95 protein-coding genes are annotated in these 106,532 nt (G+C 70.3%); 57 read left to right on the top strand and 38 right to left on the bottom strand.

Going from position 1 to position 106,532, the window contains the following annotated elements:
• Positions 1-296 precede the first annotated feature (296 nt).
• Positions 297-704: a helix-turn-helix domain-containing protein gene (locus tag MTP10_RS36200; RefSeq protein WP_310715623.1), complete on the bottom strand. Its 408-nt coding sequence runs from the start codon at positions 702-704 to the stop codon at positions 297-299.
• Between the two features lie 51 nt (positions 705-755).
• Here MTP10_RS36200 and MTP10_RS36195 point away from each other — a divergent pair, with 51 nt between their 5' ends.
• Positions 756-1,655, top strand: coding sequence for an enoyl-CoA hydratase/isomerase family protein (locus MTP10_RS36195; RefSeq protein ID WP_310715626.1), 900 nt, complete (start codon positions 756-758; stop codon positions 1,653-1,655).
• Between the two features lie 220 nt (positions 1,656-1,875).
• Here the strand turns inward: MTP10_RS36195 and MTP10_RS36190 are convergent, their stop codons facing one another.
• Both MTP10_RS36190 and MTP10_RS36185 read right to left on the bottom strand, forming a co-directional pair.
• Positions 1,876-2,751: a hypothetical protein gene (locus MTP10_RS36190; RefSeq protein WP_310715622.1), complete on the bottom strand. Its 876-nt coding sequence runs from the start codon at positions 2,749-2,751 to the stop codon at positions 1,876-1,878.
• On the bottom strand, positions 2,748-3,299 hold the full coding sequence (locus MTP10_RS36185) for a sigma-70 family RNA polymerase sigma factor (protein WP_310715620.1): 552 nt from the start codon (positions 3,297-3,299) through the stop codon (positions 2,748-2,750). The genes MTP10_RS36190 and MTP10_RS36185 overlap by 4 nt, the downstream gene beginning before the upstream one ends.
• Positions 3,300-3,459: 160 nt before the next feature.
• Here MTP10_RS36185 and MTP10_RS36180 point away from each other — a divergent pair, with 160 nt between their 5' ends.
• Positions 3,460-6,651, top strand: a complete 3,192-nt coding sequence (locus MTP10_RS36180) for a S8 family serine peptidase (RefSeq protein WP_310715619.1) — start codon at positions 3,460-3,462, stop codon at positions 6,649-6,651.
• A gap of 99 nt (positions 6,652-6,750) precedes the next feature.
• On the opposite strand, the gene MTP10_RS36175 is transcribed toward MTP10_RS36180, so the two are convergent.
• The 5 genes from MTP10_RS36175 to tdh form a co-directional block, all read right to left on the bottom strand.
• Positions 6,751-7,626, bottom strand: a complete 876-nt coding sequence (locus MTP10_RS36175) for a hypothetical protein (protein WP_310715617.1) — start codon at positions 7,624-7,626, stop codon at positions 6,751-6,753.
• Positions 7,623-8,165 carry a sigma-70 family RNA polymerase sigma factor gene (locus tag MTP10_RS36170; RefSeq protein WP_310715616.1) on the bottom strand — a complete coding sequence of 181 codons (543 nt, stop codon included), beginning with the start codon at positions 8,163-8,165 and terminating at the stop codon, positions 7,623-7,625. The genes MTP10_RS36175 and MTP10_RS36170 overlap by 4 nt, the downstream gene beginning before the upstream one ends.
• Positions 8,166-8,272: 107 nt before the next feature.
• On the bottom strand, positions 8,273-9,178 hold the full coding sequence (locus MTP10_RS36165; RefSeq protein ID WP_310715614.1) for a LysR family transcriptional regulator: 906 nt from the start codon (positions 9,176-9,178) through the stop codon (positions 8,273-8,275).
• Between the two features lie 49 nt (positions 9,179-9,227).
• Complete coding sequence (locus MTP10_RS36160; RefSeq protein WP_310715625.1) at positions 9,228-10,397, bottom strand: glycine C-acetyltransferase; 1,170 nt, start codon at positions 10,395-10,397, stop codon at positions 9,228-9,230.
• A complete protein-coding gene (gene tdh, locus MTP10_RS36155) occupies positions 10,397-11,428 on the bottom strand; it encodes an L-threonine 3-dehydrogenase (protein ID WP_310715612.1) in 1,032 nt (343 codons plus the stop codon). The genes MTP10_RS36160 and tdh overlap by 1 nt, the downstream gene beginning before the upstream one ends.
• Before the next feature lie 199 nt (positions 11,429-11,627).
• On the opposite strand from tdh, the gene MTP10_RS36150 reads away from it, so the two are divergent.
• The 6 genes from MTP10_RS36150 (at position 11,628) to MTP10_RS36125 (ending at position 17,982) form a co-directional block, all read left to right on the top strand.
• On the top strand, positions 11,628-12,761 hold the full coding sequence (locus MTP10_RS36150) for an ROK family transcriptional regulator (protein ID WP_310715611.1): 1,134 nt from the start codon (positions 11,628-11,630) through the stop codon (positions 12,759-12,761).
• A gap of 145 nt (positions 12,762-12,906) precedes the next feature.
• Positions 12,907-14,166 carry a sugar ABC transporter substrate-binding protein gene (locus MTP10_RS36145; RefSeq protein WP_310715609.1) on the top strand — a complete coding sequence of 420 codons (1,260 nt, stop codon included), beginning with the start codon at positions 12,907-12,909 and terminating at the stop codon, positions 14,164-14,166.
• A complete protein-coding gene (locus MTP10_RS36140) occupies positions 14,163-15,101 on the top strand; it encodes a sugar ABC transporter permease (protein WP_310715608.1) in 939 nt (312 codons plus the stop codon). The genes MTP10_RS36145 and MTP10_RS36140 overlap by 4 nt, the downstream gene beginning before the upstream one ends.
• Entirely contained in the window at positions 15,094-15,906 is an 813-nt protein-coding gene (locus MTP10_RS36135; protein WP_310715606.1) for a carbohydrate ABC transporter permease, read from the top strand. Before MTP10_RS36140 ends, MTP10_RS36135 begins: the two co-directional genes overlap by 8 nt.
• 28 nt (positions 15,907-15,934) lie before the next feature.
• Positions 15,935-17,113, top strand: a complete 1,179-nt coding sequence (locus MTP10_RS36130) for a Gfo/Idh/MocA family oxidoreductase (protein ID WP_310715605.1) — start codon at positions 15,935-15,937, stop codon at positions 17,111-17,113.
• A 347-nt stretch (positions 17,114-17,460) separates the two neighbouring features.
• Complete coding sequence (locus MTP10_RS36125) at positions 17,461-17,982, top strand: hypothetical protein (RefSeq protein WP_310715603.1); 522 nt, start codon at positions 17,461-17,463, stop codon at positions 17,980-17,982.
• Between the two features lie 10 nt (positions 17,983-17,992).
• Here MTP10_RS36125 and MTP10_RS36120 read toward each other — a convergent pair whose 3' ends face one another.
• The 7 genes from MTP10_RS36120 to MTP10_RS36090 all read right to left on the bottom strand — a co-directional run bounded on the left by MTP10_RS36120 (position 17,993) and on the right by MTP10_RS36090 (position 24,655).
• Positions 17,993-19,081, bottom strand: a complete 1,089-nt coding sequence (locus tag MTP10_RS36120) for an SPFH domain-containing protein (RefSeq protein ID WP_310715601.1) — start codon at positions 19,079-19,081, stop codon at positions 17,993-17,995.
• 2 nt (positions 19,082-19,083) lie between these two features.
• Positions 19,084-19,515, bottom strand: coding sequence for an NfeD family protein (locus MTP10_RS36115; RefSeq protein WP_310715600.1), 432 nt, complete (start codon positions 19,513-19,515; stop codon positions 19,084-19,086).
• A gap of 73 nt (positions 19,516-19,588) precedes the next feature.
• Positions 19,589-20,770, bottom strand: a complete 1,182-nt coding sequence (locus tag MTP10_RS36110; RefSeq protein WP_310715599.1) for an Ig-like domain-containing protein — start codon at positions 20,768-20,770, stop codon at positions 19,589-19,591.
• A 70-nt stretch (positions 20,771-20,840) separates the two neighbouring features.
• A complete protein-coding gene (gene fahA, locus MTP10_RS36105; RefSeq protein WP_310715597.1) occupies positions 20,841-21,944 on the bottom strand; it encodes a fumarylacetoacetase in 1,104 nt (367 codons plus the stop codon).
• Positions 21,945-21,990: 46 nt separating this feature from the next.
• Positions 21,991-22,767: a hypothetical protein gene (locus MTP10_RS36100; protein ID WP_310715595.1), complete on the bottom strand. Its 777-nt coding sequence runs from the start codon at positions 22,765-22,767 to the stop codon at positions 21,991-21,993.
• A complete protein-coding gene (locus tag MTP10_RS36095) occupies positions 22,764-23,933 on the bottom strand; it encodes a homogentisate 1,2-dioxygenase domain-containing protein (RefSeq protein ID WP_310715594.1) in 1,170 nt (389 codons plus the stop codon). Before MTP10_RS36095 ends, MTP10_RS36100 begins: the two co-directional genes overlap by 4 nt.
• A gap of 92 nt (positions 23,934-24,025) precedes the next feature.
• Complete coding sequence (locus MTP10_RS36090) at positions 24,026-24,655, bottom strand: helix-turn-helix domain-containing protein (protein WP_310715592.1); 630 nt, start codon at positions 24,653-24,655, stop codon at positions 24,026-24,028.
• Between the two features lie 144 nt (positions 24,656-24,799).
• Here MTP10_RS36090 and MTP10_RS36085 point away from each other — a divergent pair, with 144 nt between their 5' ends.
• Complete coding sequence (locus tag MTP10_RS36085) at positions 24,800-25,294, top strand: hypothetical protein (protein ID WP_310715590.1); 495 nt, start codon at positions 24,800-24,802, stop codon at positions 25,292-25,294.
• Here MTP10_RS36085 and MTP10_RS36080 read toward each other — a convergent pair.
• Positions 25,286-26,548: an MFS transporter gene (locus tag MTP10_RS36080; protein WP_310715588.1), complete on the bottom strand. Its 1,263-nt coding sequence runs from the start codon at positions 26,546-26,548 to the stop codon at positions 25,286-25,288. The two genes, MTP10_RS36085 and MTP10_RS36080, sit on opposite strands and share 9 nt — an antisense overlap.
• A 191-nt stretch (positions 26,549-26,739) precedes the next feature.
• On the opposite strand from MTP10_RS36080, the gene MTP10_RS36075 reads away from it, so the two are divergent.
• Positions 26,740-28,038 carry a hypothetical protein gene (locus MTP10_RS36075; RefSeq protein WP_310715585.1) on the top strand — a complete coding sequence of 433 codons (1,299 nt, stop codon included), beginning with the start codon at positions 26,740-26,742 and terminating at the stop codon, positions 28,036-28,038.
• A gap of 25 nt (positions 28,039-28,063) precedes the next feature.
• On the opposite strand, the gene MTP10_RS36070 is transcribed toward MTP10_RS36075, so the two are convergent.
• The gene (locus tag MTP10_RS36070) at positions 28,064-28,264 is read right to left on the bottom strand and encodes an EF-hand domain-containing protein (RefSeq protein ID WP_310715583.1); all 201 of its coding nucleotides are present in this window, start codon (positions 28,262-28,264) and stop codon (positions 28,064-28,066) included.
• Positions 28,265-28,366: 102 nt separating this feature from the next.
• Between MTP10_RS36070 and MTP10_RS36065 the strand changes: the two genes are divergently transcribed.
• Positions 28,367-30,055 (top strand): alpha-amylase family protein, encoded by a 1,689-nt coding sequence (locus tag MTP10_RS36065; protein WP_310715582.1) that lies wholly within the window; start codon positions 28,367-28,369, stop codon positions 30,053-30,055.
• A gap of 24 nt (positions 30,056-30,079) precedes the next feature.
• Here the strand turns inward: MTP10_RS36065 and MTP10_RS36060 are convergent, their stop codons facing one another.
• From MTP10_RS36060 to MTP10_RS36045, 4 genes are all read right to left on the bottom strand, one after another.
• Positions 30,080-30,820 carry a cytochrome d ubiquinol oxidase subunit II gene (locus tag MTP10_RS36060; protein ID WP_310715580.1) on the bottom strand — a complete coding sequence of 247 codons (741 nt, stop codon included), beginning with the start codon at positions 30,818-30,820 and terminating at the stop codon, positions 30,080-30,082.
• 20 nt (positions 30,821-30,840) lie between these two features.
• A complete protein-coding gene (locus MTP10_RS36055; RefSeq protein WP_310715578.1) occupies positions 30,841-32,091 on the bottom strand; it encodes a cytochrome ubiquinol oxidase subunit I in 1,251 nt (416 codons plus the stop codon).
• Between the two features lie 131 nt (positions 32,092-32,222).
• Positions 32,223-32,891 carry a response regulator transcription factor gene (locus MTP10_RS36050; RefSeq protein ID WP_310715576.1) on the bottom strand — a complete coding sequence of 223 codons (669 nt, stop codon included), beginning with the start codon at positions 32,889-32,891 and terminating at the stop codon, positions 32,223-32,225.
• Entirely contained in the window at positions 32,891-34,030 is a 1,140-nt protein-coding gene (locus tag MTP10_RS36045) for a sensor histidine kinase (protein ID WP_310715574.1), read from the bottom strand. The genes MTP10_RS36050 and MTP10_RS36045 overlap by 1 nt, the downstream gene beginning before the upstream one ends.
• A 95-nt stretch (positions 34,031-34,125) precedes the next feature.
• Here MTP10_RS36045 and MTP10_RS36040 point away from each other — a divergent pair, with 95 nt between their 5' ends.
• Positions 34,126-34,338, top strand: coding sequence for a hypothetical protein (locus MTP10_RS36040; protein ID WP_310715573.1), 213 nt, complete (start codon positions 34,126-34,128; stop codon positions 34,336-34,338).
• Positions 34,339-34,357: 19 nt separating this feature from the next.
• On the opposite strand, the gene MTP10_RS36035 is transcribed toward MTP10_RS36040, so the two are convergent.
• Together MTP10_RS36035 and MTP10_RS36030 are read right to left on the bottom strand one after the other, a co-directional pair.
• Positions 34,358-35,389, bottom strand: a complete 1,032-nt coding sequence (locus tag MTP10_RS36035) for an acyl-CoA desaturase (RefSeq protein ID WP_310715571.1) — start codon at positions 35,387-35,389, stop codon at positions 34,358-34,360.
• Positions 35,390-35,484: 95 nt separating this feature from the next.
• On the bottom strand, positions 35,485-38,442 hold the full coding sequence (locus tag MTP10_RS36030; protein ID WP_310715568.1) for a BTAD domain-containing putative transcriptional regulator: 2,958 nt from the start codon (positions 38,440-38,442) through the stop codon (positions 35,485-35,487).
• A gap of 137 nt (positions 38,443-38,579) precedes the next feature.
• On the opposite strand from MTP10_RS36030, the gene MTP10_RS36025 reads away from it, so the two are divergent.
• Both MTP10_RS36025 and MTP10_RS36020 read left to right on the top strand, forming a co-directional pair.
• On the top strand, positions 38,580-39,578 hold the full coding sequence (locus MTP10_RS36025) for an NAD-dependent epimerase/dehydratase family protein (protein WP_310715567.1): 999 nt from the start codon (positions 38,580-38,582) through the stop codon (positions 39,576-39,578).
• Between the two features lie 36 nt (positions 39,579-39,614).
• The gene (locus MTP10_RS36020) at positions 39,615-40,289 is read left to right on the top strand and encodes a glycosyltransferase family 2 protein (protein WP_310715565.1); all 675 of its coding nucleotides are present in this window, start codon (positions 39,615-39,617) and stop codon (positions 40,287-40,289) included.
• Between the two features lie 19 nt (positions 40,290-40,308).
• Here the strand turns inward: MTP10_RS36020 and MTP10_RS36015 are convergent, their stop codons facing one another.
• Positions 40,309-41,247, bottom strand: coding sequence for a beta-ketoacyl-ACP synthase III (locus MTP10_RS36015; RefSeq protein WP_310715564.1), 939 nt, complete (start codon positions 41,245-41,247; stop codon positions 40,309-40,311).
• Between the two features lie 68 nt (positions 41,248-41,315).
• On the opposite strand from MTP10_RS36015, the gene MTP10_RS36010 reads away from it, so the two are divergent.
• Both MTP10_RS36010 and MTP10_RS36005 read left to right on the top strand, forming a co-directional pair.
• Positions 41,316-41,960 (top strand): TetR/AcrR family transcriptional regulator, encoded by a 645-nt coding sequence (locus MTP10_RS36010; protein ID WP_310715563.1) that lies wholly within the window; start codon positions 41,316-41,318, stop codon positions 41,958-41,960.
• The gene (locus MTP10_RS36005; RefSeq protein WP_310715561.1) at positions 41,953-42,459 is read left to right on the top strand and encodes a GNAT family N-acetyltransferase; all 507 of its coding nucleotides are present in this window, start codon (positions 41,953-41,955) and stop codon (positions 42,457-42,459) included. The genes MTP10_RS36010 and MTP10_RS36005 overlap by 8 nt, the downstream gene beginning before the upstream one ends.
• Positions 42,460-42,512: 53 nt before the next feature.
• On the opposite strand, the gene MTP10_RS36000 is transcribed toward MTP10_RS36005, so the two are convergent.
• The 7 genes from MTP10_RS36000 to MTP10_RS35970 all read right to left on the bottom strand — a co-directional run bounded on the left by MTP10_RS36000 (position 42,513) and on the right by MTP10_RS35970 (position 47,394).
• On the bottom strand, positions 42,513-42,725 hold the full coding sequence (locus MTP10_RS36000) for a hypothetical protein (protein WP_310715560.1): 213 nt from the start codon (positions 42,723-42,725) through the stop codon (positions 42,513-42,515).
• 131 nt (positions 42,726-42,856) lie between these two features.
• Positions 42,857-43,186, bottom strand: coding sequence for a DUF3140 domain-containing protein (locus MTP10_RS35995; protein WP_310715559.1), 330 nt, complete (start codon positions 43,184-43,186; stop codon positions 42,857-42,859).
• A gap of 59 nt (positions 43,187-43,245) precedes the next feature.
• Positions 43,246-43,902, bottom strand: coding sequence for a response regulator transcription factor (locus MTP10_RS35990; RefSeq protein WP_310715558.1), 657 nt, complete (start codon positions 43,900-43,902; stop codon positions 43,246-43,248).
• Positions 43,899-45,071, bottom strand: a complete 1,173-nt coding sequence (locus MTP10_RS35985; protein WP_310715556.1) for a histidine kinase — start codon at positions 45,069-45,071, stop codon at positions 43,899-43,901. The genes MTP10_RS35990 and MTP10_RS35985 overlap by 4 nt, the downstream gene beginning before the upstream one ends.
• Positions 45,072-45,141: 70 nt before the next feature.
• The gene (locus tag MTP10_RS35980) at positions 45,142-45,729 is read right to left on the bottom strand and encodes a hypothetical protein (protein ID WP_310715554.1); all 588 of its coding nucleotides are present in this window, start codon (positions 45,727-45,729) and stop codon (positions 45,142-45,144) included.
• A 202-nt stretch (positions 45,730-45,931) separates the two neighbouring features.
• Positions 45,932-46,495: a ferritin-like domain-containing protein gene (locus MTP10_RS35975; protein WP_310715552.1), complete on the bottom strand. Its 564-nt coding sequence runs from the start codon at positions 46,493-46,495 to the stop codon at positions 45,932-45,934.
• A gap of 89 nt (positions 46,496-46,584) precedes the next feature.
• Complete coding sequence (locus tag MTP10_RS35970; RefSeq protein ID WP_310715550.1) at positions 46,585-47,394, bottom strand: alpha/beta hydrolase; 810 nt, start codon at positions 47,392-47,394, stop codon at positions 46,585-46,587.
• Positions 47,395-47,952: 558 nt separating this feature from the next.
• On the opposite strand from MTP10_RS35970, the gene MTP10_RS35965 reads away from it, so the two are divergent.
• From MTP10_RS35965 to MTP10_RS35955, 3 genes are all read left to right on the top strand, one after another.
• Positions 47,953-49,872 (top strand): ABC transporter ATP-binding protein, encoded by a 1,920-nt coding sequence (locus MTP10_RS35965; protein WP_310715548.1) that lies wholly within the window; start codon positions 47,953-47,955, stop codon positions 49,870-49,872.
• Between the two features lie 78 nt (positions 49,873-49,950).
• Positions 49,951-50,769, top strand: a complete 819-nt coding sequence (gene ppk2, locus MTP10_RS35960; RefSeq protein WP_310715545.1) for a polyphosphate kinase 2 — start codon at positions 49,951-49,953, stop codon at positions 50,767-50,769.
• Positions 50,766-51,425: a dienelactone hydrolase family protein gene (locus MTP10_RS35955; RefSeq protein ID WP_310715543.1), complete on the top strand. Its 660-nt coding sequence runs from the start codon at positions 50,766-50,768 to the stop codon at positions 51,423-51,425. The genes ppk2 and MTP10_RS35955 overlap by 4 nt, the downstream gene beginning before the upstream one ends.
• Here the strand turns inward: MTP10_RS35955 and MTP10_RS35950 are convergent.
• From MTP10_RS35950 to MTP10_RS35930, 5 genes are all read right to left on the bottom strand, one after another.
• A complete protein-coding gene (locus tag MTP10_RS35950) occupies positions 51,416-51,853 on the bottom strand; it encodes a hypothetical protein (RefSeq protein WP_310715541.1) in 438 nt (145 codons plus the stop codon). The genes MTP10_RS35955 and MTP10_RS35950 overlap by 10 nt on opposite strands.
• Complete coding sequence (locus tag MTP10_RS35945; protein WP_310715539.1) at positions 51,850-52,521, bottom strand: HAD family hydrolase; 672 nt, start codon at positions 52,519-52,521, stop codon at positions 51,850-51,852. Before MTP10_RS35945 ends, MTP10_RS35950 begins: the two co-directional genes overlap by 4 nt.
• 81 nt (positions 52,522-52,602) lie before the next feature.
• Positions 52,603-53,052 (bottom strand): hypothetical protein, encoded by a 450-nt coding sequence (locus MTP10_RS35940; RefSeq protein ID WP_310715537.1) that lies wholly within the window; start codon positions 53,050-53,052, stop codon positions 52,603-52,605.
• On the bottom strand, positions 53,033-53,686 hold the full coding sequence (locus MTP10_RS35935) for a DUF433 domain-containing protein (protein ID WP_310715535.1): 654 nt from the start codon (positions 53,684-53,686) through the stop codon (positions 53,033-53,035). The genes MTP10_RS35940 and MTP10_RS35935 overlap by 20 nt, the downstream gene beginning before the upstream one ends.
• A gap of 330 nt (positions 53,687-54,016) precedes the next feature.
• Positions 54,017-54,889, bottom strand: coding sequence for an SPFH domain-containing protein (locus MTP10_RS35930; RefSeq protein ID WP_310715533.1), 873 nt, complete (start codon positions 54,887-54,889; stop codon positions 54,017-54,019).
• Between the two features lie 645 nt (positions 54,890-55,534).
• On the opposite strand from MTP10_RS35930, the gene MTP10_RS35925 reads away from it, so the two are divergent.
• From MTP10_RS35925 to MTP10_RS35875, 11 genes are all read left to right on the top strand, one after another.
• Positions 55,535-56,434 (top strand): YDG/SRA domain-containing protein, encoded by a 900-nt coding sequence (locus MTP10_RS35925; protein ID WP_310715532.1) that lies wholly within the window; start codon positions 55,535-55,537, stop codon positions 56,432-56,434.
• A gap of 177 nt (positions 56,435-56,611) precedes the next feature.
• Positions 56,612-57,157, top strand: coding sequence for a YceI family protein (locus MTP10_RS35920; protein ID WP_310715531.1), 546 nt, complete (start codon positions 56,612-56,614; stop codon positions 57,155-57,157).
• 111 nt (positions 57,158-57,268) lie between these two features.
• Positions 57,269-58,453: an ROK family transcriptional regulator gene (locus tag MTP10_RS35915; RefSeq protein ID WP_310715530.1), complete on the top strand. Its 1,185-nt coding sequence runs from the start codon at positions 57,269-57,271 to the stop codon at positions 58,451-58,453.
• Positions 58,444-59,238, top strand: a complete 795-nt coding sequence (locus MTP10_RS35910; RefSeq protein WP_310715529.1) for an ABC transporter permease — start codon at positions 58,444-58,446, stop codon at positions 59,236-59,238. Before MTP10_RS35915 ends, MTP10_RS35910 begins: the two co-directional genes overlap by 10 nt.
• Positions 59,235-60,020 (top strand): ABC transporter ATP-binding protein, encoded by a 786-nt coding sequence (locus MTP10_RS35905; RefSeq protein WP_310715527.1) that lies wholly within the window; start codon positions 59,235-59,237, stop codon positions 60,018-60,020. The genes MTP10_RS35910 and MTP10_RS35905 overlap by 4 nt, the downstream gene beginning before the upstream one ends.
• Positions 60,017-61,006 carry an aliphatic sulfonate ABC transporter substrate-binding protein gene (locus MTP10_RS35900; protein ID WP_310715526.1) on the top strand — a complete coding sequence of 330 codons (990 nt, stop codon included), beginning with the start codon at positions 60,017-60,019 and terminating at the stop codon, positions 61,004-61,006. Before MTP10_RS35905 ends, MTP10_RS35900 begins: the two co-directional genes overlap by 4 nt.
• Positions 61,003-62,472 carry a sulfatase-like hydrolase/transferase gene (locus MTP10_RS35895; protein WP_310715524.1) on the top strand — a complete coding sequence of 490 codons (1,470 nt, stop codon included), beginning with the start codon at positions 61,003-61,005 and terminating at the stop codon, positions 62,470-62,472. Before MTP10_RS35900 ends, MTP10_RS35895 begins: the two co-directional genes overlap by 4 nt.
• A gap of 4 nt (positions 62,473-62,476) precedes the next feature.
• Positions 62,477-63,892, top strand: coding sequence for a sulfatase (locus MTP10_RS35890; RefSeq protein WP_310715523.1), 1,416 nt, complete (start codon positions 62,477-62,479; stop codon positions 63,890-63,892).
• A 49-nt stretch (positions 63,893-63,941) separates the two neighbouring features.
• Positions 63,942-64,808, top strand: a complete 867-nt coding sequence (locus tag MTP10_RS35885) for a formylglycine-generating enzyme family protein (protein ID WP_310715521.1) — start codon at positions 63,942-63,944, stop codon at positions 64,806-64,808.
• A 96-nt stretch (positions 64,809-64,904) separates the two neighbouring features.
• Positions 64,905-66,215 carry a family 43 glycosylhydrolase gene (locus MTP10_RS35880; protein ID WP_310715519.1) on the top strand — a complete coding sequence of 437 codons (1,311 nt, stop codon included), beginning with the start codon at positions 64,905-64,907 and terminating at the stop codon, positions 66,213-66,215.
• Positions 66,216-66,292: 77 nt separating this feature from the next.
• Positions 66,293-68,806 carry a polysaccharide lyase family 8 super-sandwich domain-containing protein gene (locus MTP10_RS35875; protein WP_310715517.1) on the top strand — a complete coding sequence of 838 codons (2,514 nt, stop codon included), beginning with the start codon at positions 66,293-66,295 and terminating at the stop codon, positions 68,804-68,806.
• A gap of 64 nt (positions 68,807-68,870) precedes the next feature.
• Here the strand turns inward: MTP10_RS35875 and MTP10_RS35870 are convergent, their stop codons facing one another.
• Both MTP10_RS35870 and MTP10_RS35865 read right to left on the bottom strand, forming a co-directional pair.
• A complete protein-coding gene (locus MTP10_RS35870; RefSeq protein WP_310715515.1) occupies positions 68,871-69,794 on the bottom strand; it encodes a Gfo/Idh/MocA family oxidoreductase in 924 nt (307 codons plus the stop codon).
• 275 nt (positions 69,795-70,069) lie between these two features.
• On the bottom strand, positions 70,070-70,795 hold the full coding sequence (locus MTP10_RS35865; RefSeq protein ID WP_310715512.1) for a GNAT family N-acetyltransferase: 726 nt from the start codon (positions 70,793-70,795) through the stop codon (positions 70,070-70,072).
• A 157-nt stretch (positions 70,796-70,952) separates the two neighbouring features.
• On the opposite strand from MTP10_RS35865, the gene MTP10_RS35860 reads away from it, so the two are divergent.
• The 27 genes from MTP10_RS35860 to MTP10_RS35730 form a co-directional block, all read left to right on the top strand.
• Positions 70,953-71,546, top strand: a complete 594-nt coding sequence (locus tag MTP10_RS35860) for a hypothetical protein (RefSeq protein ID WP_310715509.1) — start codon at positions 70,953-70,955, stop codon at positions 71,544-71,546.
• A complete protein-coding gene (lanL, locus tag MTP10_RS35855) occupies positions 71,543-73,636 on the top strand; it encodes a class IV lanthionine synthetase LanL (protein ID WP_310715506.1) in 2,094 nt (697 codons plus the stop codon). Before MTP10_RS35860 ends, lanL begins: the two co-directional genes overlap by 4 nt.
• A 4-nt stretch (positions 73,637-73,640) precedes the next feature.
• On the top strand, positions 73,641-73,766 hold the full coding sequence (locus tag MTP10_RS35850; RefSeq protein ID WP_310715504.1) for an ALQxL family class IV lanthipeptide: 126 nt from the start codon (positions 73,641-73,643) through the stop codon (positions 73,764-73,766).
• 248 nt (positions 73,767-74,014) lie between these two features.
• Entirely contained in the window at positions 74,015-74,998 is a 984-nt protein-coding gene (locus MTP10_RS35845; protein WP_310715502.1) for a LuxR C-terminal-related transcriptional regulator, read from the top strand.
• 126 nt (positions 74,999-75,124) lie between these two features.
• Positions 75,125-76,177: an LD-carboxypeptidase gene (locus MTP10_RS35840; protein WP_310715500.1), complete on the top strand. Its 1,053-nt coding sequence runs from the start codon at positions 75,125-75,127 to the stop codon at positions 76,175-76,177.
• A 140-nt stretch (positions 76,178-76,317) separates the two neighbouring features.
• Positions 76,318-76,479, top strand: a complete 162-nt coding sequence (locus MTP10_RS35835; RefSeq protein ID WP_310715497.1) for a hypothetical protein — start codon at positions 76,318-76,320, stop codon at positions 76,477-76,479.
• Positions 76,480-76,509: 30 nt separating this feature from the next.
• Positions 76,510-76,839 carry a hypothetical protein gene (locus MTP10_RS35830; protein ID WP_310715494.1) on the top strand — a complete coding sequence of 110 codons (330 nt, stop codon included), beginning with the start codon at positions 76,510-76,512 and terminating at the stop codon, positions 76,837-76,839.
• A gap of 55 nt (positions 76,840-76,894) precedes the next feature.
• Positions 76,895-77,437, top strand: coding sequence for a helix-turn-helix transcriptional regulator (locus tag MTP10_RS35825; RefSeq protein ID WP_310715493.1), 543 nt, complete (start codon positions 76,895-76,897; stop codon positions 77,435-77,437).
• A 282-nt stretch (positions 77,438-77,719) separates the two neighbouring features.
• Positions 77,720-78,742, top strand: a complete 1,023-nt coding sequence (locus MTP10_RS35820; protein ID WP_310715490.1) for an amino acid--tRNA ligase-related protein — start codon at positions 77,720-77,722, stop codon at positions 78,740-78,742.
• Between the two features lie 27 nt (positions 78,743-78,769).
• Complete coding sequence (locus MTP10_RS35815; RefSeq protein WP_310715487.1) at positions 78,770-79,645, top strand: methyltransferase domain-containing protein; 876 nt, start codon at positions 78,770-78,772, stop codon at positions 79,643-79,645.
• A gap of 4 nt (positions 79,646-79,649) precedes the next feature.
• Positions 79,650-80,726 (top strand): LD-carboxypeptidase, encoded by a 1,077-nt coding sequence (locus MTP10_RS35810; protein ID WP_310715484.1) that lies wholly within the window; start codon positions 79,650-79,652, stop codon positions 80,724-80,726.
• Complete coding sequence (locus MTP10_RS35805) at positions 80,723-81,241, top strand: hypothetical protein (RefSeq protein ID WP_310715481.1); 519 nt, start codon at positions 80,723-80,725, stop codon at positions 81,239-81,241. Before MTP10_RS35810 ends, MTP10_RS35805 begins: the two co-directional genes overlap by 4 nt.
• The gene (locus tag MTP10_RS35800) at positions 81,241-82,086 is read left to right on the top strand and encodes a hypothetical protein (RefSeq protein ID WP_310715478.1); all 846 of its coding nucleotides are present in this window, start codon (positions 81,241-81,243) and stop codon (positions 82,084-82,086) included. The genes MTP10_RS35805 and MTP10_RS35800 overlap by 1 nt, the downstream gene beginning before the upstream one ends.
• A 2-nt stretch (positions 82,087-82,088) precedes the next feature.
• On the top strand, positions 82,089-83,426 hold the full coding sequence (locus tag MTP10_RS35795; protein ID WP_310715476.1) for an alanine--tRNA ligase-related protein: 1,338 nt from the start codon (positions 82,089-82,091) through the stop codon (positions 83,424-83,426).
• Positions 83,427-83,459: 33 nt separating this feature from the next.
• Entirely contained in the window at positions 83,460-84,506 is a 1,047-nt protein-coding gene (pheS, locus tag MTP10_RS35790; RefSeq protein ID WP_310715474.1) for a phenylalanine--tRNA ligase subunit alpha, read from the top strand.
• A complete protein-coding gene (locus MTP10_RS35785; protein ID WP_310715471.1) occupies positions 84,503-86,572 on the top strand; it encodes a phenylalanine--tRNA ligase subunit beta in 2,070 nt (689 codons plus the stop codon). Before pheS ends, MTP10_RS35785 begins: the two co-directional genes overlap by 4 nt.
• A gap of 45 nt (positions 86,573-86,617) precedes the next feature.
• On the top strand, positions 86,618-88,096 hold the full coding sequence (locus MTP10_RS35780; protein ID WP_310715468.1) for an alpha/beta fold hydrolase: 1,479 nt from the start codon (positions 86,618-86,620) through the stop codon (positions 88,094-88,096).
• A gap of 11 nt (positions 88,097-88,107) precedes the next feature.
• The gene (locus MTP10_RS35775; RefSeq protein ID WP_310715466.1) at positions 88,108-97,230 is read left to right on the top strand and encodes a non-ribosomal peptide synthetase/type I polyketide synthase; all 9,123 of its coding nucleotides are present in this window, start codon (positions 88,108-88,110) and stop codon (positions 97,228-97,230) included.
• Positions 97,208-98,626 (top strand): MFS transporter, encoded by a 1,419-nt coding sequence (locus MTP10_RS35770; protein WP_310715464.1) that lies wholly within the window; start codon positions 97,208-97,210, stop codon positions 98,624-98,626. The genes MTP10_RS35775 and MTP10_RS35770 overlap by 23 nt, the downstream gene beginning before the upstream one ends.
• Positions 98,623-99,024 carry a DCC1-like thiol-disulfide oxidoreductase family protein gene (locus MTP10_RS35765; RefSeq protein WP_310715462.1) on the top strand — a complete coding sequence of 134 codons (402 nt, stop codon included), beginning with the start codon at positions 98,623-98,625 and terminating at the stop codon, positions 99,022-99,024. The genes MTP10_RS35770 and MTP10_RS35765 overlap by 4 nt, the downstream gene beginning before the upstream one ends.
• Before the next feature lie 106 nt (positions 99,025-99,130).
• The gene (locus MTP10_RS35760; protein WP_310715460.1) at positions 99,131-99,391 is read left to right on the top strand and encodes a phosphopantetheine-binding protein; all 261 of its coding nucleotides are present in this window, start codon (positions 99,131-99,133) and stop codon (positions 99,389-99,391) included.
• 9 nt (positions 99,392-99,400) lie between these two features.
• The gene (locus tag MTP10_RS35755; RefSeq protein ID WP_310715457.1) at positions 99,401-100,138 is read left to right on the top strand and encodes a thioesterase domain-containing protein; all 738 of its coding nucleotides are present in this window, start codon (positions 99,401-99,403) and stop codon (positions 100,136-100,138) included.
• 36 nt (positions 100,139-100,174) lie between these two features.
• Positions 100,175-101,146: an EamA family transporter gene (locus tag MTP10_RS35750; protein WP_310715455.1), complete on the top strand. Its 972-nt coding sequence runs from the start codon at positions 100,175-100,177 to the stop codon at positions 101,144-101,146.
• A gap of 66 nt (positions 101,147-101,212) precedes the next feature.
• Positions 101,213-101,932: an aspartate/glutamate racemase family protein gene (locus MTP10_RS35745; protein WP_310715452.1), complete on the top strand. Its 720-nt coding sequence runs from the start codon at positions 101,213-101,215 to the stop codon at positions 101,930-101,932.
• Between the two features lie 227 nt (positions 101,933-102,159).
• Positions 102,160-103,818: a hypothetical protein gene (locus MTP10_RS35740; RefSeq protein ID WP_310715449.1), complete on the top strand. Its 1,659-nt coding sequence runs from the start codon at positions 102,160-102,162 to the stop codon at positions 103,816-103,818.
• A 26-nt stretch (positions 103,819-103,844) separates the two neighbouring features.
• A complete protein-coding gene (locus MTP10_RS35735) occupies positions 103,845-105,335 on the top strand; it encodes an MFS transporter (protein ID WP_310715446.1) in 1,491 nt (496 codons plus the stop codon).
• Positions 105,336-105,395: 60 nt separating this feature from the next.
• Positions 105,396-106,532, top strand: a 1,137-nt coding sequence (locus MTP10_RS35730) for an AMP-binding protein (protein ID WP_310715443.1), incomplete at its 3' end; no start/stop codon positions are given.

Raw genomic sequence — 106,532 nt, 5'->3', positions numbered from 1 at the left:
GGACTCCACGATCACCCGCGCGGACCAGCACGCCGCTGGTGCGCGTAAAAGGGGGATCTGCAGGTCGAGACGCCCGGCGGCATCGATATCGAGCCCGCGGATCAGTGTGCCCCGGCTGGGGCCGGGGAGGGAGGTGAGCGCCGAGTACGTCCTCCAGCCCGTGGAGGCGGAGCTCGACGCCTACACCCGCTTCCGCGCCGCGGTCGAACGAGCCCGCGCCTGACGCCGCACCCTCGTGCATGGCCTCGGCGCCGGCTCCGAACGTGTCCGCCGAGATCCACGACCGCGTCGAACGCTCACTTCCGGATGGATGCGTCGTAGTCGGTCTGGCGTGCTCGGATCTCTTCGGCGTGGTTGACCGTCCAGTCGTAGAGTCGGCCGAACGGCTCGCGCAGGGATTCGCCGAGGGGGGTCAGGGAGTATTCGACCCCGACCGGTGAGGTCGGCAGGACGCGGCGCTCGATCATGCCGTTGCGTTCGAGGCGGCGCAGGGTCTGCGTCAGGACTCGCTGGGTCACACCTTCGAGGCGGCGCTTGATCTCGTTGAATCGGCGTGGATTCTCGAGCACGGCCATGACCATCATCGACCATTTGTCGGCGATCTGGTCGAGAATCGGGCGGCTCGGGCAGTCGGCCCGGAAAGCGAGGTCGCTGCCCGCGACGGTCCGGTAGATGGTGTCAGCGCCCGTCTCGGAAGCGGCCATGACGGTACCCTCCAGGATCCCTGAGATGCTCAAAGTGCGTTATTGACGCAGGTGACGGCCCGTTTCACCCTAGGTATACATCAGGAACCAATATGCCTGCCAGATACCTACAGGAGTTCTCTCGTGGTCTACAGCGGTTACCAGACTCTTCGTGTCGCCGGCGAAGCCGGCATCGCCCGCGTGACGATCGACAACCCGCCAGTGAATGTGCTGGATGTCGCGCTCATGACCGACCTGCGGGACCTGCTGACCGCGTTGCGCGACGACAGGTCGGTGCGGGTGATCGTGTTCGACAGTGCCGATCCGGAGTTCTTCATCGCGCACGTCGATATGACCTCCACGCCGGACGCGCTGGCCGGACTCGCGGCCACCGCCCCGGAAGGTGTGAACGTGTTCCAGGCCGTCGGGGAGATGCTGCGTCGCCAGCCGCAGGTGACCATCGTCAAGCTCGCTGGGAAGGCGCGTGGCGGCGGAGCGGAGTTCGTCGCGGCCGCGGACATGGCCTTCGCGGCGATCGGCCGTGCCGGGCTCGGCCAGATCGAGGCGCTCATGGGCATCGTCCCGGGTGGCGGAGGCACGCAGTACCTCGCCGCCAGGGTCGGGCGCAATCGTGCGCTGGAGGCGGTGCTCGGCGCCGAGTTGTTCGACGCGGAGCTCGCCGAGCGCTACGGCTGGATCAACCGGGCCCTGCCCGCCGACGAGCTGGACGCGTTCGTCGACCGGATCGCCCGTGACATCGCGGCCCTGCCGGAGGGCGTGATCGTCGCGGCCAAGCAGGCGATCGTGCCCGACGACCTGTCCGCGGGCCTGGTACGGGAGAACGACGCCTGGGCCGGCCTCGTCTTCCGACCGGTGGCGGGGCATTTGATCAGCGGCGGCCTGGCCGCGGGCGCCCAAACCCGCGACGGCGAACGCGACCTGGAGACCCTGATGCGAAACCTGGCCGGGTAGAGCCCCTGGAACCATGACGGGCCGGCGGGCGTGGATTCCACGGTGGTGCGCGCCTCCCGTACCGCATCCTCGGCCTGGCCGGGTGAGGCGACCCCTGATCGAACGCCTGGTGGCGAACCTCCTGGACCGCGGGCCCGGTGTCCTCGCGGAGAGGGCTGCTGCCCGGCGCCCCGTGCGGGCAGCAGCCCTCGTACGACCAGGAGGTCGGCCCCCGCGCCGCCTAGGAGATCGGGCAGTTCGAGCCGCGGCGGCCCCCCGGCTCCTGCGGCTCGGACCCCTCGTAGACGTTCAGGCTCGCCTTGCCCGGCTCCGTCATACTGCCGCTCTCCACCAGCCACGAGTCCGGGACCGACTCCTTCGTCCCCCCGGAGACGGGGTCCATGTCCACGAAGTCCAGGACGGTCACGCCGCGTTCCCGCAGCATGTCGCGCACCTCGGACACGGGCCGGCCGATGTAGGGCAGGCAGTGCAGCGGCTCGCCCAGGGCGTCGATCGTGGTGCCGATCTCGAACTGCTCGCCGGGCCGGGCCTCCCGCCCGAGGGTGATCTCGGCGGGTCCCTGGAAGTTCTCCGGGATCTTCACCCCGATCGGGCAGCCGCCCATCTTGTCGCAGTCCCCCGGCCGGTCGATGGTCTTGATCTCGTCGAGATACCGCTCGTCGGTGGGCGAGACGGGGAAGATGGACCCGACGAACGCCGGGGTCGAGGGGATGACCCTCAGGGTCACGTCCAGACCGGCGTCACGGAGCTGGCTCTCGTAGGCGGCCGAGTCGGCGTACAGGTCCTTGACCTCGATGACGTAGTAGCCGTCCTCCTTCTTGATGTCGAGCGCCGCGGCCGTTCCGGGGCCGAGGCCGAGCCCGGCGGGCAGCAGCCAGCTCAGGCCGAGGAACGCGGCGGCCAGCAGGGCCACGCCCGGCACCGCGGCGCGCAGGACCAGCCTGCGGCGCCCGTGTCTCTCCGTCGCGGCGGGCACCCGGGCGGGCGCGGCCTCGGCGGTCATGATCTCTCGCATCAGCGCCCGGGCCCCTTCACTCATGCCGGGCCCGGAGGCGGGCTTGAGGTGGGCGACGACGCGATCCACATCGCTGTTCATGACTTTCCCTCCGCGAGTGCGACGGCGCGCAGGCCGTACGTGGTCAGATCCAGGTTGTCGGCGGCCAGCTCTCTGGCCAGCCGCTTGCGGGCGCGGTGCAGGCGCAGGCGTACGGCGCCGCGCGAGCAGCCGAGCACCTTGGCGATCTCGGCGTGGCCCAGCCCCTCCCAGCCGACGAGCGACAACAGCTCCCGGTCGTCGGGTGACAGGCGTCTGAACGCCTGGTAGGCGGCGTCGCCGTCCCGGTCCGCCACGGGCCGGGACCAGGTGGTCAGCTCCTCGCGCAGCCGCGCGGCCAGCGCCGAGCGGCGCTCCTGGGCGCGGAAGTGGTTGGAGAGGGTACGCCTGGCAACGCCGTACAGCCACAGCCGGGCCTCGTCGCCGCCGGGCACGTCGCCGAGCCGCCGCCAGGCCGTCGTGAACGTCTCGGCGATCACGTCGGCGGTGTCGTCGGGGGAGTCGGTACGTCGCGTGACGTAGGCGGCGATGGCGGGGTAGTGCGCCAGGTACAGCTCCTCGAAGCGCTGCTCGGGCGCTGGGGGGCCCATGTTGGCTTCTCTCGGTGTTTTGGACACATCTCAGGAGATGTCCGGCTCTGGGGTTCCGTTTCACCGAGGCCGTTGCCGAAGCCCTCTGAAACGCACCGCATTATCCGGACATTTCCTCATGCGTCATGAAGATCCCTCAGGCGATCGCGAGAGGTAGCGCATGAGCTTAGGCAATGGTCTGATGGCCGCCGTCCTGGCCGGGTCGATCGGCTTCACGGCCGTTCCGGCGCCCGCCGGTCCGGACGCGGCCGACGCCGGACGGACGGCCACGCGGCAAGGGAACGACCGGACGGGCACGGTCACGCTGATCACCGGCGACCGGGTCGTCGTCACCGCCGCCGGCCACCGGGTGGAGCCGGGACCGGGCAGGCAGGTGGACCACTCCAGCCGGTACCGGGAGGGCCACCTGTACGTCTACCCGTCCGACGCCCTCCCGCTGGTGGCCCAGGGTGTCCTGGACGAGCGGCTGTTCGACGTGACGCAGCTCCTGGAGTGGGGGTACGGCGACGGGCAGCGGGGCGACATCCCGCTGATCGCGCAGTCGGCCCAGGGGGACGTGCCCGCGCTCCGGAGCGCCCGTCAGGTCCGGCGGATGTCCGCCCTCGGCATGTCCGCGGTGCAGGTGCCCAAGACGAACGCGGCCGAGACGTGGAAGGGCCTGGCCGGCGGCGCCCGGACCCTGGCCGCCGGGCGGACGAAGCTCTGGCTGGACGGGCGGCGCCCCTTCACCCTTGACCGGAGCGTCAAGCAGATCGGCGCGACGGAGGCGTGGAAGCAGGGCATGACCGGCAAGGGCGTCACGGTCGCCGTCCTGGACTCCGGCTATGACCCGGACCATCCGGACCTGAAGACCGTGGTCACACAGTCACGGAACTTCAGCGAGGAACCCGATATCCGCGACAACCTCGGCCACGGGACACATGTGGCGTCGATCGTCGCGGGCGCGGGGGAGAAGTACCGGGGAGTGGCGCCGGACGCGAGGATCGCGCTCGGCAAGGTGGGCGGTGTCCGCGGCCCGGCCGACTCGGCCATCCTGGCGGGCATGGAGTGGGCCGCCGTCGAGGTCAAGGCCAAGGTGGTCAACCTCAGCATCGGCGCACCGGACACGCAGGGGCTGGATCCCCTGGAGCAGGCGGTCAACACGCTGTCGGAGCAGACCGGTGCGCTCTTCGTCGTGGCGGCGGGCAACGAGGGCTCTCCCGGCACGGTGAGCAGCCCCGGCAGCGCCGACGCCGCGCTCACGGTCGGCGCCGTCGACCGGGACGACCGGATGGCCGACTTCTCCAGCGCGGGCCCACGCCGCGACGACCACGCGATCAAGCCGGACATCACCGCCCCCGGCGTCGAGATCACGGCCGCGGCCGCCGCGGGCACGGCCGACGGTCCGTACGTCGCTTACAGCGGCACGTCGATGGCCACGCCCCACGTGACGGGAGCCGCTGCGATCCTCGCCCAGCGGCACCCGGACTGGAGCGGTCAGCGCCTGAAGGCGGCGCTCATCGGCAGCGCCTCGCCCCAGGAGGGCGCCAAGCCGTACCAGCAGGGGGCCGGGCGGGTCGACCTGGTCCGCGCGCTGGCCCAGCCGGTGACGGCGTCGACGCCGAACGTGTGGGCCGCCTTCCCCTGGGACGGCACCGGCGAGCGGGTGGTGACCAAGGACATCACGTACGCCAACTCCGGCGACACCCCGGTCACCCTGGCCCTCAGCGAGGACAGCGAGGTGCTGGAGCTGGGGTCCAGCAGCCTGGAGGTGCCCGCGAAGGGGGAGGCGTCGGTCAAGCTCACGATCCGGGGGGAAGGCAAGGCGCCCGGGGATTATCCCGGCACCGTGACCGCCCGGTCCGGCGACGCCGTGGTCCGCACCCTGGCCGGTGCCTACGTCGAGCCGGAATCCTATGACCTCACCGTCAAGACGGTCGACCTGGAGGGTGGCCCGCCTGCCGCCATCCTCTTGGGCGAGGTCTACAACCTCAAGACCGGTGACCGGCATCTGCTCGCCTTCGACGGCCAGGGCCAGGCCACGATCCGGCTGCCGAAGGGGGAGTGGAATCTCTACGTCGACATCTGGGGTCGTGACGCCGCCTTCGCCCACCGGCCCGTGACCATCGACAGCGCCGACCGTGAGGTGACGTTCGACCTGCGCCAGGCGAAGAGGGTCGATTTCGCGGTGGACGAGCCGACCGCGGAGCGTGACCCCGTCACTGACTTCACTCTGGCCAACGGGACCTGGAACACCTCTTGGGCCAGCGGCGGCAAGGACCGGAGCTACTACGTGTTCCCCGTACGCCAGCCGGGTCTGCGGTACATGGCCACGACCACCTGGCACAAGAAGGACGCCAAACCGAGCCCGTACCGCTACGACCTCGTCGACTACGAGATCGACGGGATCCCGGACGACCCCACCTACACGGCGCGGACGCGCGACCTGGTGAAGGTGAGCGCGGCCTACCGCGCGCCGGGCGTCGCCGCCAAGGGAAGGACATGGGTGGGGCCGCAGTTCCCCGGCGCCCGCTGGACGGACGGGTGGCTCGACGGCAGCCCCGAGATGGACCTGCCGGCGACCATGACCCACTACCGCACCCCCGGCTTCGCCTGGACCACGGAGGTCGGGACGGGTGCTCACATGGTGGCCGGCAGCAGTGCGGTGCTCGGGCGGCGGCCGGTCACCGAGGTGTGGAACGACGCCGTGACCGGCCCCGCGTTCGGCACGCCGGCCGGTGACCGCGACGGCGACCGGCTGCGCTTCACCGCCGACGGTCTCCTCGTCGCCGGCAGGGCCGGGCAGGCCGGCGGTGACTCCGCCACCACCGGGAGACTCGCTCTGGCCCGCGGCGCCGAGGTGCTGGGCCAGGCCGACCTGGCGGGCTGCGCCCCCGCGGAGCCCGAGAAGTGCCTGCTGAAGGCCCGCATGCCCGCCGAGGCGGCGACCTACACGCTGACCGCGTCGGCGCAGCGGCCGGCGGCGCTGTCCACGAAGGTCGAGGCGGCCTGGACGTTCCGGTCGGAGCGGACGGACAGGGCCCGGCCGCTGCCCCTGACCGCGGTCCGCTACCTCCCCGAGGGCCTGGACGACCACAACCACGCCAAGCCGGGGTCCACGACCGTGATCCCGGTTCGTCTCCAGCGCAACCCGGGCGCCCCTGCGGCGCGGGTCACGTCGATCACGGTGGAGACGTCCTTCGACGACGGGGCGACCTGGCGGCCGGTCCGGCCGGCCCGCTCTGGCTCCGGATGGACGGTCCGGGTCGCGAACCCGGCCGCGCCCGGGTTCGTCTCGCTGCGCGCCCAGGTCACGGACGCGGCGGGTGACCGGGTGACGCAGACCATCACCCGGGCGTACGCCATCGGGTGACCAGGTGACGCCGACCAGGCCACAGGTCTACGCCATCGGCTGACACCCTCCGCACGTCCGGCCGCTCGGGGAAGGGGATCCCCCCGCGCGGCCGGACGGTCAGTAGCCGGGCGGCGGGGTGACGCCCTGGGCGGGCTCGATGCTCAGGATGATCACCCCGTCGTTGTAGGTCTCACCCTCCGCAACCTTCCAGCCCGGATCGACCCGGGAGGCCGGCACCGGCCCCTCGACCTTGTAACCGACCCCCTCGTGCAGCGGCCAGCGCAGCTCGTACTCCACCTTCAGACCGTGCTCGCGCACGACGGGCGCCGCCTCGGCCACCGTGAGCCCCCCGATCCTGGTCCCGGCCATGACCTCACCCGGCAGGGTGGCGTCGATGGGGGACTCGTACTTCTCGCCGGGCTTGGCCGGCCGGCCCAACGACAGCGTCGCCGGTCCCTCGGTGTCGGCCGTGATCCTGAATTCCGTCAGGCACCCTTCGACCCGCACCTTGCAGTCGGACAGGCCGGAGACCATCCGGCTGTCCGGGTCCGAGTCCTCCCAGCCGACCACGGGGTGGCGCTCCCGCGGCGACACGGGCATCAGCTCCACTTTCACGTTGCCCAGGCCGACCTTGTCGAGCGCCCTCTGCAGCTCTTGCGGATCGGAGTCGCCGTCGGTGATGTAGAAGACGTACTCGTCGCCGTCGCGGTCGATCGTGACGGCCTGGCTCGCGTACACCTGCCCCGACTCCCTGAACAGGGACGGGCCGACGACGAGGGAGCCGGCCAGGACGACCGAGGCCGCCAGGCCCAGCATGAGGCGGCTCGGCGTCGGCCCGCGCCGGCGCCACCGGGCAGCCGGGGCCGGGGCCGGGGTCCGGTCCAGCAGGAGGATCTCGGTCAGCAGCGCGTCCGCCCCCGCGGTGGTCGCGCTGCCGGACAGGTCCGCGTCCAGCACCCTCGCCTGCTCCCTGAACACCTGGTCGTTGCTCATCGTGACTCCTCGTTGGTCAGTGGTCGCGGGCGGACGGCCGCCGGGCGGGCGGCCTCCAGGGCCCGGGCGAAGCGCCTGCGGGCGCGGTGCAGCCGGATGCGGACGGCGTTGCGCGAGCAGCCGAGCACCTCGGCGATCTCGCCGGGGTCCAGCTCCTCCCAGACGGACAGGGCCAGCAGCTCGCGGTCGTCGCCGGAGAGCGCGTTCATGGCCTGGTCCACGTGGTCGTACCGGCTGGGGGCGGACATGGCGTAGCGGCGGCGGGTCTCGGCGGTCAGCTCGGCGTGCCCCGTCTCCCTGCGCCGCTCGCCGCGGCGGTGGTTGGCCAGGATGCGCCGGGCCACGCCGTAGAGCCACAGCCGGGCGGCGTCGCCGCGCGGGATCTCGCTCACGCGCCGCCAGGCGGTCACGTACGTCTCGGCCACGATGTCGGCGGCATCCTCAGCGGAGGAGCACCGGCGCATGACGTACCCGAGGATCTGCTCGTACGTGCGCCGGTACACGGTCTCGAACCGGGACTGGTCATCGGTTTCGTCCACTTCATCCTCGGTGGTGGGCTGTTGTCGGTCTCGATCACGTACGTGTCCGCGGATGGACGCGGAATTTCACACGGGGATCGGAACAGCGACGTGCCGAGGAGGCGGCCTCAGGCCGGGGCGATGGCGCGCAGGGTGTCGAGCACCTGCCGGAGGAGCGGGTGGGCGGCGGCGCCGCGGCGGACGGCGGCGAAGACGCGCCGCTCCGGGCCCGGCGCGGGCCGTACCGTGACACCCGACAGCGTCATGTCACGCAGGGCGAGCCGGGGTACGAGCGCCACCCCCGCGCCCGCCGAGACCAGCGCCGCCACGGCGCGGAAGTCGTCCGAGCAGTGCGCGAACGCGGGCGTGAACCCCGCCTGCTCGCACGCGAAGGCGATCACGTCGTGGACCGGGTTGCCCGGGTGGGGGCCGATCCAGGTCTCACCGCCCAGGTCCGTGAGCGCCACGGGCTCGTCGGACGGCCCCGCGGCCAGGGGGTGCTCGTCGGGGAGGACGAGGTCGAACGGCTCGGCGTACAGCGGGACCCGGGACAGGCGGCCGTCCGCCGCCTCCGGCCAGCCGCGGTACTCCACGACGACGGCCAGGTCCGCCCGCTCGTCGAGCAGCATGGCCAGCCCCTGGTCCCCCTCCACGTCCCGTACGCGGACCTGCAGGCCCGGGGCCTTGAGCCGGAGCGCGGCGACGGCCGGGGCGAGGACGGCGCTGATCGCGGTGGCGAAGCAGGCCACGGTGACCTCGCCGGCCTCCCCGGTGGCGTAGGCGGCGACCTCCGCCTCGGCGCGTTCGAGCTGGGCGAGCACCTCGTCCGCGTGCCTGACCATGATCGTGCCCACGGCGGTGAGCCGCACGCCGCGGCCGTCGCGGGTGAACAGCCGGTGCCCCACCTCGTGCTCCAGGGCGACGAGCTGCTGCGACACGGCCGAAGGGGTGAGGTGCAGGGTGGCCGCCGCGGCGGTGACCGTGCCGTGGTCGGCCACCGCGCGCAGCGTGCGCAGGCGGCGCGTGTCTATCACGCTGGTGAGGATACCTACGGCGCCCGCCGGGCCGTGGGGCCAGGACGGGTCAGCCGCGGGCCTGGGCGAACGCCTCCACGGCGCGGTCCACGTCCTCGGCGGAGTGCGCGGCCGAGAGCTGGACGCGGATGCGGGCCTGGCCGTGCGGCACCACCGGGTACGAGAACCCGATCACGTAGATGCCCAGCTCCAGCAGCCGGTCCGACATGGCCGACGCCTTCGCCGCGTCGCCGATCATGACCGGGACGATCGGGTGGTCGCCGGGCAGGATGTCGAACCCGTGGCGCGTCATCTCGCTGCGGAAGCGGGCCGTGTTGGAGCGCAGCCGCTCCCGCGCCTCCCCGGTGCTCTCCAGCAGGTCGAGGATGCGCAGCGAGGCGGAGGCGATGACGGGCGCGAGGGAGTTGGAGAAGAGGTACGGCCGGGAGCGCTGGCGCAGCAGCTCGCAGATCTCCCGGCGGGCCGAGACGTAGCCGCCGCTGGCCCCGCCGAGCGCCTTGCCCAGGGTGCCGGTGATGATGTCGATCCGGTCGGTCACGCCGTGCAGCTCGGGCGTGCCGCGCCCGGTGGGGCCGACGAAGCCGACGGCGTGGGAGTCGTCCACCATCACCATCGCGTCGTACCGGTCGGCCAGGTCGCAGATCTCCGGCAGCGGGGCGAGGTAGCCGTCCATGGAGAACACGCCGTCGGTGACGATCAGCCGGCGGCGGGCGTCCGACGCCTCCTTCAGGCGGGACTCCAGCTCGCCCATGTCGCGGTTGGCGTAGCGCAGGCGGCGGGCCTTGGACAGGCGGATGCCGTCGATGATGCTCGCGTGGTTGAGCGCGTCGGAGATCACCGCGTCCTGGCCGTCGAGCAGTGTCTCGAACACGCCGCCGTTGGCGTCGAAGCACGAGCTGTACAGGACGGTGTCCTCCATGCCGAGGAAGGCGGACAGGCGTCCTTCGAGCTCCTTGTGCACCTCCTGGGTGCCGCAGATGAACCGGACCGAGGCCATGCCGAACCCCCACCGGTCGAGCGCCTCCTTGGCCGCCGCGACCACCTCGGGGTGGTCGGCCAGGCCGAGGTAGTTGTTGGCGCAGAAGTTCAGCACCTCCTGACCGGCGACGCGCACGTTCGAGCTCTGCGGGGTGCTGATCACGCGCTCGGGCTTGAGCAGCCCGGCCTCGCCGATCTCGTCGAGCGTCTCACGCAGCTGCTCGCGCACGTTCGTGAACATCAAGCACAACTCCAATCCAAAATGACCTTGCCCGTACGGCCGCTCGCGGCGGTGTCGAAGGCGGCGTCGAACTCCTGGTACGGGAACCGGTCGGTGATCACCGGGGTCAGGTCGAGGCCCTTCTCCAGCAGGACCGACATGTTGTACCAGGTCTCGAACATCTCGCGGCCGTAGATCCCCTTGATGGTGATCATCGAGGTGACGATCGTGGCCCAGTCGACCGCGAACTCCTCCGCGGGCAGGCCGAGCATGGCGATCTTCCCGCCGTGCGTCATGCTGCCGATCATGTCGCGCATGGCCCGCGGGTTGCCGGACATCTCCAGCCCCACGTCGAAGCCCTCGCGCATGTCGAGGCGGCGCATGCCGTCGGCGAGGGAGTCGCGGGCCACGTTCAGCGCGAGGGAGACGCCGAGCTTGGCGGCCAGGTCGAGGCGCTCGTCGCTGACGTCGGTGATGACGACGTTGCGGGCGCCGACGTGGGTGGCCACGGCCGCGGCCATCAGCCCGATCGGGCCCGCGCCGGTGATGAGCACGTCCTCGCCGACGAGGGGGAACGACAGGGCGGTGTGAACGGCGTTGCCGAACGGGTCGAAGACGGCCGCCACGTCGGGATCGACGGGGACGCGGTGGACCCAGGCGTTCTCGGCGGGAAGCGTGACGTACTCGGCGAAGGCCCCGTCGCGGTGCACGCCGAGGCCGACGGTGTTGCGGCACAGGTGGCGGCGGCCGGCCATGCAGTTGCGGCACCGGCCGCACACGATGTGGCCCTCTCCGCTGACCAGGTCGCCGACGGCGACGCTCTCCACCCCGGGGCCGAGCTCGACGACCTCGCCGCTGAACTCGTGCCCCACGACGAGGGGAAGCTTCAGGGTGTTTCTCGCCCAGTCATCAAATTTCCGGATATGGAGGTCAGTGCCGCAGATGCCGGTACGCAGCACCTTGATCAGCACCTCACCGGGCCCCGGCGTCGGCTCCGGGACGTCGACCAGCCGGAGACCAGGCTCGGGCCTCTCCTTGACCAGCGCTTTCATCACACATTCCCCCTCATCCCGAACCTAACGCACTGTGCCGTCCCGGCTCCGGGCATGTCCATCGAGGGATTCTTAAGTGCCCCCACAGCTTCGCTTCACGCCGCCGCCCGGCGTGTTGGCACGCCTCCCGGCCGCCCCGAGATTACGCAACAAGGTTTGTTAAGTAAGATGTCGATCTGACGGTTTCCCTGGAGGTCCGGTGCGACAGCAGAGCGGCGACGCCTCCCTTCTGCGCAGGCTCAACTCCGCCGCGGTGCTGCGCATCCTGCGGGAGGCCGGGGTGGCCACGCTGAGCGAGCTGGCCAGGGCGGCCCGCGTCTCCAGGCCGACGGCCGAGGTGATCGTCGAGGACCTGGTCGCCGAGGGCTGGGCCGAGGAGTGCGGCGAGGAGCAGGGCGACCGCCAGCGCGGCCGGCCGGCCCGCCGCTTCCGCTTCCGCGCGTCGGCGGGCCACGTGGCGGGGGTCGGCATCGGGGCCTCCCACGTACGCGCCATGGTGGCCGACCTCAACGGCGAGGTCGTCGCCTCGCACAAGGCGCCCACCCACGCGACGATGACCGCGGCCGAGCGCCTCGACGCCGTCGCCGGCCTGGTCTCCGCCGTCGCCGACCGGGCCGGGCTGTCCATGGCCGGGCTGGCGGCCGTCGGCGTGGGCACCACCGGTGTGGTGGACAACGCGGGCCGCGTGGTCAAGAGCACCGTCCTGCCCGGCTGGACCGGCCTCGACCTGCGGGCCGAGCTGGGGCGGCGGCTCGCGCCGCCCGTGCTGGTCGAGAACGACATGCGGCTCGCGGTGCTCGCCGAGCACTGGCGGGGCGTGGCGCGCGGTCATGACGACGTGGTCTACCTCTTCACCGGCCATCGGCTGGGCCTCGCCCTGCTGATCGGCGGCCGGCCGCACCGGGGCGCCAACGCCGCCGCCGGCGAGATCGGCCGGCAGGCCCGCGACCACTGGTCGGCCTTCAAGCACGTCTTCGACTACGCGATGGAGGCCGAGCCGGGCGAGCTGCGCTCGCACCAGCAGGCGGCCGACTTCGCCATCGCCCGGGCGCGCGCCGGCGACGAGCGGGCGCTGGCGGCCGTCACCGCGTTCGCCCGGCACCTGGGCGAGGGCCTGCTCACGCTGGTCAACCCGCTCGACCCGGAGATGGTGGTGGTCGGGGGCCGCCTGGCCAGGGCCGGCGACCTGCTGGTCGAGCCGATCCAGCGCTACTTCGACGACGTGTGCTACTACCCGCCGAAGGTCGTGGCCTCCGGCCTGGGCAGCGACTGCGTCACGCTGGGCGCCGTCCGCTGGGCGCTGGACCGCGCCGATGACCTGCTCTTTTCGTAGAGTCCTTCGATAATTCTGTCACGAAGCTGTCACGCAGCGGTCGCGTGCGCGCATCTTCTGCAAGATCCTGCACGATTATCTATAGTTGTTTTCATAAATGAGCGCTATCTTCCAGTCACGCACAAACCCGACAGATGGGGACGACATGACAGGCAAGATGAGGGCGCTGATGTGCGCCGGTGCGCTCGTGGCAGGACTCGCGGGATGCTCCTCGTCTGACGGGGGCGGCTCCGGCGGCAAGGTGACGCTGACCTACGCCTACTGGGACAGCGAGAACCAGGGCCAGGCGATGAACAAGATCGTCCAGGAGTTCGCCAAGACCCACCCGAACATCGAGGTCAAGCTCCAGTTCACCCCGAACAAGGAGTACTGGACCAAGCTCCAGACCTCCGCGGCCGGCGGCACGGCGCCCGACGTCTTCTGGATGAACGGCCCGCGTATCGGCCTGTACGCCTCCCAGAGCGCGCTGATGCCCCTGTCCGACCGGATCGCCGCCGACAAGCTCGACCTCGGCAAGTACCCCAAGTCGCTGGTCGACCTCTACACCCTCGACGGCAAGCAGTACGGCATCCCCAAGGACTTCGACACCATCGGCCTCTGGTACAACAAGGACCTGTTCGACGCCGCCAAGGTCAAGTACCCCGACGCCTCCTGGACCTGGGACGACGTCCGCGCGGCGGCCAAGAAGCTGACCGACCCGGCCAAGGGCGTCCACGGCATCGGCGCGATGCCCTGGTCGCAGGAGGTCTTCTACAACACGATCTTCCAGGCCGGCGGCTACGTGATCTCCGACGACAAGAAGAAGTCGGGCTACGACGACCCCGCCACCATCGAGGGCCTCACGTTCTGGAAGGACCTCCTCGACCAGAAGCTCTCGCCGACGGTCCAGCAGATGACCGACAACGACCCGATCGAGATGTTCAAGAGCGGCAAGCTCGCCATGTGGTACGACGGCTCGTACGACGCCTCCCAGTACTTCAAGACCGAGGGCCTAAAGGCCGGCGTCGCCCCGCTCCCCGCCGGGCCCAAGGGCGAGGCCACCGTCATCCACGGCCTGGCCAACGTCGTCTACGCCAAGACCAAGCACCCGCAGGAGGCGTGGGAGTTCGTCAAGTTCCTCGGCTCGGAGCAGGCCAACCGCATCCAGGCCGAGGCCGGCGCCGTCATCCCGGCCTACGAGGGACTCCAGGGGTCGTGGGTCAAGTCGATGCCCGGACTGGACCTCCAGGCGTTCATCGACCAGGTCCCGGACGCCCGGCCGTACCCGGTCTCGAAGAACACCGCCGCCTGGACGCGCCTGGAGACCGACGCGATCACCAAGGCGTTCACCGACGGCCAGGACGTCGAGGCGGCGGCCAAGCAGCTCGCGACGGCCATGAACGCGGCCCTGTCGCAGGAGAAGTGAGCACCCTCGGAAGGGCGGCCGCCACCAGGGCGGCCGCCCGGCCCGCCACCCGCCGCCGGCTGCGCGACCGCGACTGGGTCTGGGGCTACGCGATGATCGCGCCGCTCGTGCTGGGTCTCGGCGTGTTCTACCTGTGGCCGGTCGTGCAGTCGGTGTACTACAGCTTCACCGAGTGGACGCTGTTCGGCGACGCGACCTGGGTGGGCCTGCGCAACTACGAGCAGCTCCTCACCGACCCCGCCAACGCCAAGGCGCTGCGCAACACCTTCCTGTACGGCGGCCTGAGCCTGCTCGGCATCCCGCTGTCCATCGCGGTGGCGGCCCTGCTCGGCACCCGGGGGCTGAGGCTGGTGTCGCTCTACCGGACCCTGTACTTCCTGCCGGTGGTCACCATGCCGGCCGCCGTCGCGATGATCTGGACCTGGCTCTACAACGGCGACTACGGCCTGATCAACTACCTGCTGTCCCTCGTCGGGATCCACGGCACGTCCTGGATCGCCGAGCCGTCCACCGCCCTGTACGCGCTCGTCGCGGTGGGCATCTGGACGCAGATCGGCTACAACGCCGTCATCTTCATGGCGGGCCTGCAGTCGATCCCGGCCCACCTGTACGAGGCGGCCTCGATCGACGGGGCCGGCCGCGCCCGGCAGTTCTTCCGGATCACGCTGCCGCTGCTGTCGCCGAGCGTCTTCTTCGTCTCGGTGCTCAGCGTGATCAACGGCCTGCAGATGTTCGACCTCGTCTACCTCATGCTGCGCCGCGGCAACCCCGCCCGGGAGGACACGCAGACCGTGGTGTCGCTGTTCTTCTCGCGGGCCTTCGAGGAGGGCGCCAAGGGGTACGCGGCCGCCATGGCCGTGGTCCTCATGGCCATCACGCTGGTGCTGACCGTCATCCAGTTCCGCGTCCAGAAGAGGTGGGTGCACTATGCGTAACGGTCGTCTCTGGCCCGTCCACCTGGTGCTCGCGGTCGGCGCGGCCGCGATGGTCATGCCGTTCTTCTGGCAGGTGCTCACCTCGCTGAAGACGTTCACCGAGGCGACCAGGACGCCGCCCGTCTGGGTTCCCTCGTTCGAGTGGTCGAACTTCGCCAAGGTGCTGGACGAGACGCCGTTCCTCCAGCAGCTCGGCAACACCGTGGCGATGACCACCGGGCGGACGCTGGCGCAGCTGCTGTTCTGCTCGCTGGCCGCCTACGCCTTCGCCCGGCTGCGCTTCCCCGGCCGCGACGCCATCTTCGTCGTGCTGCTGTCGGTGCTCATGGTGCCGGGTCAGCTCTTCCTCATCCCGCAGTACCAGATCGTGCAGAGCCTCGGCTGGCTGAACACCCTGCCGGGCCTGATAGCGCCCGGCATGTTCAGCGCGTTCGGCACGTTCATGATGCGGCAGTTCTTCATGACCCTGCCCGCCGAGGTGGAGGAGGCGGCCCGGCTGGACGGCGCACACCCCCTGCGCATCTTCTGGAGCGTGATGCTTCCGCTGGCCAGGCCGGGACTGCTCGCGCTCGGCGTGCTGACCGTGCTGTGGTCGTGGAACGACCTCATGTGGCCGCTCATCGTCAACACCGACCCGGAGAGCATGCCGCTCTCGGCGGGCCTGTCGGCGCTCCAGGGCGAGCACATGACCGACTACCCGGTGCTCATGGCGGGGTCGTTGATGGCCAGCGCGCCGATCATCGTACTGTTCGTCATCATGCAGAAGCAGCTCATCCAGGGCATCGCGTTCACCGGCTCCAAGTAGCGTGCCCGTACCCCGAGAAAGGACCCCTGTGGAAGACCTGCGGATCGGAGTCATCGGCCTCGGCCTGCGCTCCAGCCTCGCCCTGGCGGCGCACCGGCCCGGCGCGGGCTCGGCGGTGACCGCGCTCTGCGACACCGACCCCGCCGTGCTCAAGCACCAGGCCGGGGTGTTCGGGGCCACGTACGTGACCGAGGACCACCGTGCGCTGCTCGACCGCGACGACCTCGACGCCGTGATCGTGATGACGCCCGACGACACCCACGAGCGCATCACGATCGACTGCCTGGAGGCCGGCAAGGCCGTCTATGTGGAGAAGCCACTCGCGATCACCGTGGAGAGCTGCGACGCCATCCTGCGCGCCGCCCACCGCACCGGCACGCGCCTGTACGTCGGCCACAACATGCGGCACATGGGCGTCGTACGGCAGATGCGCGACATCATCCGGCGCGGCGACATCGGCGAGCCGAAGACCGTGTGGGTGCGCCACTTCGTCTCGTACGGCGGCGACTACTACTTCAAGGACTGGCACGCCGACCGCACCCGCACCACGGGCCTGCTGCTGCAGAAGGCCGCCCACGACCTCGACGTCATCCACTGGCTGGCCGGCGGCTACACCAGCAGGGTCAGCGCGTTCGGCGACCTCATGGTGTACGGCGACCTGCCGCGCCGCGAGCCGGGAACGCCGCGGCCGGAGGGGTGGCTGCGCGAGTACGACTGGCCGCCGACCGCCCGCCGCGACCTGCACCACGTCGTGGACGTCGAGGACGTGTCCGTGATGAACATGCGCCTCGACAACGGCGTCATCGCCGCCTACCAGCAGTGCCATTTCACCCCCGACTACGTGCGCAACTACACGGTCATCGGCACGGAGGGCCGGCTGGAGAACTTCGGCGACGGCCCCGGCGACACGGTGAAGGTGTGGAACACCGGCCCCACCGGCTACCGCGCCGACGCGGACATCGCCTACCGGGTGCCCGACGCCCAGGGCTCCCACGGGGGCGCGGACGCGGACATCGTCACCGAGTTCCTGCGCTTCGTGCGGGAGGGCGGGGTCACGGACACTTCGCCGGTGGCGGCCCGGATGAGCGTCGCCGCGGGCTACCAGGCCACGATGTCGCTGCGCGACGGCGGCACGCCGTACGACGTCCCGCCGCTGGACCCGGAGCTGGTCGCCTACTTCGACGGCGGCCAGACTCGCGCGAGCTGATCGGGTGGTGGGCCGGACCGGACACGTGCGCAGTGGTTGGGGTCCCAGTAGTGGAAGTGCCGTTCTAATCATGCGACACTGTTGCAGGATTAGTACATGGTCGGTCGAGGTAGGCACCAGTGCAATGAGATCAACGCGGCGCTCAAGACAATTCGGAAGATCAACAGCGCCTTCACCGTTGAGGAGGATCACAACGGGCACCGCTGGGGCTGGATCACCTGCGACTGCGGAGACGCCCCTTTTTCCATCCACTCCACGCCGCGCAACCCCGGGGGCCACGCCAAGCAGATCCAGAAGTGGACTGCTCGACATGCCGTGTGTTGGACGGACGACCAGGAGGAGACACCATGACTGTCTGGGACTTCCGCGTCATGCTCAACCGAGAGCCCGACTCTGATGAATATGACCAGCTATTCGAGGCCGGACTGGACGACTGCGCGATCGTAGGGGGCTCGCGTCCGTACCTCATGTGCGACCGTGAGGCGGGCAGCCTTCTGGAGGCCATCATGTCGGTGGTCGCCGAGATCCGCACCGTCGACGGCCTGTGGGCCGTCGGTGTCGGCGAGGAGGACGCGGTGACGTTGGGCGACGCGGCGCGACGGCACGGCAACCGGACGCAGGCCAGCCTGCGTCAGCTCGTCGGCGGTCAGCGGGGTCCCGGCGGGTTCCCGCCCCCGCTCATCGAGTCCGAGAACATCACCCTCTACTCCTGGGCGGAGGTCTCCGAGTGGCTTCGGACCGCCATGGGGGACGACATCCCCGAGGTGAACCGCGACATCGCGCTCGCCGACGCGGCGGTCAAGCTGGCGTGCCGGGCCAGGGCGACGCACCGGGAGGACCAGGTGCGCCGCCTTCTGGAAGTGGCCTGACCAGGGGCCCTCAGGGCTCCTGGTGGTTGCGCTGCGGCTCCGGGGTGCGGTCGAGGTCCGGGAACGGAGCCGGGGCCGGGGCCGACTGGGTGAGCTGACGCGGCCCGTTCGGGCTCTCCGCCTCCTGGGCGTCCGCGACCGCCTCGGCCGCCGCCTCCGCGGCCTTGGCGACCTCCTCGTCCATCTCCGCGCTCGGCGGCAGCTCCTCGCGCGTGGCCGCGGACTTGGGCAGGGCCTCGGTGAACGCCTTGGACACGCCCTGGAGCGCCGAGGTCACCTCGCTCGGGATGACCCAGAACGTGTTGCCCGAGCCCTGGGCGAGCTGCGGCAGCACCTGGAGGTACTGGTAGGCCAGCAGCTTCGGGTCGGGGTCGTTGCGGTGGACGGCCTGGAAGACCTGGTCGATGGCCCGCGACTGGCCCTCGGCCTCCAGGATGGCGGCCGTCCGCTGACCCTCGGCGCGCAGGATGCGGCTCTGCTTGTCGCCCTCGGCCGTCAGGATCTGCGACTGCCGCTGGCCCTCGGCGTTGAGGATGGCGGCCCGCTTGTCCCGCTCGGCCCGCATCTGCTTCTCCATCGCGTCCTTGATGGTCTTGGGCGGGTCGATCGCCTTGATCTCGACGCGGTTGACGCGGATGCCCCACTTGCCGGTGGCCTCGTCCAGGACGCCCCGGAGCTGGCTGTTGATCGTGTCACGCGAGGTCAGGGTCTTCTCCAGGTCCATGGAGCCGACCACGTTGCGCAGCGTGGTGACGGTGAGCTGCTCGACCGCCTGGATGTAGTTGGCGATCTCGTAGGCGGCCGCCCGCGGGTCGGTGACCTGGAAGTACAGCACGGTGTCGATCTCGACGACCAGGTTGTCCTCGGTGATCACGGGCTGCGGGCGGAACGACACGACCTGCTCACGCAGGTCGATCACGGAGTAGACCCGGTCGATGTACGGGATGACGAAGTTCAGGCCCGGCTTGAGGGTCCGGTGGTAGCGGCCCAGCCGCTCGACGTTGCGCGCCCGGGCCTGCGGGATGATGCGCACCGCCTTGAGCACGGTGAACACGGCGAAGAGTATGACGAACAACCCGACCAGCAACAGCGGATCCATGCTCACTCCCTGGGATATACGAGGGCGGTGGCCCCTTCGATCTCGATGATGTCGACGGTCGCCCCTTCCGGGATCACCAGGGTCTCGTCGTAGGCGCGGGCCGACCATTCCTCCCCGCCGACGCGGATCCTGCCGTCGCGTCCGGTCACCGGGGTGACCGCGTAGGCGGGCTTGCCCACGAGCGCCTCCACCCCGAACCGCTGCAACGGCGGCTGGCGGATGTGGCGCATGGCCATGGGCCGGACGACGAACAGTCCCGCGGTCGAGGACAGGGCGAAGACCAGCAGTTGGAGCGGCACCGGCAGGCCGACCGCGGCCCCGGCCGCCGTCAGCAGCGCGGACACTCCCAGGAGTCCCAGCGCCGCGGTGAGGGTGAAGATCTCCGCGACCCCGAGGACCACCGCGAGGATCACCCAGACGATCCATTCGTCCATGCTCCGGCCCTCCTGTAAGGACAACGGGCCAGGGACCGCCACCGGTTCCCCTTTTTCCTACGGTATCGCCGATTCAGCGCTGCGACAGTGGTGTGGCGGCGGGACCGTAGATGGCGCTGCCGAGCAGCCACTCCTCCCAGGGCAGTTGCCAGAATCCCCAGCCGTTGTCCCATTCCAGCTCGCGGTCGGTGCCGGTGATCGTCACGGGGTCGCCGCGCAGGGAGCCGGCGTAGAACCAGGCGGCCTGGTCGGGCCGGGCGTTGATGCAGCCGTGGCTGACGTTGGCGCGCCCCTGGGCCCAGACGTTGTCCAGGGCGTGGACGTACTCGCCGCTGTCGGAGATGCGGACGGCGTGGTCGATCAGCTTGTCGTAGTAGCCGGGCTCGCCCTTGTCGCGGCCGGGGGAGATCATGCGGACCGGGTCGCCCTTGTCCATGGTGAGGTGGACGCCGCTGGTGGTGGTGTACTCGCGGGTGGTGCCCATGCCGGCGCTGATCGCCATGTGCCGCACGATCTCGCCGTCGCGCCGGACCACCATCTGGTGGGTGCGGGCGTCGACGGCGCTGGACTGGTCGCGGCCCACGGTGAACATGAAGGTGCGGTCCGCCGTGCCGTACACGCCGGGCGCGGCGCGCACCCCGGCCAGGTGGGCGGTGACGGTGACCCGTTGCCGGGGCGCCCAGTACGTACGGGTGCGGTAGACGGCCCGGGTGTCACTCATCCAGCGCCACGCCCCTTCGACCGGGACCTCCGAGGTGACCTGGAGCGCCCGTTCGACGGCGGCCTTGTCGCTGACCGGCGTGTCGAAGGTGAGGACGATCGGCATGCCGACGCCGACGGTCTCGCCGGGGAGCGGCACGGCCGAGGCCACCCCGAAGGCGTGGCCGGGCACGCGGGTGCGGAACCGGCCCCTGACGACGGCCGGCGGGCCGCCCGGGCCGGCGGCCCGGGCCGTGACGGTGTACTCGGCGCCGGGCTTGAGCGCCCAGTCGGAGCGCCAGACCGTGCCGGACGCGTCGAGCCGCCCCGGCACCGGCATGCCGCCGGCGTGTGCGCGTACCTCGCCCAGCCTGCCGCCGCGCGCCCGCACGACGAGCCCGCGGTCGGTGCGGGCCCGCTTGGTGTCGAAAGCCGGCTGCACGCGTACGGCGGGCGCCACCGGCGCCGGGTCTCCGGCGCTCCCCGAGCCGCAGCCCGCGCTGAGCGAGGCGGCGAGACAGAGGGTGGCGAGAAAGACGACCGCGGCGCGCCGCATCTGACTCCTGCTTTCCGGGAAGGGAGGTCCCAGGTTAGCGGGGAGTCACGGCGAGAGCACGTCGAGTGACCTATCGGATGGTTCCTGACACCTCGCCCAAAGTGATGCCTCCGGCCGTGGCGCGCAGGGTCACGGTGTCGCCGTCCTCCAGGAACGTCCGGATCTCGCCGCCGGCCAGCTTGATCGGATCATTCCCGTTCCAGGTGAGCTCGATGAGGGAGCCGCGCTCCTCGCGCCGCGGCCCCGAGATGGTGCCGCTGGCGAACAGGTCGCCGACGCGCAGCGACGCGCCGTTGGAGGTGAGGTGGGCGAGCATCTGGTCCGGCGTCCAGTACATCGACGCGTACGGCGGGCGGGACACGACCTCCCCGTTGATCGACACCTCGACGCCGACGTCGAGCCCCCAGTCGGCCCGCCGGCGCAGGTACTCCAGCGGCTCGGGCTGCTGCGCCGGGCCGGGGACGCGGGGCAGCGCGTCCAGCGGGGTGATCCACGGCGAGATCGAGGTGGCGAACGACTTGCCGAGGAACGGCCCGAGCGGCACGTACTCCCACGCCTGGATGTCGCGGGCGCTCCAGTCGTTGAGCAGCGTCACGCCGAAGACGTGGTCCTCGAACGCGCCGGCCGGCGCCCCCATCGCAGACGGCGTGCCGATCACGAACCCCAGCTCCGCCTCGATGTCGAGCTTGGCGCACGGGCCGAACACGCCGGCCTTGAGCTGGCCGTGCGGCCGGGTGATCGGGGTCCCCGAGACGACCACCGTGCCCGAGCGGCCGTGGTAGCCGACCGGCAGGTGGCGCCAGTTGGGCAGCAGCGGCTCGGCGTCGGGGCGGAAGATCCGGCCGATGTTGGAGGCGTGGTCCAGGGAGCAGTAGAAGTCGACGTAGTCGGCCACCTCGACCGGCATGTGCAGCCGTACCTGCTCCAGCGGGATCAGGTGGGCCTCGGTGACGGCCATGTCGGTGGTCAGCTTCTCCTGGACGAGTGCCCGCGTGGCCTGCCAGGCGCCGCGCCCGCGTGCCATGAAGGGGTTGAGCGAGGGCGCCGCGAACACCTCGTCGTGCAGCGCGGCGGCCAGGTCGAGCACCCGGTCGCCGTAGCGCACGCCCACCCGGGGCGCCTGGCCCGGCCGGGAGAACACCCCGTAGGGCAGGTTGTCCACTCCCCAGCTCACACGTCCTCCTCGCTCCGTCATCGGCCGGCCGGCGGTCGGTCGCCGGTCATTCGGGGATCAGGCCCAGCTCGCGCAGGTCGCCCAGCGGGGCGGCGGTGTTGCACGATCCGTAGCTCACGAGCAGCTCGCGGGCGTGCTTGGCTGTCTCCGGGTCCACCTGCCGGGCCAGCGCCACCAGCCGCGCGGCGTCGGTGGTGCGCAGGGCGGGCACGGGATCGCGCCGCTCGACGGCCTCGCAGACGGCCAGCACCAGGTTGAGGAACCCGTGCCGGTCGGTCCCCAGCGAGGGGTCGAAGTGGCGTACGGCGTGGTGCAGCCCGGCCGTGGCCTTGAACGGGATCTCCTGCTCCACGCACGACCGGATGAACACGGCGAGGTGCTCCACCGGCGGGAACGTGTCGGAGGTCGCTCCGCCGCAGCGCACCTTGAGCCCGACGCCCTCCGGCACGTCGGTGCCGACCCGGTGCGCCGGCACCTCGACGAACAGCCGCACGCCGCGCGGCAGCCGGCCGGCCACGCCGAGGGCCGTCGCCGCCACGGAGGCGTCGGGGGGCACCGGCACCTCGACGATGTCGACAGGCAGGTCCTCGAACGGCGGGATCTCCGGCGTGTCCACGATCAGGCCGATGCGCCGCGGGACGAACTCCTCGCGGCGCAGCGCGTCGAGCCGGCTGGCGGGGCACAGGAAGCGGTGGGTCAGCACCTGGCCGCCGTGCTCCTGGTCGCGGCGGTGGCGGGCCAGCGCGTCGGACATGTGCAGGGACGTCGGCGGGAACAGCCCCGCGTCGTCGACCAGGGCGGTGAACAGGACGGCGGTGCTCATCTGGCCCACGTCCAAGCGTATCCGGGATCCTCGCACGACAATGCTCCCTGCCCGAGGTCGAGCGGCCGGAACGTGTCGACCATGACGGCCATCTCGCTGGTGGTCGTGACGCCGCGCGCCACGGCGTCGATGACCGCCTCGACCGCGCCGGGCTGCGGCCCGTGGGTGAAGCCGGCCGGGTGCAGCGACACGGAGCCGACGTCGATGCCGGAGCCCTTGCGCGCGGAGTAGTCGCCGCCGACGTAGAACATGAACTCGTCGGAGTCGACATTGTGGTGGTTGTACGGGATCGGCACCGACTCGGGGTGGAAGTCCAGCGGGCGCGGGCAGAACGAGCAGACCACGAACCCCGGCCCCTCGAACGTCTGGTGGACGGGCGGCGGGGCGTGCGTCCTCTTCACGACCGGCTCGAAGTCGCGGATGTTGAACGCGTACGGGTAGAGGCAGCCGTCCCAGCCGACGACGTCGAACGGGTGGTCGCGGTAGACCAGCCGGGTGAGGCCGCCCCGGGTGCGGACCAGCACCGGCACCTCCTCGCCGTCCACGAGCAGCGGCTCGGCCGGGGCGCGCAGGTCGCGCTCGCTGTAGGGCGCGTGCTCCAGGAACTGGCCGTACTGCGACAGGTAGCGCCTGGGCGGCCGGATGTGGCCGGCGGCCTCGATCACCAGCGCGTTGACCTGCCCGTCGGGCACCCAGCGGTGGATGGTGCCGGTCGGCACGACCACGTAGTCGCCCTCGCCGGCCTCGATGACGCCGTACGTGGACTCGAACCGGACCCGGCCCCGCTGGACGTACACGCACTCGTCGCCCATCGAGTCGCGGTACAGCTCGCTGGGCCGGTCGGTGGTGGCGTACGACAACCGGACGTCGCCGTTGCCGGCCAGCAGGACGCGGCCGCTGACCAGGTCCCCGGCGGTGGCGAGGTCCTGGGTGCGGAAGTGCCGCGGGGAGAGCGGCAGGTTGGGCTCCAGGCGCGTGCCGGTGCCCTGCGTGACGGCCTCGGCCTTGACGATGGCCGTCGGGAGGTGACGGTGGTAGAGCAGCGAGGAGTCGGAGGAGAAGCCTTCCTCGCCCATCAGCTCCTCGGCGTACAGCCCGCCGTCGGGCTTCCTGAACTGCACGTGGCGCTTGCGGGGCACCTCGCCCACGACGCGGTAGTACGGCATCCGCCCTCCCCAAGCAGCGTCCGATGACCGTCCGTTTATCGGACGTCAGCGTCCTCTATATGCAATTACCGTCGTCCATCGCCCTGGAGATGTCAACCCAGGGCGCCGGCGAGCTCCGCGGCGGCCTCGACCACCCGCGCTCCCGCCGACTCGTCCAGCGGCCCGAACGTCACCACCCCCACGGACGCCTCCAGCCACGGCAGCCCGGTGACCGGGGCGGCGATGCCCCGGGCCCCTTCCTGCAACTGCCCCTCCGTCACCAGATAGTCCGACCGGCCCTCGCGCAGCCCCAGGATCGCCCGCCCCGCCGCGCCTTTGGTGAGCGGATGGCGCGAGCCCTCCCGGTAGGCGACGTGCATGTGCGTCCACGACGGCTCCACCACGGCCACGGCCAGCCCGTCGTCGCCCTCGGCCACGGTCAGGTGCGCGGTCGCGCCCACCGTCTCGGCCAGGCGCCGCAGCGCGGGCAGCGCCGCCGCCCGCAGCAGCGGCTGCACGGCCTGGGCCAGCACCAGCACCCCGAACCCGAGGTGCGCCCGCCCCTCGGTGTCGCGCCGCACGAAGCCCTCGCGCGACAGCGTGGTGAGCAGCCGGTAGACGACGGGACGGCTGAGCTGCAGCTCGTGGCTCAGCTCGGTGGGGGTGCGCCCGCCCTTGCCGTCGGCGAGCAGCCTCAGCAGGCGGAGCCCGCGCTCCAGCGTCTGGGCGGATTCAGCGGCCATGGTCCGATTATCGCCACCGCCCGTGCGCGGGGATCGCCGGTAGGGCGGGCCGGTAGGGCGGGCCCCACCCCGGATTCGGGGGGCGGCGGGCCTGATCGGGACGGGTGATCGGCGCAGACTTCAGGAAAGACCTAGGAGGATTCCATGAGTCGCGTGTCCACCGTCACCCCGCCGCCCGCGTCCCGGGGCGGCCTGCCGGACCAGGTGCCGCCCGTCGTGCTCGCGGCGATGTCGCTGTGGCTGTTCGCCGTCGCGGCCGGAGCCTTCGAGGCCCTGCTCATGGCCACCGTGGAGCTGTCGTCCGGGACGGCGTTCGGTGAGCTGCTGCCGCAGATCGTCTTCCGGCTGGGGGTGTTCGGGGCGGCCGTGCTCCTCGCCCTGCGGCTGCGGCACAGGCGGAACTGGGCGCGGCTCACGCTCGCCGTCGGCCTCGGGATCTTCGGAACGCTGTCCCTCGTGGTCGAGCCGGCGCGGTGGCTGCTGGCCGGCGGCTCGATCGGCGACGCGGTCGCCGCCGCGGCCCCTATGGACCTGGTCTTCGCGGGCAGCCGGATCCTGCACCTGCTGGCCGTGCTGGGGGCTGTGACACTCATGTTCCAGCCGCGGGCCAACGCCTTCTTCCGCGGGCGGTCAGCCTGAGACGCCCTCGGAGGCCGGAGCCGGAGCCGGGGCCGGGGCGCGCAGGTTGCGCACCCCGGGCGACAGCAACGCGGCCAGCGTCGAGAGCACGACCATCGCGCCGCAGGCGAGCAGCGCCTCCCGGGTGCCGATCAGGTGCGCCACCGGCCCGGCCAGCATCAGCCCGAGCGGCCCGAACATCAGCGACCCGAGCGCGTCGTACGAGCTGACCCGCGACAGCGCGTCCGCCGGGACCTCCCGCTGCATGGTGGTCTGCCACAGCACGCCGAAGACGTCGAAGCACACCCCCAGCGCGAACGACCCGGCCACGATCGCCCAGACCGGCGCCCCGAACCCCAGCAGCAGGTACGGCGCCGCGGTCGGCAGGCAGAGCAGCGTGCCGAGCAGGATCGGGCGGGACGGCCGCATCCGCAGCGACACCAGCACCCCGGCGATCGTGCCGACCGCCTCGCCCGTCAGGAACGCCGACCAGACCAGCGGCCCGCCCAGACTCTCCTTGGCCAGCAGCGGCCCCAGCACGCCGTGGCCCGCCTGGATGGCCATCACCATGATCGAGAACTGCGCGACGACCACCCAGATCCACTGCCGGGAGCTGAACTCGCGCCAGCCGTCGCGCAGGTCGGCCAGCACCGAGTGACGCGGCCCGGCCGGCCGCTCGCCGGGCGCCAGCCGCAGCGCCGCCACCAGCACGCCGGCCACCGCGAACATCACGCCGCTCACCGACAGCGCCCATCCGCCGCCGAAGAGCACCACGGTGCCGCCGCTGAGCACGGCCCCGGCCACGCGCGAGGTGTTGGCGCCCAGCCCGAGCAGGGCGTTGCCGGTCTGCAGCCGGTCGGTGGGCACCACCTCCGGGATGATGCCGGTCAGCGCGGGGAACAGCACGGCCGTCGCCAGGCCGCTGATCGCGGCGGCCGTGGCCATCGCGGGCAGCGGCGTCCATCCCGTGAACATCATCGCGGCCAGGGCGAAGAAGGCCAGCGCGTTGGTGAGCTCGCCGGCCGTCATGACCAGGTGCCGGGGGAAGCGGTCCGCGATGACGCCGCCGACCAGCATGAAGAGCACCATCGGCAGCGACTCGGCGGTCAGGACCACCGAGAGCGTGGTCGCGTCGGCGCCGGGCAGGCCGAGGATGCCGAAGGCGAGGGCCACGGGGGCGAACGTGCTGCCCAGCACCGAGATGGTCCGCGCCGCCAGCAGCAGCGTGAACCGCCGCTCGCGGAGCAGGCCGAGGTCTCCGAGATGTCCGCGCACGTGATCCCCCTTGCTTCGCGGAAAACGGGGCTCATTCTCCCGGGACGCCGGTGGAGTTGTCTTCTGGTTATCCGGCAGGTGAAGAAACGGGTCAGAAAAGCGGTCAAGACCCCCTGATCTCATTGAACGTCACTGATCATCCAGATATCGTGCCTAATGCCCGACGATCACCCCTCACGTAAGGCGCCTCGATGCGACCTCGACTGCGGCAGCTCTTCGTCATAGGACTCGCCCTCTCCCTGCTCGGCATCGGCGTCCCCGCGTGGTCGGAGGACGATCCCCGCAGCTGCAACGACCTGATGGCCGGCGACACCCCCGCCTACGTCGTGTGCCGGTGGATGGCCACCCCCGACGAGGCGCTGGACATCGCCAGGTTCTGGCTGGCCAACGACGGCGAGAACCTGGAGGCGGCAGGACCGCTCGACTCCATCGGGGTCGACTGCGGCGACGCGGGCAACGTGTGCGACCCGACCCCGCCCGACGGCGTGGGCGACGGGCAGGCGCACGACGGGGGCGACCCGGACGTCGAGGGCGCCGAGGACGGCGGCACGCCGGAGTGCAAGGCGGGCGAGGAGTGCTCCGTCCCGCCGGCGGGCCTGTCGGCCGAGCAGATCTCCCAGGCCGAGGAGAGCACCACCGGCAAGGCCGTGAAGAGCGCCGTCGCGGCGGGCCTGCGGGTGTGGGTGGACGCCGAGCTGGCCGACGACTGGAAGGCCGGCAAGCTCGCCGAGGGCGCCAAGCAGGTCGCCGCGCTGGCCGCGCAGCCGGGCGTCGTGGGTGTCCGGTTCACCCGGCAGCTCGGGGACGGGCAGCTGTTCCAGAGCGCCGACGAGATGGACACGTTCGTCAACGAGGCATCGGCCGAGCTGCGCAAGCTCGCCCCGGGCCGCAAGCTGGCCGCGCACACGATGGTGCCGCTGTTCGGCTGCGGCGCCGACGAGGCCTGCAAGACCGCGATCACCCAGAAGTACCCGCTCCTCGACCCCGAGCGGATCGGCGCCTGGCTGGCCAAGGGCAAGATCGACCAGCTCGCCCTCGACAGCGGCCACCTGGCCACCGAGTACACCACCTGGAAGATCGACGCCGCCACGGCGCAGCGCAACCAGTGGATCCAGGTCCGGGCCCGGGCGTGGGACGCGTACGCGCAGATCTCCGTCGAGGACGCGGGGCTCGCCGCGCCCGGCGCGCCCCAGCTCACCGGGGAGCAGGCCACCAAGGCCATCACTGAGCACGTGGCGAGCCCGCTGCAGGACGACGCCGCCGAGACCGTCACGCTGTGGAGCCGCTACGAGAACGGCCAGGGGCAGGTCAGCCGCGCGTACGGCGAGAAGTGGGCGGCCAACACCACCTGGGACCAGCTCAAGAAGCTGACCTCGGTCCGTCCCCGCCTGGCCACGGTCTACGACCCGGCCAAGCCGGAGGTGGACGCCGCGACCGACCTGAAGGCCCTGTCCGAGGTCTTCGGCCAGGTCTACCTCTACGCCGCCTGACCTCGGGGCCCGGGTGGCCCCGGGCTCAGTCCTTGAGGAAGGCGCCGAACTCGTTCAGGTCGATCAGCCCGTCGCCGTCCTGGTCGAGCCGGGCCACCCCGGCCTGGGCCCGCTCCAGGCTGATCGGCTGCCCCAGGGCCTCCATCAGCCGGACCAGCTCCTCAGCCGAGATGCGGCCGTCCTTGTCGACGTCGATCAGGTCGAAGGTGATCGCGTGGTCGCTCATCGTGCCCTCCTGGGGGATCGTGTGGGTCAGACCTTAGTGGCGATCTCCGCTTCCCCGGGAGGCGTCCGGCATTCCGGGCGATCCTGTGGGTAGCGGCGGTCCATGCGATTGACGTACACCTCGGATCTGTGGTGGAAGAACGCCGTCGTCTACTGCCTGGACGTGGAGACGTACAAGGACGGCAACGGCGACGGCATCGGCGACTTCCGCGGCCTCACGCAGCAGATCGACTACCTCGCGGGACTGGGGGTGACGTGTCTGTGGCTCATGCCGTTCTACCCCACCCCCAACAAGGACGACGGCTACGACATCACCGACTTCTACGCCATCGACCCCCGGCTCGGCACGCTCGGCGACTTCGTGGAGTTCATGCGGACCGCCCATGACCGGGGGCTGCGGGTCATCGCGGACCTGGTCGTCAACCACACCTCCGACCAGCACCCGTGGTTCAAGGAGGCGCGTAAGAGCAAGGACTCGCCGCGCCGCGACTGGTACGTCTGGTCCGACAAGAAGGAGCCGGACGACCCCGGCCAGGTGGTCTTCCCCGACAAGGAGAACAGCATCTGGCAGTACGACAGGGGGTCGGGCCAGTACTACCTGCACAGCTTCTACCGGCACCAGCCCGACCTCAACGTGGCCAACCCCGAGGTCCGCGACGAGATCGCCCGCATCCTGGGCTTCTGGATGGAGCTCGGGCTGTCGGGCTTCCGGGTGGACGCGGTGCCGTTCCTCATCGAGAACGTCGAGCCCAAGCTCGCCGACCCGCACGACTTCCTGGCGGACCTGCGGGCCTTCATGACCCGCCGTCAGGGCGACTCGGTGCTGCTCGGCGAGGTCAACGTCCCCTACAAGGAGCTCATGGGCTACTTCGGCAACGGACTCGGCGACCAGGTCACCATGTGCTTCGACTTCATCGGCATGCAGCGCGCCTGGCTGTCACTGGCCAGGGGCGAGGCAGAGCCGCTGGCCTCGGCGCTCAAGGAGCGGCCCCGGCCGCCCAAGGACTGCCAGTGGGCGACGTTCCTGCGCAACCACGACGAGCTGACCCTGGACAAGCTCACCGACGAGGAGCGCCAGGAGATCTTCCAGGCGTTCGGCCCCGAGGAGGACATGCAGATCTTCGGCCGTGGCCTGCGCCGCCGGCTTCCGCCCATGCTGGGCGGCGACCTGCGGCGGATCAAGATGGCCTACAGCCTGCTCTTCTCGCTGCCGGGCACACCGGTGCTGTTCTACGGAGAGGAGATCGGCATGGGGGAGAACCTCGCCGCCGAGGGTCGCATGGCGGTCCGCACCCCCATGCAGTGGTCGAGCGAGGGTGGCTTCAGCATGCACGAGCCCGTACGGAAGATGCCGGACGGAGCCTTCGGGCCCGAGCGGGTCAACGTGGCCGACCAGAAGCGCCAGCAGGACTCGCTGCTGCGCTGGATCCAGCTCCTCATCGAGCGCTACCGCGAGTGCCCGGAGCTGGCGTGGGGCACCCACACGGTGATCGACTCGAGCAGCCCGCAGGTGCTGGCGCACCGCTGCGACGCCGACGGCGCGTCGGTGGTCGTCCTGCACAACCTGGGCAGGACGACCGAGGAGGTGGAGCTGAAGCTGGACGGCCTGGCGAACTACCAGCTCACCGACCTGCTGGTGGACGGCACGACCGAGGTCTCGGACAAGGGGGCGGTACGTCTGCCGCTCGGCCCGCACGGGTGCCGGTGGCTGCGCGCCTCGCCTCCCGAGGTCGCCCCTGAGGACGCCTCGGTGAAGTCGGACAGCTCCTTCACCCATCCGCGCCGCTCCTGACGCGGCGCCGCCGCTGGTGGACCTTCACAGATAGGACGGGCCGCTCACGCGGTGACGGAAGGTCCACCAGACCCACGCCTGCGAGGCCACGAGGAACGGCATCACCGCGAGGACGACCGGCGTGAGCAGCGACGCCGTGGGCCCGGCCACGAGCGGCAGCCGCAGCCCGGCCAGCACCCCGATCACGACGAGCGCGGCGGCGGTCAGCGCGTACGTGCGGGCCTCACCGGAGCCGCCCGACAGCACGGCCGCGCGCCGCCGCAGCTCGCCGCGCAGCCGCAGCGTGGCGAAGGCCAGCCCGTGCGTGCCGAACAGCGCGGCCACCACCAGCGCCGGCAGCACCGCGATCGGCCCGTGGATGCCGAGCAGCACGTCGCTCAGCAGCACCCCCCAGCTCAGCGCCAGCCCCCAGCTCCCCGCGACCACCGCCCCGTCCCAGAGGCCCTGCCAGCCGGCGCGGGTCAGCCGCCCGCGCAGCCAGAGCCCCATGTCGCGCACCACCCAGGACAGCACCAGCGCCACCACCAGTACGGGATCGCCGCTCAGCAGCTCGCCCTCCAGCCGGGGGAAGAGCCCCGCGAGCACGCCGGCGGTGGACACCAGCCACACCTCGTTGCCGAGGAAGAACGGGGCGATCGCAGCGATCACCTCGCGTCGCTCGCCGGCGCTCCGGCCCAGGTACGGCAGCACCATGCCGACGCCGATGTCGGCTCCGGCCAGCACGAGGTAGCCGAGCGCGAAGAAGGCCAGGATGAAGATCTCCATGAGGGGCTCCTCAAGCGGGGTCAGAAGGACAGGGCGGGGGCGGGCGACTCGATCGGCCGGTCGCCGAGCGTCACCGCGTCCGGGCCGCGCCGGGCGGTCCTGGCCAGCAGCCAGTAGTTGGTGGCGATCAGCACGGCGAACACGGTCACGAACGCGGTCAGCGAGAGCCTCATCTGCGCCCCGGTGAGCGGCGACATCGCCTCGGCCGTGGTCAGCAGGCCGTACACCGCCCATGGCTGGCGGCCCATCTCGCGGAACACCCAGCCGCCCAGCATGGCCGCGAACGGCACCGGGATCATCAGGGTCAGCAGCCAGTGCCACACCCGCAGGCCCCGCACCGCGGGCCGGAACAGCATGAGCAGCGCGCTCAGCCCGGAGAAGAAGAACATCGCCGCGAACGCGATCAGCATCGTCATCGCCCCGGCCTGCACCCACCCGGCCGGGGGCAGGTAGTCGCCGGGGCCGTGCGCCGCCGCCATCTCGGCCTGCGCGGCGGCCAGCCGGCCGGCGTCACCCGTCCACGCGGCGGCCTTGGCCGGCTGGAGCGTCTGGAAGCCGAGGCCGCCGAACGTCGCGGTGAACAGGGTCGCGGGCAGCGCCACGCCGATGCCGATCCGCAGCGACTTGCGGAAGAAGTCCTGCTCGGCGGTGCGCCGGCGCAGGTGGTAGGCGCTCACCCCGGCCATGAAGAAGCCGCCCGTGATCATGGCGCCGCCGAGCACGTGGAAGAACGCCACCCGGGCCGCCGGGTTGGCCACCATCGCCCCGAAGTCGGTCAGCCGCAGCACGCCGCCGGCCAGTTCGTAGCCGACGGGGTTCTGGAGGAAGCCGTTGGAGACGAGGATCCAGAACGCCGACGCGTACGCCGTGAGCGTCACGATCCAGATGGCCGCCAGGTGGGCCCACCGGTTCAGCTTGTTCCAGCCGAAGATCCACAGGCCGAGGAACGTGGACTCGAGGAAGAAGGCCACCAGCGTCTCGATCGCCAGCGAGGCGCCGAACGCGTTGCCCGCGAACTCCGTCAGCCCTTTCCACGCCATCCCGAGCTGGAACTCCATCACGAGGCCGGTGACGATGCCCATCGCGTAGTTGACGATGTAGAGCTGTCCCCAGAATCTGGTCATCCGCAGGTGGAGCGGGCTGCGGGTGAGCGTCGCCCAGGTCTGTACGACGGCCACCAGCGTCGCGAGGCCGAGCGTCAGCGCCACGAAGAGGAAGTGCGCCCCCGCGGTGAGGGCGAACTGCAGGCGGGCGAGTTCCACGGTGTCCATGGCGCACAGCCTGCGGTGACGGCTCGGGCCGCCGCGTCATGCGGGCGCGGGCACCTGGCGTACTCCTCCGGGTGTCCGGCGGGGCCGGCCGTACCACCCAGGGTGTACGGCCGGCCGGGGCGTCAGGCGCCTCAGGGGGTGAGCCAGCCGGGGGTGATCATGCCGGCCTCGTACGCGATGACCACGAGCTGGGCGCGGTCCCGCGCGGCGAGCTTGGTCATGATGCGGCTGACGTGGGTCTTGGCCGTGGCGGGGCTGAGCACGAGCCGGGCCGCGATCTCGTCGTTGGACAGCCCGGCCGCCACCAGCGACATGACCTCCCGCTCGCGCTCGGTCAGCGCGTTGAGCCGCGGCCCCGGCTCCGGGCGCTTGACCCGGCCGGCGAACTCGGCGATCAGCCGGCGCGTGATCGAGGGGGCGATCAGCGCGTCGCCGCGGGCCACGACCCGCACGGCGTGGATCAGCTCGGCCGGCTCGGTGTCCTTGACCAGGAAGCCGCTCGCGCCCGACCGCAGCGCCCCGTACACGTAGTCGTCCAGGTCGAACGTGGTCAGGATGACCACCTTGACGCCGTCGAGCCGGGGGTCGGTGACGATCCGGCGGGTCGCCTCCAGGCCGTCGAGCTGCGGCATGCGGATGTCCATGAGCACCACGTCGGGGCGGTGCCGCCTGGCCTGCTCCACCGCCTCCTCGCCGTTGGCGGCCTCGGCGACCACGTCCAGGTCGTCCTCGTCGCTCAGGATCGACCGGAACCCGGCGCGCACGAGGGTCTGGTCGTCGGCCAGGAGTACCCGGATCATCAGGCTCCGTTCAGGGGAAACGGGGTTTTCAGGGGAAGGTCCGCGACGACGCGGAAGCCGCCCTCGGGCCGGGGCCCCGCCTCCAGGGTGCCGCCCAGCGCCGTGGCACGCTCGCGCATGCCCTGGACGCCGAAGCCGCTGCCCTCCGTGTACGTGGCCCCGGGGCCATCATCCTCCACCCGGATCACCAGATGTCCGGATTCGGTGGTGATGGCGAGTGTGGCCGCGTCGGTCCCGGAGTGGCGGGAGACGTTCGTCAGCGCCTCACGGACGATGCGCGTCGCCGCCAGGTCGATCTCCGTCGGCACGCCGTCCAGCGGCCCCGACAGCTCGGTGCGCACCGACAGCCCCGTGGCGGCGACCAGGGCGTCCACGCGCGCCAGGCTGTCGGGCGGGGCCGTCGGCGCCTCCTCGTCCACCTGCCGCAGCACGCCCAGCGTGGTGCGCAGCTCGCGCAGCGTCTCCTTGCTCGTCTCCTTGATCGTGCGCAGCGCCGTCTCGGCCTCCTCGGGCCGTTTCTTCAGCCCGTGCAGCGCCGCCGCGGCCTGCACGTTGATCATGGAGATGTTGTGGCCGAGGACGTCGTGCAGCTCACGGGCGATGCGCAGCCGCTCCTCGCCGGCCCGCCGCCTGGCCTCCTCCTCCCTGCCGTGCTCGGCCTCCATCGCGCGCCGCTCGGCCTCCTCCAGGTAGGCGCGGCGGGTGCGGGTGACGCCGCCGAACGCGAGGCACGCCACCACCCAGCCCATGATGGAGATGAACACGCCGTCGCTGATGTGCCTGACGTCGCCGCTCTCGCCGTACCCGAGGGCCAGCAGCGAGGCGGCGCCCGTGGCGATGGCGGCCACCAGGTGACCCCGGTCGGCGGCCGTGTAGAGGACGACGAACATGAGGATCAGCAGCGGCCCGTCCAGCCGGGCGAACGGGTAGTAGGCGACGACCGCGACGGTCACGACGACCAGCGCCGCCACGGGATGCCGCAGCCGCGCCAGCGTGGCGGCCCCGGCGACGAGGGGGAGGATCAGGTCCAGGGCGTTCGGCCGGGGGCCCTGCTCGAACAGCGCGATGGCCAGTGTGGCGCCGAGCACGACGGCGACCACACCGAGCGACATGGCCGTCCCGGCCCGTAATCCGCGCATGACGCCCATTCTGTACCGCATCCCCGACCACTGCGCCGACCTCCACCGCGACTGCGGCGACGTGCGGCGGGCTTCCGGCTGGGTAGATCAGGAGGATGAGCACTGATGAGGAGCTGCGGCAGGTCGAGGAGGACCTGGCGCGGCTGCGCGCGGAGAACAAGGACATCCGCCAGCAGATCGGCGAGCTGGGGGCGACCGATCCGATCGAGATCGGCACCATGATCGCCATGGCGGACGATCAGGAGCAGCTGATCGCCGATCTGGAGCGGCGGCGCGACGAGCTGCGCCGCCGCCTCGGGCAGAACTGACGTCTCCGCGGAGCGCGGCTCACGACCTCGCCGGGGCCGAGCGCAGGGGCGCGCCGGCGGCGTGCAGGTGCCGCAGCGCCTGGCCGTACGAGTCGAGCAGGCCGGTCTCCAGATAGTCGACCCCGATCTCGGCGCAGTAGTCGCGGACGATCGGCTGGGCCCGCCGCAGGTTGGGCGCCGGCATGTTCGGGAACAGGTGGTGCTCGATCTGGTAGTTGAGCTGGCCGAGCAGCACGTCGACGACCGGTCCGCCCTTGACGTTGCGCGAGGTCAGCACCTGCTTGCGCAGGAAGTCCAGCTTGTCGTCCTTGGTGAGGATCGGCATGCCCTTGTGGTTGGGGGCGAACGTGGAGCCCAGGTAGAGGCCGAACAGCCCCTGGTGGACGATCAGGAACACCACGGCCTTGACCGGCGACAGCGTCGCGAACACCACGCCGAAGTAGACCGCGAAGTGCGTCACCAGCAGCGCCAGCTCCGCGCCGCGCCGCTTGACGGCCGGGTTCGTGAGGGCACGGAAGCTGGCCACGTGCAGGTGCCATCCCTCCAGCGTCAGCAGCGGGAAGAACAGGTACGCCTGTCGGCGCGCGACGAACCGCGGCAGTCCCCGGCTGCGCCGGGCCTGGTCGGTCGACCAGACGATCACCGCCGGCGAGACGTCGGGGTCGTGGTCCTCGTGGTTGGGGTTGGCGTGGTGGCGGTTGTGCTTGACGGTCCACCAGCCCCAGCCGAGGCCGATGCCGAGGTTGCCCACCAGGAGCCCCATGATGTCGCTCGGCCGGCGCGTACGGAACACCTGGCGGTGCCCGAGGTCGTGGGCGAGGAAGCCGAGCTGCGCGAAGACAAAGGCGAGCACCGCGGCGACCAGAAGTTGGAGCCACGAGTCGCCGGCCCACCAGAACAGGGCCCACCCACCGAGGTAGGCGGCCGTGGCCAGGCAGGTGCGCACCGCGTAGTAGACAGGCCGCCGGTCGAGCAGGCCGGCCTCCGCGATCCTCCGGGAAAGGCGGGCGAAGTCGCTGCCCCGCGCGTCGAGTGTGACTGAGTCGGTCACAGGTCTCCTCACATAACCGAGAACGTGCTTCCCCACCCTCGCGTATTACCCGCCCGTACGGAAGATCGCCCATCACCTGTCTCCACGACCGGCGCCTATGGTGTTGACCTACGGTGATGAAGCGCGTACCTCTCAGGGTGGGGGATCGCGGCGCCCCTGGTCAGGGCCCGCCGAAGGCCCGCCTCGCCCAGGGCGTGACGGCAGCGGGCGAGCAGCGCGGGGTCGCCCGCCCCGGCTCCGCCGCGCAGCGCTCCCGCCGCCCCGGCCAGCTCGGCGGCGAGCTCCGGGCCACAGTGCTCCGCCGTGCCCTCCAGCACGGTCGCGCGGACCGTACGGTCCGGCGAGGCCGCCATGAGCTCCAGGGCCCGGCGCAGCGGCGGCCAGGGGTCGGCCGAGACGCGGGCGAGCTCCACGTGCACCAGCGCCTCGAACTGGGCGGGCGCGCCGGGCAGCAATTGCAGGGCCCGGTGCAGCAGCCGGGCCGCCGCGCCGGGATCGCCCGAGCGGCGGGCCACCTCCGCCCTGGCGTGCAGCACCCGGGCGTACGCCACGGAGTCGCCGTCGGGGTCTCCGCTCACCACCTCCTCCGCCCTGGCCAGGGTGGTGGCGGCCGCTGCGAGGTCGCCCGTGCGGGCCTGGAGCCGCCCCAGCCGGGACAGGAACAGGATCGGCCCGGCGGGGGACTCCAGCCCGGCGATCTCCCCGGCCAGCCGCTCGCCCTCCCGGGCCAGCGCCACGGCCTCGGCGTGGTCGCCCTCGTTCTCGGCGGCCAGCGACAGCCAGTGCAGCGTGAACGACAGCCCCCACCGGTCGCCGGTCTGCTCGAACCCGGCCAGCGCCGCCCGCAGCGGCTCACCCGCCTCGGCCGCCGAGCCGAACTCGAACCGCGCCAGGCCGCACGCCAGCGCCGCCGCCGCCCTCGTCCACGGGTCGGGGTGGCCGCGCAGGCGCTCGGCGTTCTCCTCGGCGAGCCGTACGAGGCCGGGCAGGGGGGCCGGAATGAGCGCGAAGCAGGTCACCGCCGCCGGATGGTCCGAGAGCCGGACGGCGTCCGGCGGCTCCTCGCCCATGATCACCCGGCAGAGCCCGTGGGCCGGCTCCCGCCCCTCCGGCGGCACGTCGCCCACCCGCCGCAGCACCTCGGCCGCCCGCTCGGCCGCCTCGCGCCGCCGCCCCCGCATGATCCACGGCCACAACCGGGCCAGGAGGAGCCGGAGCGGGTCGTCGGTGTGCTCCAGCGCGGCGTCCAGGTTGCCCTGCTCGGCGTCCAGCACGGCGAGCCAGTGGAGCTGCCCGCCGGTCCGCAGCCCGGGTCCGGCCGCCTCGGCCAGCGCGGTGTAGTGGCGGGCGTGGGCGCGACGCACGTCCGGCAGGTCCGCGGCGGCGTACTGCCTGATGGTCTCCAGCATCGTGTACCGGTCGCCGGAGACGCCGATGAGCGACTTGTCCACCAGCGAGGCGAGCACCTCGAGCACGCCGCCCTCGACGCCCCCGGCCACGCCGCCCTGCTCGCCGCAGATCCGCGCGACCGCGTCGGCGTCCGCGCCGCCCGCGAACACCGTGAACGCGCGCAGCAGGTCCCGCTCCGCGTCCGACAGCAGCTCCCAGCTCCAGTCGATCACCGCGCGCAGCGTGCGGTGCCGCGGCTCGGCGGTCCGGCCGCCGCGGAAGGACAGCCGGTCCCCGAGCCCGCTCACCAGCAGGGCGACGGACATGGTCCGCAGCCGGGCGGCGGCCAGCTCGATCGCCAGCGGTATCCCGTCGAGCTCGCGGCAGATCCGCGCCGCGTCCCCGGCCTCGACCCGTACGTCCGGCCGCGCCGCGGCGGCCCGGTCCCGGAACAGCTCCACGGCCGCCGCCTCCTCCAGCGGGAGCACCCGGTGGAGCGTCTCGCCGGGGATGTCCAGCGGCTCCCGGCTGGTGGCCAGGACCCGCAGCCCCGGCACCGCGCCGAGCAGCCACCGCGTCACCCGCGCGGCCTCGTCGACGAGGTGCTCGCAGTTGTCCAGCACGACCAGCGGCCGGCGAAAGCCCCGCAGCGCCGTCACGGGGTCGGTGGTGCGCAGCACACCTTCCAGGGAGGCCAGGACACCGGAGGCGGAGGCCAGCTCGACCAGCCACACCGCGCCGCCGAGCGTGGCGGCCGCCTCGACGGCCAGCCGCGTCTTCCCCGCCCCGCCCGGCCCCACCAGTGTCACGAGCCGCACGCCGTCTTCCGGTCGCGCGGCCGTCCCGTCGTCCCCCGCCTGCGAGGCCATGAGGAGCGCACGGAGGTGGGAGAGATCGCCGGAGCGCCCCACGAAGCTCGTCACCCGAGCCGGCAGCCGCCCGCCACCCTCGCTCTCCGGAGGCCCCGCCGCTCCCGGGGGAGGGTCACGCAGAGCCGCGAGATGCGCCTGCCGCAGCTCCGCCCCGGGGTCCGCGCCCAGCTCACCGGCCAGCCTCGCGCGGGCCCGCTCGAACGCCTCCAGCGCCTCCCCCTGCCGCCCCGCCGCCGCCAGCGCCCGTACGAGCAGGGCGTGGAACGGCTCCCGCAGCGGATGCTCGGCCACCAGCGCCCGCAACTCGGCCACCACCCCGTCGGCCCCGCCGCCCGCGCCGCCGCGTTCGGTCAGGTCGGTGGCGATCCGCGTGGCCAGGGCCGTCAGGCGCAGCTCCTCCAGCCGCGCCGCCGGTCCGGTCGCGAACGGCAGCCCCGCCACGTCCGCCAGCGCCGCCCCCCGCCACAGCCGCAGCGCCGCCCGCGCCTCACCGGCCCGTACGAGCCGCTCGAACTCCCACGCGTCCACCTCGCCGGCCGGCACGTCCAGCGCGTACCCGCCGGGACGCGACGACACGATCCCCGGCGCCTCACGCCGCGCCCTGGACACCAGCGACTGCAACGCCGCGACCGGATGCGCCGGCCTCTCGTCCGGCCACAGGTCGCCGATCAGCCGGTCCGCCGTCACCACGCGACCGGGGTCCAGCGCCAGCCGCACCAGCAGGGCCCGCACCCGGGCGCCGCTCACCGCGACCCCGGCCACCTGCAGCGGCCCCAGGATCCCGATCCGCATCCACCCTCCACCCCGGCGGTTCCTCCCGCTTACGCCTACATTCTCGCCGCGTCTTCGAGGCGCGGCATGCGTCCGGGCTCGGCGACGTTCCCGCACCGTAAGGTCCGCGTGGTCGCGCCGGGTGTTGGATCGGCGGCATGCGCGTGTTGCTGACCGGCTCAGCCGGCTTCATCGGCCGTCACATCGCCGAGACGCTCGAAGGCGTCACCGCCGTCCGCGACGTCGTGCCCGCCGACCTCAGGACGGGCGTGGACGTGCGCGACGCCGACGCCCTCGACCGGCTGCTGCCCGGCGTCGACGCCGTCGTCCACCAGGCCGCCAAGGTCGGGCTCGGCGTGGACGTGGCCGACCTGCCCGCGTACGCGTCCGCGAACGTGTGCGGCACCGCCGTCCTGCTCGCCGCCATGGCGCGGCACGGTGTGCGGCGGCTGGTCCTCGCCTCCTCCATGGTCGTGTACGGCGAGGGCGCCTACGACTGTCCCGCCCACGGCCCGGTACGGCCCGGCCCCCGGCGCGAGGAGGACCTGGCGGCCGGGGTGTTCGACCCCCGGTGCCCGTGCTGCGACGCCGTGCTCGTCCCGGCCGTCATCGCCGAGGACGCCCCCATGGACCCGCGCAACGCCTACGCCACCACCAAGCTCGCCCAGGAGCACCTGGCCGCCGGCTGGGCCCGCGAGACCGGCGGGACCGTGACGGCCCTGCGCTACCACAACGTCTACGGCCCCGGCATGCCGCGCGACACCCCGTACGCCGGGGTCGCCGCGATCTTCCTGTCGGAGCTGGTGAACGGGCGGGCGCCGCGGGTGTTCGAGGACGGCGGGCAGCGGCGCGACTTCGTCCACGTCCGCGACGTGGCCCGGGCCAACGCCCTCGCCCTGGAGGAGGACAGGCCCGGGGCCCTGACGGCGTACAACATCGCCGGCGGGACGCCGCGCACGGTCGGGGACCTGGCCCGTGCGCTGGCGGCGGCGACCGGGGGGCCGGCGCCGGTCGTCACGGGCGGCTACCGCCTCGGGGACGTCCGCCACATCGTCGCCTCGCCCGCGAAGGCGGCCCGGGAGCTGGGGTTCACGGCTCAGGTGGCGTTCGAGGACGGCCTGAGGGAGTTCACCACGGCCGCCGTCATGGCTTCGTAAGGGTTGACCCGGCCCCCGGTACGTACCGTCGGACTCGTGATCGATGTCGTGCTGCCCTGCCTCGACGAGGCCGCCGCGCTCCCCTGGGTGCTGGAGCGCATGCCGTACGGATATCGCCCGATCGTGGTGGACAACGGCTCCACCGACGGGTCCGCCCGGGTCGCCGAGGCCCATGGGGCGACGGTGGTGCACGAGCCGCGCAGGGGGTTCGGCGCGGCCTGCCACACCGGCCTCATGGCCGCCACCGCGCGGATCGTCTGCTTCATGGACGCCGACGCCTCGCTCGACCCGCGCCAGCTCCCGCGCGTCGCCGAGCCCGTCCTGGCGGGGGACGGCGACCTGGTGCTGGGCCGGCGGGTGGAGCGCCGGCCTGGTCCGGGCGGCGGCGGGCACGGCTGGCCCGCGCACGCCCGCGCCGGCAACGCCGTGCTCGCCTGGCGGCTGCGCCGCGGCGCGGGGATCCCGCTGCGCGACCTCGGCCCGATGCGTGCCTGCCGCCGCGAGGCGCTGGTGGCCCTGGGACTGGCCGACCGCAGGTTCGGCTATCCGCTGGAGATGGTGCTGCGCGCCGCCGCGGCGGGCTGGCGCGTCACCGAGAGGGAGGTCGACTACCTGCCGCGCGCGGGCCGCTCGAAGGTCACGGGCACGGTCCGCGGCACGCTGCGCGCCATCGCCGACATGCGCGCCGTCCTCGCCTCGCACCGGCCGTGACCGCGGCGGCGCCGGAACCTCAGGGGCAGCGGACGACCATCCCCGCGTACGAGAGGTTGCCGCCGAAGCCGAACAGCAGCATCGGCGCGCCGCGCCGCACCTCGCCCCGCTCCACCAGCTTGGACAGCGCCAGCGGGACGCTCGCGCCCGAGGTGTTGCCCGACTCGACCACGTCGCGGGCCACGACCGCGTTGACCGCGCCGATGCGCTCGGCGATGGGCTCGATCATGCGCAGGTTCGCCTGGTGCAGGACGACGGCCGCGAGCTCCTCGGGCGCGACCCCGCCCCGCTCGCACGCCTCGCGGGCGATGGCGGGCAGCCTGGTGGTGGCCCAGCGGTAGACGGTCTGCCCCTCCTGCGCGAACCGGGTGGGCGTGCCGCCGATGCGGACCGCGTTGCCCAGCTCCGGGGCCGAGCCCCAGACGACCGGGCCGATCTCCGGCGACGGCGCCGCACTGACCACGGCGGCGCCCGCGCCGTCGCCGGTCAGCACGCAGGTGGTCCGGTCGGTCCAGTCGGTGACCGCCGTCATGGTGTCGGCCCCGATGACGAGGGCGTGCCTGGCCGCGCCCGCGCGGATCGTGTGGTCGGCCACGGCCAGCGCGTGCGTGAACCCCGAACACGACACTCCGACGTCCATGACCGCCGCGCCCGGCACGCCGAGCCGGGCCGCGACGATGGCCGCCACGTTCGGCGCCCGGTCGAGCTGCGTACACGTCGCCACCAGCACGAGATCGATGTCGGCGGCGTCCAGGCCGCTGCCGGCCAGCGCCTTGGCCGCCGCGTTCACGGCCAGCTCGGGCACGCCCTCGTCCGGGCCGGCCACGTGGCGGGTGCGGATGCCGACGCGCTTGGTGATCCACTCGTCGCTGGTGTCCACCATGGCGGCGAGATCGTCGTTGGTCAGCACCCGGGTGGGCTGGTAGTGGCCGGTGGCGACGAGGCGTGATCCGTTCATGGGCCGGACTATAGCAACCGATCGTTCGGACGCTAAAGTGTCCCCATGAAGCCGCTCCCGGAGGCAGCATGAGTCCCCGCAGGTCCGTCGCCGACGCGCTCGGCACCCGCTCCGCCATCCTCGACCGCTCCGTGGCCATCGCCTCCGTCGAAGGGCTGGAGGGCCTGACCATCGGCCGGCTCGCCACGGAGCTCGGCATGAGCAAGTCCGGCGTGCTCGGCCACTTCGGCTCCAAGGAGGCGCTCCAGCTCGCGGTGCTGGAGCGGGCGGGGGAGGTGTTCCGCGCGGAGGTGTGGGAGCCCGTCGTGATGGTCACGCCGGGACTGCCGCGCCTCGTCGCCCTGTGCGAGGCGTGGATCTCGTACCTGGAGCGCGGGGTGTTCCCCGGCGGGTGCTTCTTCGTGGCCGCCGCCCACGAGTTCGACGGGAGGGACGGGGCGGTGCGCGACGCGGTGGAGGCCAGGTTCGACACCTGGACGGCGCGGCTGCGCAAGGAGGCCGGGCGCGCCGTGGACGCCGGGGACCTGCCGGACGACACGGATCCCGAGCAGGTGGCGTTCGAGCTGATGGGCGTGCTCATGGCGCTCAACCACGCCCTCCAGCTGCACCGCGACCCGCGGGCCGCCGACCGGGCCCGCCGCGCGGTGCGGGTCCGCCTGAGCCCGGCCCGTACGGCGGGGGCCCGCGAGTCCCTAGGCTTCGGCCATGTCTGACTTCACGATCTTCCCGGCGACCGCTGCCGACGGGGACGTGGTGGGCGAGATCCACGCCGAGGCCTGGTCCGTGGCGTACCGGCCGTTCTTCGCCCCCGCGTTCTCCGACCAGGCGGTCGCGCACCGGCGCGTCAAGTGGCATGCCGTGCTCGCCGAGACGGCTGACACCGTTCTGCTCGCCGCGCGCCCCGGCGAGCGTCCCCTGGCGTACTCGTACTTCGGCGCCTCGCCGCAGCGGCCCGGCGAGGCGGAGATCTTCGGCTTCTACAACCACCCGGACGGGTGGGGCAGCGGCGTCGCGGGCGCCCTGATGACGGCCACGCTCGACGCCCTGCGGGCACGCGGCCACAGCGGCGCGCACCTGTGGACACTGCGCGACACCGCGCAGTCACGCCGCTTCTACGCCAAGTGCGGCTTCACCGAGTCGGGCGCCACCCGGCTCCACGACTTCGGCGACGGCCACCCGATCGACCAGGTCGAGTACGAGATCGCGCTCTGACCCTCAGGCCCCTCAGGCCCGTCAGCGGTCCTGAGGGGCGGCCCCGGGCCCGATCAGGGGGCCTGGAGGCGGTCGAAGAGCTGGAGCGCAGCCCGCCGCACGTCGTCGGGCGCCAGCCCGTCCAGCGTCTGCCTGGCGTGGTTCGCGTCGCGCGTCGTGGCCAGCGTGATGGCCACCGACGTCGCGGCGGTACGGTCCAGCGACCCGGCCGGCGCGGCGTCGGCCAGCTCCTGGGCGCTGGCGGCGAGGTCGAGGTTGTCTGTCAACGGGCCTCCTCGGATGCGTACGGCATGGCCCATTGCACCATCTGTAGTCGTGTTCCATCCACCATTTGACGATTCGCCACGACGAGTCGCCCTCCTGACGGACCTTTCCCGGCCCTTCGGTCAAGCTCCGGTCACGTGGCCCGCAACGGGTCATGGCCCACGGAGAGCTGGAGCCGCCGGGCCTCGTCGTCGGTCCGGTCGTTCAGGGTCTCCACCAGATCCACGACCTGGCGCATGGTGTCGAGATCGTCCTTGGTCAGGTCGGTCTTCCGCTTGGTCAGCACCTGCAGGACCCCGCGCCCCAGCAGGTCGAGGCCCAGGTCGGTCTCCGCGGGGAAGGCCTCCTCGCCGGAGGCGTCGGCCAACAGGTAGGCCCGGAGCTCCTCGGACGTCATGTTGACCACTCCGTGGAACTCCTCCCAGAGCAGGTCGGCGTCGTAGTTCTCGGAGTCAACGCTCATAGACGCCCGCATACCCGCCCGTCCCCGCCTTACGCACCCGGCCTCACGCACCCGGCGCCTTACGCACCCGGCACGGCCAGCCCCGCCTCGTACGCGGCGATCACCGCCTGGACCCGGTCGCGCAGGCCGAGCTTGGACAGCACGTTGCTGACGTGCGTCTTCACGGTGTGCTCGCTCACCACCATCTGCTCGGCGATCTCCGCGTTGGACAGCCCGCGGGCGATGAGCTGCAACGTCTCCCGCTCCCGCGCGGTCAGCACCGTCAGCGCCTCCGCGGGCCGCGCGGCGGGCCTTGAGGTGAACGCCGAGATCAGCCTCGTGGTGACCTGGGGCGCCAGCAGCGACTCGCCCCCGGCGACCACGCGCACGGCGTTGACCAGGTCGTCGCGGCGCACGTCCTTGAGCAGGAACCCGCTCGCGCCGGCCCGCAGCGCGTCGTAGACGTAGTCGTCGTGGTCGAACGTCGTCAGCATGAGCACCCGGCAGCCGGTCTCCGCGCAGACGATCCGGGCCGCCTCGATGCCGTCCATGCGGGGCATGCGGATGTCGAGCAGGAGCACGTCGGGGTCGTGCTCGCGGACCGCCGCGACGGCCGCGACGCCGTCACCGGCCTCGGCCACCACCTCGATGTCCGGCTGGGCGTCGAGGATCATCGCGAACCCGCCCCGGACCAGCTCCTGGTCGTCGGCCACGACGATGCGGACGGGGCCGGTCACGAGGTCACCACCGGAAGGCGCACCGACACCCGGTAGCCGGGCCCGTCCTGGCGTGGCCCGGCCGTCGCCACGCCGCCGCACGCCGCGGCGCGCTCGCGCATGCCGATCAGGCCGTTGCCGCCCGAGGGCAGCCCGCGGCCCGAGCCCTGCCCGTCGTCGGTGATGTCGATCATGAGGTTGTGGTCCTCCCAGGTGAGCCGGATGTCGGCATGGACCGCGCCGGCGTGCTTGACGGTGTTGGTCAGGGCCTCCTGCGTGATCCGGTAGGCGGCCACCGCGCAGTCGGGCGTGAGCGGCCGCGGGTCGCCGGTCTCGGAGAACGTCACGTCGAGGCCGGTGCCGGAGACCTGGCCGGCCAGTGCGGGCAGGTCTCCGACGGTCGGCTGCGGCGCCCTGGGCGCCTCGCCCTCCTTGAGCACGCCGAGCATCCGCCTGAGCTGCGCCATCGCGTCGCGCCCGGCCGCGGCGATCGCGTCGAACGCGGCCTCGGCCCGGACGGGGTTCGTCCGCACCACCACGGGGCCCGCCTCCGCCTGCACCACCATGATGCTGACCGCGTGAGCCAGGATGTCGTGCATGTCGCGGGCGATGCGAGCCCGCTCGCGCTCGGCCGCTCGCTCCGCCTCCATCTGGCGCTCCTTCTCCAATTGGGCGGCCCGTTCCTCCAGGGCCGCGGCGTGCGCTCGGGACGTGGCCGCGGTCCTGCCGATGGCGTACGCCGCGACGAACAGGACGATGCCGCGCAACGCGGTCTCCGTGGAGCCGACCACCAGCATGCCGCCGCTGAGCGTCAGGACCAGCATGACGAGCCGCTTCCAGCGGGGCGAGTACGCGGCGACGGTGTAGAACGCGACGGTCGCGCCGTACCAGATGGGCTGCCGGGCGACGTTGTCGGCGAGGTCGTACAGGGCGCCGACGGACAGGCTCGTGATCAGAACTGTCACGGGCGCCCGGCGCCGCCACATCAGGGGGAGCGAGGCGCCGGCCGCGACCGCGTACCCCCACCAGTCCCACGGGCGGCCGTCATGGCTGTCACCGGACAGCAGCGGCCAGAGCTGCGCCACGAGGATCAGCCCGGTGAGGGCCGCGTCGACCAGGAGGGGCGGCAGCTCGCGCAGCCGCCGGCGGGCGGCGTCGACGAGAGGCGGATAGGACGGCAGGGAGGGCACGGCGTCCCATCCTGCCGCATACCGGGCGTGTTCCCTCGCGTGGCCTGCGGTCTCAGGCATGAGCGTGGTCTCAGGCGTGGGCGAGGGCGTGCCGGGGCGCCGCCTCCTCGCGGCGGCGCGCCATCGGCACGAACGAGACGAGCAGCAGGAGGGCGCCGACCGGGATCAGGTCGCGGTCGATGATCGGCAGCGTGAAGTCGAGCAGGACGAGGACGGGCGTCCACGCCCGGACCTGCCGACGCGTCGCGAGCTGCGTGACGAGCACGAACTGGGCGATGTAGAACAGGAACGGCCCGCCGTCGTAGACGGCCAGGGACACCCCGGGCACGGCCTTGACCTGGTCGAACAGCGGCCCCATCGCCGCGTGGTCGGCGGCCGCGAACCCGACGACCAGGTCGATGGCGAACTGCGCGAACGCGCAGGCGATGCCGACGAAGCCCGCCGCCACGGCTGTGGTGGCCAGAGCGTTCCGGTCCAACCTGCGCCTCATTTCCCAAAATATCGGCACAAAGAGGACGAGGGCCGCCATGAAGGCCATGTGCCCGGTGGTCCAGGCCAGACCGGGCCCCTTCTCTCCGTCGAACCCGTCGACGATGCGGATCGCGCCGTACGCGAAGATCAGCAGGGGGGCGGCGACGAAGGCGGTGCGGACGTTCATGATGCTCTCCAGGGTGTTTCGGGGATAGGTCAATCCTCCGATTTCCCTGGTCAGAAGGGATCGCCGTGACGGGCGATCCTTCGTCTCACTCCTGAGAGCGAGCCCCCTCACCCGTAAGGCCCGGTACGTCTGTCGGGCTCGCCCCACGCCCTCACCCGCCGCCGTGCGGGGTGAGGGCCGGTGGGCGGGAACGGCCTGGCCGTCAGGCCGGAGGCGCCGGTGGGACGGGCGGGGTGGCGGGGATGCGTTCGAGCAGGCTCTGCATGTCGTCGGCGTGCTCCTCCTCCTTGGCGAGCAGCTCCTCGAACACCCGCCGCGTGGTGATGTCGCGGTCGCCCAGCCACTGGATGATCTCCGTGTAGGTGGCCACGGCGACCCGCTCGGCGACGAGATCTTCCTTGATCATCGCGATCAGCCCGCTGCTGGCGTCGTACTGGGAGTGGGAGCGCTTCGTCAGCGTGTCGGGATTGAAGTCCGGCTCGCCGCCGAGCTGGACGATCCGGGCCGCGAGCTTGTCCGCGTGCTCCTGCTCCTCGCCCGCGTGCTCCAGGAACTCCTGGGCGACGGCCTCCGACTGGATCCCGGTGGCGGTGTAGTAGTGGCGCTTGTACCGCAGGACGCACACCAGCTCGGTGGCCAGGGCCTCGTTGCAGACCTGGATCACCCGGTCCAGGTCTGCGCCGTACGCGTCGGTGATGGGGCCCTTCTCGATCTCGGCGCGGGCCCTCTCTCGGATGGTGGTGATGTCGGTCAGGAACTCAGCCATGGGCTCCCTATGCCCACTCGACAGGCGAAGACTCGCCCGGCCGGGCCTCACCGGTGTGGGACGGCAGGCCGGGGAACGCGTGCGGTCGGCTAGGCGAAGAACTCGGCGAGGACGGGCGCGAGGGCGTCGGCCTTGACGAGGTGGGTCTGTCCCTCCAAGGTGCGGTGGCGGGCGGCGGGCAGCGCCCCGGCCACGGCGCGCACGCCGTCGCGCATCCACGCGGGGCTCTTGCCGCCGTCGATCACCAGGGTGGGGACGGTGACGCCCGCCCAGGTGCCCGCCGGGATCGGCTCGCCCCGCTGGTACCTCGCCGCCAGCGCCAGGTCGTACGGCAGCGTGTGGGCCACGGCCTTCAGCCCCGACCAGGCCGGCATGAGCCGCATCATCGCCACCATCACAGCGGGCAGCCCGACGCCGGCGCGCATGAAGGAGCGGACCGCGTCGCTGCGGCGGCCCGTGGCCACGAGCTCCCGCATCCGCTCCTCGAAGTCGGCCGGGACGGGCGGCCGCGAGCCGTCCACGACGAACGGCGGCTCGTAGACCGCGAGCCTGGACACGGGCAGACCCGCGTCGACGGCGGCCAGGGCGAGGGCCGCGCCGGAGGAGATGCCGTACAGGCGCACGTCGTCGCCGGCCTCCTTCACCAGCGCGGCCAGGTCGTCGATCTCGTCCCGGGGGTCGAACCGCGCCTCACGGCCCGAGGGGATGTCGCCGCTCTCGCCGCGCCCCCGGCGGTCGTAGGTGTAGACGGTGAAGCGGGCGGCCAGGGCCTGGGCGAGCGCGGGGTTGGGGCCGGCGGCGCGGTGGCACATGGCCCCGTCCACCAGGACGACGGCCGGCCCCTGGCCGACACGGTCGTAGGCGATCACAGTGCCGTCACTGGAAACGACGTTGTTCATGGCTTCCTCCCTCGTGTACGGCGAGCCTCGCACCGACAAAAAAATTTGTCAAGGCTGGGCCGCAAGGGGGCGAGGTGAGCTCTCGGATGTGGCGCCCGGTCCTCGGCGACGCTTCTCGCGCGGTTTGTCCGGCCGTTCAGGGGCGGTGTCCCGGGTGCCATGTCGGGCCGTTCCCGGATGGCGCCCGGGTCGCGCCACCCGGACCCATGGCCGAAGGGCCGCGTATAACGAACACCACCGGTATGTAAAGACATTCTTCAACGCCCGCCTAATCACCACTCCGGCTCACCTTGGAGGACGCGTAACCCCAGGTCAGGGCGGGGGAGGCGAGTAAACCGTCGACGAAGTATCGAGTGGCGTCCCGATCTTTGCTGACGATTTACCGGGCCCGGGCAACCGTTGCTTTCCGTGGGCGTCCTGGTCAAATCTGATTTGCTCGCCCGGATTAGTGGTGATTTATCGGCTTATGGGTGGTACGGTCCGGTTTGGAAGTGAAAGTCCGATCTCGGGGGAGGGGACTATGTCCGTTACAAACGGATTCCGTCAGGGCTGGGGACCGTGCTGGAGGCGTCGTCGCTGTGGCGGCGGCTGCGGATGGCGCCGCCGTTGGGGCGGCTGCGGCGGCGGCGGCTGCGGTTGGGGCGGCGGCGGCTGGGGCGGCGGCTGGGGCGGCGGGTGGTGGTAAAACCACCCGAGAGCCGGCGGGTCACCCGCCGGCTCTCCCTTTCGCCCCAGGCCCGCGCCCATCGCACGGCGATCGCGCCGGCGGTGTCCATCCGCCGGACTTTCCGGGAGTTCTGGCCTGGCACGCGAGGACTGCGCCGGCTCTTCGTGGCCGGCACGGTGCTCGCCATCCTCGCGGCGGCCTGTGAGGTCGCCGCGATCGCCCTGTTCGGCCACATCACCGACAAGGTGCTGACGACCCGCGTCCTGTCCGCGTTCTGGGCGCCCGCCCTCGCCTGGCTGGGCCTCGCGATCGTGGCCGGTGTCATGTCGTTCGGCGGCGCGTACGTCACCGCGCTCGGCGCCGAACGCTTCCTGCTCGGCCTGCGCGACCGGGTCTTCGCACACGTGCAGACCCTGTCGCCGGACTTCTTCGAGAACCGGCGGCTCGGCGACCTCATGGCCAGGCTCACCGACGACATCGAGGCCATCGAGCAGCTCGTGGGCTCCGGCCTGGTCAAGGTGCTGACCACGGTCGTCAGCGTCGTCTTCTTCGCCGGCGCGGCGTTCTTCATCAGGTGGGACCTCGCGCTGATCACCATGGCGCTGGTCCCGGCGTTCCTGGTGGTGTCCAAGGTGTTCGCCGCCCGGTTCCGGGTCGCCGCCGCCAACGAGCGCCTCAGCAACGGCGCCATGAACAGCGTCATCGAGGAGAGCCTGGCCAACCAGTCGCTCGTCCAGGCGTACAACCGGCAGACCACAGAGTCGCGGCGGCTGCACCGTGAGGGCCGCGGCTGGCTGCGCGCCAACATGTGGCAGGCGCGGCTGTCCGGGATGTACGGCCCGATGGTGCAGGTCATCCAGACCGTGTGCATGGTCGTCATCCTCGGCGTCGGCGCCTGGGAGATCGCCGAGGGTCGCCTGACGCTCGGCGGGCTGCTCGCCTTCGCCGCGTACCTGGGCCTGCTCTACCCCGCCGTGCAGGGGCTCGGAGAGATCGCGCTGAGCGTGTCCGAGGCCGCCGCCGGCTCCGACCGCGTCATGGAGATCCTCGGCAGCCGGCCGTCGGTGAACGACCGCGGCACCGCCCTGACACTGGTGTCACGCAGCCACGGGCGGATCGAGTTCGACGACGTCGGCTTCACCTACCCGGGCCGTCACCGGCCGACGCTTCGGCACCTGTCGTTCACGGCCGAGCCGGGCGAGCTGATCGTCTGCACCGGCCCCAGCGGGGCGGGCAAGTCGACGCTGGCCAAGCTGCTGCTGCGGTTCTACGACCCCGAGCAGGGACGCATCCTGCTCGACGGCGTGGACCTCCGTGACCTGACCCGGTCCTCGCTGCGCGAGGCCGTCACGATCCTGCACCAGGAGAGCATGCTGTTCTCCGGCACCGTGCGGGAGAACATCGCCTACGGCCGTCCCGGAGCCACGTTCGAGGAGGTGGTCAGGGCCGCGGTGCTCGCCGGGGCGCACGAGTTCATCACCGCGCTGCCGCGCGGCTACGAGGCTCCCGTCGGCCAGCGGGGCCGGCTCCTGTCCGGTGGCCAGCGGCAGCGCATCGCGATCGCCCGCGCCCTCGTGCGCGACGCGCCCGTGCTCGTGCTCGACGAGCCGATGACCGGCCTCGACGAGGCCACAGCCGCCCGCATCATGGAGCCGCTGCGCCGGCTCATGGCCGGCCGGACCACGATCCTCATCACGCACGACCTGCGCCACGTCCCCGCGGGGGCCCGCACGATCGCGCTCGAACCGCTCCGCACCAGGGCCCGCATCCGGCTCAAACGCCTCGGCACCCGGCTCCCGGCCGGCGTCTGACCGGCCCCCGCCATGGACCTGCTCACGGGCTGCCCCGCTGTGCGCATCGGCAGGCGCACGGCGGGGCAGGGGTGACCCATGGCGAAGGCCGGCGGGAAGCTGCGGCGCAAGCCGTACGAGAAGGAGCTCTTCCGGTTGCAGGGAGAGCTCGTCAAGCTGCAGGAATGGGTCCGGGCCGAGGGCCGGCGGGTCGTCGTGGTGTTCGAGGGACGCGACGCCGCCGGCAAGGGCAGCACCATCAAGCGCGTCGCGGAGTACCTCAACCCCCGCATGACTCGCATCGTCGCCCTGCCCGCCCCCACCGAGCGGGAGCGGACGCAGTGGTACTTCCAGCGCTACGTCGAGCATCTGCCCGCCGCCGGGCAGATCGTGCTGTTCGACCGGAGCTGGTACAACCGGGCCGGCGTCGAGCGCGTCATGGGCTTCTGCACGCAGGAGGAGTACACCCGCTTCCTGCACCAGTGCCCCATCTTCGAGCGGCTGTTGGTGGAGGACGGGATCCTGCTGCGCAAGTACTGGTTCTCCGTGAGCGACGCCGAGCAGGAACGGCGCTTCCGCGACCGGCTGGACGACCCGATGCGGCGCTGGAAGCTGTCGGAGATGGACCTTCAGTCGATCATCCGGTGGGAGGAGTACTCGCGGGCCAAGGACGAGATGCTCGTCCACACCCACATCCCCGAAGCGCCCTGGCACGACGTGGAGAGCGAGGACAAGCGGCGGGCCCGGATCAACATGATCTCCCATCTGCTGTCCTCGATCCCGTACCGGGAGGTGGCCAGGCCACGGCTGCGCATCCCGCCCCGGCCGCCGGGGACGGGGTACCGCCGCACGCCCCGCATGGACATCGCCGTACCCGACGCGGCGGCCGGGCTGCCGGTGAAGGGCGCCTCCCGTTGACGGAAGCGCTGCGGATCCCCGCCGACGGCGTCACCCTGGACGCCGACCTCACCGCGCCCACCGCTCCTGAACGGCCCGGGGGACTGGTGCTGTTCGCGCACGGCAGCGGCAGCAGCCGCCACAGCCCGCGCAACCGTCACGTCGCCGAGCGGCTCCAGGCGGCCGGCCTGGCCACCCTGCTCGCCGACCTGCTCACCCCCGAGGAGGAGCGGCTGGACACGGTGACGCGGGAGCTGCGGTTCGACATCGGCCTGCTGGCCCGCCGGCTGGAGGCGCTGGTCGCCTGGGCGCGGACGGACGCCCGTACCGAGGGGCTGCCCATCGGCCTCTTCGGCGCCAGCACGGGCGCGGCGGCGGCCCTCATGACCGCCGCGGCGCTGCCGGACGGCGTGCGCGTGGTGGTCTCACGCGGCGGCCGCCCGGACCTCGCCGGCGACTTCCTCTGGAACGTCGAGCAGCCCACCCTCCTGATCGTCGGCGGCGCCGACCCGGCCGTCCTCGACCTCAACCGCCGGGCACTGGCGCGGCTGGCTGGCGAGGCCCGGCTGGAGGTCGTACCCGGGGCGACGCACCTGTTCGAGGAGCCGGGAACCCTGGACGCGGTCGCCCGCCTGGCCGTGACCTGGTTCACCACCCACCTGGAACCTCACGTGTAGGGCAGAGCGGTGGCGAAGAGGACCACCACGACCGACCCGGCCAGCGCCCCCAGAGCCATCACCCGGGCGAACACCGCCCGCCCCACGCCCGTCGCCCACCCGTGCAACCCCGCCGCCACCATGACCAGGCAGAACACCAGCAGCTTCGCCGCGAGAACCCGCCCGTACCCCGGCTCGGCCAGCGACGCCCACGTGACCCCCTTGTGCATGGCGATGGCCACCCCCGTGGCGACCTGCACCGGCAGGAACACCGCCACCGTGAACACCCCGAACCGCTGCCCCACGGCCTTCAGCAGCCCGCCACGCCGTTCCTCGTCCAGCAGCCGCCGCGCCAGCGGCAACACCACCAGCGACACGGTCAGCTGACCGCCCACCCACAGCGCCGCCGACAGCACATGCAGGAACCGGACCACCGCCCACCAGGTCACCCGGCACCTCCACCCTCAGCCATGATCACCTCCACCGCCCGCCGGGCGTCCGTGACCACATGGTCGGGCGCGGCCAGCCGGGCCGGCCACGCGCCGGCTCCCCGATCGATCCACACGGTCCGCAGCCCCGCGTCCCGCCCACCTTCGACGTCCTTCACCGGATCGTCCCCCACGATCCAGCCTCCACCATCCGCGAGAGTCGTCCCACACCGCTCAGCCGCGATCTCGAACAACCGCGCGTCCGGCTTCCGAACCCCCTCAGCCCCCGAGATCGCCCACCCGTCGACCCGCTCACCCAGCCCCGACCGCCGGATCTTCCCGAGCTGGTTGTCCTCCATCCCGTTCGTCACGATCCCCACCCGCCATCCGGCGTCCCGCAGCCCCTCCAACGCCCGCAACACCGCCTCCGGACACTCCACCATCCGCGGCATACCGGCCCGGTACTCGCCCCACAACTTTTCGACGGACTCCCGCACCGAGAACCGCTCCCGCACCCGCCGGAAGAAGACCTCCCTCGGCACCGCCCCGTCCTCGTCCAGCCGCACCATCCACTCGAACGCCCCCTCACCCAGGTCCCGCTCGGCCACGAACTCCCGCGCCCACCTCCGGAAGGCGTCCAGCCGGTCGACCAGGGTGTTGTCGAGGTCGAAAAGCACCAGTCTCCGCACGATCATCAACCTACGCGTACGGGGCCATGGTGGAACGGACGGGAGCGACGTGGCCGCCTGTGTACAGAACCGCGGCCGGTGTCACTCCTGTGCGGGCCAGAACTTGGGCGGTGACACGGCTGGGTCGATGAGGCTCAGACGATGTGCCGCCGTCGGATCCACGCCACGTAAGCTGATCAGTCGTTGGCCCTTCGCGGCTTCGAGTAGAGCAAGCGCACTCGGCAGCCCAGCGGACACCGTGGCGATCGCGACGCCCATGCCGACGAGGCCGGGATGCCTGTGGGGATACTCGATCCGGTGCATGCCCGAAGCAGCGATGGCCGCCACCTCGCGCGGACGCTGCATCTGGCGACCATCGTTGGTGAGGATCACATCGAACCCCTTGGCCGCCGCTCGGGGGTAGAGGCTCTCATCCCGAGTTCCGGACCAGCCGGCGAGCTCGAGCAGATGCACGATCTCGTGATTCACGATGAAGGCGGTCAACACCTGCTGGAGGGGTTTGGGGACGTTCTCATCCAGCAGCAGCCTCACGCCGCTCCCCAGAGGACTCATAGCTGTCGACATAATCCGCGAAGTCGCCCGCGTCCAGCGCCGCCGCGGCTGTCACGTTGGGGTAGTACTCGGAAATGCGCTCCGCCGGAATCCCGTCCCGCAACAGCGCGGCGACCTCGTCGTACGGCACTCTTGTGCCTTCGATCACCGGCATCCCGCCCCTGACGGCCGGATCAACCGTTACATGCTCCCGGGGTCGCAAGAGGTCCGGAATGTGCCGGCCATCACGGTAGAAGGGCTGCAGCACGTCCACCAACTCGTGGATCACCACATTCGCCTTACGGCGTACCAGGTCCGTGGCTTGGCCGTACTCGACCAGATAGATCGTCGAGTCATCGGCGACCAGCCGATAGGCCGACAGATGAGCGCGTTGGCCCAGGTCGGCGCGCAAGGTGTCCAAGGCCCGGCGTATTTTCTGCAGCGAAGCGTCGTTGCGAAGTTTCACGCAGGTACGCAATGCCACCACATCGCGAAACGAGTAGAGGATCGGCCGGACCTCGGAAATCTCGGGAATGAGGACGGCTCCCAGGCTTGAGCTGGGTTTACGCCAGTGCGCGAGTTGGCGGAGCGTGGCGCCTGACAGGCCGGCGGCGAGCTTGGGACTGTAGGACACCGGCCTCACCTCCTTCTTGGCGCTGCACCGGCGAGATCATCATTGCAAATTACTCGCGAGTTCGCACGCGGCGGCCGCTATGTCCTCGTTCAGCGTGATCCTCTGCAGTATCCGGCAAGTCGCATTCCGTATTGCTTCACTGTGTCCAGGATTTGAATGCCGTTGTAGGGATACATTTATCGGCTTTTGCCCTATAAGCCAGATATGCCGACAAACGGGACAGCCTAGAAATCCGTACTCTTCGCTTCGGCAAGCGCGCCGAGCTCCGGGCCGAAGGAGGTGACGAGCGGGCCCCACCGTCGCGGGGGAGCCCGACGTCGCGCCGCTGTCTCAGTTGCCGCCTGTCCTGTTCGGAGTGACGTTGATCTGGCCGCTGTCGGAGACGATGATCTGGATGCGTCCGTCCTTGACGGCCTGCCACATGACCGCGCCCTGCGCGCCGAGCACGTCCTTGAGCGCCTTGATGGCCTCCAGCTCCGTGCGCGCCTTCTCGTTCTTCGCCTTCTGCGCGGTGTTCTCCTCCTTCGCCTGCTGCACGGCCGCCATCGCCTCGCGGACCTTCAGCGGCGGTTGTGGCTGCTGAAGCGTGACCGAGAACTTGTCGAAGAAAGCCGTCCCGCCCTGCTCGCGCAGGAACTGCGCCATGTACTCGGCGACCTTCGCCTCCCACTGCTGCTTGGCCTGGGGGTTGAGATAGGTGAGATCACGCCAGGCGAACTCCTTGCTGGCGGCGTCCAGCGCCCGGTCGAGCGGCTGGCCGATGTAGACGCTGAGCAGCTTGTTCCAGCCGGCGTCGGTGTCGGCCTTGTACTTCAGCCCGATCTGCTCGTGGAACTGCCGCAGGGTCTTGCAGTCGCTGGTGAGCGAGAACGTCACCACGCCGGACACCCGCATCTCCAGCGGGTCCTTGGTCCACATCGTGAGCGGACCCGCCTCGGCCGCCGGTTTCGTCCTGACCCCTGAGGGATCGTTCGGGTCGGCGGCGAACTCGAAGGTGCGCTGGCCGGCCGGGTAGACATATCCCTTGTCCCCCCAGCCGGACACGTCGCGCACTCCGGGCTCGACGCAGTTCTGGAACGTGGTGTCGGAGAACATGCCGGCGTCGTAGACGATGCCCTTCTGGTCGGGCTCCGGGATGGTCACCGAGCAGCCGGCCACCAGCATGGCGGCGGCTAACGAAGCGACAGCGGTCTTGCGGTTCATGAACCCTCCTTGCTTGCCCGGGCGATCACGCTAGTCCCCGGCGCATCCTCGGGCCCCTCCAGCTATCAGGAGTACGTGAAGGAAGTGCTCCAGCATCGGTTGATGGGCAGTCGATGGGCCGCGCTCCGCCTCGACCCTCGCGCGGCCCGACACATTGCCGCCAGCGCCTGTCGGGATGGTCATGAACCGGAGCCCAGGCAAAGTGGCGCTTATGTCCGTGATGTCCCGTTCGGGGCTTGAGGGCCGATAGCGACAGGGCGGGCGAACAGGCACGACCTTCGAAATCACAAGTTCTCACCTGCGGTAGGTGCCCGGTCCGCGGCGGCGACGCGGCAGCCCAGCCTGTACAAACCAGATCAAGTGGCTGCTGTGAACGCAGGTCCCCCATTGCCGACCGTCGCCACGCTCGCGGGCCGCGAGGCGTGCCGGACACTAACAATCCTGGATTTGATCTCAATGGTTTGAGCGCGCATGGGAAGAAACTAGCGCTGACGGTAACCCCTACGGTGCCCCCGGCCTTCCCATGGCCCTGTGACAGTTCCCGACCCAGGCGTCCGTCGAAACAGACGTAATCCGCATAGCTCGCATAACGTACAGATGAGAGAGGACTATTCTCGCCCTGGGCTCTCGTGGCATGATCGGCCGGTGGCGTATACCAGGACATTTGGCCAGATCCCCGGTCATCCGGAGGGCAGCACCTACCGAACCCGTGAAGAACTCCGCATGGCAGGCCTGCATGCGCATAACCAGGCTGGCATCTCAGGGACGCCACGCGACGGCGCCGACGCGATCGTGCTGAATGGCGGTTATCCCGACGATCACGACGAAGGGGATCTTATTATATATACCGGCCAGGGAGGGCAAAATGGCCGAAAGGAGCAGATAGCGGACCAGCGCTATGAAAAGGGCAATGCAGGGCTCGTCCTGAGTCAATATGAGGGCTTCCCAGTTCGTGTGATTAGAGGACATGAGGAGGAGTCTCTACACGCGCCCCTCACGGGATACAGGTACGATGGTCTCTATCGAGTGGTGCGGCACTGGTTTAAGAAACGTGCTGACGGATATCGCGTGCTCCAGTTTCGGATGGTCAAGATCGGCAGCATGTATGACATCCAGGACCTAGGCGATCTTGAATCCGACGAGTACAGCGATTCGTCAACGACGGGGCCGGTGAGTCGCATCGAGTCGGTGGTCGCACGCTTGGCGCGCAAAGCGTCTGTCGTACGGAACATCAAGGACTGGTACGAGAACCGTTGCCAGATCTGTCGGGAAGCCATCCAGTTGCCAACCGGGCCAGCCAGTCAAGTAGCTCATATCCAGGGGCTAGGCGTACCGCATAATGGGCCGGACCATGAGTCAAACGCGCTCTGTCTCTGTCCGAACGATCACCTTCGTTTCGACTATGGTGCTATCTACTTGACTGACGATCTCAAGGTCGTGGAGGCGGCGACCGGCACAGTCATGTGCCACCTGTACGTTGATCGGCGTCACGCTATCGGGCTGGATTATGTTCGCCAACACCGCAGCTATTGGTCTCAGGAGTAAGGGCTACCGTGCGGTGTGGATGTTCGTAGCGCTCGTCGAGAGCGTCCCCGAGGGAAGGGGTAAGCGCCTCGGCGAGGGAGCGTGAGGGGTAAGCCGCGCATCTCTTGAAACCCGTCCCCAAGCATCGACCCGTCGTCCTCCTCCAAGGTCTCTTCGGGGCCGGGCTAGCCTGGCAAGGTGAGCATCGCCGCTGGTAGCTACACGTTGGGGCCCGAATCTGGCCGGCTCCTGGTCCATACGACGCGTACGGGGATCGGCGCGAAGGCCGGTCACGATCTCACCATCGAAGTCACCCGCTGGCGGGGCGAAGCCACCGTCGCTCCCTCCCGTTCCTCGGTCACGGTCGAGATCGACGCCGAGTCGCTGGAGGTCCGGAAGGGAACCGGCGGCGTCAAGCCGCTGACGAGTTCCGACCGCCAGGAGATCGAGAAGATCGTCCGGGAGAAGATCCTGCACACCGCCCGGCACCCGACGATCACGTTCCGGTCGACACGGGTCGACGGGACCGCGGAGTCGTTCCGCGTCGAGGGTGAGCTCTCCATCGTCGGTGCCACCCGGCCCGTCGCGGTCCGGGGCTCGGTGGCCGAGGGGCGCGCGCACGGCTCGGCGGTCATCGCGCAGTCCCGGTGGGGGATCCGGCCCTACTCGGCGCTCTTCGGGACGCTCAAGCTCAGCGACGAGGTCGAGGTGCGGTTCGACGTCAGCCTCGGGACGAACCGGTAGCCTCCGGCGAGTTCGCCCTGCTCAAGGACTTCCGTAAAGGATCTGGCGGATTTCTCGATTGTTTCTGCCGGAAGGTTGACGTAAAAAAGGGACGAAGCTTACGTTGCCAGCGTGTCAACGACGCCCAACGGAGTGCACGCGCTCGTCCGCCGATCCCATGAGGAGCGAGTGCTGCGCGTGCTGCGCCAGAACGGCGCGCAGAGCCGCAACGAGATCGCGGCGCGGGTCGGCCTGTCCCGCACCACGGTCTCCGAGATCACCGGCGACCTCCTCGGCCGCGGCGTGATCCGGGTCGTCGACACCGACGCCGTCGAGCGTGTGGGCAGCGGCCGGCCCGCCGAGCGGCTCGCGCTGGACCCGGCCTCCGGGCAGTACATGGGCGTCGACTTCGGCCACCGCCGCGTCAACGTCCTGGTGGCGGACGCGGCCCACGACATCATCGCGTCGGGGACGTCACGGTACGAGGAGTCGGCGCAGTGGCCCGAGCGGCTCAGCGCCGGGCTGGCCCTGATCGACCGGCTCAGCACCGACACCGGCGTCCACTACGGCGCGCTCCAGGCCATCGGGGTCGGCGTGCCCGGCTGGGGCGACCGCTCGGGCGCCGACGGCGTGGCGGAGGTGTTCGCCGAGCGTTTCCACGCCGCGGTGATCGTCGACAACAACGTACGGTTCGCCGGGCTGGCCGAGGCGTTGCACGCCCAGTCCGACTCTGTGCGCGACCTCATCTACCTGCGGCTGTCCGACGGCGTCGGCGGCGGACTGGTGGTCGGCGGCCAGCTCGCGCGCGGCTCCAAGGGGTACGCGGGCGAGCTCGGCCATGTGACCGCCGTTCCGGGCGGCGCCCAGTGCCGGTGCGGCAAGCGCGGCTGCGTCGAGACCGTGGCTTCGGTCCCGGCGATCCTCGGGCGGTGCCGGGAGCTGGGCGTGCCCATGGACTCGCTCGACGACCTCAAGGCGGCCGTGGAGATCGCGCATCCGGTCGTCGACGAGGTGCTGCGCGAGGCCGGCACGGCGGTCGGCCGGATGCTCGGCACCGCCGCCATGACGCTCAACCCGAGCGAGATCGTGCTCGGCGGCGACATCGTCGAGATCGCCCCCGCCCTGATCCGGCAGGTCGCGTCCACGGTCACCTACGAGTTGTCGTGGCTGGCCGACGCGGCGCCGGTGATCCGCCCGGCCCTGCTCTCGGACGAGAGCGGGGCGCTCGGGGCCATCGCCGCCCTGTTCCATGAATCCCCCCTGCTCGCCGGATACGAAGCGAACGTCACGACGGACGGAGGCCGACAGTGGCCGTGATCAATGCGGACGCCACCAGGGCCGCGAACGCCCGGCCGCGCAAGAGCCGGACCTTCCTGGTCCTCAACATCGTCTCGGTGGTGGCCGGGGTGGCGATCTGGTGGGGGCTGTCCCTGGCGGGACTGCAGTTCCCGTCTCCGGTCGAGGTCGTCTCGGCCGGCTGGACGATGATCCAGGACGGCACCCTGATCACCGACATCGGCGCCTCGCTCGGGCGCGTGCTGGCCGGGTTCGCCCTCGGCTCGGTGGCCGCGGTCCTGGTCGGCTTCGTCATGGGGTGGTACACGGTCGCCCGTGGCCTGTTCGAGCCGTGGATCCAGTTCTTCCGGACCATCCCGCCGCTGGCGATGCTGCCCCTGGTGCTCGTCCTGATGGGCATCGGGGAGAGCCCGAAGATCTTCGTCATCTTCCTGGCGGCGTTCCTGGCCTGCGTCATCTCGACGTACCAAGGCGTGGTCAGCGTGGACAGAACGCTCATCAACGCCGGCCGGGTGCTCGGCGCGAAGGACGGGACGATCTTCGCGCGGGTCGTGGTGCCGGCCTCGACCCCGTTCATCCTCGTGGGCATGCGGGTCGGGCTCGGCTCGGCCTGGGGGACGCTGGTGGCCGCCGAGCTGCTGGCCGCGCAGGCGGGGCTCGGGCACCGGATGCAGAGCGCGCAGCTCTACTACGACCTGCCGACCATCTTCGTCGGCATCATCACGATCGGGATCCTCGGCCTGATCATGGACCGGCTGCTCATGCTCGCCGGCAACAGACTGACGGCCTGGCAGGAGAACCGATGAGCACTCCCAAGATCTCCGTACGCGACGTCGAAAAGATCTTCCCCGTCGGGAACGAGGACTTCGTCGCCCTGGGCGGCGTCTCGCTCGACATCGCCGACAACGAGTTCGTGACCATCGTCGGCCCGTCCGGCTGCGGCAAGAGCACGCTGCTCAACATCCTCGCCGGGCTGGACCAGCCCACCGGCGGCACCGCGCTGGTGGACGGCAAGCCGGTCACCGGCCCGGGCCCGGAGCGCGGGGTCATCTTCCAGCAGTACGCCCTGTTCCCGTGGCTGACCGTCCGCGAGAACGTCGAGTTCGGCATGCGTACCGCGAAGGTCCCCGGCGACGAGCGGCGGCGGCGGGCCGAGCACTTCATCCGTCTGGTCGGCCTGGAGCAGTTCGCCGACGCGCTGCCCAAGACGCTCTCGGGAGGCATGAAGCAGCGTTGCGCGATCGCCCGCGCGTACGCGGTGAACCCGTCGATCCTGCTCATGGACGAGCCCTTCGGCGCGCTGGACGCGCTGACCCGGGTGCGGCTCCAGGAGCAACTCCTGGAGACCTGGAGCAAGGACCGGCGCACGGTCATGTTCATCACCCACGACGTCGATGAGGCGGTGTTCCTCGCCAACCGGGTGGTCGTCATGGGCGCGCGTCCCGGCCGGATCGTCGAGGTCATCGACGTCGACCTCCCCTATCCACGCGACGAGGACATGAGGCTGAGCCCCGAGTTCGGGGCGCTGCGCAACCGCGTCTGGCATTCCGTGTACCACCAGCGGCAGATCAAGGAGTCCGCGCAATGAGAAAGACATTCATGGCCGCCGCGGCCGTCGTCGTGGCGCTGTCGGCGGCCGCCTGCTCGTCGGACGGCTCCGGCGGCGCGGACGGCGGCGCCACCCAGGTGGACTTCGGCTACATCGCCGACTTCAACGGCGCGAGCCTGCTGGCCGTCGCCGACGCCCAGGGCCTGTGGAAGAAGCACGGGGTCGACGTCAAGACCAGCGTCTTCACCAACGGCCCCCTGCAGATCCAGGCGCTGGGCACCGGCGACCTCGACTTCGGCTACATCGGCCCGGGCGCCATGTGGCTGCCCGCCACCGGCAAGGCCAAGGTCGTCGCGATGAACACGCTCGGCAACGCCGACCGCGTCATCGCGCAGGCCGGTACGACGACCATGGCCGACCTGAAGGGCAAGACCGTCGGCGTGCCCGAGGGAACCTCCGGCGACATGATCCTCACGCTCGCCCTGCGCAAGGCCGGGCTGACCAAGAACGACGTCAAGATCGTCCCCATGGACGCGTCCACGATCGTGTCGGCGTTCACCTCCAAGCAGATCGACGCGGCCGGCTTCTGGTACCCGGCCATCGGCACCATCAAGAAGGCGGTCCCGGACCTGGTCGAGCTGGCGAAGAACGAGGACTTCGCCGACACGGTGTCGTTCCCGACCGCGTTCGTCGCCGGCAACGACGTCGTCGCGAAGGACCGGGCCAAGGCGGAGAAGGTCGTCGCCGTGCTCCGCGACGCCATCCAGTACCGCAGCGACCACCTCGACGAGACGATCGCCGCCACCGCCAAGATGCTCAAGCAGCCGCCGGAGCAGGTGAAGGCCGACGCAGCCAACTCCAAGGTGCTGTCGCTGTCCGACCTGGACGGCTACACCAAGGACGGAACCATCGACAAGTGGCTGAACGGGATGAACGACTACTTCACCGGCGCTGGCAAGCTGACCGGGGCCGTCGACCCGAAGACGTACTACACCGGCGATCTGTTCACGGGCGCCGCCAAGTGAACATCCTCTTCCTGATGACCGACCAGCACCGCGCCGACACGCTGGGCGCGTACGGGAACCGGCTGGCCGCCACCCCGGTGCTCGACGAACTGGCCCGGACCGGGACCCGCTTCGACCGTTGGTACACCCCCACGGCGATCTGCACGCCGGCGCGGGCGAGCCTGCTCACCGGGCAGGCGCCGTTCCGGCACAAGCTGCTCGCCAACCACGAGCGCAACGTCGGCTACATGGAGGACCTGCCCGACGACCAGTGGAGCTTCTCCGGGGCGCTGCGGGACGCCGGCTACAACTGCGGGCTCATCGGCAAGTGGCACGTCGGGCACCACCGGCGGGCGGCCGACTTCGGGTTCGACGGGCCTGACCTGCCGGGCTGGCACAACCCCGTCGACCATCCCGACTACCTGGACTACCTGGCGGCCAACGGCCTGCCGCCGTACGAGATCCACGACCACATCCGCGGGACGCTGCCGAACGGCGGGCCGGGCAACCTCCTCGCCGCGCGGCTGCGCCAGCCGGTCGAGGCGACGTTCGAGCACTACCTGGCGACGCGGGCGATCGAGATGCTCGAACGGTACGCGGCCGAGCCGGAGCCGTTCTTCCTGCAGCTCAACTTCTTCGGCCCGCATCTGCCGTACATCGTGCCGGACGAGTACTTCGACATGTTCGACCCCGAACTGGTCGAGCTGCCCAAGTCGATCGCGGAGACCTTCGCCGGCAAGCCGCCGGTGCAGGCCAACTACAGCGCGCACTGGACGTTCGACACCATGCCGCTGGAGGAGACGCGCAAGCTCATCGCCGTCTACTGGGGATACGTCGCGCTCATCGACGCCCAGATCGGGCGGGTCATGGACGCCATGCGGCGCCTCGGGCTGGTCGACGACACGGCCGTGTTCTTCACCTGCGACCACGGCGAGTTCACCGGCGCCCACCGCCTGCACGACAAGGGCCCGGCGATGTACGAGGACATCTACCGCACGCCCGGCATCCTGCGCGTTCCCGGCCAGCAGCCCGGAGTCGTCCGCACGGAGTTCGTCAGCCTGCTCGACTGCACGGCCACCATCCTCGAACTGGCCGGGATCGACCCCGCTCCCGCCGTCGACTCGCGCAGCCTCATGCCGCTCGCCTCCGCTGACGAGGTGGCGTGGGAGCAGGACATCGTCTGCGAGTTCCACGGCCACCACTTCCCGTACCCGCAGCGGATGATCCGGACCGACCGCTACAAGCTGGTCGTCAACCCGGACTCGACGAACGAGTTGTACGACCTGTTCACCGACCCGGACGAGCTGCTCAACGTCTACGGCCATCCGGAGATGGAGGCGGTGCGCGGACGGTTGATGCGGCGGCTTTACCAGGTGCTGCGCGACCGGGGCGACAACTTCTACCACTGGATGACGTCGATGTACGACGTCGGCGACGTCTCCTACGACCCGACCCTGAGCGGGCTCGACGAGGCGACCTATCGGTGACCCCATGAGACGTCCCAACATCGTCATGATCCTCACCGACGACCACGCCTCGCACGCCGTCAGCGCGTACGGGTCGGTGGTCAACCAGACGCCGCGGATCGACGAGATCGCGGCGCTCGGCGCCCGGTTCGACAACTGCTTCGCGACGAACGCGCTCTGCTCGCCGAGCCGGGCCAGCATCCTGACCGGCACGTACTCGCACGTCAACGGGGTCTCGACGCTGGTCACGCCCATCGACGCCGCGCAGCCGACGTTCGTGAGCCGGCTCAAGGCCGCCGGCTACCGCACCGCCATCGTGGGCAAGTGGCACATGGGGGACGGCCCCGGTCATGACCCGCAGGGGTTCGACTACTGGGACGTGCTGATCGAGCAGGGGGAGTACTTCGACCCCTCGTTCCTGTCCGAGGACGGGCTGCGCACCGTTCCGGGCTACGCCACCGACCTCATCACCGAGATGGCGCTGTCCTGGGCGGACGGTCTCGACGGCGAGGACCCGTGGTGCCTGCTGATCTACCACAAGGCGCCGCACCGACCGTGGGAGCCCGACGAGAAGCACGCCGGGAGGTACACCGACCCCATCCCGGTGCCCGCGACGTTCACCGACGACTACGCGACCCGCTCCTCCTCGGCCCGGCGCGCGGCGATGCGGATCGCCGAGCACCTGAACGCCGACGACCTCAAGCAGGAGCCGCCCGAAGGGCTGTCCTACGAGGAGACGGCGCTGTGGAAGTACCAGAGGTACATGGAGGACTACCTCGCCGTCGTCGCGTCCGTCGACGACAACGTGGGCCGGGTCGTCGACTGGCTCCGCGCGCGCGGGGACTTCGACGACACGCTCCTGATGTACTGCTCCGACCAGGGCTTCTTCCTGGGCGACCACGGCTGGTTCGACAAGCGCTTCATGTACGAGGAATCGCTGCGGATGCCCCTCGTCCTGAGCTACCCGCGGCGGATCCCCGCCGGCCAGGTGCACACCGGGATCGTCACCAACGTGGACTTCGCGCAGACCGTCCTGGACGCGGCGGGGGTGCCGCACCACCCACGCATGCAGGGCCGCAGCTTCCTGGCCGACCTGACCGGCGAGCCGGGTCCGCCGCCCGCGGAAGGGATGTACTACCGCTACTGGGAGCACGACGACGTCTTCCACAAGGCGCCGGCCCACTACGGCTACCGGACGTCCCGCTACAAGATCATCTATTTCTACAACGACGGCATGGGCCTCCCCGGCACGGGCTCGTTCACCTACAGCGGCGAATGGGAGCTGTACGACCTGGAGACGGACCCGGACGAGCTGCGCAACGTCTACCACGACCCGGCGTACCGCGCGGTCCGCGAGGAGATGAAGGTCCGCATGCACCGCGCCCAGGCCGCCCTCGGCGACGAGCCGCATCCCGGCCAGCCGGTGCCCGAGGGGGTCTGAGGTGTCTTGCTGCACGCCCGCGACGCCGGGACCGCCGAGGGGGCCCGCCGTGCGTTTCGCGGCGGAGGGCCGGCACGGGATCCAGCAGATCCACCTGACCGGCGGCGCGTTCCTGATGGGCGACGCCACCGGCGACGGCAATCCGGGCGACGGCGAGTCGCCCGTTCACCGGGTCGCGCTGTCGCCGTTCTCGATCGACGCCACCGCCGTGACCACGGCCGACTTCGCGGCCTTCGCCGACGCGACCGGCTACCGGACCGAGGCGGAGGAGTACGGCTTCTCCGCCGTCTTCCACCTGGCCCTGCGCGCCCGCCCCGAGGACGTGATGGGCCCCGTTCCCGGCACTCCCTGGTGGGTGGGCGTGCGCGGCGCCGACTGGCGGCGTCCCGGCGGACCTCTGTCGTCGGCGGAGCCCGACCATCCCGTGGTCCACGTGAGCTGGAACGACGCGGTCGCGTACTGCTCGTGGGCCGACCGGCGGCTGCCCACCGAGGCCGAATGGGAGTACGCCAGCAGGGGCGGCCTCGACGGCGCCCGCTACCCCTGGGGCGACGACCTGCCCGAGGACGAGTGGCGGGTGAACATCTGGCAGGGCGTCTTCCCCACCGAGAACACCACGGCCGACGGCTACCTGACCACCGCCCCGGTCCGCACGTACGCTCCCAACGCGTACGGACTCTGGCAGACGGTGGGCAACGTCTGGGAGTGGTGCTCGGACTGGTACGCGCCCGACTACTACGCCTACGCACCGCCCGACGACCCCCGCGGCCCGCTTCGCGGCACGGCCCGGGTGCTGCGCGGGGGCTCGTTCCTGTGCCATGACTCCTACTGCAACCGTTACCGCAACTCGGCGCGTTCGGCGAACACCCCTGATTCGTCGATGGCCAACGCCGGATTCCGCACCGTGGCGCGCTGAGAATCGTTCTCCTTATTTGTCGTCCATTCAATGTCGAAATAAGTGTCACTAACGTGTTCACCCAGGCACCTGCACGACACAGGAGGACGAAGACTAATGAACAACGTCGACCGGCGGTCATTGTTGGCCGGTGCCGCCGGCTTTCTGGGAGCGGCGGCACTGCCCGCCGCCGCCGCGCGGGCGTCGGTGGCCTCGGCGCGGCGGTACCCGCCGAACTGGCCCGCCCTCGCCCCCTACGGCCTCGCGGACACCCGGCCGGACCTGTGGCCACGGGAGGACAACTCCTTCATCCTCCCGCTCGAACTGCGCCCCAGTGACAAGGAACGCGGCCAGGTCTGGATGCGGGACACCTACGTCAACTGCTTCGTCGTCAACGGGCGTCCGATGTACGTCGCCACGGGCACCACCCGGGTACCCGGGCTCGAAGCGGCCGCCCCGTGGAACGACGGCATCTTCGTGTGGATCTCCCCGTCCCTGCGGGGGCCGTGGAAACTCGTCGACACCACCGGCATCCGGCCCGACGCCGAGAGAGGCAAGGTGTGGTCACCCGAGTTCGCCGGCGAGAACCGGCCCGGGCGCACCGTCGTCGCTCCCTGGCAGGAGTACTGGTACGACGCCCAGTTCGGCAAGCGCGGCCAGGCGTGGGCCCCGGAGGTGCACCACTTCCGCGGCAAGTGGTACATCGTCGCGTGCATGGGCGACCACTCCCGCAAGGTCGGCTCGTTCATGCTCGTGAGCGAGGGTGGGATCGAGGGCCCGTACCGGCTGGTCGAGGGCAACCACGAAAAGCCCTTCGGCGATTCTTTCGTCGGGGGACCCAAGTTCATCGAGCCCGGCGCCTACCACCACATTGACGGCGGCCTTTACACCGAGGGCGACGACGCGTGGCTCGTGCTGCACAACAATTTCTACGCGAAATTCCGGGACGACATGGAGGACATCGTCCCGACGACGAACCTCCCGCAGTTCCGGCAGACGCCCTACTCGCCCGAGCCGTATCTCGAAGGCGCGTACGTGTTCAAGCACGGCGGCAAGTACTACCTCCTCCACGCCGCGTGGAACCGGACGTCGACCGATCCCGACGGCAGCACGCACTACGCCTACGACCCGGCCGGCCCCGGTCGCACGCAGTACCAGTACGACGCGATCGTCGCCGTGTCGGACCATTTCGAGGGACCGTATTCCCAGCGGTGGACCGCGGGCGTCGGCGCCGGCCACAACAACGTCTTCGTGGATCACAGCGGCCGGCTGTGGGCGACGTTCTTCCGCAACCCCAACTTCGGCTACTGGGCGGACCCGTCACGCGTCGCCGACGCCGCCGTGGCCGGCGTCGTGCGGATGGAATGGACCGGCCCCGAGGGCGACCGGCTGTACGTCCAGCGCCGAAACCGGAGTCACGGAGCTTGACTTAACGGCCCGGACAAAATAGATCATGTAGGGCCAGCCCGGCATCCCCCTACGGCCTGGAGCCCGCAGTGCCGCACATGTCCCGTCGCCAGGTCCTCTCCCTGCTCCCCGCCGCCGGCCTGCTCCCCGCCACCGGGCTGCTGGCCATGGCCGCCCCCGCGCGCGCCGCGGCGGGGATCGATCACGCCCGGCTCCTCACCAACACCGTGGCGATGCTCGCCGGAACCCCCGACGTCAACGCCCGCCCTGAGGTCGCCGCCAAGCTCGCCTCGATCCTCGCCACCGCCAGGCAGAGGCTGGCCGCCATGGACAAGGCCGCCGACGGTGAGCTGTTCTCCGGCCTGAAGCTCGGCACCGACGACGCCAACCTGCGGCTGGCCTACCAGTACCTGTACGAGATCGCCCTCGCCACCCGCACGCCCGGCGGCGGCCTCGCCGATGACGCCGCCACGCAGCGGCGGGTCGCCGACGGCCTGGTGTGGCTGCACGAGCGCTACTACGGCGACCAGTCGAAGGGCTACTACGGCAACTGGCACAACTGGGAGATCGGCATCCCCACCCACGTGAGCAGGACCCTGGCCCTGCTCCCCGAACGGGTCCGGGAGGAACGCCCTGGCCTGACCGCGACCTACCTCGCCTCGATGGACGCCTACCTGCGCAACGGCAAGAACGGCGACGTCGACCTCGACTCCCGCTTCCACACCGGGGCGAACCTGGCCGACATCACCGCGAACCGCATCCTGCAGGGCGCGCTCACCGGCGACGACGCCCGCGTCGGCAAGGCCATCGCCGACCAGGCCACCGTCTTCGCCACCATCGACCCGTACAACCTCCAGCACGGCGTCACCGACGGCTACTACCGCGACGGCTCCTTCATCCAGCACGACTCGGTCGCCTACACCGGCTCCTACGGCCGCATCCTGCTGACCCGCGTCGTACAGACCCTCAAGATGCTGGAGGGAGTGACGAGCGGCGGCACCTCGGCGGACCTGCCCGGCGTGGTCTACCGCTGGATCGCCGACGGCTTCGCCCCGCTGATCTTCGAGGGCTGGCTGATGGAGATCGTCAAGGGGAGGGCGGTCTCCCGTACCGCCACCGGCTACGCCGACGTCGGCGTGATCGTGGAGGCCGTCACCGACCTGGCCGACCACGTCGAGGACCCTCTTCCGCTGAAGAAGTACGTCAAGTTCCTCCCGGCCGCCGACACGACCGCCTTCGTCTCCCCGATCAGCATCGCCCGCTACGCCTCCATCCGCGCCGACGCCGCCGTCCCGGCCGCCGACCTGAACCCGCCCCAGCGCTGCGTCGCCTTCAACGCCATGGACCGGACCGTCCACCGCCGCCCCGGCTACGCCTTCGCCCTGGCCCGCAACTCCGACCGGATCAGCAAGTACGAGTACATGAACGGCGAGAACCTCATGCCCTGGTTCCAGGGCGAGGGCGCCTTCCACCTCTACCTCTCGGGCGAGGACCAGAGCCAGGTCTTCGGCGTCGACTACTACACGACCGTCTCGCCGTACCGGCTGGCCGGCGTCACCGCGCCGGTGGAGGAGCGGCGCACGATCCCCGAGCTGTACGGCGGCCGGTTCTGGTACGAGAACCCCGGGCACCCGCTGAACTTCACCTCCTCCTCGGAGTCCCAGAACACCTACGTGTACTTCCCGCGCGCCGAGAACACGTTCTCCGGCGGCGCGACGCTCGGCGCCTACGGGGTGGCCGGCATGGTCCAGTCCGACGACGTGGCCTACACCGCCAAGCAGGCGGGCATCCTGCCCGACGACTTCGTCGCCTACCAGAACGCCCGCGCCACCAAGTCCTGGTTCATGCTCGACGACGAGATCGTGGTGCTGGCCGCGGGCGTCTCCGGCCAGGGCGGCCGCGACGCGGTGACCACGGTGGACAGCCGCATCGCCGCCCCCGGCGACACGGTCGCGGTGAGCGGGGAGGGCTGGGACGGCGGGGCCTGGCAGACGGGCGACACCAGGCCACCGCGCTGGCTCCGCTACGCCAACGCCACCCGCCGCACCGCGATCGGCTACGCCTTCCTGACCCGGCAGCCTGTGACGGCCGGCCTGGAGACGGTGACCCGCAGCCGCAGAGCCGTCCGCACGTCAAACCCCGACACGGCGGTGACCAAGAACGTCTTCACCGCGTCCGTCACCCACCCGGCGGCCGGCGACGTCACTGCCCTCGCCTACGCCCTGGTCCCGAACGCGACGGAAGCCGCATTGCGCCGCTACCCGCGCGGCCCGCTGACCGTCCTCGCCAACACCCGCGATGTCCAGGCGATCAAGCACGAGACTCTCGGGATCATCGCCGCCAACGTCTTCACCGACGGCCCGCGCCACGCCGGCCGCCTCGTCATCGACGGCCCGGCCTCGGTCATGGTCCGGTCCGGCCGGCGCACGGTCGTCGCCCTGTCGGACCCGACGATGAAACGCGACCGAGTCTCCGTCGTCCTGCAGGGCGCGCCTCTTCGCGTGGAGGCGGCGGACGAGGGGGTGACGGTCCGCCGCGTACCGGGCGGCACCCTGATCCAGGCCACCACCCACCACGCCCACGGCCGCACCCTCACCGCGACGCTCCGCTGAGCCGGCCTCTCGCGATGATCAGACAGACCCGGCTCTGAGACCGTCCCACGCCGCCGGTGAATTCTCACTGGGTGATCTGCGTGCGGTGAAGCGTGACGAAGGAGGTGAGAATGGCGGCCAGGCCGTCGGACGCGCCCACGGTGGAATGCCGCAGCGGCGTGCCGGATTCGATGGAAGCGGCGATCTCCTGGTAGACGAGCCTGCGCAGGACCCGGACGGGCGGGATCTCCCGCGTGGCCCTCGATCCCATGCGTTCGAAGACCAGGGTGTCGCCGCTGACCGTGAGATGCGCATCGGTGTCGAACAGGCTGAGCCGCTCGGACGGAACCGCGGAACAGGTCGTGCCGGCGAAGGCGAGTCGCGAGCCGTTGTGGAAGCTCACCAGGCCGAGGGCCCGCCCTCCAGGCTCGTCATCGGCCTGGATTCTCGTGTCGATCGGCTCGCCGAGAAGCTGACAGGCCAGGTCCAGGTACGGCGTGAGAATCCGGGCGAGCGCCCGCTTCTGCCGCGTCGGCCCCCAGCGGAACCACAACGGGTTGCGAAACTCCTCGAAGGGATGTGACCGGGAAACCTCGAGCGTTCCGCAGGTCGTCGCCGTCCACAGCCAGGTGCGTACCTCGGCCGGCAGCGCCATGCGGAACGGCATCATGACCCCGATCAACGCGGCGTCGCGCCGGGCCAGCTGCCGGAGCTGCGCCAGCTCCTGCGAAGAGGGGGCGGGTTCCTGGAGGAGTACCGCCTTGCCCGCCTCGGCCGCCTGCCGGACGAGGGCGACTCTCGCCACCGTGTGGGTGCACAGGATGATGAGCCGGATCTCCGCGTCGAGCAGCAGGCTCTCCCAGGCCATATCGGCGGGGGCTCCATCCGAGTCCACGACCGGGTCCCGGCTCAGCACCTGGTCGAGCTGGAAGTCCTCGTTGTGCAGCAGGTCGTCCACGGCCTGCTGGCGCAGGGGACTGCCACCGACGACGGCCGCCCTGATCGTCACGGCACATCCGCCGTTTCGGACCGCTCACTGACCGGACGTGCGTTCGCGCCCTCGTGGAAGGGGGTCAGGCGAATCATGCCGCCCTCCAAGCTCTCATGACCTGTGGCTCTGGTGGATGGGCGCCCCGCCGGAAGCGCGGTGGGGATATCCGGAGATCTCCACGAGCTGCCCAGTGTCATCTTGGAGCCGCGTGGTGGTGAAGTCCACGGTCAGGAGTGGCGAGGTCACGCCAAGGCCGATGGTCGCCTCGACGCCTTTGCCTCGGACGGATGAGTTCAGAGAAGAACGGTCATGGACGTCTCGCCGGTGCGGAAGCCGATCCGTTTCCAGATGTGCCGTGCCGGGTTCGCGTGGCTGACCACGGCGGTGAGAACGTCGAGGCCATCGGCCACCGCCTGCCGTATGACGTGACGCAGGAGGGTCAGGCCCAGGCCCCGGGGCGTGCCGGAAGGATGGCGGAAGGCGTTGGCGATCCACGGGAGCCCGTCCCAGTCGTTGACCACCACCCCTGCCACCACACGATCCGTCATGTCCACGGCGAGTGAGCTGCAGGGGAGGACCGGGCCGATCAGCTCACCGCGGAGGAGGGGGGCCACCTCGTCGCGCAGGACCTCTTCGTCGGTGTGCGGAGAATGATCCGGATGCCCTGGCGGGAAGGCGTTCCGCCATGCGGGCAACACCTCCTCCGGTGCGCGATCACAGGGCACGAACCGGAATCCCTCGGGTGCCGGCGCGGAGGGCAGGGCCGCCGCTCCGCTGAGATCACAGGAGATCACGTGCGCGTGCCGGATGAGCCGAGCACCCCTCGTCATCAATTCCGCGCCGAACTCCTCGGATGCCGTGACGTACCAGCCGCGCATTTTCGCCGCGACCGTCTCGGTCGGTCGCGGGCCGAGGACCTCGATCTTGTGGGCCCACGGCCGGCCATCCCGCTCCCCGCGCACGTAGCTGATTACCGGGACGCCCTGACCATTGTCCAGGAAATGGCGCTCCTGCCGCATGTGATTACTTGTACCGCATCGCGGCGGCCGTAATGGAAGTCGGACCGTCATTTGCCGGTCAATTGCCGCCATGAGGCAGCTTGACGGAGCGTCGCGGCACGTGCCTATGCTGAGCACCCCACAGCGAACCACCCTGGACAAACGGAGTGGCAAGGCGATGCTGAACTGCGTGGACGGTGGCGATCTGACTGCACTGTTGCCCGATCTGCTGGCTGATATCACCGCGCCGGAGCACTGGGAGATACGCGCGGAGTCGTTCTGGTGCTATGTGGAACCGCCGGGGTTCAGTCGTCGGATCCAGGGGTGGAAGATACACGTTTCGGCGACCGCCGAATCGGCGCCTTCGGTGCTGGAGATTTCTGCTGGGGTGCTGCTCCGCCGACGGGCCTGTTTTAAATTCGCCAAAGGCCTGGAAGAGGTCGCCGAACTGACGTCCATGCGTTATCCAAGGTCTGGCGGCGGCAAGTTCATCACCGTCTATCCCGATGACGACGAGCATTTCGGTGTGCTCGCGGAGGAGCTGCACCGGGCCACCGCGGGGCTGGCCGGGCCCACCATCCTGTCGGACCGGCCCTATCGTCAAGGGAGCCTGGTCAGCTACCGCTACGGGGGATTCACGAGCGCCTTGTCCAGGCTCGACGACGACGGCTCGTACGTGCCCGCGCTCGTGGCCCCCGACGGCACGTGGGTGGAGGACCGGCGTGAGGCCCGGTTCACGCCTCCGCCGTGGGCGCCGCCGTTCCCGGGATGACACCGCCGCCGGCGGGAGGAGGCGGCCCCGTGCTCATCGCCGACCGGTTCCACGTGGACGAGGCGATCCGGCACTCCAACCGAGGCGGGGTCTACCGGGCCACGGATCGGCGGAGCGGGCACCGGGTGATCCTCAAGGAGGCGCGTCCGCACATCGCGGACGCGCACGCCCAGCTACGCCGCGAGGCGGACGTGCTCGACCTCATGCGACCACTGGGTGTCACGCCCCGCAAGGTGGTGCTGGTCGAGTACCAGCGCCACCTGTTCCTGGCGGAGGAGGAGATCCCCGGACGATCCCTGCGGACATGGGTGGAAGAGGAGTCACGGGGGACGGAGACCCGCCGGCTGCGGCCGCCAGACGTGCTGGCCATGGCCGCACGCCTGGTGGACCTGGTGGCACTGATCCACCGAAGTGGCCTGGTGCTGCGCGACCTCAGCCCGGGCAATGTCGTGGTCACTCCCGACGGCGAGCTGCGCCTGGTGGACGTGGAGTTCGTGACCCGGCACGGGAGCCCGGCCGCGCCGGTGATGACGCCCGGCTACACGGCGCCGGAGCAGATCGCCGCACGCGGGCCCGGCCCCTCGGCGGTCGCCTCGCAGACGGCCGACCTCTACAGTCTCGGCGCGTGCCTGCTGTATCTCTGCGGCCGCGTCAACCTGGTGCTCACGGCCTCGGACGACCCTGTCAGGGTGGCGGCCGAGCGCATGGATCTGCTGGTACGAACCGCCCTGCACGGCAACGACGCCCTGCGCCGCCTGGCACCTGCGATCCTCGGCCTGACGGCGGCCGAGCCGGAGGCGAGGTGGAGCCTCGACCGGGTACGAGCCGCTCTGCGCGGCGTCCGCGGCGTCTCTCCCGCTCCCATCGTGGCCCTCACCCCGGACGAGCAGGACGGCCTGCTGCGTGACCTGCTGGACCACACGGTGGAGCGGATGACGCCTGGCGGCGGATCTCTGTGGCCACCCGTGCGGCACGAGAACCGGACGGGGGATCCCGCCGGTGTGCACGCCGGCGCCGGCGGCGTGGTCATGGTGCTGACGGGCGCGGTGCGCGTCTTCGACGACGCGAAATACCGGCACGCTCTGGACATGGCGGCCGCATGGCTGTGCGCGGAGCTGGAGCGCGAGCCACGCGTTCTTCCCGGGCTGTTCTTCGGCCGCTCGGGCAGTGCCTGGGCGTTGTACGAGGCCGCCCGCGTCCTCGGCGACGACGGCCTCGCCGAACTTGCTCTCGCCTATGCCAAGCGCATTCCGCTGCGGTGGTATGTACCGGACTACACGCATGGCACGGCGGGCGCCGGCGTCGCGCAACTCGCGCTCTGGCAGGCCACGAACGACCACGAATTCCGGGCGCGGGCACAATTCTGCGGCGATCGGCTGATGGAGACCTGCGAGCGGCAGGCGGACGAGGTCGTGTGGCCGATCCCCGACGGCTTCGGATCCAAACTGGCCGGTCTCACGCACTACGGTTTCGCGCATGGCGTCGCCGGCATCGCGACGTTCCTGCTCTCGGCCGGCCACGTCCTCGGCAGGACCGACTACGTCGAGATGGCCGAGATCTGCGGCACAGCGCTGTACGCCCGGGCCGAGCGGGTCGGAGAAGCCGTACGGTGGCCGGTCGGTCCCGAAGACGCCACCCGGGCGGGGGTCCAGGAACCGGACACCGCCTGGTGGTGCAACGGCTCCGGCGGCATCGGCGCCTTCTTCGCCAGATTGTGGCGGACGACCGGCGACGCTCGTTTTCTCAGCATGGCGGAAATGGCCGCGACCGCAGTGCGGAACGAGCGATGGTTGGTCGGTCCCAATCACTGTCACGGCAACGCGGGAAATGGCGAACTGCTGCTCGACCTGGCCGGTCTGCTGGGCGAGAAACGCTATCTCACCTGGGCGGCGGAAATCGCGGCCTGCATTCACAGCGGGCACGTCCGCGAAAATGGAAGGAGAATCATCCGCGCCGCGGACGCACGGGAACTGCCCTTCAGCTACAACCTCGGCCTGGGCGGGATCATCGGATTCTTGTTGCGGCTGCGACACGGTGGCCGCCGGTGGTTCATGCCCGATGAGTTCGCCCTCCACACGGAAGGGAGGTGAAATCGTGTCCACCGATGTGGCCGCTCTTCAGGAACTCCCCGCCGCGGAGAACGCCGAGGCGCAGGAGAAGACCGTCTGCTGTATGACCTGGACTGTTCCGGGTTGCCAGACCTCGTTCGTCTCCACGTAGGAGACGGTTCGTGGGGCAGGCCGGTCGCCCGGAGCCGGGGCTCGCCGCGGTTCGGGGCGGCCGGCCGTGCCACGAGTACCAGGGGCCGATCAGTGACGCGCTACATCTCGTGTCCGGGCGATCGCGAATTGCATCCCGCTATGGCGGGCATCATAGCCAATTGCCCGCACGATAAAAGGGCTTGTTCTCGCTTGTTCGATCAATAGAATGATGTGAGCCCTGCGAGATCCGTCCCCGAAAGTTGATCAATGCTTGTATCGCTCGGTCTGTATCCACTGGCGGAAAAGATCTACCGGATTCTCCTTCTGCGAAAGGACTTGGACGTCGAGTCGATGGCGAGAGAGCTTTCCACAACCAGTGATCAGGTCCGATCCGCACTCGATCACCTCGCGGAGCTGGCGTTACTCCTGCCCTCCTGGGAATCTCCGGGGAGCTTTCGCCCGGTCAGCCCGCAGGTGGGACTACAGATACTCCTCCAGCAACGTCAGGCCGAACTGGCGCGTCAGCAGAACCAGATCGCCGAGGCCGAGTCCGCCATCGCGGCCATCGTCAGCGAATACTCCGACTCCCACCAGGACGGGCAACGTCCTGGAGCCGATTGGCTTCTCGGGATGGACGCGATCCAGGCCCGTATCGAGAGGCTGTCGGCCGAAGCCGTCTTCGAAGTGGCCAGCATGATGCCCGGCGGGGCGCAGGACCCCCGGTTGATCGAGGCGGCCAAGTGCCTGGACCGACAGGTCCGTGACCGGGGCGTGGACATTCGCACCATCGGGCTGGACAGCATTCGTAATGACGGCCTTACGCTGGCGTACGCGGAATGGCTGGTCGAGAGCGGCGCGCAGGTTCGCACGGTGCCGGCCCTGCCCATTCGGATGTTGATCTATGATCGCCGGATCGCCGTTCTCCCGATGGACGCGTCGAACACCCAAGCAGGGGCCGTGCAGGTGTCGGACAGCGGGACCGTGGTCGCGGTCCTCGCGTTGTTCGACCAGATCTGGAATGTGGCGACGCCCATCGGGTCACAGCCGAGCAAGGACGAGGCCGGACTGCTGCCACAGGAGCGGCAACTGCTCAGGCTGCTGGCCGAGGGAATGACAGACGAGGCGGCCGGTCATCAGCTCGGCCTGTCTCAGCGCACCGTACGACGCATGATGGCCGCGATCATGGAGCGGCTCGGCGCCCGCAGCCGCTTCGAAGCGGGGTTGCGCGCGGCGCGACAAGGCTGGATCTGACCCCACGCCCCGGCTTTCGGGTGCCCTCCCGGTGCGGGCTCGCGTGCCCCTTTGCCGCGTCCGGCAAGCCACCGTCGTGATGGCCGCGCGTCAGTACAATCGCGTTGGTCTCCGTCGGACGATCACGTGGAAGAGGACATGCGCCCTGAATTCATCGTCCCCCCGAAACTGACGGCCGGGCAGCGGGTCGCTGTGCTCTCTCCTTCCTTCGCGGCACCTGGGATGTTTCCCGCCGTGCACGAACTGGCAATGCAACGGCTTCGGGACGAGTTCGAGCTGGAGCCGGTGGAATATCCGACCACCCGCCAATTGGGGGCCTCGCCGCGGGAGCGGGCGGCCGATTTCATGGACGCGTTCTCCGACCCCGACATCCATGCGGTGCTGGCCACGATCGGAGGCGATGACCAGCTCTGCGTGCTGCCCTACCTGGACCCCTCCGCGGTGGCCCCCAAGCCGTTCGTCGGCTACAGCGACAACACCAACCTGCTCAACTGGCTGTGGAACCTCGGCGTGGCGGGCTACCACGGCGGATCGACCATGGTGCACCTGGGGCGCGGCGGTGGACTCCATCCGGTGACCAGCGGGTCGCTGCGGGCCGCGTTGTTCCACAGCGGCGATGTCGCGTTGCACCCGGTCGATGTGTTCAGTGAGGACGAGCTCGACTGGGGCGATCCCGCCTCGCTGAACCAGACGGCGCCGGCCCTTCCCAGCCCCGGCTGGAGCTGGCATCAGCCCGATCGGGTCGTCACCGCGCCCACCTGGGGTGGCAACCTGGAGGTCCTGCACTGGAATCTGGCCGCCGGCCGATGGATCCGCGCGGTCGAGGACTACGCCGGTTGTGTGCTGCTGCTGGAGACGTCCGAGGAGATGCCGACGGGGCGGGAGGTGTTCCGTATGCTGCGAAATGCCGGCGAGCGCGGATTGCTCGCACAGTTCCCGGCGATCCTCGTCGCTACGGCGAAGGCCACGAACCTGTCCAGGACCTGCAGTCCTGAAGAACGGGAGAGCTACCGCACCGAGCAACGTGAAGCGATCTTGCGAATCCTCGGCCGCTACCACCCTGAGGCCATGGTCGTGTTCGGCGTGGACTTCGGGCACACCGATCCCCAGTGGATTCTTCCCTACGGCGGGATGATGACCGTGGACGGTCCCGCCCGGCGCATCATCGCCCACTATTGACGCCGCAGAGCCGTCCGGCCGAGCGGTCAGGCCTAATCAGGCCAGACCTCTTTAGGTCACGCGCCGGTGCTTCTATCCGGTCCATTCCGCTGCGCATACTGATCGCACCATTCGGCAGCGCCTCACGAAAAGGACCGAAAATGCGGCTTCCCACGAAGTTCACCACGAAGATCGCTACTCTTCTCGTTGTCCTGGCCGCGCTCGGAACGGGCTCCGCGGTGGTGGCCCTGGCCGGTGAGGCGCCGGCCGGGAATGCCATCATGAACGTCGCCGACGGCGCAGACGGAAACATCTGGGGCTGAGCATCGAATCATCGTTGCCGATGCATCGTCATGTATGTGATCACCGCTCGACTGGCTCCGACCATCCCCGGAAGCCCGCCGCTCGACACCGAGCGACTCCACTCCTCCCTGACCGCGTTCAAAGGCTCGATCAGCGTCGGCCACGCCTACATCCGACGCGACGACGGCGGGATATCGCTGGTCCTGTACCTGATCGGCGCTGACCTTCCGCAGGCGGAAAACGGTGCCCGCGCCCTGCTGCAGGAGGCGCTGGCCAACGATGCCGGTCTGGCCGGATGGGTGGTCGCGCACTGCGGGGCCGACCTGATCTCGCTGGCGATGGACACGTTGCTCTGGGCCGATCCGTCAACCGACACCTGAGCGGATGGCTCTCGCTCCGGTGTCAGACCCCTGGCTTCGAGCACGAAAGGATGGCATGAGACTCCCAGTCGGGCGTTCACCGCATCAAGAGTCGTTCCGCTCACTGCTCCGCAAGCTTCGGATTCGTGCCGGGCTTACCCAACAACATCTGGCTGATCTGTCCACGCTGAGTGTGCGCGCGATTCGTGACCTGGAAAGTGGGCGGGTGCATCGGCCGCGCCTGGAGACGGTTCGTCTGCTGGCCGACGGTCTCGCTCTCGAAGGCGGCACCCGCTCGCTGTTCGTCGCGTCGGCGACCGAGGCCGCCGAGAGCGACACCGGCGACGACGCCTGCAACGGTGCCTTCATGCTCGAAGACGACCTGGGGACCACGATCGCACGCGTCATAGAGAGCGCGCTCATGAGCACCTTGCCCGGCCCGGTGAAGGCACGGCCCGCGCCTCCGGAAGGAGCCGTCCGGCAAGTTTCCATGATCCGCCTGGATGGTGGCGAGCCCCGTCACATCTTCCTGGAGATCTGGATGTGGCGTGGATCTGAGATGCCTCAATGGTTTCCGGCAGACGACGCATTGAGGTGGGAAATGTCCGAACGGTCCTAGGGTTGCGCGCGGCGAGCCAGGGCCGGGCGACGTTCGCCGCCGGCCGGTCCGCTCTCGATCACCGAGGGACGAGCCTGCCGGCGGCCCCTTTCACGCCCTGAGCTGGGAGGAGCCGAGCCCGCCGCCGCCCGCTGTCATACCTCGGCTTTGCTGGCAATTTCTCGCCATGGCTGCTACACGCCTTGGCGGAGGCTGGACACCCGCTGTTTCGGTGACACACGATGAATGCGCAGAAGTCGCCATTCCCCGGAAAGCGCCGTCCGCGTCTCGTGAAAGGTCGCCATGTCGCAACCGACTGTTCTCGCGCCCCGTTCCTGGGCAGAGCCGGCAAAGCACTATCTCACCGTTCTGGAAAATTCCTGGTATCAGCATCTGACGCTGTTCCAGGATATCGTCGCCCATCGGACGATCGACTTCTGGACAACCCGCGGGGCCCGTTATCTCAACCTGCCGATCACGACGGGTTCCATTTCCAGCCCGATGGGCCGCGGCAGCGACAGCACGCCGGTGAGGGTGGAACTGGAAGGCGTTCCGACCTATCTCGCGGACTCGATGCAGTTCATGCTCGAATTCGGCTGCCGGCTCTCACCCGCTGGGGCGTACTATCTCATGCCTTCGTTCAGGGGCGAGCAGGCCGACGAGACGCACCTGTGCCAGTTCTTCCACAGCGAGGCCGAGGTCGCCGGAGGTCTGGACGACGTCATCCGCGTGGTGGAGGCCTACCTGCGCCATCTTTCCGCCGGTCTGCTCGACTACGGCCGTCAGGCCGTGCTGGACATCGCGGGAGACCTCGACCATCTGGAGGAGTTCGCGGGCTCGTCCGCCCTGCCTCGCGTGCCGTTCGACGAGGCGGCGGCTCGGCTGCGCCACGATCCGGCGTTCGTGCGGGAAATGGGGCCGCAGTGCCGCACTCTCACCCGGGCGGGGGAGCGGGAACTGATGAAGCAGTTCGGGGGATATGTATGGGTCACCCATATGGACCACCTCAGCGTGCCGTTCTATCAGGCCTTCGACCCTGACGACCCTGCCAAGGCTCTGAGCGCCGATCTGCTTTTCGGTATCGGGGAAACGGTCGGCTCGGGAGAGCGGCACGTCAACGCCGCCGAACTCGAACGGGCCCTGCGCCTCCATGAGGTGCCGGCCGACGAGTACCACTGGTACATGACCATGAAGGAACGCCATCCGTTGCGTACATCGGGTTTCGGGCTCGGGGTCGAACGCTTCCTCCTCTGGGTCATGAAACACGATGACATCCGGGATCTCGCTCTGCTGCTGCGGTTCAACGGGCAGCAGATCCTCCCCTAGGGCAATCACTACCGACACGGAGCTCCCATGGCGCTGATCGACGTACCCTCACCCGATTCCACGCAGCACGAAGTGCTCGACTATTTCCGCAAGAAAGCCGACGGCTACGACCAGGTGGACGAGCAGGTCTACTGGCGACTGTCGGATCAGCTTCTCTGGGAAGCGCTGCAGGAGTACGTGCTGCCCCACGTCCCGGTGGGCGGGCGGCTCCTGGACGCGGGCGGAGGCACGGGGCGGTGGACCCAGCGGATCCTGCGGGAACGCCCGGACCTGACCTGCGTGCTCTTCGACCTCAGCCCCGACATGACGCGGCACGCCACGGCCAAGGCGGAGGAAGGCGGCTATCTCCAGCGTCTCACCGTGGTGAACGGCGACTTGATGGACGTGGAGCACCGGCTGGCAGGCGACCTGTTCGACCTGGTCATCAGCTTCCACAACGTGCTCGGCTTCGTGGCCGATCCCGATGAGGTGCTCAGGCAGCTCGTCACGCTGATGGCGCCCGGCGCTCAGATGGCCCTGGTTCTGCCCAACCGCTATCACACGGCCTTCTTCAACGTGCACGTCGGCATGCTGGAGGACGCGGAGTCGGCGGTGTCCGACGCTCGCGGGCGCTTCACCCCGGACATGCCGGTCATGCACCTGTTCACGCCCGAACTGCTCCACGAGCGGCTGGTCGGGCTCGGGCTCACCGTCTCGGTCAGGACGGGGTTCCCCACGCTCATCTATCCGGGCTACCAGGAGACCCAGATCGAAGGCACCAGCGCCGGCGTCTTCCGGAGCCTGTCCGACCCCCAGAGCTACGAACGCATCCTGAAGATGGAGCGTCGGATGCTCGCCGAACCGAGCCTGGCCGAACGCGGGAACAACCTGTTCTTCGTCGCATGCCAAGGCCCCGCGTCGTAGGCGGATGTCCTCCTCGACGAGGCGGGCTCCGGCGGACGAGTCGGACCCGAGCCCGCCTGCGCCCCCGCGTCCAGCGGCCCTGCGACCCGGAGATGTGATCGGACTCTGCTCCCCCTCGATGCCGCACGCCGCCAGGTTCCCCCGGCGCCGAGCCCGTGCGGTCGGCGCGCTGGAGGCGGCGGGCTACCGGGTGCGGGAGGGGCGGAACTGGCTCAAGGACACCGGCCACACGGCCGGCACACCAGAAGAGCGGGCCCAGGACCTGCACGAGCTCTTCGCCGACGGCGAGGTTCGCGCCATCATGACCTCGATCGGCGGTTACAACGCCAACCAACTGCTGGAACTGCTCGACTACGAGCTGATCCGGCGCCACCCGAAGCTGCTGATCGGCTACAGCGACGCCACCGCGCTCCTGCTGGCGATCTGGACACGCGCTCGGGTGGGGGTCGTGATGGGTCCCCAGCTTCTTCCCCAGTGGGGAGAGTCCGGCGGATGCCTGTCCTACACCGAGGCGATGCTGGAGCGCACCGTGGCGGACTCCCGTCCGCTCGGCGACATCCCCTTTCCCGAGGAGCAGGTTCTCGAATTCCTCGCCTGGGACCGCGACGACGAACGGCCGAGACGCCAGGAGCGGGCCGCTCCGGTACGGGTCCTGCGGGAGGGAGCGGCGGAGGGCTTTCTGATCGGCGCGAATCTGGACACCCTCCTGAGGCTGGCCGGCACGGACTTCTGGCCGGAGCTGGGGGGCGCGATGTTGCTGATGGAGACCGCGGGCGGCGACATCGGGGAAGTGGAAGCGCAGTTGACCCACCTGCGGCACCTCGGGGTCTTCGACCAGATCGTCGCGCTGGGGCTGGGCCGGTTCACCGATCCCGCGATGGACCGGCTCCCCGAACTGGCGGCCGTCGTGGACCGGGCGGCGCGGGGCTTCCGCGGCCCGATCCTGAGCGGGCTTCCGCTGGGTCACACCGACCCCATGATGTGCGTGCCCTTCGGGGCGCGGGCCACGTTGTACGCCGGCGAGCGGCAGCGCCTGACGGTGCTGGACCCCGCGGTCAGAGAGGAGGGCTTCATGCCATGAACAAGGCGGCGAAATGGTCAGGGCCGGTCGGGAGGAAGCCGGCGATGGCGGCGGCCCTCCTGCTCGCGGTGCTGGCGGCCCAGTTCTTCCACACGGTCGTCGATCGCAATCGATGGCCCCTCTGCTCCAACAACATGTTCAACCGCACGTTGCCCCGCCGGTTCGCCCAGTTACGGGTCCGGCTGAGGGACGGCGACGAGTGGACCGGCTTTCGGCAGGTCTACGGCCTGATGCCGCTGGAGTTCTTCCGGGTTGTGGACATCTTCGCCACCGTCCTGCTGGAGAACAAGGACGACGAGGTGAAGGAGAGGTTCTGCCGGACGATATTGGACCGGCTCAACACGCGGCCCTGGCCGAACTACGACGAGGTGCGGCGCTCGGAAAGGCCCCGGCATCCACGCGGCTTCACCGGACTAGAGGTGATCATGGTCAATATCGATGTCGGAGACTATTCGATGGCCGACGACGGGCCCCTCTACGACCACCAGGTGCTCTACCGCTGTGAGGTGGGGTGATGGTGCGCAGGCTCGCGGCGATCCTCTTCGGGCAGGAGGACGCCGCCGACCGGCTGCCGCTCGTGCGCGTGAGTCTCGGCGCCGCGGTCATCCGGACCATCGTGCAGATGCCCGCCGGGTCGTTCTTCGAGGAGACCCAGGACACCCTCCAGGCTTGCCGGCCGGATGACCGTCGCAAGGTCCGGCTGAGCGCCTTCCAGTTCAACGCGCTGCGTCTGCTGTCGCTGACCAGCGTGGGGTTGTGGACGATCGGCGTGCGCCACGTCCTCGTGCGGGTTTCCGCGGCGGCCGGCTTCGCCGCGCTCAACTGCTATGTCGCCCAGTTCCATCCGCGACTGTGGAACTACAACAGTCACCTGAACCTGTTCCTCTGTGCGGCGACCGCGGTCGACACCTCGAAATGGCTGAGCGTCGACAAGCGGCCGGCCGGGCCCCTGTCGAAGGAAGAGGCGCAGCTTCAGTCGCTGGCGCTCGCGGCCATGCAGCTGGGGTCCGCCGCGATCTACAGCCAGGCCGGGCTGTCGAAGCTCATTCACGGCAAACTGAAGTGGATGACGGAGGGCAGCACCCTCAAGGGCGCGCTGGCCGTACTGGGCACGGCCGAGGGGCACCGCCTCAGCGCCAACGACCCTTTGATACGGGTGCTGAGCGTGGCGACCGTCGTCGGTGAGGCCGCTTTCCTGCCGCTGCTGGTGGCCCGCTGGAAGAACCGGCGTCTGATCGCTCTCGCCGCCGTCGCCTTCCATCTGGCGACCAAGCGATTCCTGGGCATCTCGTTCTGGCATCTGTGGGCGATGTATCCGGCGCTGTTCATCGCCCCGCCGCCGAAGGCGGATCGCTCGTAGGGATGCGCACCGCTCGTGCAGAGATGGACCCGACGCCAGGAGATCCAGCCATGCGAGGCCAAGTCAGTCACAGTGATGTACGGCGGGCGAGTCGCTTGCACCAGACCCTTGTGGATCTGACCGCCGGTTTCACCGATCACTTCCTTCAGGGCGGGGCCGAGCGCTTGTCCGCCGAGCAGGCCATACCGCGCGACGACCCGACCGTTCTGTTCACCAACTCCGCCGTGGTCCCGTTCAAACCCTACCTACGCGGTGATCTCGCCCTGGGTGATCGCACGCTCGTGGTGACCCAGCCGTGCGTCAGGGCGCACAATCTCAAGACCACCTTCACCGAGGCGTTCTCGGCCGACTTCGTCCTGCAGTTCAACATGCTCGCCGTGCTCGCGCCCGTGGCCGCCCGGACCTCACTCGCCGACACCATCAGCCGCTTCTTCAGTGACCTCCATGGGCTGAAGGACTCGCAGGTGCTGCTGAAAGTGGCGGCCGACGACCACGACCTGCACACCGCCTGGCGGGACGCCTGGACGACGCCGGTGGCCTACGGCGAGGAGCCGCGTCGCTACTACCGCTGGGGTTTCGGCGAGGACCGGATGACAGGGCGGGGCGCCACCTTCGCCATCGCGCAATCCGACGGTAAGTGGCGCGACCTGGGAAATCTCATCGCCTTCGAATGGGACGGCCGGACCGTCGGCTACGGGTTCGGGATCGGCGTCGAGACGCTCGCCGCGTGCCTGGCCCGCAGCCGGTGGGTGATCGACGTGATGCCGGCCGGGGTGCTCCCGCCCGTGGAGACGGAGCAGGAGGCCAAGCTCGCGGACCTGCTGGGCCTGCTCGCCCGGCTCTACGCCAACGACATCGAGGCGTCCGGCCGTGCCCAGGGCTACATCATGCGCAAGGCCCTGGTGACACTGGACGCTCTGGCGGCCGAGCTGCGCGTGCCGCAAGGCGAGCTCCTGTCCAGGATGAGCGCGATCACGGCCGCGCAGACCCCGGAGCTCGACCTGGCGGGCCCCTTCGACAGAGACCTCACACAGCTCCGTGCGCTGCCTGAGGTGGTGCGTTCGCTCGATCTGTCGTTGCGGTGCCGCCGGGACGTGTCGCCGGAGATGCTCTGTGCCGCCGCCGAGGGGGTCAGCATTCCCGAGGTGCTCAGGATCGACTCGTCCGTCTCGGACGTGTGGCGCGGGCCTTCGCTGGACGAGGACGAGCACGCCGTGACGATCTCGTTGAGTCTCCTGACCCGCCACCCGTTGGCGCCGCAGCAGATCAAGGAGGCGTTGCGGACCGTGACGCGGGAACTGACCGGGAATTTCGGCGCGACGTTGCGCGGCACGGTATGAGCCGCGGCTCGCGATGCCGGCGAACGTGTACCTGTGGAGTGGGAAGTGGATTTTTCAGCAGAGATATATGCCCGTTTCTCGGCCGACCTCGCGAAAGCAGTCACCGGGGACGAGCTGGCCGCAGTGCAGGCCCGGCATACAGGACGGCGCAGCCGGGTGAAACAGGAGTTCCGCGAGCTGGCGAAACTTCCCGAGCAGGAACGTAAGGAGCGCGCGGTCACGCTCAACGGCCTGGACCTGCGGATGCGCACGGAAGTGGAGGAGAAGACCGCTCGCGTGCGGGCGGAGGAGACGGCCCGGCAGATCGAACACGAATGGCTCGACCTGTCCTTGCCCGGTCAGGCGCCCAGGCGTGGCGCCTGGCATCCGCTCACGGAAGTCGAGGGCCGCTGCCTGGACGTGCTGCGCCGGCTCGGATTCGAGCGCGCGGACGGGCCCGAGGTCGAGGACGCGTACCACAACTTCGACGCGCTGAACATCCCGCAGCACCATCCGGCGAGGGACATGCAGGACACCTTCTGGCTCGACGCCGGGCTGCTCCTGCGCTCGCACACGACCACCATCCAGGCCAGGGTGCTGGGAGGCCGGCCGGACCCGCCGGTCAAGATCGTCGCGGCGGGCCGGGTCTACCGCAACGAGGCGGTGGACGCCACGCACCTGGCGATGTTCCACCAGTTGGAGGGCTTCTGGCTGGAGAGCGGGCTCGCCCTGGGGCATCTGAAGGAAATTCTCGTCTTCGTGGCACGGGCTCTCTACGGAGACCGGGTGCGGATACGTTTCAAACCCAAGTACTACCCGTACACGGAACCGTCGCTCGGACTTGACATCACGTGCACGGCCTGCGGAGGCGACGGATGTGAGGCCTGTCACCGCGTCGGCTGGGTGACCATCATCGGCGCCGGAATGATCCATCCGGCGGTGCTTCGCGAATTCGGCTTCGACGGCGTCGACATTCGCGGGATCGCGTTCGGCTGGGGTACGACCAGAATGGCCGCGCAATGGCTCGGCATCTCCAAGGTGAGGTCGCTGTACTCCGCCGACCACCGTCAGCTGGCCTACCTGCATCGAGGCGTCTCATGAAGCTCTCTGTCGTCGGCCTGCGCGCGTTCCTGCCGGAGTTGCCGCATGACCTCGCCCGGGTGCGGGCCGCACTGGATGAGTCCGGCCTTGAGGTCAAGAGCGTCGAATCCGACGGCTCGGACTCGTACGTGACGCTGGAGTTCCTGGCGAATCGCGGTGACCATCGGAGTTACGCGGGGGTGGCCACCGAACTGGCCGCCCGGCTGCACCTCCCGCTGACGCTTCCGCCGGTCGAGCGGCCAGAGGTCGGTGACGGCCCGATCAGGGTGGCTGTGGAGTCGGCGGCGTGCCTGGCGTACTCGCTGACCCGGCTCACCGTTCTCGATCCGAAGGCCACGCTGCGCGCGGACGTGACCGCCAGACTGGCCGCCGAGGATCTGCTCACGGGATCGGCGCTGGTGGACGCGGCCAACGCCGCGGCCTTGGAGCTCGGCCAGCCGACTCATGCCTTCGACGCCGACCGGGTGAGCGGCACCGTTCACATCCGTGCGAGCCGTTCCGGTGAGCGGGCCCATCTGATCGGGGAACGGGAGCCCAGGTCGCTGCCCGCCGGCCTGCCGGTGGTGGCCGACGAGGAGAAGATCCTCGCGGTGGCGGGCGTGCTGGGGTGCGAGGAATCCCGCGTGCGGGACGGGACGCGACGGGTGCTCCTGGAGTCCGCGGCGTACGATCCCGTGGCGGTCAGAAAGGCCGCGGCGGCGATCGGGGTCTCCACCGCGGCGTCGCAGCGATACGAGCGTGGCAGCGATCCCACCGCCGTCCTTCAGGGCGCCGGCCGGGTGATCCGCCTTCTGGAAGAGGCCGGCGCCGCCGAACGGGACGGGCCGTCCATCGTCCCCGTACGGTGGACGGCCCCACCGCCGCGCATCGCGCTCGACCCGGAGACCTGCTCCGATTTCCTCGGCATCCAGCTCGGCCTGACAGACATGGAGAGCAGGCTCGGCGACTACGGCTTCCGGCACGAGGGCAACGGGGAGTTCTCCGTGCCGGGCTCGCGCATCTGGGACGTGAAAGAGCCGGAAGACCTCTACGAGGAGCTGGCTCGTCACATCGGGTTCGACACGCTGCCCGCGCGGCCACTTCCGGCCGGACCAGGAGCGCCGCTCACGCCGAAGGAGGAGCTGGTTCAGGCGATCGGCGGCACCCTCGTCGGGCTCGGCTTCTACGAGACGTTCACCGAAGGCTTCTACGGCAAGGAGACGTTGCGCCTGCTCTCACCGGCCGAGTCCGGGCCGCTGGCACGGCACGTGCGGATACTGAACGCCGAAGACCGCCGCTACTCCATGCTGAAGAACAACTGCCTGGCGCAGGCCGTGGCGGCGGTGAGCGCCAATCTCCGATTCAAGCAGGGCGACGTGCGCCTGTTCGAGGTGACACGGGTGTTCGAGCCCGACGCCACAGCGGACAACGGCCTCTGCCACGAACACGAGGTGATCTGGGCCGTGGCACTGGGGAGCCGCGCCTCCGACCAGTGGTCGGGCAAGGCGGGCGAAACAGATGTCTTCTTCCTGCGTGGCGCGGTGGAGGAGATCGCGCTGCGCTGCCGTGCCGACATCGCCTTCCGCCCCATTGCGCCGGCGAATCCGCTGGCCGAGGTCCTCCACCCCCACCGCGGCGCCGAGATCCTCCTCGACGGCCGGTACGCGGGTCTCCTCGGAGAAGTGCATCCGGACGTGCGCCGCCGCGCAGGCCTCGGCGGTAACCGGCCGTGCTACCTGGAGCTGCGCCTGGACGCGTGGAAGCTGCGCAAGGAGCCTGCCAGACGCCCGCCGTTCCATGAGGACCCCGGCGTGGAGCGCATGGTCGACTTCGTCATGCCCCGCCCGGTACTCAGCCAGGACGTCCTGGCGGTCATGACCGCCGTGAGCCCTTCCTGGGTGCGCAGCATCAGGGTCGGCGACGTCTTCGTGCCGGACGGGGCCGCTCCTGGCGAGCGCTCGGTCACGTACGTCATCACCTGCAACAGCGAGCCCGTGCGGTCGGCCGGCGAGGTCAACGCCATGCTCCAGAGCTTCATCGAGACCGTGACGGGGAGATTCGCCGGCCAGGGCGTACGCCTGCGTTGAGCGGCCCTGATCCATCGCCCGACCCGCGTGAGAAGGGTAACGACATTGACGCGTCCCAGCGATTTCATGCTGTTCTGCATTCCTCATGCCGGCGGTTCGGCCAGCTCCTTCGCGGGCTGGCACAGCTCGTTCGGGCATGGCGCGGAAGTACGGCCGGTTGAACTGGCCGGGAAAGGCGCCAGGGCGGGCGAGACGCCGTACGCGTCGATCCAGGAGGCGGCGGAAGACGTCGCCGGCATCATCGAGAAAGAGTCGGCCGGCAGGACCTGGGCGGTGCTCGGCCACAGCATGGGCGCGCTCATCGCCTACGAGGCCGTATGCATACTGTCGGGACGTGGTCATCCCCCGGCCCAGCGGTTGATCGTCTCCGGATGTCCCGCCCCGCGGCAGCGGCCGAGCGGACGCCCGGACAAGCCGCTGCACAGCGGGGAAGCCATCGGTTTCCTTGAGCGGCTCGACGGCCTGCCCGCCGAGATCGCCCGAGACGGGGAGGCAGCCGACTATTTCGCGGAGCTCGTCCGCCGCGACGGCCTGCTCCTGTCGGAGTATCAGTACACGCCGCCATCCGGCCCGCTCGATTGTCCCGTCACCGTGCTGACGGGTTCGGCGGACCCCGTCACGGGGGAAACGAATCCCGCGGACTGGGAACTGGTGGCCGGCCGGCCGGTGAGCATCCGCCAGGTGAGCGGACGAGGACATTTCTTCACGATGGAGAACGCCGCCGAGTGCGCCGCTCTGGTGCTCACCGAACTCGGCCGCACCGGGGCGCGCGAAGAGCGGGCCGCCCGCCTGTACCTGGATCTCATCAAGAAGACGCTGACCAACGTCATCTATGAGGACCCGCCCGTGCCCAGCGACTGGAGCCCGGGCTCCACCTATGACAGGGTCAGCCGCAGCGCGGGTCTGGACTGGCCGAGCAAGGCCCACACCATGGTCGGGCTACGCCGGCTCGACAACGTCCAGGAATGCATCGAGCAGGTGCTCCGCGACGAAATCCCGGGCGACCTCATAGAGACCGGGGTCTGGCGCGGGGGCACCACCATCATGATGCGAGCCGTACTGGCCGCGTGGGGGGTCAAGGACCGGCGCGTGTGGGTGGCCGATTCCTTCCAGGGGATGCCCGAGCCCACGCCGGAGTCGCACCCCGAGGACGCCCGGCTTGCCACTCACGAGTTCAACCACTTCATCGGGGTGCCGCTCGACAGGGTGAAGCAGAATTTCCACGCCTACGGACTGCTGGACGATCAGGTCGGTTTTCTGCCGGGCTGGTTCAAGGACACCCTTCCGGCCGCCCCGATGGACCGGCTCGCCGTGCTGCGGCTGGACGGCGATCTGTACGACTCGACGATGGACGCGCTGGAGCATCTGTACCCCAAGCTCTCCTCCGGCGGCTTCGTCATCATCGACGACTATTTCCTCAAACCCTGCCGTGACGCCGTCTACGGCTTCCGCGAGAGGCACGGCATCGAGGACGAGATCCGCGACATCGACGGCTATGGCGCCTACTGGCGCCGGGGGAGCTGAGGGAGCCGGGCATGTCCAGCGACTTGACGATGACAACGACCGTGGCCGCCCAGCTGGAAGGCCGGCAGGCAGTGGACGACGGCGCCCTCGCGGACACGCTGGCGGACGCGCTCCTTCGCGCCGCGGGCGAGGCGCCGGACCGGGGCGTGGTGCTCGTCGCGCCCGACGGTCTGTCCAGCACCGTCCTCACCTATCCGGAGCTGCTCGAAGCCGCACGTTCTGTGCTGGCCGGTCTGCTGCGGGCCGGCTGCGGGCCCGGGGACACGATCGTCCTCTACGGCCTCGACCTGACGGACTACTTCCCCGCTCTCTGGGCCTGCCTGCTGGGCGGTCTCGTGCCGCTTCCCGTGGACGCGCGCCGTGACACGGCCTCCCGCACCCGATCGGCCGAACGGCTACGCGGGGTGCATGACGTCCTGGGACGCCCGCGCATCCTGACCGATGCGGCCGGCATCGGGACGCTGGCGGGCCAGGACGACGTGCGGCCGATCGACATCGCCGAGTGCCGGGCGGCGGCCGTGACGGACCTGACGCCCCCGCCCGCGCCCGACGGGGCGGACACGGCGTTGCTCATGCTGTCGTCCGGCAGCACGGGCAAGCCGAAGCTCATACCCCTGACGCACGCGGGCCTCGTCGACTTCGCCGCCGGCAACCGGCACATGCTGCGCTGGGAGCAGCAGGAGAAGACACTCAACTGGCTGCCCCTCGACCTCAGCGCGAGCTTGCTGCTCTACCACGTGCTGCCGGTGTTCCTGCGGATGACCAACGTCCACGCCCCGCCGGAGGTCGTCCTCGCCCGCCCGGCGCGCTGGTTCGATCTGGTCTCCGAGCACGGGGCGCACCACACGTGGGCGCCCACGTTCGCCTTCCGGCTGCTGTGCTCCGCGCTCGCGGGCGGTGACGAGCGGCGCCGCTGGGATCTGACGCACGTGCGGACGATCGTGAGCGGCGGTGAGCAGATCACGGTCCGCGCCATCGACGACCTGCTCGACGCGCTGGCGCCGTACGGCCTGCGGCGCGACTGCTTCGTACCGGCCTGGGGCATGACCGAGACCTGCACGGGCATCACGTTCGGCCGGTACGGCGAGCCGGGCAGCGTGCATCGGCTGCGTTCATCGAGCCTGTCCGGCCGGGTCGTCCCGGCCGGACCCGAGGTGCCGGATGAGGAGTGCACCTCGTACGTCGCACTCGGACGGCCCGCGCCGGGCTCGGCCGTCCGCATCGTGGACGACAGGCGGCAGGTGCTCACGGAGGGCGAGATCGGCCACCTGCAGGTGCGCTCCCCACGCGTGACGCCTGGCTACCTCCACGACGACGAGGCCAACGCGCGGGCGTTCCCGGAGGGCCCGCGCGGGCCGGAGAGCTGGCTGGCCACGGGGGATCTGGCGTACGTCATGGACGGCACGCTCGTGATGATCGGCCGGCACAAGGACGTCATCGTCATCAACGGCGAGAACCACTCGTGCACGGCGATCGAGGCGGTCGTCGAGACCGTCGACGGTGTCACGCAGGGAGCCGTCGCGGCGTGCGGCATACCGGACGAGGCGCTGGGCAGCGAACGGCTCGCGATCTTCTTCGCCTGCTCGCCCGGCGACCGTACGGCCGGCGAGATCGCCGGCGACGTGGGACGGACCGTCGTCCGCCGGCTGGGACTGTTCGCCCACCATCTCGTGCCCCTGGCGCCCGAGGACTTTCCGCGGACACCAGGCGGCAAGCTGCGACGCGCCGACCTGGCCGCGATGGTGCCCGGGCGACGGGACCCGGAAGGACCTCCGCCACCCGCCACCGTGTCCCCGAGCCTGCTCCGCCTGCTGCGCCGGGAGGTCGCCTCGCTCGGCGTGCGCGTGGATCCGCAGGCCGGCGACGACCACAGGCCCTTCTACGAGTTCGGCCTGACCTCGGTCTCCATGGTGCGCCTGCACGCGCGCCTCAACGAGGTGCTCGGGCGCGACCTACCCGTCCACGTCCTCTTCGAGCACGCGTCGATCGCCGATCTGGCGACATTCCTCGACCAGGGCGCGGGCGAGCCGGGTCGCGGCACAGGGCCGCGCTCCGCGCCGGACCCGCGGGTGGCCGTCATCGGGATCGGGCTCAGGCTCCCGGGAGCCCGCACCGCCGCGGAGTACTGGGAGAACCTGCGTCAAGGAAAGGACTGCACGACGGCCTCTCCCGGGCTGACGCGCCGTGGAGTGCTCGACCACGTCTTCGCGTTCGACCCCCGCTTCTTCGGCATGAGCCCGAAAGAGGCCACCCTCACCCATCCCGCGCACCGGTTGTTCCTGGAATGCGCCTACGAGGCGCTGGAGGGTGCCGGATACGGCGCCGATCACGTAGGCGCCCGCGTCGGAGTGTTCGCCGGTGAGGGAATGACCCTGCTCGGGTACCAGTCGCCTGCCTCAGGCGGCAGGCCGGCCGACGGGCTCACGGACGCCATGCAGGCCGCGATCGGCAGGCAGAGCGACTTCCTGGCCTCGACGGTCTCGTTCCGGCTCGGCCTCACCGGGCCGGCGATCGGCGTCCAGACGGCCTGCTCGACGTCTCTCACCGCCGTGCACCTCGCGGTCCAGGCGTTACGCGCGGGCGATGCCGACATGGCGCTGGCCGGGGCGGCGGCGATCCACCTGCCGCAGGACTCACGGTACGTGCACCACCCCGGGTCCGTGCTCTCCCCGACCGGGATGTGCCGGCCGTTCGACGCCGCGGCGGACGGCACCGTTCCGGGAAACGGGGTCGGCGTGATTCTGCTCAAGCCCCTCGGGGCGGCGATCGAGGACGGAGATCCCGTACTCGCGGTCATCTCCGGCACAGCCGTGAACAACGACGGCCGGCGCAAGGCGGGCTTCACCGCCCCGAGTGTGCAGGGCCAGGTGGACGTGGTTCGCACCGCGCTGCGACGTGCCGGCCTCCGCGGCGACGACCTCGGCTATGTCGAGGCGCACGGTACGGGCACTCCGGTCGGCGACCCCATCGAATTCGAGGCTCTCAGCCGGGCCCTGCGCTCGGACTCGGGACGCGTGGGCTTCTGCGCGGTCGGATCGGTCAAATCGAGCATCGGCCATCTCGACACGTGCTCGGGCATCGCCGGCCTGATCAAGGTGATGCTGATGCTCGCGCACCGCGAACTGGTGCCCACGCTCAACCTCTCGAAGCCCCATCCGGCGCTGAACCTCGAAAGCGGCCCGTTGGTCCTGGCCGCTTCGCCGCGGGCGGCCCCCTGGCCGCCAGCAGGCTCGCGGCCCTTGCGTGCTGGGGTGAACTCGCTCGGTGTGGGCGGCACCAACGCCTTCGTGATCGTGGAGGAGCCGCCTGCGCGCGTCCTCCCCCCACCGGATGAGCGCTCCTCCCCGGTACCGCTTTCCGGGCGTACCGAGACCGCGCCGCCGCGGGACGGCTCGACGGCCTTCGTCTTCTCAGGACAGGGCAACGCCCGGTACGGCATGGCGCGCGACCTCCACGCGTCGTTGCCGGTCTTCCGTGGCGTGATCGACGCCTGCGAGCGGGCGCACCTCGAACACACCGGCGTCAGCCTCTCGGACGCGCTGCTCGGCCGGCCGGAGTCCGGCCCGCTTCCCAACGACCTCGCGCAACCTGCGGCGTTCGCCTTCCAGGTCGCGCTTGCCGCGCAGCTTCGCGACTGGGGCGTGGAGCCGGAATACGTGTGCGGTCACAGCCTCGGCGAAATCTCCGCGCTGTGCGTAGGCGGTGCTCTTTCCGTTCGTGAGGGCGTGCTGCTGACCGCGGACCGGGGCCGGCTGACGGAATCGGCCGTCGCGGAGGGCGGAATGCTGGCCGTACGCGGGGATGCCGGACGGGTCGGCCGGCTCGCCCGCGACAGTGGGTTGGAGATCGCGGCGCGTAACGGGGCTCGTGAGTTCGTGCTCTCCGGCACTGTCACGGCGGTCCGACGCTGCGAAGGGCTTCTGACGGAGGCGGAGCTGGACTGGCGCCGCCTGCCCGTGAACCGGGCATTTCATTCGGCCCTGCTCGATCCCATGCTGGACGAGTGGGAGCGTGCCGTCTCTGCCCGCACGCTCTCGCCGCTCAGGGTGCCGCTGATCTCCTCGGTCGACGGCGCGGTGCTGCCCGCCGGCGCCGCGCCCGATCCCCGCTACCTCGTACGACACGCCCGGCACGTGGTGCGCTATGACCTGGCCATGTCGTCGTTGCGGGACTCCGGCTGCCGGGTCTTCGTGGAAATCGGCCCGGGAGACGAGCTCACCGCTCTCGGGCGCCGGCTGATGCCGGATCTGGACTGGTCGCCGGCGCAACGTCGTGGGACGGAGCCGCTCAGGGCGCTCGCGCTCGCCATGGGTGAGCTGCACACGGTGGGACGCCCGGTGGCGTGGAGCCGAATCGCCGAGGAAGGCCGGCGTGTCACCCTGCCGGGCCAGGCCTTCCAGCGCACGGACATTCCCTACACCGGGCACGAGGAGAAGGTAGCTGTGAACGGTCCTCTCACCATCATCCGGTCGTTGACGGCAGAGCGTCTCGGCCTCGCCCCGGCCGATGTCGACGTGGACGCCACCTTCGTGGCGCTGGGCGGCGACTCGTTGTCGCTGGTCTCGCTGACAAGGCAGGTCGCCGGAGAGTTCGGGGTACGCGTTCCGCTGCGCGCCCTGTTCGACGAGGCCGACACGCCACGCAAGCTCGCCGAGGCGGTGACCGGCGGCGGCGAGGTGGACACCCCGCCACCGCCCACCCCTGAGAGCGGGCCCGAGGTCGCGACGACCGATCTCGCCGATGTTTGTGCGGCGCAGCTCAGGCTGGCCGAGAGCATGGTGGACAAGGTGACCGGCTTGATCGCACGTCAACTCGACGTGCTGGCGTCACGACCGGCGCCACAGCCACCGGCTCAGGTCGTGTCCCCGCCGCCCTCCGTGACCGCCCCTCGCACGACCGCCCCTCTCACGACCGCCCCTCTCACGACCGCTCCCGCGCGGTCGCACCCGGACCGCGCCGTGACCGGAGCATGCGACTTCAGCCTCTACTTCTTCGGCAACTATCCAGATCAGGAAGCGGACGCCAGATACGCCCACATCGTGGCTGCCGCGGAGTTCGCCGACCGGCAGGACTTTCACGCTCTGTGGATTCCTGAGCGCCATTTCCACTCCTTCGGCGGCCTGTTCCCCAACCCGTCGGTGCTGGCGGCCGCGCTGGCGACACGCACCTCAAGGGTCAGGCTGCACGCCGGCTCTGTCGTCCTGCCGCTCCACGACCCGATCCGGGTCGCCGAGGAGTGGTCCATGGTCGACAACCTTTCGCAGGGGCGGGCCGGTCTCTGCGTGGCCTCGGGGTGGCACGCGAACGACTTCGCGCTGGCGCCGGGGAGTTACGACGACCGCCGTAACCTGATGATCGAGCGCCTTGGCACGGTGCGGCGACTCTGGGCAGGCGAGAAGATCCCCGTCACCTCGGGCACGGGTGAGACCATCGAGGTGGGGCTGTTCCCGCGGCCGGTTCAGCCGCGGCCTCCGCTCTACGTCGCCGTGGTCGGCAGCCCGGACAGTTACCGCCGGGCGGCCGAGAACGATCTCGGCATCGTCACCAATCTGATGTCACAGAGCATCGGCCAGCTCGCGGCGAACATCGCCCTCTACCGGAGGGCGCGAGCCGAGCACGGTCTCGATCCGGCCGCCGGCCGGGTCGTCGTCCTGGTGCACACGTACATGGGCGACGACCTGGACCGGGTCCGTCAGGAAGCGTACGGACCGTTCCGCGAATACCTCCGGGCTTCGCTGCACCTGCTCGGCGACCTTGCCGGCAGCCTGGGCATCGAAGGGGACGTCACGCGGGCAGACCAGCAGGACCTGGAATATCTGCTCGACGAGGCGTATGAGCGCTACCGCCTCGAACGTGCCCTGATCGGCACGCCGGAGAGCTGCCGCCCGATCGCCGACTCGCTGATCGCCGCCGGCGTGGACGAGATCGCCTGCTTCGTCGACTTCGGCCTGCCGGGCGAGCGGATGCTCGCCGGGCTGCCGAAGCTTTCCGCCCTCCGCGACGAGGTCGCCGCGCCACCCGCGCGGCCACAGGCGGACCAGCCTGTGCGACCTCCCGCTCCGGCCTCCCCGGCACAGCGGCGGCTGTGGATCGTCGAGCAGATGTATCCCGGCCGGCACGACTACTGGGAGCCGAAGGGCATCCTGCTGGAGGGCGCACTCGACGTCGAAGCGCTGCTCGGCGCCCTGCACCGGGTGATCGCCCGTCATCCGCAGCTACGCTCCCGGTTCCGGGAGAGCGAGGGCCGGATTCTGCAGTTCTTCCATGCGCCGGGTCCCGTGCGGTGCCCTGTCGTGGACCTGACCGGCCGTACCGTGGAAGAGGCGCACGCCGAGCTGGCGCGGGAGCTGCGGGGGCGGACGCGGGACCTCTCCGAGGGGCCGCTGGTTCTCGCCACCCTGGCCGTGCTCGGTGCGGACCGCCACATGTTGTTCCTGCTGGCGCACCACATCGTCTTCGATTCGTTCTCCACCGGGGTGTTCGCCCGGGATCTCGCGGCCTTCTACCGGGCATGGCCCGACCCGCCCGCGGATCTTCCCGCGCTTCCCGCTGCGGTGGAGGCCCGTCCCGGGCACACCCCTGGCGACATCGCGTTCTGGACCGGGGAACTGGCCGGCGTTCAGGTCCTCACCCTGCCGACCGATCACGCCGTCGCGGGTTCCCACGCCGTTCGGGGGGCAAGCCTGACCCGCGAGTTCGGTGACCAGCTGGCCGCGGGCATCGAGACGTATGCCCGCGATCACGGGGCTACGACGTTCATGGTGATCCTGAGCGCGCTCGGCGCGGTCCTCGCCCGGATGGCCGGTCAGGACGACTTCATGCTCGGCACAGCGGTGACCGACCGACCGGAGGGGACCGAGCACCAGGTGGGGATGTTCATCAACACGTTGGTGCTGCGCATGGACGTGACGGGTGACCCGAGCTTTGCGCAACTGGTACGGCGCGTCCGTGAGCGGTCCACGCGCGCCTACGAGCGCCAGAACGTCCCGTTCGACGACCTGGTGACCGCGCTCAACCCGGAGCGGGTCGCGGGCGCCAACCCGTTGTTCGACGTGATGATCGAGTACGAGAACGCGGCCGGTCTCGACTTCGACCCGCCGCGCGTGCGCGCCGAGCTGGTGGACGCCCCGGCGGACCGGGCGCCGTTCGCCCTCACCTTCTACCTGACCAGGCACGACGCCGGGCTGCGATGCGCGGTCGAGTACGACTCGGCGCTGTTCGACGAGTCCACGGTCGTCCGCATCCTGGACTACACCGGTGAGGTGCTCGCCCGGGCGCTGACCGACGGCACGGCGCCGCTGTCCGCGCTCACCCGGCTCACGGCGGCCGACCGCGACGCCCTGGACGCCCTGGGCGCCCGTCAGGCTCCGGCGAACGTGCCCGAGCCGCCCCTGTGCCTGCATCACCTCGTCGAGGAGCAGGCCCGGCGCACTCCAGACGCGACGGCGATCGTCGGTGACGAAGGACGGCTCACGTACCGGGAGCTCGATGAAGCCGCGAACGCCCTGGGCGGCGCCCTGGCGGGGCGGAACCTCGGCCGAGGGGACCGGATCGCCGTCTGCATGGCTCCGGGCGCGAATCTCATCATCACGCTTCTCGCCGTCCTCAAGACCGGCGCCGCGTACGTCCCGCTGGACATCTCACTGCCGGAGAGCCGGATCGACTTCTGCCTGGACGACAGCAACGCGGCTCTGCTGGTCGTGGACGAAGGCTTCGGCCGTTCTCCGCGGGAGCGGACGTACGTGGTCGATGACACCGCCCGCATGTCGTTCGCCACGGAACCGCCGCGGGTGCGCAGCACCCCGGAGGACATCGCCTACTGCGTCTACACCTCAGGCTCCAGCGGCCGGCCGAAGGCGGTGCAGGTGCCGCACCGCGGCCCGGTGAACCTGATGCGCTGGCAACTGCGCAATCATCCGCCCCTGCGCACCCTGCAATGGACGTCTCCCGGGTTCGACGTCAGCGTGCAGGAGATCTTCGGGACGCTCGCCTCCGGGGCGGCGCTGGTCGTCGTGCCCGAAGGGGTGCGCCGTGACGCGGAGGCGCTGGGCGCTGCCATGAACCGGCACGGCGTGCAGCGCCTCCACCTGCCGTACACGGCCTTGAAGTACCTGGCCGAGTGCGGTCTACGGGTGCCGTCCCTGCGCGAGGTCCTCAGCGCGGGCGAGCCGCTCAGGATCTCGACCGCGCTGAGACGGTTCCTTGACGCGCATCCGGGCGTCCGGCTGTACAACCAGTACGGCCCCACCGAAACCTCTGTCATCGTCACCAGCCACGAGGTCACCGATGTCGGCAACCCGCGCGTACCGATCGGCCGGCCGATCGACGACGTGCGCCTCCACGTGATGGACGGCGACCGGCAGGAGGTGCCGATCGGCGCGATCGGCGAGCTGTACGTCGGCGGGGCGGCCGTCGCCCACGGGTACCTCAACGATCCCGTCCTCACGGAGAAGTGCTTCCTGCCGGGCGCTGAAGGGCCGATCTACCGTACGGGCGACCTCGTACGGTGGCGTGCCGACGGCGACCTCGAGTTCCACGGCCGTCGGGACCAGCAGGTGAAGATCCGGGGCCACCGGGTCGAGCCCGGGGAGACCGAGTGGGCGCTCGGGCGACTGGCCGGGGTCCGCAACTGCGCGGTGCTCGTACGCTCCGACGCCTCCGGCGATCCGCAGCTGGTCGCCTACGTGGTGATCGAGCCCGGGACCTTCTCCGAGGAGCGGCCGTGGCATGTCGAGCTACGCGACACGCTGCGCGCCTTGCTGCCGTCGTATCTCGTGCCGGACAAGTGGATACGGGTGGACGAACTGCCCATGAACGCCAACAGGAAGTTGCTGACCGCCGGCCTTCCCGACCCTGTGGAGGAGGACGAGGCAGCGGACAGGGCCAAGCCCGTCACTCCCGCGGAGGAGGCCCTGCACGGGATCTGGTGTGCGGAGCTGGAGCTTCGCGCGATGCCGGTGACCCGGTCCTTCTTCGACGCCGGAGGCAATTCCTTGAAGGCGCTGCGGGTCATCACGTTGATGCGGGAGCGGTTCGGCTACCAGTATCCGCTGGCCGACTTCATGGCCGAGCCGGACATTCGATCGGTGGCGAGCCGTCTGGAGCTGGCGAATGCCGTCCACACCGTCCACTGACAGCCCGCCTCGCGAAGCACAGACCAGGGCGTTCGTCCCGTCGCTCACCCTGTCGGGCTTCACCGTCTCCCTCATCAACATCCTGCCGGTCCCGCTGCTGCCGAGCCTCCCGGAGCTGCTGGGCACCACACCGACGTACGCGTACTGGACGGTGACGTCAACGCTGCTGGTCGCCGCCGTGTCGACGCCGATCTGCGGGCGCCTGGGCGACATGCTGGGCAAACGCCGGGTTCTGCTGTACTGCCTGGGCCTGATGATCGCCGGCTCGGTGCTCTGCGCGTGCGCGGGCTCGGTGGCGACGCTGATCGGGGGACGTGCCCTGCAGGGCTGCGCGGCGGGGGCGCTGCCTCTCGGGCTGAGCATCATGCGGGACCAGCTTCCCGCGCGGCGGCTCGGGCGGGGACTGGCCGCCATGAGCGCGTCGGTCGGGGTCGGCGGCACCGTCGGGTTCCCGCTGGCGGCGTTCATCTCCGAGCACGCGAACTGGCGGATGCTGTTCTGGCTGGTGGTCGCCGTGGGCGTGGTCCAGGTGTCGCTGGTCGCGTTCCTCGTGCCGGAGAGCGGCATCCGCCACGGCGGGCGTTTCGACTGGATCGGCGCCGCCCTGTTGTCGGCCGGTCTGGTGTGCGTTCTCGTGGCCCTGTCGAAAGGGCACGACTGGGGGTGGACGAGCCCTGCCATCGCGGGCACCGCTCTGCTGGGCACGGTCGCCGTCGCCTCCTGGGTGCGGTACGAGTCACGCACCGGCCAGCCGCTTGTCAACCCGCGGACGTTGAGCGTCCTGCCGATGCTCCTGACCAACATGGTCACCCTGCTCGTCGGCTTCGCGATGTTCGTGCTGTCCCTCGTGGTGCCCCAGATGCTGCAGGCGCCGCCGGGTACGGGGTACGGCACCGCATGGTCCATGGTCGAAGCGGGGCTCGCGCTGGCTCCGGCCGGGGTCGCGATGATGGCCATCGTGCCGGTGTCCACGCGGATCGTCGTCAGGTTGCGGAGCAAGGGCGTGCTCCTGCTCGGCTGCGGAGCAGTCGGAAGCGGCTACGCGCTGGTCATTCCGCTGTCGGGATCGTCGTGGATCGTGCTCGCCCCGGCCGTCGTCGGGATCGGGCTGGGCCTGGCGTTCTTCGCCATGCCGGCCATCATCGCCGCGACCGCTCCCGCTGCCGAGATCGCGGCGGCCAACGGGTTCAACACCCTCGTCCGGCAGCTCGGCGCCGCGCTCTCCAGCGCGCTGACGAGCGTCGTCTTCGCCAACTTCAACGTACGAATCCCGGTGGACGGCGTCATGCGTCTCTATCCGTCGCGTACCGGCCTGACGGTCGCCCTGCTGGCCGCCTGCGCGGCGTGCGCCGTGGCCGCCGTCGTGACGACCTGCATTCCGAGGGAGGTGCCATGAACGACCGGATCCCAGACCGGCGAGGGACGCTCATCTTCGACGGCGACTGCGGCTTCTGCACCTCGGTGGTGCGTCTCCTGTCGCGGTACGTCGCACCGGGCGTCGACTACCGTCCCTGGCAGCGAGAGGATCTCGACGCGTCGGCGCTCACGATCGAGCAGGTGACGCGTGAGGTGTGGTGGCTGCATCCGGACGAGATCCGCGCCGGCGGCGCGCGGGCGTTCGCCAGAGTCCTGCGGCACGGACGACGGCCATGGCCGATCGCCGGCCGGCTGATGGAACTGCGGCCGATCGCCGCTCCGGCCGGCTTGGTCTATCGCTGGATCGCGCGCAACAGGAGCAGGCTGCCAGGCGGCACTCCCGCCTGCCGGGTGGAAGGCCGCCGCCCCTCTCCGTGAGGGGACGGGAGTTGCCTTCGTTCTGCCGATGGAACTACCTGTCCGGCCGCCGGACGTTGCCTAGATTGTCCATCGATGACGCCGCACTGCTTGGGACGTGTGACCAATGGAAAATGTACGGCAGCAGGCCTTGTCGAGGATATTCGCGGACGTGCTGGGCGTGGCCCGGGTAGGAGCGGACGACAACTTCTTCGATCTCGGCGGAAACTCCATCATGGCGATGACGATCGTGAATCGGGTGCGTGACGAACTCGATGGGAAAGTGACGGCTCGCCTCTTCTATCGATGGCCGACGATAGCCGGGCTCGACCAGAACGTGGACTTCGGGGCGGCGCCCGGCGATCTGACGGCACGTTATGCGGAATAGGGGCACGGCATGACGCGTATATCGATGATCAGGCATGAGCGTTCGTCCGCTCCTGAGACCCGGCTCTTCTGTTTTCCGCACATCGCGGGTGGCCCGGCCATGTTCGGGAACTGGGCCGAGACGTTGCCGCCGGAGATCGAGCTGTGCGTGCCCCTGCTCCCCGGACGGGAGCGGAGCTTCGGCGAGGCGGCGTTCACCGACATCGAGGACCTGTGCGTGGCGTTGCGCGAGGAGATCGGCCCTCTTCTGGACGTTCCAGCGGTCTTCTTCGGCGACTGTCTCGGCGCGCTCGTGGCCTTCCGGCTCACACAGTTGCTCCAGGCCGCCGGAGAACCCGGCCCGGGAATGCTGATCGTGCAGGGGGTGGGCGCGCCCCAGACGCTCGCAGAGACGGAGATGGGATATCCGCGGTCCGACGCGCTCACCGGTGAACTGGTGGAATACCTGAAGCGCGCCGGCAACACCAATTCCATGTTGCTGGACGACCCGGATTGGGTGGAGATCCTGGAGCCGGCGGTCCGCGGGGACCTGGCCGTCGCGGAGAGCTTCCGTCATCACCCTGCCCCGCCGCTGGCCGTACCGATCTCCGTCCTCGTACGTGACCAGGCCAGGTCGGCCATCGCCGACTTCTCCCTGTGGGCGGCCCTGACCGAGGCGGAGTTCACCCTGCGCGTGCTGCCTCCCGGACCTGGCGAATGGGAGCGGACCGCTGCGGCGGTGGGTCGCCAGATTTCGCCTATGAGCTAGCCGAAGGGCAATCCAGTGCATCATCGAGTGCGAGCCGTGGGCCTGATCATGGCCTTGACTTCCGCGTGTTGCTTCGGCTTCGCCGGGGTCGCGGCGAAAGCCCTCAGTCATATCGGCCTGGGATCGCTGCAGGCGGTGTGGATCCGCCTGCTCATAGGCGCCTGCCTGCTGGTGCCGTTCGTGCTCGTCCGGCGGCGGGACGCTCTGCGCGTACCCCGGTCGGTGTTACCGGCCTTGGCCGCGTACGGTCTCCTGGCGGTGGCCGGGGCGCAGGGGATGTTCTTCGCCGCGCTTTCCCGGATACCGGTGGGCATCGCTCTTCTGATCATTTACCTGGCGCCCGTCCTCGTGCTGCTCTGGGCGCGCGTCATGTGGCGGCGGAGGATCTCCTCGCACGCCGTTTTCGGCGCTGTTCTGGTGACGCTGGGACTGGCGTCGGTCGTGCAGATGCGGGCAGGCGTGCGACTTGATCCGCTCGGCCTGTTGTTCGCCCTGTCCGCCGCCTGCTGCCTTGCCACGTATTTCCTGCTCAGTGAGTCGCTGGCCGGGGTCGATCTGCTAGGCCTGCTGGTTTGGGGGCTCGGCGGCGGCGCCATCGTGCTGACTCCCGTGGCCGCGCCGTGGAACATCCGCTGGTCGGCGTTCCTGGAGAACGTATCGGTCGGCGACTGGCAGGTGCCCGCTGTCGGCGTGCTCGCGTGGCTGGTGCTGGTGAGCACGATCGCGGCCTATCTCACGAGTATGGGCGCGGTCCGGCGCCTTTCGTCTCCGCTGGCCAGCGTTCTGGCCAGCCTTGAGGTCCTGGTGGCGGCCGTGGTGGCACTGATCGCCCTGGACGAGCAACTGTCGCTCGCGCAGTGGTGCGGCATGTTTCTCGTACTCGCCGGTTCGTTCCTGGCCAACCGGGCCACCGTCGCCCGCGTCAGCCCCGACGGCCCCGCGCAGCACCCGGAGGCGGAGCCACAGCTGCGCCTCTTCCACCCGACGCGGCAGCACGCCGAACGCTGAGCGTCTCATCCTCGCACCATCGTCCGCCATGCCTGCTGCCTCACTCATGTAACGGAACGGAGTCACATGCGTACCATCGGTCTTATCGGCGGGTTGAGCTGGGAGTCCACCGCGATCTACTACCAGATCATCAACCAGGGAGTGCGCGACCGGCTGGGCGGAAGCCACTCCGCGCGCAGTCTCATCTGGTCCTTCGAGTTCAGCAGCTGTGAGGAGCTCATCTTCGCCGGACGCTGGGACGAGGTCGGCGCCCTGCTCGGCGAGGCCGGGCGGAAACTGGAGGGCCTGGGCGCCGACACGCTGCTCATCTGCAGCAACACCTTCCATCGTGTCGCCGAGCAGGTCACGCGGTCGGTGACCGTCCCGGTGCTGCACATCGCGGACGCCGTGGGCGCGGAGGTCCGTAACCAGGGGATGCGGAAGATCGGGCTCCTGGGCACCCGCTTCACCATGGAGGGGGAGTTCTACCGGGACCGCCTGGCTGCCAACGGTTTCGAGGTGGTCGTGCCGGAGTACGAGCAGCGGCTGGTCATCGAACGCGTGATCTTCGACGAGCTGGTCCGGGGAGAGCTCAAGGAGTCCTCCAGGGAGGTCTTCGGGCAGATCGTCGCCGACCTCGCGGCGAGGGGCGCCGAAGGCGTCATCCTGGGCTGCACCGAGATCGAGCTGCTGATCAGCGAGAAGGACACCAGCATCCCGGTGTTCCCCAGCGCCCGGTTGCACGCGGAGGCGGCCGTGGACTTCGCCCTGCACACGACCCGATTCGCCGGCGCGGCAGCCGCTTGACGTACGGAAGGCACGAGGTGGCCCAGATGAGCAGCCGCGAAGAATCCGCGATCGTCGTGTCAACCGGGAACGACCTGGTCTCACGTTCCCGGTCCTGGACTCCCGGCCGGCCCTTCCCGATGCTGGACGGGCCGAGCGTGGAGCGCTACCGGAGCGTGCTCCTGCGCCGGGGATGCCCCGAGTGGCCCGCGATCGACGGCCGCTCACGAGACGGCGTCGTGTTGTCCGTGGGCGGCGAGGAGAGCGAGGCGGCGGCGGTGCTGCTGGCCAGAGCGACGAGCAGACCGCACGGCCACGTCGGTTTGAGTGAGCTCGCCGGGGCGATCGGCCGCCACGCGGGCGAGCCGATCGCGCTGGTCGGCCTCGTCGATGACTTCGCCGCCCTGGGGGACTGGCCCGGTTACCTGGCGCCTCGCCTCGGTGTCGTCTCCGCCAGGGACGCCTCCTCGCTCAGTTGCCTGGTGTACCGGACGCTCACCCTGCACGCCCTGGGCCAGGCGCGCGACTTCACGATCCTCCATCCGGAGGACGAGGAGGCCGAGGACGCCGACGCGGTCGCGTGGGACGAACTCGCCTCGCTGAAGGACGGGCCGGTACGCCTTCTGGCGATGCGCACCCACGGAATGGAGTGCAGCGCGAACCTCCCCGACGGAATCCTGTGCGGCAGATCCGACTATCTGGGGAAACCCCTTCCCGTGCTGCACGGGGAACACCGCGCTGTGTCGTGCCTGAGAGGAGCGGGCTGTTACCGCAAGGACCTCAAGGACGAGCAGCGCCTCCCCGTCGCCGATCTCGATGCCAGCGTGGTCTTCGCACAGAGCTGCATGTCGGTGGCGGTCGGCAACAACGTCTTTCCCGGCGACGTCGGGTTCGGCTTGGGTTTCCTGGCCGGCACGGCGGTGGCGGTCATCGGCACGATCGGCAAGCACCTCGACGACGCCAGCTTCATGCACGAGATGCGAGCCGGCCTCGCCGACGGGGGCTCGCTCGGCGACGTTCTCGAGCGGGTCAACGAGCAGGCCGCGATCGTGGGAGGTGAGATGTCGCGGTTCGGGCTGCTGGGCGATCCCACGCTCGTGCTGAGCCGCGACGCCGCGCCAAAGCCGCTTCGGCGGCCGGGCTTCCCGGACAAGGGCGACAAGCGTGTCCTGGACGAGCTCGCCCGCATCAACGGAGAGATCATTCCCCGGCTGCTGCGGCTGCGCTGGCTCGACGTCGAGGTTCCGGAGGGAAGGCTCGCTGAGCTGCGCAGCGAGATCAAGGCCGCGGCCGGTAGCCGGCGGGCTGCTCCTCCGGAGACGGAGCTGGCCGCGGCGGCCGGTCAACTGGCGACGATCCAGGCTGAGGTCGTGACGTCGCTGGTCCAGCAGATCCATTCCTCCTGGTGGCATTTCACGCAAACCGCTCTGCCGGCCTTCGGCAAAGTGGGCGATGAGCCTCGGCGCTGTCCGAAGTGCAAGCTGGACAGTGCCTTCCTGGCCAGATTCGCGCATCGGATCGAGCCCGATCTGAGCATTTCCACGATTCAGTGCCGGCGATGCGGAGACCTGTGGTGGTCCACAGCCGGCTCCACCGCCGCCCTGGAGACCGAGCACGTCGCCTGGCTCAGGCCCGGCGAGCCTCTTGAGCTGACGGCCACATTGTCCAACCGCGCAGGCAGAAGGCTCGTGGGCACGGTGGGCTTCGCGATCTCGGCCGGGAAGTTCCTGCACCTGCAGGAGGGCTGGTCGGCGCAGTGCGACCTCGACCCTGGCGAGTCCCGGGACATCGCCTGGACCGTGACGGCCGCCCCCGAGGTGGTGCCGCACGAATACGAGGGCTGGTGTGTGCAGCTCTTCGACGGGGTCTACAGCGCCTCCACCATGCAGATGGAAGTGCTGCCGTAGCCCGGGCGCCGAAGGAAGGAGGACGAATGGCTCGCGACTCTCGGCGCTGGTGGATCCTCGGCGTTCTCTGCTTCTCCGTATGGATCCTCGTCATGGACAACACCGTGCTCAACCTGGCGGTGCCCGTGCTCATGGGCGGCCTCGGCGCCGGACCGGACGACGTTCAGTGGATCATCAACGCCTACGCCCTGGCCTTCGCCGGGATGCTGCTCACGGCCGGGAGCCTGTCCGACAGGTACGGGCGCCGGCTGTTCCTCGTCCTCGGCCTGGCCGTGTTCGGCTGCGCCTCACTCGCCGCGTCACTGTCGGCCGAGCCCTGGCACCTGGTCGTCGCGCGGGCCTTCATGGGAGTAGGCGGTGCGATGCTGATGCCGAGCACCCTGTCCATCCTGGTCAACGCCTTCGAGGCGGAGGAGCGGCGCAAGGCGTTCGCGGCGTGGAGCGCGGCGGCCATGTTCGGGCTCGTCGTCGGGCCGCTGGTCGGCGGATTCGTGCTGGAGCACGCGCGCTGGGGCATGATCTTCCTGCTCAACCTGCCCGTCGTCGTGCTGGCCATCGCCGTGGCGGTCCGGCTGATACCCGAGTCGAAGGGGCCCGCTCGCCGACTCGATCCCGTCGGTGTCCTGTCATCGGCCGTGGGGATGATCGCCCTGATCCACGTGGTCATCTCGCTGCCGCGCGCGGGATGGGCGGCACCGAGCTCACTCGTCGCGGTGCCGCTCGCCGTCGCCTCGCTGTCGGCGTTCATCTGGTGGGAGCGGCGTACGGATCACCCGATGCTCCCCCTGTCCCTGTTCCGAGATCGGCGCTTCGGCGTCGCGTCGTTCACGATCGTCCTGGTGGTCTTCGGGTCGGGCGCGCTGCTGCTCGTCCTCGCGCAATATCTGCAGTTCGTACGGGGGATCAGCCCCGTCGCCGCCGGACTGGACCTCCTGCCCTATGTCGTCGCGTCAGTGCTCGGCAACGTGGCCGGCGGGGCGCTGGGGAAGCGGACCAGCAACCAGCTCCTCATCGCCGCCGGGTTCGCTGCCGCGGCGGTGGGATTCGTGCTGCTGGCGTTCATCGACAGCGGTGCGGACGGTGGCCTGCTCGCCGGCGGCCTGGTGATCATGGGGGTCGGCGTGGGGCTGGCCGGCCCCGCCGCGTACACCCTGCTGATGGGCGTCGTGCCGGAAGACCATGCCGGGGTCGGATCGGCTCTCAACGACACCGTCCAGCAACTGGGGACGGCGCTGAGCGTGGCGGTGCTGGGAAGCGTTCTGGCCTGGAAATACTCGTCCTCGATGCCGGCCGACACCCCGCTTCCGGCGAGGGAGTCCATCGCCGCCGCACTGGACACAGGGGATGCCGCGCTGGTCGCGGCGGCGAAGTCCGCGTTTCTGTCCGGGATGTCGCTCACCCTGGTGATAGGCGCCGCCTGTTGCGTGGTCGCGATGATCTCGGCGATGAGCATTCTCAGATTCCCCTCCGCCGGTCAGATTCCCGACACCGAGGCCGGAGCCGTGCAGGCCCGGTAGCCGACCTTTTCTCGTCCGATTCACCGCCGCCTGGCTTTTACCTGATGAACGGAGCCGAAGATGAACGAGGCAGAGATTCAGACCTTTGGTGGTTTGTTTGAGGTTCAGGCTGGGCGGGTTCCTGGTGGGGTGGCGTTGGTGGTGGGTGGGGTGGAGTTGTCGTATGGGGAGTTGAATGGGTGGGCTAATCGGTTGGCTCGGGTTTTGGTGGAGCGGGGTGTGGGGCCGGAGTGTGTGGTGGCGGTGGTGTTGCCGCGGTCGGTGGAGTTTGTGGTTGCGGTTTTGGCGGTGGTGAAGGCGGGTGGGGCGTTTTTGCCGGTGGATCCGTCGTTTCCGGTGGAGCGGGTGGAGTTTATGGTGGCGGATTCGGGGGCGGTGTTGGTGATTCGGGATTTGGCTGATTTTCCGTTGGGTGGGTTTTCGTCGGTTGATTTGGTGGAGGGGGAGCGGCGGGGGGTTTTGCGGGTGGATCATCCGGCGTATGTGATTTATACGTCGGGGTCGACGGGGCGGCCGAAGGGTGTGGTGGTGTCGCATGCGGGTGCGGTGAATTTGGCTGCTGTGTTGGTGGCGCGGTTTGGTGCGGGGCCGGGGTGTCGGGTGTTGCAGTTTGCTTCGCCGAGTTTTGATGCGTCGGTGTTGGAGTTGTTGTGGGCTTTTGGTGGGGGTGCGGCGTTGGTGGTGTGTCCGGTGGGGGTGTTTGGTGGGGAGGGTTTGGGGCGGTTTTTGGTGGAGGGGCGGATTAGTCATGGGTTGATTCCGCCGGCGGCGTTGGCGACGGTGCCGGAGATGGAGGTGCCGGGTTTGCGGGTGTTGGTGGTGGGGGGTGAGGCGTGGGGTGGTGAGTTGGTGCGGCGTTGGGGTGGGGGGCGTGCTTTGTTCAATGCGTATGGGCCGACGGAGACGTCGGTGGTGGCGACGTTGAGTGGTGTGTTGGGGGGTGTGGGGGGTGTGCCGTCGATGGGGCGGCCTTTGGAGAATTTGCGGGCGTTTGTGCTGGATGAGTGGTTGCGGCCGGTGGCGCCGGGGGTGGCGGGTGAGTTGTATGTGGCGGGGGGGGGGTTGGGGGGGGGGGGGGGGGAGGGGGCGGGGGGGGGGGGGGGGGGGGGTGGGGGGGGGTGGGGGGGGGGGGGGGGGGGGGGGGGGTGTGGGGGGGGGGGGGGGGGGGGGGGGGGGGGGGTGGGTTGTGAACAGGAG

The organism is Nonomuraea sp. 3-1Str (assembly GCF_031570565.1).
Classification (GTDB): domain Bacteria; phylum Actinomycetota; class Actinomycetes; order Streptosporangiales; family Streptosporangiaceae; genus Nonomuraea.
This window is presented reverse-complemented; position numbering and strand designations above follow the sequence as displayed.

What these genes read in the sequence shown, in the direction of transcription:
- ppk2 (WP_310715545.1), top strand. Translation starts at nt 49,951, where the DNA reads ATGGCGAAGGCCGGCGGGAAGCTGCGGCGCAAGCCGTACGAGAAGGAG.
- MTP10_RS36175 (WP_310715617.1), bottom strand. Translation starts at nt 7,626, where the DNA reads ATGAGCAACGACCAGGTGTTCAGGGAGCAGGCGAGGGTGCTGGACGCG.
- MTP10_RS35820 (WP_310715490.1), top strand. Translation starts at nt 77,720, where the DNA reads ATGTCGCAACCGACTGTTCTCGCGCCCCGTTCCTGGGCAGAGCCGGCA.
- MTP10_RS36185 (WP_310715620.1), bottom strand. Translation starts at nt 3,299, where the DNA reads ATGGGCCCCCCAGCGCCCGAGCAGCGCTTCGAGGAGCTGTACCTGGCG.
- MTP10_RS35775 (WP_310715466.1), top strand. Translation starts at nt 88,108, where the DNA reads ATGTCCAGCGACTTGACGATGACAACGACCGTGGCCGCCCAGCTGGAA.
- MTP10_RS35980 (WP_310715554.1), bottom strand. Translation starts at nt 45,729, where the DNA reads ATGAACGTCCGCACCGCCTTCGTCGCCGCCCCCCTGCTGATCTTCGCG.
- MTP10_RS36005 (WP_310715561.1), top strand. Translation starts at nt 41,953, where the DNA reads ATGTCTGACTTCACGATCTTCCCGGCGACCGCTGCCGACGGGGACGTG.
- MTP10_RS36060 (WP_310715580.1), bottom strand. Translation starts at nt 30,820, where the DNA reads ATGGAGATCTTCATCCTGGCCTTCTTCGCGCTCGGCTACCTCGTGCTG.
- MTP10_RS36095 (WP_310715594.1), bottom strand. Translation starts at nt 23,933, where the DNA reads ATGCCGTACTACCGCGTCGTGGGCGAGGTGCCCCGCAAGCGCCACGTG.
- MTP10_RS36090 (WP_310715592.1), bottom strand. Translation starts at nt 24,655, where the DNA reads ATGGCCGCTGAATCCGCCCAGACGCTGGAGCGCGGGCTCCGCCTGCTG.
- MTP10_RS36085 (WP_310715590.1), top strand. Translation starts at nt 24,800, where the DNA reads ATGAGTCGCGTGTCCACCGTCACCCCGCCGCCCGCGTCCCGGGGCGGC.
- MTP10_RS35900 (WP_310715526.1), top strand. Translation starts at nt 60,017, where the DNA reads ATGAGAAAGACATTCATGGCCGCCGCGGCCGTCGTCGTGGCGCTGTCG.
- MTP10_RS35745 (WP_310715452.1), top strand. Translation starts at nt 101,213, where the DNA reads ATGCGTACCATCGGTCTTATCGGCGGGTTGAGCTGGGAGTCCACCGCG.
- MTP10_RS35785 (WP_310715471.1), top strand. Translation starts at nt 84,503, where the DNA reads ATGAAGCTCTCTGTCGTCGGCCTGCGCGCGTTCCTGCCGGAGTTGCCG.
- MTP10_RS35805 (WP_310715481.1), top strand. Translation starts at nt 80,723, where the DNA reads ATGAACAAGGCGGCGAAATGGTCAGGGCCGGTCGGGAGGAAGCCGGCG.
- MTP10_RS35860 (WP_310715509.1), top strand. Translation starts at nt 70,953, where the DNA reads ATGCTGAACTGCGTGGACGGTGGCGATCTGACTGCACTGTTGCCCGAT.
- MTP10_RS36070 (WP_310715583.1), bottom strand. Translation starts at nt 28,264, where the DNA reads ATGAGCGACCACGCGATCACCTTCGACCTGATCGACGTCGACAAGGAC.
- MTP10_RS35800 (WP_310715478.1), top strand. Translation starts at nt 81,241, where the DNA reads ATGGTGCGCAGGCTCGCGGCGATCCTCTTCGGGCAGGAGGACGCCGCC.
- MTP10_RS35760 (WP_310715460.1), top strand. Translation starts at nt 99,131, where the DNA reads ATGGAAAATGTACGGCAGCAGGCCTTGTCGAGGATATTCGCGGACGTG.
- tdh (WP_310715612.1), bottom strand. Translation starts at nt 11,428, where the DNA reads ATGAAAGCGCTGGTCAAGGAGAGGCCCGAGCCTGGTCTCCGGCTGGTC.
- MTP10_RS36115 (WP_310715600.1), bottom strand. Translation starts at nt 19,515, where the DNA reads ATGGACGAATGGATCGTCTGGGTGATCCTCGCGGTGGTCCTCGGGGTC.
- MTP10_RS35795 (WP_310715476.1), top strand. Translation starts at nt 82,089, where the DNA reads ATGCGCACCGCTCGTGCAGAGATGGACCCGACGCCAGGAGATCCAGCC.
- MTP10_RS36160 (WP_310715625.1), bottom strand. Translation starts at nt 10,397, where the DNA reads ATGTTCACGAACGTGCGCGAGCAGCTGCGTGAGACGCTCGACGAGATC.
- lanL (WP_310715506.1), top strand. Translation starts at nt 71,543, where the DNA reads ATGACACCGCCGCCGGCGGGAGGAGGCGGCCCCGTGCTCATCGCCGAC.
- MTP10_RS36110 (WP_310715599.1), bottom strand. Translation starts at nt 20,770, where the DNA reads ATGCGGCGCGCCGCGGTCGTCTTTCTCGCCACCCTCTGTCTCGCCGCC.
- MTP10_RS36045 (WP_310715574.1), bottom strand. Translation starts at nt 34,030, where the DNA reads ATGCGCGGATTACGGGCCGGGACGGCCATGTCGCTCGGTGTGGTCGCC.
- MTP10_RS36120 (WP_310715601.1), bottom strand. Translation starts at nt 19,081, where the DNA reads ATGGATCCGCTGTTGCTGGTCGGGTTGTTCGTCATACTCTTCGCCGTG.
- MTP10_RS35995 (WP_310715559.1), bottom strand. Translation starts at nt 43,186, where the DNA reads ATGAGCGTTGACTCCGAGAACTACGACGCCGACCTGCTCTGGGAGGAG.
- MTP10_RS35825 (WP_310715493.1), top strand. Translation starts at nt 76,895, where the DNA reads ATGAGACTCCCAGTCGGGCGTTCACCGCATCAAGAGTCGTTCCGCTCA.
- MTP10_RS36015 (WP_310715564.1), bottom strand. Translation starts at nt 41,247, where the DNA reads ATGAACGGATCACGCCTCGTCGCCACCGGCCACTACCAGCCCACCCGG.
- MTP10_RS35755 (WP_310715457.1), top strand. Translation starts at nt 99,401, where the DNA reads ATGACGCGTATATCGATGATCAGGCATGAGCGTTCGTCCGCTCCTGAG.
- MTP10_RS36050 (WP_310715576.1), bottom strand. Translation starts at nt 32,891, where the DNA reads ATGATCCGGGTACTCCTGGCCGACGACCAGACCCTCGTGCGCGCCGGG.
- MTP10_RS36125 (WP_310715603.1), top strand. Translation starts at nt 17,461, where the DNA reads ATGACTGTCTGGGACTTCCGCGTCATGCTCAACCGAGAGCCCGACTCT.
- MTP10_RS36145 (WP_310715609.1), top strand. Translation starts at nt 12,907, where the DNA reads ATGACAGGCAAGATGAGGGCGCTGATGTGCGCCGGTGCGCTCGTGGCA.
- MTP10_RS35970 (WP_310715550.1), bottom strand. Translation starts at nt 47,394, where the DNA reads ATGAACAACGTCGTTTCCAGTGACGGCACTGTGATCGCCTACGACCGT.
- MTP10_RS35830 (WP_310715494.1), top strand. Translation starts at nt 76,510, where the DNA reads ATGTATGTGATCACCGCTCGACTGGCTCCGACCATCCCCGGAAGCCCG.
- MTP10_RS35815 (WP_310715487.1), top strand. Translation starts at nt 78,770, where the DNA reads ATGGCGCTGATCGACGTACCCTCACCCGATTCCACGCAGCACGAAGTG.
- MTP10_RS35865 (WP_310715512.1), bottom strand. Translation starts at nt 70,795, where the DNA reads ATGCGGCAGGAGCGCCATTTCCTGGACAATGGTCAGGGCGTCCCGGTA.
- MTP10_RS35975 (WP_310715552.1), bottom strand. Translation starts at nt 46,495, where the DNA reads ATGGCTGAGTTCCTGACCGACATCACCACCATCCGAGAGAGGGCCCGC.
- MTP10_RS36190 (WP_310715622.1), bottom strand. Translation starts at nt 2,751, where the DNA reads ATGAACAGCGATGTGGATCGCGTCGTCGCCCACCTCAAGCCCGCCTCC.
- MTP10_RS35810 (WP_310715484.1), top strand. Translation starts at nt 79,650, where the DNA reads ATGTCCTCCTCGACGAGGCGGGCTCCGGCGGACGAGTCGGACCCGAGC.
- MTP10_RS35845 (WP_310715502.1), top strand. Translation starts at nt 74,015, where the DNA reads ATGCTTGTATCGCTCGGTCTGTATCCACTGGCGGAAAAGATCTACCGG.
- MTP10_RS36135 (WP_310715606.1), top strand. Translation starts at nt 15,094, where the DNA reads ATGCGTAACGGTCGTCTCTGGCCCGTCCACCTGGTGCTCGCGGTCGGC.
- MTP10_RS35905 (WP_310715527.1), top strand. Translation starts at nt 59,235, where the DNA reads ATGAGCACTCCCAAGATCTCCGTACGCGACGTCGAAAAGATCTTCCCC.
- MTP10_RS35880 (WP_310715519.1), top strand. Translation starts at nt 64,905, where the DNA reads ATGAACAACGTCGACCGGCGGTCATTGTTGGCCGGTGCCGCCGGCTTT.
- MTP10_RS36025 (WP_310715567.1), top strand. Translation starts at nt 38,580, where the DNA reads ATGCGCGTGTTGCTGACCGGCTCAGCCGGCTTCATCGGCCGTCACATC.
- MTP10_RS36075 (WP_310715585.1), top strand. Translation starts at nt 26,740, where the DNA reads ATGCGACCTCGACTGCGGCAGCTCTTCGTCATAGGACTCGCCCTCTCC.
- MTP10_RS36040 (WP_310715573.1), top strand. Translation starts at nt 34,126, where the DNA reads ATGAGCACTGATGAGGAGCTGCGGCAGGTCGAGGAGGACCTGGCGCGG.
- MTP10_RS35770 (WP_310715464.1), top strand. Translation starts at nt 97,208, where the DNA reads ATGCCGTCCACACCGTCCACTGACAGCCCGCCTCGCGAAGCACAGACC.
- MTP10_RS36055 (WP_310715578.1), bottom strand. Translation starts at nt 32,091, where the DNA reads ATGGACACCGTGGAACTCGCCCGCCTGCAGTTCGCCCTCACCGCGGGG.
- MTP10_RS35765 (WP_310715462.1), top strand. Translation starts at nt 98,623, where the DNA reads ATGAACGACCGGATCCCAGACCGGCGAGGGACGCTCATCTTCGACGGC.
- MTP10_RS35735 (WP_310715446.1), top strand. Translation starts at nt 103,845, where the DNA reads ATGGCTCGCGACTCTCGGCGCTGGTGGATCCTCGGCGTTCTCTGCTTC.
- MTP10_RS35930 (WP_310715533.1), bottom strand. Translation starts at nt 54,889, where the DNA reads ATGAACCGCAAGACCGCTGTCGCTTCGTTAGCCGCCGCCATGCTGGTG.
- MTP10_RS35875 (WP_310715517.1), top strand. Translation starts at nt 66,293, where the DNA reads ATGTCCCGTCGCCAGGTCCTCTCCCTGCTCCCCGCCGCCGGCCTGCTC.
- MTP10_RS36200 (WP_310715623.1), bottom strand. Translation starts at nt 704, where the DNA reads ATGGCCGCTTCCGAGACGGGCGCTGACACCATCTACCGGACCGTCGCG.
- MTP10_RS36180 (WP_310715619.1), top strand. Translation starts at nt 3,460, where the DNA reads ATGAGCTTAGGCAATGGTCTGATGGCCGCCGTCCTGGCCGGGTCGATC.
- MTP10_RS36100 (WP_310715595.1), bottom strand. Translation starts at nt 22,767, where the DNA reads ATGAGCACCGCCGTCCTGTTCACCGCCCTGGTCGACGACGCGGGGCTG.
- MTP10_RS35890 (WP_310715523.1), top strand. Translation starts at nt 62,477, where the DNA reads ATGAGACGTCCCAACATCGTCATGATCCTCACCGACGACCACGCCTCG.
- MTP10_RS35835 (WP_310715497.1), top strand. Translation starts at nt 76,318, where the DNA reads ATGCGGCTTCCCACGAAGTTCACCACGAAGATCGCTACTCTTCTCGTT.
- MTP10_RS36010 (WP_310715563.1), top strand. Translation starts at nt 41,316, where the DNA reads ATGAGTCCCCGCAGGTCCGTCGCCGACGCGCTCGGCACCCGCTCCGCC.
- MTP10_RS36030 (WP_310715568.1), bottom strand. Translation starts at nt 38,442, where the DNA reads ATGCGGATCGGGATCCTGGGGCCGCTGCAGGTGGCCGGGGTCGCGGTG.
- MTP10_RS36065 (WP_310715582.1), top strand. Translation starts at nt 28,367, where the DNA reads ATGCGATTGACGTACACCTCGGATCTGTGGTGGAAGAACGCCGTCGTC.